Annotated in this window: 101 protein-coding genes, 1 tRNA gene and 9 pseudogenes (2 of these 111 only partly in view); 49 read left to right on the forward strand and 62 right to left on the reverse strand. The window is 69.9% G+C overall.

What is annotated here, in order from left to right; genetic code table 11:
* The 3 genes and pseudogenes from AB0H93_RS16740 to AB0H93_RS16750 all read left to right on the forward strand — a co-directional run.
* Positions 1 to 76: pseudogene (locus tag AB0H93_RS16740) on the forward strand (hydroxymethylglutaryl-CoA lyase); its annotated part reaches 321 nt to the left of the window's first position; the annotation flags it as partial.
* Positions 77 to 685: 609 nt separating this feature from the next.
* A pseudogene (locus AB0H93_RS16745) lies at positions 686 to 911 on the forward strand (dihydrolipoyl dehydrogenase); the annotation flags it as partial.
* 69 nt (positions 912 to 980) lie between these two features.
* A complete protein-coding gene (locus tag AB0H93_RS16750) occupies positions 981 to 3305 on the forward strand; it encodes a LuxR C-terminal-related transcriptional regulator (protein ID WP_358573149.1) in 2325 nt (774 codons plus the stop codon).
* A 525-nt stretch (positions 3306 to 3830) separates the two neighbouring features.
* On the opposite strand, the gene AB0H93_RS16755 is transcribed toward AB0H93_RS16750, so the two are convergent.
* Positions 3831 to 3989 carry a hypothetical protein gene (locus AB0H93_RS16755; protein WP_358573151.1) on the reverse strand — a complete coding sequence of 53 codons (159 nt, stop codon included), beginning with the start codon at positions 3987 to 3989 and terminating at the stop codon, positions 3831 to 3833.
* Positions 3990 to 4285: 296 nt separating this feature from the next.
* Between AB0H93_RS16755 and AB0H93_RS16760 the strand changes: the two genes are divergently transcribed.
* Complete coding sequence (locus AB0H93_RS16760) at positions 4286 to 4804, forward strand: hypothetical protein (RefSeq protein ID WP_358573153.1); 519 nt, start codon at positions 4286 to 4288, stop codon at positions 4802 to 4804.
* Between the two features lie 47 nt (positions 4805 to 4851).
* Positions 4852 to 5844: pseudogene (locus AB0H93_RS16765) on the forward strand (tyrosine-type recombinase/integrase); the annotation flags it as partial.
* Here AB0H93_RS16765 and AB0H93_RS16770 read toward each other — a convergent pair.
* Positions 5816 to 6208, reverse strand: a complete 393-nt coding sequence (locus AB0H93_RS16770) for a hypothetical protein (protein ID WP_358573155.1) — start codon at positions 6206 to 6208, stop codon at positions 5816 to 5818. The pseudogene AB0H93_RS16765 and the gene AB0H93_RS16770 sit on opposite strands and share 29 nt — an antisense overlap.
* A 472-nt stretch (positions 6209 to 6680) precedes the next feature.
* Here AB0H93_RS16770 and AB0H93_RS16775 point away from each other — a divergent pair, with 472 nt between their 5' ends.
* Positions 6681 to 7046 (forward strand): VOC family protein, encoded by a 366-nt coding sequence (locus AB0H93_RS16775; protein WP_358573157.1) that lies wholly within the window; start codon positions 6681 to 6683, stop codon positions 7044 to 7046.
* 52 nt (positions 7047 to 7098) lie between these two features.
* Here AB0H93_RS16775 and AB0H93_RS16780 read toward each other — a convergent pair whose 3' ends face one another.
* The 6 genes from AB0H93_RS16780 to AB0H93_RS16805 form a co-directional block, all read right to left on the reverse strand.
* Entirely contained in the window at positions 7099 to 8061 is a 963-nt protein-coding gene (locus tag AB0H93_RS16780) for a LysR family transcriptional regulator (protein ID WP_358573159.1), read from the reverse strand.
* Between the two features lie 98 nt (positions 8062 to 8159).
* Positions 8160 to 9947: an AMP-binding protein gene (locus AB0H93_RS16785; RefSeq protein WP_358573161.1), complete on the reverse strand. Its 1788-nt coding sequence runs from the start codon at positions 9945 to 9947 to the stop codon at positions 8160 to 8162.
* A gap of 88 nt (positions 9948 to 10035) precedes the next feature.
* A complete protein-coding gene (locus AB0H93_RS16790) occupies positions 10036 to 10536 on the reverse strand; it encodes a flavin reductase family protein (protein ID WP_358573163.1) in 501 nt (166 codons plus the stop codon).
* Positions 10529 to 11245: an enoyl-CoA hydratase/isomerase family protein gene (locus AB0H93_RS16795; protein ID WP_358573165.1), complete on the reverse strand. Its 717-nt coding sequence runs from the start codon at positions 11243 to 11245 to the stop codon at positions 10529 to 10531. The genes AB0H93_RS16790 and AB0H93_RS16795 overlap by 8 nt, the downstream gene beginning before the upstream one ends.
* Positions 11246 to 11321: 76 nt before the next feature.
* A complete protein-coding gene (locus AB0H93_RS16800) occupies positions 11322 to 12140 on the reverse strand; it encodes an enoyl-CoA hydratase/isomerase family protein (RefSeq protein WP_358573167.1) in 819 nt (272 codons plus the stop codon).
* Positions 12137 to 13318: an LLM class flavin-dependent oxidoreductase gene (locus tag AB0H93_RS16805; protein WP_358389199.1), complete on the reverse strand. Its 1182-nt coding sequence runs from the start codon at positions 13316 to 13318 to the stop codon at positions 12137 to 12139. Before AB0H93_RS16805 ends, AB0H93_RS16800 begins: the two co-directional genes overlap by 4 nt.
* A gap of 141 nt (positions 13319 to 13459) precedes the next feature.
* Between AB0H93_RS16805 and AB0H93_RS16810 the strand changes: the two genes are divergently transcribed.
* The 3 genes from AB0H93_RS16810 (at position 13460) to AB0H93_RS16820 (ending at position 16589) form a co-directional block, all read left to right on the forward strand.
* A complete protein-coding gene (locus tag AB0H93_RS16810) occupies positions 13460 to 14227 on the forward strand; it encodes a creatininase family protein (RefSeq protein WP_358573169.1) in 768 nt (255 codons plus the stop codon).
* Positions 14228 to 14236: 9 nt separating this feature from the next.
* Positions 14237 to 14839, forward strand: a complete 603-nt coding sequence (locus tag AB0H93_RS16815) for a TetR/AcrR family transcriptional regulator (RefSeq protein WP_207954850.1) — start codon at positions 14237 to 14239, stop codon at positions 14837 to 14839.
* Between the two features lie 451 nt (positions 14840 to 15290).
* The gene (locus tag AB0H93_RS16820; RefSeq protein ID WP_358573171.1) at positions 15291 to 16589 is read left to right on the forward strand and encodes an MFS transporter; all 1299 of its coding nucleotides are present in this window, start codon (positions 15291 to 15293) and stop codon (positions 16587 to 16589) included.
* On the opposite strand, the gene AB0H93_RS16825 is transcribed toward AB0H93_RS16820, so the two are convergent.
* Entirely contained in the window at positions 16578 to 17876 is a 1299-nt protein-coding gene (locus AB0H93_RS16825; protein WP_358573173.1) for a bifunctional 3,4-dihydroxy-2-butanone-4-phosphate synthase/GTP cyclohydrolase II, read from the reverse strand. The genes AB0H93_RS16820 and AB0H93_RS16825 overlap by 12 nt on opposite strands.
* Before the next feature lie 181 nt (positions 17877 to 18057).
* On the opposite strand from AB0H93_RS16825, the gene AB0H93_RS16830 reads away from it, so the two are divergent.
* Positions 18058 to 19623 (forward strand): acyl--CoA ligase family protein, encoded by a 1566-nt coding sequence (locus tag AB0H93_RS16830; protein WP_358573175.1) that lies wholly within the window; start codon positions 18058 to 18060, stop codon positions 19621 to 19623.
* A 67-nt stretch (positions 19624 to 19690) separates the two neighbouring features.
* On the opposite strand, the gene AB0H93_RS16835 is transcribed toward AB0H93_RS16830, so the two are convergent.
* The 4 genes and pseudogenes from AB0H93_RS16835 to AB0H93_RS16850 all read right to left on the reverse strand — a co-directional run bounded on the left by AB0H93_RS16835 (position 19691) and on the right by AB0H93_RS16850 (position 23414).
* Positions 19691 to 19939: an IS3 family transposase gene (locus AB0H93_RS16835; protein WP_358573430.1), complete on the reverse strand. Its 249-nt coding sequence runs from the start codon at positions 19937 to 19939 to the stop codon at positions 19691 to 19693.
* 176 nt (positions 19940 to 20115) lie between these two features.
* Positions 20116 to 20398, reverse strand: a pseudogene (locus tag AB0H93_RS16840) (transposase); the annotation flags it as partial.
* A 1134-nt stretch (positions 20399 to 21532) separates the two neighbouring features.
* The gene (locus AB0H93_RS16845; RefSeq protein ID WP_358573177.1) at positions 21533 to 22654 is read right to left on the reverse strand and encodes an enolase C-terminal domain-like protein; all 1122 of its coding nucleotides are present in this window, start codon (positions 22652 to 22654) and stop codon (positions 21533 to 21535) included.
* Between the two features lie 13 nt (positions 22655 to 22667).
* Entirely contained in the window at positions 22668 to 23414 is a 747-nt protein-coding gene (locus AB0H93_RS16850) for a creatininase family protein (protein WP_358573179.1), read from the reverse strand.
* Positions 23415 to 23453: 39 nt separating this feature from the next.
* Here AB0H93_RS16850 and AB0H93_RS16855 point away from each other — a divergent pair, with 39 nt between their 5' ends.
* Positions 23454 to 24401 carry an ROK family protein gene (locus tag AB0H93_RS16855; RefSeq protein WP_358573181.1) on the forward strand — a complete coding sequence of 316 codons (948 nt, stop codon included), beginning with the start codon at positions 23454 to 23456 and terminating at the stop codon, positions 24399 to 24401.
* 128 nt (positions 24402 to 24529) lie between these two features.
* Here the strand turns inward: AB0H93_RS16855 and AB0H93_RS16860 are convergent, their stop codons facing one another.
* From AB0H93_RS16860 to AB0H93_RS16880, 5 genes are read right to left on the reverse strand one after another with little or no spacing between them, the layout of a single operon-like run.
* A complete protein-coding gene (locus AB0H93_RS16860) occupies positions 24530 to 25354 on the reverse strand; it encodes an ATP-binding cassette domain-containing protein (protein WP_358573183.1) in 825 nt (274 codons plus the stop codon).
* Positions 25351 to 26148 carry an ABC transporter ATP-binding protein gene (locus AB0H93_RS16865; RefSeq protein WP_358573185.1) on the reverse strand — a complete coding sequence of 266 codons (798 nt, stop codon included), beginning with the start codon at positions 26146 to 26148 and terminating at the stop codon, positions 25351 to 25353. The genes AB0H93_RS16860 and AB0H93_RS16865 overlap by 4 nt, the downstream gene beginning before the upstream one ends.
* On the reverse strand, positions 26145 to 27035 hold the full coding sequence (locus AB0H93_RS16870; protein WP_358573187.1) for an ABC transporter permease: 891 nt from the start codon (positions 27033 to 27035) through the stop codon (positions 26145 to 26147). The genes AB0H93_RS16865 and AB0H93_RS16870 overlap by 4 nt, the downstream gene beginning before the upstream one ends.
* On the reverse strand, positions 27032 to 27988 hold the full coding sequence (locus AB0H93_RS16875; protein ID WP_358573189.1) for an ABC transporter permease: 957 nt from the start codon (positions 27986 to 27988) through the stop codon (positions 27032 to 27034). Before AB0H93_RS16875 ends, AB0H93_RS16870 begins: the two co-directional genes overlap by 4 nt.
* Positions 27981 to 29525 carry an ABC transporter substrate-binding protein gene (locus tag AB0H93_RS16880; RefSeq protein WP_358573191.1) on the reverse strand — a complete coding sequence of 515 codons (1545 nt, stop codon included), beginning with the start codon at positions 29523 to 29525 and terminating at the stop codon, positions 27981 to 27983. The genes AB0H93_RS16875 and AB0H93_RS16880 overlap by 8 nt, the downstream gene beginning before the upstream one ends.
* Positions 29526 to 29602: 77 nt before the next feature.
* Here AB0H93_RS16880 and AB0H93_RS16885 point away from each other — a divergent pair, with 77 nt between their 5' ends.
* The 9 genes and pseudogenes from AB0H93_RS16885 to AB0H93_RS16925 all read left to right on the forward strand — a co-directional run bounded on the left by AB0H93_RS16885 (position 29603) and on the right by AB0H93_RS16925 (position 34343).
* A complete protein-coding gene (locus AB0H93_RS16885) occupies positions 29603 to 30418 on the forward strand; it encodes an IclR family transcriptional regulator (RefSeq protein WP_358573193.1) in 816 nt (271 codons plus the stop codon).
* Positions 30415 to 31440, forward strand: coding sequence for a serine hydrolase domain-containing protein (locus AB0H93_RS16890; RefSeq protein WP_358573195.1), 1026 nt, complete (start codon positions 30415 to 30417; stop codon positions 31438 to 31440). Before AB0H93_RS16885 ends, AB0H93_RS16890 begins: the two co-directional genes overlap by 4 nt.
* 37 nt (positions 31441 to 31477) lie before the next feature.
* Complete coding sequence (locus AB0H93_RS16895) at positions 31478 to 31858, forward strand: Rid family detoxifying hydrolase (protein WP_358573197.1); 381 nt, start codon at positions 31478 to 31480, stop codon at positions 31856 to 31858.
* A 58-nt stretch (positions 31859 to 31916) separates the two neighbouring features.
* Positions 31917 to 32111 (forward strand): hypothetical protein, encoded by a 195-nt coding sequence (locus tag AB0H93_RS16900; protein ID WP_358573444.1) that lies wholly within the window; start codon positions 31917 to 31919, stop codon positions 32109 to 32111.
* Positions 32108 to 32248, forward strand: coding sequence for a hypothetical protein (locus tag AB0H93_RS16905; protein WP_358573446.1), 141 nt, complete (start codon positions 32108 to 32110; stop codon positions 32246 to 32248). The genes AB0H93_RS16900 and AB0H93_RS16905 overlap by 4 nt, the downstream gene beginning before the upstream one ends.
* A 31-nt stretch (positions 32249 to 32279) precedes the next feature.
* A pseudogene (locus AB0H93_RS16910) lies at positions 32280 to 32565 on the forward strand (transposase); the annotation flags it as partial.
* Positions 32539 to 32898: pseudogene (locus tag AB0H93_RS16915) on the forward strand (ATP-binding cassette domain-containing protein); the annotation flags it as partial. The pseudogenes AB0H93_RS16910 and AB0H93_RS16915, both read left to right, overlap by 27 nt.
* Positions 32899 to 32919: 21 nt before the next feature.
* Positions 32920 to 33195 (forward strand): annotated as a pseudogene (locus AB0H93_RS16920) (hypothetical protein); the annotation flags it as partial.
* 80 nt (positions 33196 to 33275) lie between these two features.
* Positions 33276 to 34343: an integrase core domain-containing protein gene (locus AB0H93_RS16925; protein WP_358573201.1), complete on the forward strand. Its 1068-nt coding sequence runs from the start codon at positions 33276 to 33278 to the stop codon at positions 34341 to 34343.
* A gap of 486 nt (positions 34344 to 34829) precedes the next feature.
* Here AB0H93_RS16925 and AB0H93_RS16930 read toward each other — a convergent pair.
* From AB0H93_RS16930 to mftA, 14 genes are all read right to left on the reverse strand, one after another.
* Positions 34830 to 34903 (reverse strand) — tRNA-Pro (locus AB0H93_RS16930).
* Between the two features lie 34 nt (positions 34904 to 34937).
* Positions 34938 to 35675 carry a mycofactocin biosynthesis peptidyl-dipeptidase MftE gene (gene mftE / locus AB0H93_RS16935; RefSeq protein WP_358573203.1) on the reverse strand — a complete coding sequence of 246 codons (738 nt, stop codon included), beginning with the start codon at positions 35673 to 35675 and terminating at the stop codon, positions 34938 to 34940.
* Entirely contained in the window at positions 35672 to 37024 is a 1353-nt protein-coding gene (mftF, locus tag AB0H93_RS16940) for a mycofactocin biosynthesis glycosyltransferase MftF (protein ID WP_358573205.1), read from the reverse strand. The genes mftE and mftF overlap by 4 nt, the downstream gene beginning before the upstream one ends.
* Positions 37021 to 37803 (reverse strand): mycofactocin-coupled SDR family oxidoreductase, encoded by a 783-nt coding sequence (locus AB0H93_RS16945; RefSeq protein ID WP_358573207.1) that lies wholly within the window; start codon positions 37801 to 37803, stop codon positions 37021 to 37023. Before AB0H93_RS16945 ends, mftF begins: the two co-directional genes overlap by 4 nt.
* Entirely contained in the window at positions 37800 to 38648 is an 849-nt protein-coding gene (locus AB0H93_RS16950) for a mycofactocin-associated electron transfer flavoprotein beta subunit (protein WP_358573209.1), read from the reverse strand. The genes AB0H93_RS16945 and AB0H93_RS16950 overlap by 4 nt, the downstream gene beginning before the upstream one ends.
* Position 38649: 1 nt before the next feature.
* Entirely contained in the window at positions 38650 to 38943 is a 294-nt protein-coding gene (locus tag AB0H93_RS16955; protein WP_207954835.1) for a 4Fe-4S dicluster domain-containing protein, read from the reverse strand.
* 16 nt (positions 38944 to 38959) lie between these two features.
* Positions 38960 to 40366 carry a transposase gene (locus AB0H93_RS16960; protein WP_358573212.1) on the reverse strand — a complete coding sequence of 469 codons (1407 nt, stop codon included), beginning with the start codon at positions 40364 to 40366 and terminating at the stop codon, positions 38960 to 38962.
* Between the two features lie 263 nt (positions 40367 to 40629).
* Positions 40630 to 41934, reverse strand: coding sequence for an FAD-dependent oxidoreductase (locus tag AB0H93_RS16965; protein ID WP_358573214.1), 1305 nt, complete (start codon positions 41932 to 41934; stop codon positions 40630 to 40632).
* Positions 41927 to 42862 (reverse strand): mycofactocin-associated electron transfer flavoprotein alpha subunit, encoded by a 936-nt coding sequence (locus tag AB0H93_RS16970; RefSeq protein ID WP_358573216.1) that lies wholly within the window; start codon positions 42860 to 42862, stop codon positions 41927 to 41929. Before AB0H93_RS16970 ends, AB0H93_RS16965 begins: the two co-directional genes overlap by 8 nt.
* Entirely contained in the window at positions 42859 to 44802 is a 1944-nt protein-coding gene (locus tag AB0H93_RS16975) for a mycofactocin system FadH/OYE family oxidoreductase 2 (RefSeq protein ID WP_358573218.1), read from the reverse strand. The genes AB0H93_RS16970 and AB0H93_RS16975 overlap by 4 nt, the downstream gene beginning before the upstream one ends.
* Positions 44799 to 46727 carry a mycofactocin system FadH/OYE family oxidoreductase 1 gene (locus AB0H93_RS16980; RefSeq protein ID WP_358573220.1) on the reverse strand — a complete coding sequence of 643 codons (1929 nt, stop codon included), beginning with the start codon at positions 46725 to 46727 and terminating at the stop codon, positions 44799 to 44801. Before AB0H93_RS16980 ends, AB0H93_RS16975 begins: the two co-directional genes overlap by 4 nt.
* Complete coding sequence (gene mftC / locus AB0H93_RS16985; protein ID WP_358573222.1) at positions 46724 to 47914, reverse strand: mycofactocin radical SAM maturase; 1191 nt, start codon at positions 47912 to 47914, stop codon at positions 46724 to 46726. Before mftC ends, AB0H93_RS16980 begins: the two co-directional genes overlap by 4 nt.
* Before the next feature lie 324 nt (positions 47915 to 48238).
* Positions 48239 to 48511, reverse strand: a complete 273-nt coding sequence (gene mftB, locus AB0H93_RS16990) for a mycofactocin biosynthesis chaperone MftB (RefSeq protein WP_093275776.1) — start codon at positions 48509 to 48511, stop codon at positions 48239 to 48241.
* A complete protein-coding gene (gene mftA, locus AB0H93_RS16995; RefSeq protein WP_358304006.1) occupies positions 48511 to 48618 on the reverse strand; it encodes a mycofactocin precursor MftA in 108 nt (35 codons plus the stop codon). Before mftA ends, mftB begins: the two co-directional genes overlap by 1 nt.
* A gap of 154 nt (positions 48619 to 48772) precedes the next feature.
* On the opposite strand from mftA, the gene mftR reads away from it, so the two are divergent.
* Entirely contained in the window at positions 48773 to 49351 is a 579-nt protein-coding gene (gene mftR, locus AB0H93_RS17000; RefSeq protein ID WP_358573224.1) for a mycofactocin system transcriptional regulator, read from the forward strand.
* Between the two features lie 18 nt (positions 49352 to 49369).
* Here the strand turns inward: mftR and AB0H93_RS17005 are convergent, their stop codons facing one another.
* From AB0H93_RS17005 to AB0H93_RS17020, 4 genes are all read right to left on the reverse strand, one after another.
* A complete protein-coding gene (locus tag AB0H93_RS17005) occupies positions 49370 to 50497 on the reverse strand; it encodes an NDMA-dependent alcohol dehydrogenase (RefSeq protein WP_358573226.1) in 1128 nt (375 codons plus the stop codon).
* A gap of 349 nt (positions 50498 to 50846) precedes the next feature.
* Complete coding sequence (locus tag AB0H93_RS17010; protein WP_358573228.1) at positions 50847 to 51722, reverse strand: universal stress protein; 876 nt, start codon at positions 51720 to 51722, stop codon at positions 50847 to 50849.
* A 65-nt stretch (positions 51723 to 51787) separates the two neighbouring features.
* Entirely contained in the window at positions 51788 to 53497 is a 1710-nt protein-coding gene (locus AB0H93_RS17015; protein ID WP_358573230.1) for a TIGR03767 family metallophosphoesterase, read from the reverse strand.
* A 102-nt stretch (positions 53498 to 53599) separates the two neighbouring features.
* Positions 53600 to 54148: a hypothetical protein gene (locus tag AB0H93_RS17020; protein ID WP_358573232.1), complete on the reverse strand. Its 549-nt coding sequence runs from the start codon at positions 54146 to 54148 to the stop codon at positions 53600 to 53602.
* A 19-nt stretch (positions 54149 to 54167) separates the two neighbouring features.
* Between AB0H93_RS17020 and AB0H93_RS17025 the strand changes: the two genes are divergently transcribed.
* On the forward strand, positions 54168 to 54416 hold the full coding sequence (locus tag AB0H93_RS17025; protein ID WP_358573234.1) for a hypothetical protein: 249 nt from the start codon (positions 54168 to 54170) through the stop codon (positions 54414 to 54416).
* A gap of 3 nt (positions 54417 to 54419) precedes the next feature.
* On the opposite strand, the gene AB0H93_RS17030 is transcribed toward AB0H93_RS17025, so the two are convergent.
* Positions 54420 to 55262 carry an oxygenase MpaB family protein gene (locus tag AB0H93_RS17030; protein ID WP_358573236.1) on the reverse strand — a complete coding sequence of 281 codons (843 nt, stop codon included), beginning with the start codon at positions 55260 to 55262 and terminating at the stop codon, positions 54420 to 54422.
* A 71-nt stretch (positions 55263 to 55333) separates the two neighbouring features.
* Between AB0H93_RS17030 and AB0H93_RS17035 the strand changes: the two genes are divergently transcribed.
* A complete protein-coding gene (locus AB0H93_RS17035) occupies positions 55334 to 55960 on the forward strand; it encodes a TetR/AcrR family transcriptional regulator (RefSeq protein ID WP_358573238.1) in 627 nt (208 codons plus the stop codon).
* 120 nt (positions 55961 to 56080) lie between these two features.
* Here the strand turns inward: AB0H93_RS17035 and AB0H93_RS17040 are convergent, their stop codons facing one another.
* The gene (locus AB0H93_RS17040; RefSeq protein WP_358573240.1) at positions 56081 to 58393 is read right to left on the reverse strand and encodes a pyruvate dehydrogenase; all 2313 of its coding nucleotides are present in this window, start codon (positions 58391 to 58393) and stop codon (positions 56081 to 56083) included.
* 133 nt (positions 58394 to 58526) lie between these two features.
* Here AB0H93_RS17040 and AB0H93_RS17045 point away from each other — a divergent pair, with 133 nt between their 5' ends.
* Positions 58527 to 59009: an Lrp/AsnC family transcriptional regulator gene (locus tag AB0H93_RS17045; protein WP_358573242.1), complete on the forward strand. Its 483-nt coding sequence runs from the start codon at positions 58527 to 58529 to the stop codon at positions 59007 to 59009.
* A gap of 123 nt (positions 59010 to 59132) precedes the next feature.
* Here the strand turns inward: AB0H93_RS17045 and AB0H93_RS17050 are convergent, their stop codons facing one another.
* On the reverse strand, positions 59133 to 60164 hold the full coding sequence (locus AB0H93_RS17050) for a DNA polymerase IV (RefSeq protein ID WP_358573244.1): 1032 nt from the start codon (positions 60162 to 60164) through the stop codon (positions 59133 to 59135).
* A gap of 240 nt (positions 60165 to 60404) precedes the next feature.
* On the opposite strand from AB0H93_RS17050, the gene AB0H93_RS17055 reads away from it, so the two are divergent.
* Positions 60405 to 60887, forward strand: a complete 483-nt coding sequence (locus tag AB0H93_RS17055) for an NUDIX domain-containing protein (RefSeq protein WP_358573246.1) — start codon at positions 60405 to 60407, stop codon at positions 60885 to 60887.
* A 157-nt stretch (positions 60888 to 61044) separates the two neighbouring features.
* Positions 61045 to 61854: an MOSC N-terminal beta barrel domain-containing protein gene (locus tag AB0H93_RS17060; protein WP_358573432.1), complete on the forward strand. Its 810-nt coding sequence runs from the start codon at positions 61045 to 61047 to the stop codon at positions 61852 to 61854.
* Here the strand turns inward: AB0H93_RS17060 and AB0H93_RS17065 are convergent.
* The gene (locus AB0H93_RS17065; protein WP_358573248.1) at positions 61851 to 62873 is read right to left on the reverse strand and encodes a phosphotransferase; all 1023 of its coding nucleotides are present in this window, start codon (positions 62871 to 62873) and stop codon (positions 61851 to 61853) included. The two genes, AB0H93_RS17060 and AB0H93_RS17065, sit on opposite strands and share 4 nt — an antisense overlap.
* Before the next feature lie 82 nt (positions 62874 to 62955).
* Here AB0H93_RS17065 and AB0H93_RS17070 point away from each other — a divergent pair, with 82 nt between their 5' ends.
* On the forward strand, positions 62956 to 64107 hold the full coding sequence (locus tag AB0H93_RS17070) for an aminotransferase class I/II-fold pyridoxal phosphate-dependent enzyme (protein WP_358573250.1): 1152 nt from the start codon (positions 62956 to 62958) through the stop codon (positions 64105 to 64107).
* On the opposite strand, the gene AB0H93_RS17075 is transcribed toward AB0H93_RS17070, so the two are convergent.
* Positions 64093 to 65430, reverse strand: coding sequence for an MFS transporter (locus AB0H93_RS17075; protein WP_358573252.1), 1338 nt, complete (start codon positions 65428 to 65430; stop codon positions 64093 to 64095). The genes AB0H93_RS17070 and AB0H93_RS17075 overlap by 15 nt on opposite strands.
* Positions 65431 to 65671: 241 nt before the next feature.
* Here AB0H93_RS17075 and AB0H93_RS17080 point away from each other — a divergent pair, with 241 nt between their 5' ends.
* A complete protein-coding gene (locus AB0H93_RS17080; protein ID WP_358573254.1) occupies positions 65672 to 68659 on the forward strand; it encodes a GH116 family glycosyl hydrolase in 2988 nt (995 codons plus the stop codon).
* Here AB0H93_RS17080 and AB0H93_RS17085 read toward each other — a convergent pair.
* Both AB0H93_RS17085 and AB0H93_RS17090 read right to left on the reverse strand, forming a co-directional pair.
* Positions 68642 to 69769 (reverse strand): hypothetical protein, encoded by a 1128-nt coding sequence (locus AB0H93_RS17085; RefSeq protein ID WP_358573256.1) that lies wholly within the window; start codon positions 69767 to 69769, stop codon positions 68642 to 68644. The genes AB0H93_RS17080 and AB0H93_RS17085 overlap by 18 nt on opposite strands.
* A gap of 148 nt (positions 69770 to 69917) precedes the next feature.
* The gene (locus AB0H93_RS17090; RefSeq protein WP_358573258.1) at positions 69918 to 70736 is read right to left on the reverse strand and encodes an alpha/beta hydrolase; all 819 of its coding nucleotides are present in this window, start codon (positions 70734 to 70736) and stop codon (positions 69918 to 69920) included.
* 78 nt (positions 70737 to 70814) lie between these two features.
* Here AB0H93_RS17090 and AB0H93_RS17095 point away from each other — a divergent pair, with 78 nt between their 5' ends.
* Both AB0H93_RS17095 and AB0H93_RS17100 read left to right on the forward strand, forming a co-directional pair.
* Positions 70815 to 71342, forward strand: coding sequence for a CGNR zinc finger domain-containing protein (locus tag AB0H93_RS17095; RefSeq protein ID WP_358573260.1), 528 nt, complete (start codon positions 70815 to 70817; stop codon positions 71340 to 71342).
* Positions 71343 to 71378: 36 nt separating this feature from the next.
* Positions 71379 to 71855, forward strand: coding sequence for a hypothetical protein (locus AB0H93_RS17100; protein WP_358573262.1), 477 nt, complete (start codon positions 71379 to 71381; stop codon positions 71853 to 71855).
* 104 nt (positions 71856 to 71959) lie between these two features.
* Here AB0H93_RS17100 and AB0H93_RS17105 read toward each other — a convergent pair whose 3' ends face one another.
* On the reverse strand, positions 71960 to 74323 hold the full coding sequence (locus AB0H93_RS17105) for a xanthine dehydrogenase family protein molybdopterin-binding subunit (RefSeq protein WP_358573264.1): 2364 nt from the start codon (positions 74321 to 74323) through the stop codon (positions 71960 to 71962).
* A gap of 284 nt (positions 74324 to 74607) precedes the next feature.
* Between AB0H93_RS17105 and AB0H93_RS17110 the strand changes: the two genes are divergently transcribed.
* From AB0H93_RS17110 to AB0H93_RS17120, 3 genes are all read left to right on the forward strand, one after another.
* Positions 74608 to 75180 carry a GNAT family N-acetyltransferase gene (locus AB0H93_RS17110; RefSeq protein ID WP_358573266.1) on the forward strand — a complete coding sequence of 191 codons (573 nt, stop codon included), beginning with the start codon at positions 74608 to 74610 and terminating at the stop codon, positions 75178 to 75180.
* A 284-nt stretch (positions 75181 to 75464) separates the two neighbouring features.
* On the forward strand, positions 75465 to 75830 hold the full coding sequence (locus AB0H93_RS17115) for an STAS domain-containing protein (protein ID WP_358573268.1): 366 nt from the start codon (positions 75465 to 75467) through the stop codon (positions 75828 to 75830).
* 259 nt (positions 75831 to 76089) lie between these two features.
* Complete coding sequence (locus AB0H93_RS17120; protein ID WP_132493259.1) at positions 76090 to 76308, forward strand: hypothetical protein; 219 nt, start codon at positions 76090 to 76092, stop codon at positions 76306 to 76308.
* An 84-nt stretch (positions 76309 to 76392) separates the two neighbouring features.
* Here AB0H93_RS17120 and AB0H93_RS17125 read toward each other — a convergent pair whose 3' ends face one another.
* Positions 76393 to 76836 carry a DUF4383 domain-containing protein gene (locus AB0H93_RS17125; protein ID WP_358573271.1) on the reverse strand — a complete coding sequence of 148 codons (444 nt, stop codon included), beginning with the start codon at positions 76834 to 76836 and terminating at the stop codon, positions 76393 to 76395.
* A 169-nt stretch (positions 76837 to 77005) separates the two neighbouring features.
* On the opposite strand from AB0H93_RS17125, the gene AB0H93_RS17130 reads away from it, so the two are divergent.
* Complete coding sequence (locus AB0H93_RS17130) at positions 77006 to 78406, forward strand: Nramp family divalent metal transporter (protein ID WP_358573273.1); 1401 nt, start codon at positions 77006 to 77008, stop codon at positions 78404 to 78406.
* A gap of 52 nt (positions 78407 to 78458) precedes the next feature.
* Here AB0H93_RS17130 and AB0H93_RS17135 read toward each other — a convergent pair whose 3' ends face one another.
* Positions 78459 to 79223, reverse strand: a complete 765-nt coding sequence (locus AB0H93_RS17135; protein WP_358573275.1) for an SDR family NAD(P)-dependent oxidoreductase — start codon at positions 79221 to 79223, stop codon at positions 78459 to 78461.
* A gap of 124 nt (positions 79224 to 79347) precedes the next feature.
* Here AB0H93_RS17135 and AB0H93_RS17140 point away from each other — a divergent pair, with 124 nt between their 5' ends.
* Positions 79348 to 79839, forward strand: coding sequence for a GNAT family N-acetyltransferase (locus AB0H93_RS17140; protein ID WP_358573434.1), 492 nt, complete (start codon positions 79348 to 79350; stop codon positions 79837 to 79839).
* A 69-nt stretch (positions 79840 to 79908) separates the two neighbouring features.
* Here the strand turns inward: AB0H93_RS17140 and AB0H93_RS17145 are convergent, their stop codons facing one another.
* Positions 79909 to 81111 (reverse strand): transposase, encoded by a 1203-nt coding sequence (locus AB0H93_RS17145; RefSeq protein ID WP_358573277.1) that lies wholly within the window; start codon positions 81109 to 81111, stop codon positions 79909 to 79911.
* 14 nt (positions 81112 to 81125) lie between these two features.
* Here AB0H93_RS17145 and AB0H93_RS17150 point away from each other — a divergent pair.
* The 4 genes and pseudogenes from AB0H93_RS17150 to AB0H93_RS17165 all read left to right on the forward strand — a co-directional run.
* Positions 81126 to 81215: pseudogene (locus tag AB0H93_RS17150) on the forward strand (transposase); the annotation flags it as partial.
* Between the two features lie 239 nt (positions 81216 to 81454).
* A pseudogene (locus AB0H93_RS17155) lies at positions 81455 to 81921 on the forward strand (GNAT family N-acetyltransferase).
* A complete protein-coding gene (locus AB0H93_RS17160) occupies positions 81918 to 82454 on the forward strand; it encodes a GNAT family N-acetyltransferase (protein WP_358573279.1) in 537 nt (178 codons plus the stop codon). The pseudogene AB0H93_RS17155 and the gene AB0H93_RS17160 overlap by 4 nt, the downstream one beginning before the upstream one ends.
* Before the next feature lie 72 nt (positions 82455 to 82526).
* The gene (locus AB0H93_RS17165; RefSeq protein ID WP_358573281.1) at positions 82527 to 84476 is read left to right on the forward strand and encodes a P-loop NTPase fold protein; all 1950 of its coding nucleotides are present in this window, start codon (positions 82527 to 82529) and stop codon (positions 84474 to 84476) included.
* Here the strand turns inward: AB0H93_RS17165 and AB0H93_RS17170 are convergent.
* Positions 84467 to 86143, reverse strand: a complete 1677-nt coding sequence (locus tag AB0H93_RS17170) for an acyl-CoA dehydrogenase family protein (protein WP_358573283.1) — start codon at positions 86141 to 86143, stop codon at positions 84467 to 84469. The two genes, AB0H93_RS17165 and AB0H93_RS17170, sit on opposite strands and share 10 nt — an antisense overlap.
* A 174-nt stretch (positions 86144 to 86317) precedes the next feature.
* Between AB0H93_RS17170 and AB0H93_RS17175 the strand changes: the two genes are divergently transcribed.
* The gene (locus tag AB0H93_RS17175; RefSeq protein WP_358573285.1) at positions 86318 to 86806 is read left to right on the forward strand and encodes a histidine phosphatase family protein; all 489 of its coding nucleotides are present in this window, start codon (positions 86318 to 86320) and stop codon (positions 86804 to 86806) included.
* Between the two features lie 44 nt (positions 86807 to 86850).
* Here AB0H93_RS17175 and AB0H93_RS17180 read toward each other — a convergent pair whose 3' ends face one another.
* The 6 genes from AB0H93_RS17180 to AB0H93_RS17205 form a co-directional block, all read right to left on the reverse strand.
* Entirely contained in the window at positions 86851 to 88422 is a 1572-nt protein-coding gene (locus AB0H93_RS17180; RefSeq protein ID WP_358573287.1) for an alkaline phosphatase D family protein, read from the reverse strand.
* 140 nt (positions 88423 to 88562) lie between these two features.
* Complete coding sequence (locus AB0H93_RS17185; protein ID WP_358573289.1) at positions 88563 to 91082, reverse strand: M14 family metallopeptidase; 2520 nt, start codon at positions 91080 to 91082, stop codon at positions 88563 to 88565.
* Between the two features lie 126 nt (positions 91083 to 91208).
* Positions 91209 to 93296, reverse strand: a complete 2088-nt coding sequence (locus tag AB0H93_RS17190; RefSeq protein WP_358573291.1) for an acetate--CoA ligase family protein — start codon at positions 93294 to 93296, stop codon at positions 91209 to 91211.
* Positions 93293 to 93730 carry a Zn-ribbon domain-containing OB-fold protein gene (locus AB0H93_RS17195; RefSeq protein ID WP_358573293.1) on the reverse strand — a complete coding sequence of 146 codons (438 nt, stop codon included), beginning with the start codon at positions 93728 to 93730 and terminating at the stop codon, positions 93293 to 93295. Before AB0H93_RS17195 ends, AB0H93_RS17190 begins: the two co-directional genes overlap by 4 nt.
* A gap of 3 nt (positions 93731 to 93733) precedes the next feature.
* Positions 93734 to 94879 (reverse strand): acetyl-CoA acetyltransferase, encoded by a 1146-nt coding sequence (locus AB0H93_RS17200; protein ID WP_358573295.1) that lies wholly within the window; start codon positions 94877 to 94879, stop codon positions 93734 to 93736.
* The gene (locus tag AB0H93_RS17205; protein ID WP_358573297.1) at positions 94876 to 96048 is read right to left on the reverse strand and encodes an acyl-CoA dehydrogenase family protein; all 1173 of its coding nucleotides are present in this window, start codon (positions 96046 to 96048) and stop codon (positions 94876 to 94878) included. The genes AB0H93_RS17200 and AB0H93_RS17205 overlap by 4 nt, the downstream gene beginning before the upstream one ends.
* Before the next feature lie 253 nt (positions 96049 to 96301).
* Between AB0H93_RS17205 and AB0H93_RS17210 the strand changes: the two genes are divergently transcribed.
* From AB0H93_RS17210 to AB0H93_RS17220, 3 genes are all read left to right on the forward strand, one after another.
* The gene (locus AB0H93_RS17210) at positions 96302 to 96928 is read left to right on the forward strand and encodes a TetR/AcrR family transcriptional regulator (RefSeq protein ID WP_358573299.1); all 627 of its coding nucleotides are present in this window, start codon (positions 96302 to 96304) and stop codon (positions 96926 to 96928) included.
* A complete protein-coding gene (locus AB0H93_RS17215; protein WP_358573301.1) occupies positions 96928 to 97737 on the forward strand; it encodes a thioesterase family protein in 810 nt (269 codons plus the stop codon). The genes AB0H93_RS17210 and AB0H93_RS17215 overlap by 1 nt, the downstream gene beginning before the upstream one ends.
* A gap of 228 nt (positions 97738 to 97965) precedes the next feature.
* Positions 97966 to 98553, forward strand: a complete 588-nt coding sequence (locus AB0H93_RS17220) for an Imm1 family immunity protein (protein WP_358573303.1) — start codon at positions 97966 to 97968, stop codon at positions 98551 to 98553.
* 40 nt (positions 98554 to 98593) lie between these two features.
* On the opposite strand, the gene AB0H93_RS17225 is transcribed toward AB0H93_RS17220, so the two are convergent.
* Positions 98594 to 99268, reverse strand: a complete 675-nt coding sequence (locus AB0H93_RS17225) for a PHP-associated domain-containing protein (RefSeq protein WP_358573305.1) — start codon at positions 99266 to 99268, stop codon at positions 98594 to 98596.
* Entirely contained in the window at positions 99265 to 100182 is a 918-nt protein-coding gene (locus tag AB0H93_RS17230) for an SDR family oxidoreductase (protein ID WP_358573307.1), read from the reverse strand. The genes AB0H93_RS17225 and AB0H93_RS17230 overlap by 4 nt, the downstream gene beginning before the upstream one ends.
* Before the next feature lie 157 nt (positions 100183 to 100339).
* Here AB0H93_RS17230 and AB0H93_RS17235 point away from each other — a divergent pair, with 157 nt between their 5' ends.
* From AB0H93_RS17235 to AB0H93_RS17245, 3 genes are all read left to right on the forward strand, one after another.
* A complete protein-coding gene (locus AB0H93_RS17235; RefSeq protein ID WP_358573309.1) occupies positions 100340 to 101821 on the forward strand; it encodes an MFS transporter in 1482 nt (493 codons plus the stop codon).
* Positions 101822 to 101891: 70 nt separating this feature from the next.
* A complete protein-coding gene (locus tag AB0H93_RS17240; protein ID WP_358573311.1) occupies positions 101892 to 102476 on the forward strand; it encodes an isochorismatase family protein in 585 nt (194 codons plus the stop codon).
* Between the two features lie 198 nt (positions 102477 to 102674).
* Entirely contained in the window at positions 102675 to 103580 is a 906-nt protein-coding gene (locus tag AB0H93_RS17245; protein WP_358573313.1) for a DJ-1/PfpI family protein, read from the forward strand.
* Between the two features lie 27 nt (positions 103581 to 103607).
* Here AB0H93_RS17245 and AB0H93_RS17250 read toward each other — a convergent pair whose 3' ends face one another.
* The 4 genes from AB0H93_RS17250 to AB0H93_RS17265 all read right to left on the reverse strand — a co-directional run bounded on the left by AB0H93_RS17250 (position 103608) and on the right by AB0H93_RS17265 (position 107407).
* The gene (locus AB0H93_RS17250; protein WP_358573315.1) at positions 103608 to 104048 is read right to left on the reverse strand and encodes a hypothetical protein; all 441 of its coding nucleotides are present in this window, start codon (positions 104046 to 104048) and stop codon (positions 103608 to 103610) included.
* A gap of 2 nt (positions 104049 to 104050) precedes the next feature.
* Complete coding sequence (locus tag AB0H93_RS17255; protein ID WP_358573317.1) at positions 104051 to 105004, reverse strand: ribonucleotide reductase; 954 nt, start codon at positions 105002 to 105004, stop codon at positions 104051 to 104053.
* Between the two features lie 4 nt (positions 105005 to 105008).
* Positions 105009 to 106274, reverse strand: a complete 1266-nt coding sequence (locus AB0H93_RS17260) for an MFS transporter (RefSeq protein WP_358573319.1) — start codon at positions 106272 to 106274, stop codon at positions 105009 to 105011.
* 242 nt (positions 106275 to 106516) lie between these two features.
* Positions 106517 to 107407: a LysR family transcriptional regulator gene (locus AB0H93_RS17265; RefSeq protein WP_358573321.1), complete on the reverse strand. Its 891-nt coding sequence runs from the start codon at positions 107405 to 107407 to the stop codon at positions 106517 to 106519.
* A 147-nt stretch (positions 107408 to 107554) separates the two neighbouring features.
* Between AB0H93_RS17265 and AB0H93_RS17270 the strand changes: the two genes are divergently transcribed.
* A complete protein-coding gene (locus AB0H93_RS17270) occupies positions 107555 to 109276 on the forward strand; it encodes an AMP-binding protein (protein WP_358573323.1) in 1722 nt (573 codons plus the stop codon).
* Positions 109277 to 109279: 3 nt separating this feature from the next.
* Here AB0H93_RS17270 and AB0H93_RS17275 read toward each other — a convergent pair whose 3' ends face one another.
* Positions 109280 to 110425, reverse strand: coding sequence for an FAD-dependent monooxygenase (locus AB0H93_RS17275; RefSeq protein ID WP_358573325.1), 1146 nt, complete (start codon positions 110423 to 110425; stop codon positions 109280 to 109282).
* Positions 110426 to 110596: 171 nt separating this feature from the next.
* On the opposite strand from AB0H93_RS17275, the gene AB0H93_RS17280 reads away from it, so the two are divergent.
* On the forward strand, positions 110597 to 111970 hold the full coding sequence (locus tag AB0H93_RS17280; RefSeq protein WP_358573327.1) for a M20 family metallopeptidase: 1374 nt from the start codon (positions 110597 to 110599) through the stop codon (positions 111968 to 111970).
* Positions 111971 to 112077: 107 nt separating this feature from the next.
* A complete protein-coding gene (locus tag AB0H93_RS17285; RefSeq protein WP_358573329.1) occupies positions 112078 to 113352 on the forward strand; it encodes an MFS transporter in 1275 nt (424 codons plus the stop codon).
* Between the two features lie 50 nt (positions 113353 to 113402).
* Here the strand turns inward: AB0H93_RS17285 and AB0H93_RS17290 are convergent, their stop codons facing one another.
* Positions 113403 to 113952, reverse strand: partial view of a hypothetical protein gene (locus AB0H93_RS17290; RefSeq protein ID WP_358573331.1) — the 3' portion only. It continues 485 nt past the right edge of the window; 550 of the gene's 1035 nt are visible here — the last part of the coding sequence; its start codon lies off the right edge, out of view; its stop codon occupies positions 113403 to 113405.

Here is a 113952-nt window from a genome sequence, read left to right on the forward strand (position 1 = left end):
CGTGTTCGCCTCGGCCACAGAAAGCTTCGCCAAGACCAACCTCAACCGCACGGTCGCCGAGTCGCTCGCGATGTTCACCGTCGCGAACACGTATCGGGACTGGCCACGGTGGCGGAGTTGGTGCCAGCAGACCGAACACCGGATGAACCTGACGCCGAGCTCGCCGGGGCCGGCCGCAATGCCACCAGCCGAGCCAGGATCGACCGCGCCCAGCGGGCAGGGCACCACGTGACCGGCCGATACGAGCTGCGGCACTTGGTGCACTCCCCTGCCGCGCATGCCCGCACCGAGCTGGAGTTTGTCGAGCAGCTGCACGCCCGCCGCGTGCGCTTCCGCCCACGCACCGGCCGTGCAGGCCGCCTGACCGGCTACATCGTCACTCTCACCGACGATCACGGGCGTCCGCAGTTGTGGCTGGCCGGTTCCAGTCTCCGCCGGGACCTGTCTCTGCCCCGGTTACAGGCCCGCTGGCGGAATCACCCGCAGTCGGCACAACCTGGTGCGACTGCCGCCCAGCAGCTTCGCCTTCACCTGGACGCCGTCCCGACGAGCTATGGCGCTACCTCCAGCGCAGCGGCCACACCGTCGAGCACTCGCACGTCGCCGCGCAGCACGTGGCGGACCTGACCGTCGTCGCCGCGCGATGGAACCCCTGCTGTGGCGGGTAGCCGACCACCTGGCGATGCAGATCCTCAAGACCGCCGGTGCGGTAAAGCTCGTGCGCACCGCCGACGGCCCGGTCCTCGGACTGCACCTGGTCGGCGACCGCATCGACGAACTCATCGACGAAGCCCAGCTAATCTACAACCCGACGACGTCGCCCCCCTCGTACACACCCACCCCACCCAGACCGAAGCCCTCGGCAAGGCCACCTCGCCCTGGCCGGCAAACCGCTGCACGTGCACGGCTGACCAGCCCGCAGACCACCTGCGTGCTTGCGGCCGGTTTCTCACGGGCCGCCGAGCTAGCCTGGAACTGCTATGACCGACGTGTCTGCGCAGCGCTTGCAGGGAAAATGGCCGACCGAGGTCACCAGCTTCGTCGGCCGGCGCAAAGAGCTGAGCCAGGTCAGGCAGGCGCTGTCCTCCTCCCGGCTGGTCAGCCTGACCGGCGTGGGCGGCGTGGGCAAGACCAGGCTGGCCTCGCACGCCGCCTGGAACATGCGGCGAGCCTTCCCGGACGGTGTCTGGCTGGTCGAACTCGCGGGCTTGGAAGACGAAGGGCTCGTTCCACAAGCGATCGTGTCCGCACTGGGCATCCACGATCAGTCCACACGCTGGACCGCCGAGACAGTAGCCGAGCGTGTCGCGGACCGGCGTCTGCTGCTGGTGCTCGATAACTGCGAACATGTGCTTCACACCTGCGCGCTCACCGTGGCGGCCCTGCTCAAACGGTGTCCTGAACTGCGGATCCTGGTCACCAGCCGCCAGGCGCTCGGCATCGCCGGCGAGTCCATCCTGCCGGTCTCCGCCCTGGAATGCCCGGATCCCGACAGCGGTGTTACGCCCAGTGCGTTGGCCGGTTACGACGCTATCGCGCTGTTTTCGGACCGTGCGAAAGCGGTCCTGCCGGACTTCGTCCTCGATGACCACAACGGACATATCGCCTCCGGTATCTGCCGGCGACTGGACGGCATTCCCCTGGCAATCGAACTGGCGGCGGTGAGTCTGAAAGTTCTGTCCCCCGAGCAAGTCCTGCGACGGCTGGACGACCGGTTCAGCCTGCTCACTACCGGCAACAAGGCCGCGCTGCCGCGACATCAGACGCTGCGTGCCCTGATCGAATGGAGTTGCGATCTGTGCTCCAGCAAGGAGAAGGAGCTGTGGGCACGTACCTCTGTATTCGCCGACAGCTTCGATCTCGACGGTGCTGAGGGGGTCTGCGCGGACGAAAACCTGACCCAAGCCAACGTTCTAGGCACGCTGGCAGGATTGGTGGACAAGTCGATCCTCATCCGCGATGACCGTGACGGCAAGGCCCGGTACCGGCTGCTGGAGACCGTTCGGCAGTACGGCCGCGACATGCTGCGACATTCCGGCCAGGAGACGCAGGTCCGCCAACGGCACCGGGACTGGTGCCTGAACCTGGCCGAGCAGATGCAGCAGCACTGGTTCGGCCCCGATCAAGCCCGTTGGTTTGCACGCCTGCGAACCGAACACGCCAACATTCGCACCGCACTCGAATTCTGCCTGAACGAGCCGACAGGTACCGTCGCCGGAACGCGCATCGCCGACGCCCTCCACGACTACTGGCGCGTCAGCGGACTCACCAGTGAAGGTCGCCGCTGGTGCGACCGAATTCTTCAGCAAGGCACCGAGAACGACGGCGACCGGCTACGTTTGCTCATTAGTGCCAGCTACCTCGCCCTTCTGCAAAGCGATGTTCCCGCAGCATCCACTCTCATCAGCGAGGCCCGCACGCTCACTGCCGACCACGACGGGGACACGGCCGCACTGCTCCGGGTTGCCGAAGCCCTCACTGCGGCACTGCAACGCGACTTCTCAAATGGGATTGAGCTCTGCGAAGAAGTGATTCCCCGGCTGCGGTTTTCCCGGGACCTGCCCTGGTTTTCCACCGCCCTAGTCGTCCTCGGCGTCAGCGCCTCACTGCACGGCGACTCAGAACGCGCCACCGCCGCATACGAGGAACTTCTCGCGCTCGCACGTGAATACGGCGAGAGCTGGCGCTGCTCCTACGCCCTCTGGGGCCTCGGCGTCGAGGCCTGGCGGCAAGGCCAGCAGCAACGAGCCGCTGCACTCGCCCGCGAAAGCCTCGACCTCCAGCAGGAATTCAACGACCACCACTGCACCGGACTGTGCGCCGAAACGCTCGCATGGGTCGCCACAAGCGAAAACCGCCAAGACGACGCCGCCCAGCTATTCGGCACCGCCGAGACCATCCGCCGCGAAGCCGGCGCACCACTGCTGACCTTCTTCCGCCACTACCACGACGAATGCGAAAAACGGACCCGCCACGCTCTCGGCGACGACCAGTACCGCCGCCGCTACGCCCAAGGCGCGGACGTCAGCCTCGAACAAGCCATCGCCTACGCCCGCGGCAAACCACCACGCACCGAGCCCGCTCCCCGGCAAGAGCCGCGTGCACGCCTTAGCCGACGCGAGCGGGAAATCGCCGAACTCGTGCGCCAAGGCATGAGCAACAAGCAAATCGCCAGCAACCTGGTCATCTCCCAGCGCACCGCCGAAGCCCACGTCGCGAACATCCTCGTCAAACTCGGCTTCACCTCACGCTCCCAAATCGCAGCCTGGGCCACCGAGCACGACAACACCCCGCACGCCAGCTAGAAACGAACGCTCAGGTTGCTGCACGTGTAGAACTCATGCTGAGGAGATTCTCTTGTGGACGGTTCATGCAGCCGATGCGGTTCAGCTTATAGTTCTCTCAATCCCACGTGCCGACACGCTCGGGCACCGATGAGCGCCAACCACGACGAGTCACCACTGCAGGCGCCGGGACGGACCCACAAGGCGCGATGGACCATGCACGCGCAGTGGAACGGAGCTTCCACAACGGATCCATCCAGGCAACGGGAGAACATCATGACCATCGCAACAATGTCCCGCTGGAAGACGCCTATCTTTATGCACACCACCGCCCCAATCGCCAACGCCACCACCCGAGGCCAGCACCGGCCCCAAGTACCATGCACGACAACGCTACAGCGAAGCCGCAGCGCACCTGCACGCACCAAGACACCGCCTGCACTGCAGACCCCGCCCACACGACCCAACCGACAACAATTCCGCGGTCAAAGACCGCTTCCTCGCGGCGTCGCCCACGGTCACGCCGCGAACCCCACCGGATGCCGATCACTCTCGCACTAACGCGAAATAGGCGGCTGCCTTGCGCAAGATCTCTTTCTCGGTCTCCAACTCCGCGACCCGCTTACGCAACCGGGCCAGCTCGGCATCTTTGTCCTCGACCTCCGCCGAGCCGCACCAAGTCACCCCATTGCCAACCTCAGCCATGAGCGGATCAAGACGCGACCTGTGCTGGGTAACTTGATCAACGAGTACGAACGCGTCGCGTAAATCTGCTGATCAACCTTGATGACCGACTTCTGGAACGCCACACGGCGGACTGCACGTCGAAAGTCCGCATCGTGCGCCAGTACGCCTGAGAGTTACGACTGTTGGCAATCCACAAACGGGTTAGGCCCAACTCGACCTACGGAGGCTTGAACGTCTGGGCAGTCCCCTCCACGAGTACCGACATACCGCATGACCCGGGCGGACGAGGTTTTCGGCGAGGGCAACGTGGGGTCATGGCTTACATCGAAAAGCAAGGGAAGCGCTGGCGAGTCCGGTACTCAAGACCGGACCGATCCCTCGGGTCTGTGTCCGGATTCCGCACCAAGACGGAAGCCTTGCACTACGCCCAAGACCTGGATACCGACCGACACCGCGGGCTGTGGCTGGATCCCCAGGCCGGCAGGATCCCGCTCTTCCAGTGGGCGAGTACATGGTTCGAGGCTCTCGATGTCGCACCGGCCACCGAAGCCCAGTACCGCAGCCTCACCCGCAACCACATCCTTCCCCGGTGGGGCACCACCCCACTCGCCGACATCTCCGCGATATCCGCCCGGGTCTGGACCAAACAACTCCGCCATAGCGGCTACGCATCCACCACCGTGAGCGCCATCCTCAAGATCATGTCGATGATGCTCGACGACGCCACCGACGACCGCCTCATCCCGCCAACCCCCTCCAGTACCGGTGGCGTCGCGGACGCCGAAGCCACCAGCCCCGTACCGAACCGGTCTGGGCCACACCCGACCAAGTAAACGCCGTCGCAGCGCACGCCCGCCTCCTCGGCGGCGACACCGCCGCCACCCTGATCATCACCGCCGCCTACACCGGCGCCCGCTGGGGCGAACTCACCGGACTACAACGCACCAACACCCACCTCGACGACGGCACGATCGTCATCGACCCCGGCACCGGGGCACTCCACGAAATCAACGGCATACTCCACTTAGGACCACTCAAGACCGACGAATCCGCGCGGACGATCACCCTGCCCGACTTCCTCGCCGAACTCCTGGCCCAGCACCTCGCTACCCACGACCACGCCTTCGTCTTCACCACAACCCGCGGCCACCTGCTCCGGCGCAGCAACTTCGACCGACGCGTCATGCGACCCGCCTGCGACGGCACGACCGAACCTGGTACCGACATCCGACTGGAACCGGCCGCACCACACCTGACCTTCCAAGGACTACGCCACAGCCACAAGACCTGGCTCATCACCGACGGGATACCCGAAGTCGCACAAGCACGGCGCCTGGGCCACCGCCTCGCCGACAAGATCAGAGACGTCTACACGCCCGAAATCGAACAACAACTCCTCGACAGCCTCCAACACCGCTGGGAGACCTCAGCAACACCACCGAACGCATCCGCCCCGCTGACCCCAAACACGGCTGAAGACACCGCGCGTCCAGCCATCAGCACGCCCCACCGCGACCCCTTGACCAGCGGTAAAAACCCACCACCACCAGCGCCGACAACGCCGCCGCACAACCCCGCCTCCAACCGAGCGCAACCAACCCAGCCGCAACCAGCGACACCCAATCTGACCTGCTATAACAGCAAACTCATGATCCACAAACCCCAGAAAACGGATCTCGCACCCGATCAACTTGAGCCCGCCGGGACGCGACCCCCTCCCACCCCGCACAACATCACGACTCCCAAAATCCTCCCAAAAACCAGTTCACCAGGCACAATGGACGATCAACAAAAGATCCACACCGCAATGCAAAAAGACCCGCTGACCTGCGCTTATGTACAGGTCAGCGGGCTCTCTTCACGGTCGGGCTGACAGGATTTGAACCTGCGACCCCTTGACCCCCAGACATGTCCACAAGAGACACCGGCCAGCGAAAATCCGGAAATTGCAGCACAAATCGCTGCAGATCGCTGACGTTGAGCGCAGTACAGCACAGTCCGGGACAGCACAAATCCTCCCACTTTCCTCCCATCGCCAGCGTCAAAATCCGTTCAACCAGGCCCTGATCGGCGATCTCGCGCAACACACGGCTCATCATCCCGTTGGCATCCGGCAGGTTTGGCTTCCGAATCGCCGGAACAACCTTGGCGAACGCGCTACGCGCCTGCTCACGACACCAACCCTCACTTTTGAGTTCCAGGCTGTCCGCACCACTCGCAACGCTCGACTGGAACACTGCAGGGTGTCGGCTTCCGGGGCGTCGACGCCAAGCAGGCGGACGCGGCGGCTGCCGGCTAGTTCGAGGGTGTCGCCGTCGATCACCCGGGTCACAGTGACCAGTTCGCCGCCTGGATGGCAGGTACGTTGGCCGTCGTAGACGGTGTCGCTACTGTGGCACTTAAACGTCACCGACGGTGCAGCGGCTTTTGTGGTCGCGGGACTGGTGGCTGATGCGGAGGGCACCGTTGCGCCGATGCTCGACGCGCTGGGCGTGTTCCCGGGCGTTGTGGTGTCATTCCCGGTCACTTGATTGCATGCTCCGACGACCACGAGGAATCCGAGCACGCCGGCCCACACCTTGGCTCTCGACAGGAACTTCCACATCGTTGCCCGTTTCCATTCCGTCGCGCAACGCTCCGACTGCCCAGGATTGTTGCCGATGTCGCAAGAATCCCGGATCCGGAAAACCAATCGACTACGTTGACCGTATGAACGACACCACGAAAATCGAGCCGGTAAAATTGGGAAATGTGCTGCACCCGGTGGCGGATGTGGACGCGGCCGTGCAATTTTACGCCGCAACTTTCGGCCTGGCAACGAAATTCGTCGACGGCGACCGCTACGCCGCCCTCGACGCGGGCGGCACCACGCTCGCCCTCGCCGGCCCTTCGGAAGACATCACCGGTGGCGCGCCCGCGGCGTCGTTCAAGGTGTCCGACGTCGCCGCAGCACTGGCCACACTGGTGGAAAGCGGCGGATCCGTTGTCCGGCAACCGGAGCGGGGCCCGCACGAGGTGCGAGCCGTCGCGCGCGACCCCTGGGGAAACACCTTCGTCGTGTACGGACCGCAGTAGCGGGCCACTCACTCAAGGCGCCCTCCAACACGAAACCGTCCCTTTCAGACAGTCACATCGGGTGCGCGGCCGGCCACGTCGGCCGCTTCGCCGAGAACGCGAGACACCCTCGCGGGGGATCGATCTCAGCCGCACGCACGAAGTCCAGAAATCCAGCCGCGGCCGGCGAGAGGTCTTGACCGCAGCGGTACACCACACCGGTGACTCTCGTCGCATTCGGCGATTTCACGGGTACCACCACGAGATCTTCCAGGCCGAAGCCCTGCAACTCCAACGCGGGCAACGCCGCCACACCCACGCCCGCCCGCAGGAGCCCGCCGATCGCCGCCACGCTCGGCGCGTTGAAATGCCGGCTCACCGGGATCGAGTGCTCGCCGAACACTGCGTCGGTCATCGCTCGGATACTGGTCCCAGGCGGCGTCGCGACCACCGTCTCGCCTCCGAAGTCCGACCACGAGAGGGAACCCTGCATCGACCAACGATGGCTGTGGTGCGCGACGCCGTAGAACTGTTCCCGCAGCAACGGTATGAAGCAAAAATCGTGCGGCAGGTCCCCGTTGGCGCTCAAGCCGAGTTCGGCAGTTCCCGCTCCGAGGTTCCCGAGCACCTCGGCGGCGTCCCCGTCCCTGATCTCAAACGTCACCTCGGGGTGGTCCGGCATGAAACCACGGATCATGTCCGGCAGCACCACAGCGGCCAGCGACGGAAGTGCCGCCAGGGCAACGGTTCCGGACTGGGCCGCCACGTAGGACATGAAACGTTGCAACTGCGTGTCGAGGTCGTCCAGGACCGTGCCCGTCATGAGCAGAAAGGCTTGGCCCGCTGCGGTGGTGTCGAGCTGCCGAGTGGTGCGATCGAACAACCGCACCCGCAGGAGACGCTCGACCTCCTTGATCCTCCGGCTGAGAACCGACTGGGAGATGTGTTCGACCGCGGCCGCTTTGGTGAAGCTTCCGGATGCGGCGACGGCCTGCACCGCTCGAAGCTGCTGCAGTGTCAAGTCAGGAATCGGCATGGCTCCACCTCCTGTCGCGCACGCTCGGATGGACGTGGCGGTGACGGGTCCGACCGCGGCCCGGAGGGGGCACCGCCGCGGCCGGCCCGGCCCTTCCCCTAGTTCGGCTTCGAACGCACGTGGTCCGCGATCGCAGCGTCATCGTTCACGCCGTACATGTCGTCGATCAGCGCCGCGAACGAGCTCACGACGGCCGTGCGTTTGATCTTGCCGTTCGCGGTCCGCTCGCCGCGCTCGACCTCCAGGGACCGCGGCAGCACACGAAAGTCCTTCAACTGCTCCACACGCGCAAGGTCCGCGTTGACCCTGGCGACCTCTGCTCGCAGGCTTTCGGCCAGGGCCTCAGCAGACGGGGCGTCCGCGCTCGCGCTCGGCTCGAGCAGGACGGTGAGGTACTTGCGCGCATCGCCGACCACGATCGCCTCGTCGATCAGCAAGCTCTCCTTCAACCGGGTTTCGATGGGCTGAGGATTGATCGTCTTGCCGCCGCGGGTGATGATCACGTCCTTCTTCCGGCCGATGAGCCGGATGTCGCCGCGGGGTGCCCGCTCCATCAGGTCACCGGTGCGGAACCAGCCGTCCTGCAGAACAGCCTCGGTTTCCGCCGGGTTGCCCCAGTATCCGGTGAACAGCAAGGGCGCGCTGATCAGCATTTCGCCGTCGTCCGCGACTTTCACCTGGAAACGCGGGTCCGGGAACTCCCTGCCGATGAAGCCCGGACGAGGGAACGGCTGGTCGAAGTGCGCGATGGGACATCCCCCGGTCTCGGTGAGACCGTAGTTCTCGCGAAGATCGAGGCCCCAGATCTGCCAGATCGCGAGGACGCTCTCGGGCATCGCGGCGGATGCGGTGTAGGCGACGCGCATGCGATCCATACCGACGGTCGCCCGCAATGGCAGGAAGACCCCGCGGAGTGCCGCGGCGTAGGCGATCCGCAGCAGCGCCGACGGCCGGCGGTGGGACCAGCGGTTCTCGGCCACCCTGCGGCCGACCCACATGGCGGCGTCGTAGGCGCGGCGCCGGAACCAGGGCCAGGACTTGGTTCGTGCGATCAGTTCACCGGCGATCTTCTCGTAGAACCGTGGCGGCCAGAGCACTGACGTCGGCCGCACGGAGCGCAAAACCTCTTCGTAGATGTCCATGCGGCAGTAGGTGACCATCAGCTTGGTGAGCAGCGGGGCGAAGACCACCACCAGCGCCGGCGCCACGTGCGCCAACGGCAGGAAGCCCACCACGTCGTATCGGCGGCGGGTGATGTCCGGGTACAACCCGGAGAAGGTCTGGACCGAATGTTGAAGGGTCCGGTGCGAGTGCGTGACGCCCTTCGGAGCTCCCGTGGACCCCGACGTGTAAAAGAGCACGGCGGCGTCGTCGAGGGATCCGGCGGCGACCAACTCGGACAGTCGATCCGGTTTGTCGCCGGCGTGCCACGCTCCTTCGTCGCGCAGCGCGTCCCACGTCATTCCTGTGACCGGATCGGGCAGCGCCGGCGGAGCGTCGTCGATGCCGAGCACGAGTCGCAGAGACGGGGTGCGTGCGGCGACGTTCGCGACCTTGGTGAGCTCCGTCGCCGTCTCGCCGATGAACGCGACCGCCTCGCTGTGCGCGAGTAGTTGCTCGATCTCGGCGACCGAGTTGGTCGGGTACACGCCGATCACGACGCCGCCCACGCTCTGCACGGCCAGCGCGGCGAACACCCACTCCGGGCGAGCGCTGCACATCACCGCGACACGGTCACCGTGCTTGACCCCGTGCGCGACGAGCCCGAGCGCGAGATCACGGACATGGTCCGCATAGGACCGCCAGGTGATCTCCTGCACGACCCCGTCACGCCAGTGACGCATCGCGACGGCGTCCGGTTCTCTGCGCGCGCGATCGAGCAGCACCCCCGGAAAGGTCCGGGTCGGTTCGAAATTGGTCAGGTCCATGACACGGCCTCTCTTCCGGAGCTGACACGCCCCCGCGCGGTGATGTTCATGCAGCGCTCTCTCCGAGATGAAGGAAGTCACCTCGGTACCACATCACCGGCTCGTCGCTGCCTGCCCGCGCGTCGTGCACCCGGCCGATGAGGATCACGTGATCTCCGCCTGGTACGACCTGCTCGAGTTCGCACCGGATGACCGCCGCCGCGTCGGGCAGGAGCGGATGCCCCTCTTCGTCGAACTCGAAGTTCCCCTCGGCGAACTTGTTCTCCCCCTTCGTCGCGAACCTGATCGCGAGGTCCGCGTGCGCGGGCGTCGCGATGTTCACGACGAACCGCTCAGCCGCCTGGAAGACGGGGAAACAGTTGGCTCGCCGGTCCAGGCACACCAGGATCAGTGGCGGGTCGAGCGACAGCGACGCGAACGAGCTCGCGGTGAACCCGTGCAGCGTGCCGGACTCACTTCGCGTCGTCACGATCGTCACGCCTGAAGGAAAGCGGCCCAGCACGGAACGGAAGGTGGCTGGGTCCAGCTCGTGCATTCGATCAGTCATTCCATGCCTCGCGAGCGGCTCGAGCGGCCGGGTCGGTGAATATCGTGCGCGCGTCAGCGGCCGTGACGCGCAACTGTTCCTCGGCAGGCAATCCGGCGATGTCCGCGCACAACGCCCGTTTGAGCGCCGCGAACACGGCTGGCGGTTTCGCCGCTGCCGTGCGCGCGTACGCCACAGCCGCCGTGAGCAGGTCGCCCTGCTCGTCCACGTGGTCGACGAGACCCATGGTCTGCGCCTCGAACGCGTCGACAGGCTCGCCGCCCAGCAGGAGGCGCCGGGCCGCGCGATCGCCCAGGACGGCGCGCACCCGCGCGATTCCCTTCACCGCGGGCAGCATCCCGTGATTCACCTCGGGGAAGACGAACCGCGCCACGGCCGAGGCGTACACGACATCGGCGAACAGCGCCATTTCGATGCCGCCACCGACGCACCAGCCGTTGACCGCGCACACCAACGGCCGGGGAAAGTCTTCCAGCGCGCGCAGCAGCGCGTGGAACGCCGTCATCCGCTCGACCATCGACTCGGCTTGGTAGCCGTTGGCCTCCTTGAGATCGCCGCCTGCGCAGAAGAAGCGCTCACCGGCTCCCGTGAGGACCACCGCGGGGGCGTCGGGCCGCCCGGCGAGAATTTCCAGTGTGGTCGTCAGCTCGCTGACGAGCGCGTTGCTCAGCGCGTTGGCCGGCGGGTGGTTCAGCGTCAGGACGATCACGCCATCCACCTCGGCCGACATGTGCACGGCGCCGAGCGCTGTGTGGTGTGAGGCTGCGGTCATGCTCGTCCCCCGGTCAGTTCGCCGGGGCGCCGACGGTGCGGGCGGAGGGGAAGTCGACAGCGCGCTTCTCGCGGAAGGCCTGGCGTGCTTCAGCGTAGTCGGCGCCGGCGAAGTCGAGGATCTCCAGCGCAGCGGACAGCTCGTGCTGGGGCACCGCGTTGGTGAGCCAGGCGTTGAGCGCGCGTTTGGTGAACCGGATCGCCTGCTGGGAACCGCGTGCCAGCTGGGACGCGACCTCCAGGGCGCGCGGCAATACCTGCTCGCGCGGGACGGACAGGCTCACGAGCCCGATCCGCTCGGCCTCGGTACCGGTCAGCTTCTCCGAAGTGAGCACGTAGTACTTGGTCTTGGCCATACCCACCAGCAGCGGCCAGATCAGCGCCGCGTGGTCCCCGGCGGTCACCCCGACCCGGGTGTGGCCCTCGATCAGCACCGCGTCGTCCGCTGCGATGCTGATGTCGGCCAGCAGCGCGGTCGAGAGTCCGTAGCCCACCGCGGGGCCGTTGATCGCCGAGATGATCGGTTTCTCGATCCGCAGGACCGTCGAGACCCGCTGGCGTTCCGACTCCAGCATCGCCAGCGCCTGCTCGGGCGTGGGGTCGGGCTGGGCGACGTCCATGCCCGTGCAGAAAGCCTTGCCGGCTCCGGTGATGACGACGACCTTGGTCTGTTCGTCGCGCTCGACGTCGGCCCAGATCCGGTTCATCTCCTCGAACATCGGCAGGGTGAGCGAGTTGTACCGGTCGGGCCGGTTGAACGTGATCAGCAGAACGCCGCCGTCGCGGCGCTCGATGAGGACATCGCCGGTACCGTGGTTGTAGAGGTCGCTCATCGCACGGACTCCTTCTCGCTCAATAGGTTCTGCTCGGTCTGGAACTTGCGCAGCGCCTGTTCGTGCGCGGGGCGCGCAGCCCGTATGTCGGCGAGCACGTCGTCGGCTGGGCGCACCACGTTGCGCGGATGTTTGAAGCGCGGGATCACGTATTTGCCGAACAGTTCGATCGAGCGCAGGAGCTGGTCGTGGGGCAGGCTGTCGACGCGCAGCACGAGCGCGTCGACACCCATGTCCACGTACCGCTGCACGTGCTCGATGCAGTGGTCCGGGTCGCCGACGAGGAAGCCTTGCGAGCGCTCGAACATGTACTCCTCATCGTCGAAGTCGACGTCCTTGACCGCGCCCATGTACGCGTAGTCCTTCGACAGGGTGGAGAGCCGCTCGTAAGCACCGGTTGAGAGCTTGGCCATGTCGAACAAGGGCTTCGCCTGCTCACGCGCCAGCGCCGTGGTCTCCGCACAGTGCATGCCACCGCTGATCGTGACCATCTTGCGCGGCGTGATCGGGTACGGGTGGCTGGTGGCGGCCAGGGTCTCGTCGTAGAGCTTCAGCAGGTTCTCCACGAGGTCGAACCCGAGGTAGAACCCGCCCATGATGGCTCCGATGCCCAACTCGGCGGCGGTCTCGACCGAGCTCGGGCTGCCGGTTGCGGCGGAGATCGGTGGATAGGGCCACTGCAGGGGCTTGGGCACCAGGCTGCGCGGCGGGATCTTGTAGTGCTCGCCCACGAACGAGAACGGGTCCTCGAGGAACGCGCGGCGGATCAGGTCGATGCCTTCGCGCCACTGCGCCTTGTTCTCGGTCGGGTCGACCTCGAACGCGCGCAACGCGAGCGTTGTGTTGCCACGTCCGGTACCCAGCTCGACTCGGCCGTGGGACAGGATGTCCTCGGTCGCGATGCGCTCCGCGACGCGCAGCGCGTGGTTCATCCGCGTCGGCAGCAGCGTCACCAGGTGGATGAAGCGGATCCGGTTCGTCAGAGCCATCAGGTACGGGTAGAGCACCTCCGGAGCGGACACCGTCGCGGTGCCGATCGCGACGTGCTGCTCGGAGCTGCCGAAGGCGTCGAAACCGACTCGCTCGGCGAGTAGCACCTCGTCGACCAGCTCCCGGTAGCGGTGCTCGTGCGTGAGCCCGACCGGGGTGTCCCCCTCGGTCATGAGGATGAAGTCCATGCCAGCCCTTCCATCAAATGTTACTGGCGACTAACGTAGAGCGTGGCTCGAAGCTGGTCAAGCGTCGATTGAGAGGCGCCAAGTGTTATCAGCGAGTAATTTTATCGGTCAGCGAGGACGCAAGGTGGAACGAGGCCGCCCATGAGCGAACTGAGGATCGAGTACCTGACCTCGCCCGAGATCGCGGACGCCATCGCGAGCGGCATGCGCACCGCTGTCCTGCCGTTGGGCGCCACGGAACAACACGGCGCGCACCTCCCGCTGTCGGTCGACAGCGAGCACGCCGATCGCCTAGGCGTCCTCGTCGCCGAGCGGCTCGGCGACGCGCTCGTGCTTCCGACGGTGCGGATCGGCTGCTCGGCGCACCACCTCGGTTTCGCCGGGACACTCTCCGTGCAGGCCGAGACCCTCGAAGCGATCTGCTTCGACTGCTGCGCGAGCCTCGCCGCGCACGGCTTCCAGCGTGTGCTGATCTTCTCCGCCCACATCGGCAACTACCCGTTGCTCGGCGAGATCGAGCCGAAGCTCGCGGCGCGGCTCCCCGACGGTCCCGACGTCATCGCCTTCGCGGACTCGGCCGCGATCCTCGACGCCTGGCGAGACGCGGCCGACCACGTCGCCGCCCTCGCCGAACAGGTCGGAGGTCACGCCGACGTCGCCGAAAGTTCGATCATGCTGGCAGTGCGGCCGGACCTCGTCCGCAGCGACCGCGCCGACGCGGGTTTCACCGGGACGATGGACGAGAACATGCTGGCCCAGGTGTTGACCGGCGGCGTCAAGGCCGTCGCCCCCAACGGCGTTCTCGGTGACCCCCGGGGCATGTCGTCGAAGCTGGGGTTCGCCTGTCTCAACGCCGTGGCGGACCTGCTCTCGGGGTACGCGCAATCACGTTATCGGCCCGTCACTTAAGCTGGACCTGTGTCGAGCTCATCCTCTCCTCGTACCGCTTCGCCGCGCGGCACCCGCCGGCAGGAGCTGATCAGGGTCGCTGGCGAACTGTTCCACGAACGCGCCTTCGATGCGGTCACCAACGAGATGATCGGTGCGCGAGCCGGGGTGTCCGGTCCCGCGCTCTACCGGCACTTTCCGAGCAAGCAGGCATTGCTCGTCGCCGTGCTCGAGGACCCGCTGAACGACCTGCTCGCCCACGCGCGCGAGATCGCGGCCAAGGTGACAGACCCGCGCAAGGCTCTCGAAGAGATGATCGACTACCACGTCACACGCAGTCTGCAGAACGTGCCGTCCACGCTCGTCTTCCTGAAGAACGAGCACAACGTCCCCGAGGACGAACGCCATCGCATGCGGCGGTTGATGCGCCTCTACGCCGAGGAGTGGAGCGGCCTGGTCGAGCGGCTGCGGCCCGATCTGTCGGACGCGCAGACCCGCATCCTCACCCACGCCGTCTTCTCGATGATCAACTCGGTTCCGCAGTTCAACAGCGGACTGGATCCCGAGAGTGTCGGGAAGACCATCCAGACCGCGGCGATCAACGCGCTGCTCGTCCCGCCGGACGCGGTCTGACGCGACGCACTCATCGCCGTTTTCCCTGTCCGCCAGAGAAATCGGCGAGCACGCACCCGCGACTCGTCGACCGATCGACAGCGACAGGGCGCGTTCCCGTTCCGCAGATTGTCCACAATAGATACATTGTGTCGCAGGAAATGCCGCTTCCGCATCCATCCGTGCGGAATTCGCAATAGTCCTTGCACGTCAACGCATTGCGCGTCCGCACGCGACGAGTCAGTGTCGATAAGTGCGAAGCGCGGCGAATGTTCGCGCACGCAGCTCGTGCCAATCCACGCGGTGTAGCACGCGATCGACGGCGCTGTACCGGTACGCCCCGACACCTGACGGAAATCCCCGCTGCCGACCACCGACCTGACAAGGGTGCCTCGGAAACCGCCCCGGTGGAAGCGTCCAGTGATGGGAACCACCCGCCTGTCGCGCTGCTCGGGCATGACAAGGAGAGTCAATGACGACCGCACAGCATTCCGAGAAGGTGATCAGCTCGAGATCCGCCCGGCGCGCCTCGCTCGCGGGTGGTGTCGGGACGCTGATCGAGTACTACGATTTCAGCGTCTACGGACTCCTGACGCTGACCATCGGGCCGTTGTTCTTCCCCAGCCACAATCCGACGGTCTCGACGCTGTCCACGCTCGCGGTGTTCGCGTCGTCCTACCTCATCCGCCCGCTGGGCGGCTGGTTCTTCAGCCGCCTCGGTGATCGGCGGGGCCGACGGACCGCTCTCGTCGCGACGATCGTGTTGATGGGCGTCGCGTCCGGCGTGATCGGCCTGCTGCCCACCTACGGGCAGGTCGGAGTCACCGCGACGATCGCCATCATCCTCGCGCGACTCGCCCAGGGACTCGCGGCCGGCGGTGAGATCGGCGGCGCGGCGACCTACATCGCCGAGCTGGCTCCGCCGGGCAAGCGGGGCTACTACGGGTCGACGATCTCCATCGGGTCCACGCTCGGGTTCGCGGTGGCCGCGGCCGTGGTCGGGGTGGTCCAGTTGCTGGTCCCGGCCGACCAGATGCCGGTGTGGGGCTGGCGGCTCCCGTTCCTGCTCTCGCTGCTGCTCACCGTGGTGTGCCTGTGGGCTCGCCTGCGAGTCGAGGAGTCGCCCCAGTTCCAGGAGCTCAAGGAGAAGGCCGCGATCGTGCGCGGCCCGATGCTGGCCGCGCTGCGGAGCCACCCGCTGTCAGTGGCCCGCGTCGCGGGCCTGGCCATCGCCTTCAACGGCACGGGCTACTTCGGCGTCGCCTACTTCGCGATCTTCCTGCAGCAGGAAGGGTTTTCCGCGACCGGCGTCGCCTGGACGTCGGCGCTGTCCATCGCACTGGCCACCATGACCTATCCCTGGGCAGGCAGGTTGACGGATCGCTTCGACCGCAAGCCGATCCTGCTCGCGTCCTACCTTGCCTACGCCGTCATCGCCTGGCCGGTCTTCGCGCTGCTCATCGCCACGACCAGCCTCTGGGTAGTCGGGGTCGTCTACCTGGTCTGCCTGTTCTTCAGCGGGTGGGCGCAGGTTCCGGCGTGGCCGCTGGCCACCGAATTGTTCCCGGCGAACGTGCGCTACTCGGGCATCGCGCTCGGGTACAACATCGGTGCGATCATCGGCGGCATCACGCCGCTGGTCGCCGCGGCCCTCGTGGCCGGCACCGGAAGCAGGACCAGCCCCGTCTACTGGATCGTCGCAGTGGCGCTGGTCGGCGTGATCACCGTGGTGCGGCTGCCGAAGACCGCATCGAAGCCGCTACCCAGCTGACCGCTCGGCCGGGCCGGTCTCCGGCCCGGCCGTCGTGGCCGGCGACGCGAACGCATGGCCCATGCGGTCTCGTTTGGTGCGCAGGTACCGCAGGTTCTGCGGGGTCTCGACGGCCGGCAGCGCGACCCGTTCCACGATCTCGAGCGCGTCCCCATCCAGATCGTCGTACTTCGCGGGGTTGTTGGTGATCAGGCGCAGTCTGCGGACTCCCAGGTGAGCGAGGATCTGGGCCCCGGCACCATAACTGCGGGAATCGACGGGAAGCCCCTGCGCGGTGTTCGCGTCGACGGTGTCCAGACCGAGCTCCTGCAAAGCGTAGGCGCGGATCTTGTGAGCCAGTCCGATGCCGCGCCCTTCGTGCCCTCGCAGGTAGACGATGACACCACAGCCCTCCTCAGCCACGGCACGCATCGCTTGCTCGAGCTGCGTTCCGCAGTCACAGCGCAACGAGCCGAGGATGTCGCCCGTGAGGCACTCGCTGTGCACGCGGGCCAGGACGCCCCGCTCAGAGCGCGTGGCCGCTGCGATGTCGCCCATGACGAGAGCCAGGTGCTCGGCACCGTCCACATGCCACCGGTACGCGATCGCCTCGAAGTCGCCGAAGACGGTCGGCATCGTCGAGTTCGCCACGGGTTCGACGAGCTCTTCCGTGGCGCGCCGGTAGCGGATCAGGTCGGCGATCGCGAGCACCGGCAGGTCGTGGTCCTGCGCGAACGCGGTCAGCGCCGCACCACGCAGCATCTCGCCGTCGTCACCGATCAGCTCACTGATGATGCCGACCGGCCGGCGACCGGCAAACCGCAGCAGATCGACAGTGGCCTCGGTGTGCCCGGCACGGACCAGGACGCCGCCCTCGCGCGCCCTCAACGGGAAGATGTGGCCCGGGCGGCGGAGCACATCAAGCGTTGTGGCCGGGTCCGCCAGTGCACGGCAGGTCTGCGCCCGCGCGGTCGCCGAGACACCGGTACCGGCGTCCACGTGGTCCACGGTCACGGTGAACGCCGTGCCGTGCGCGTCCTGGTTGCCGGCCACCATCGGCGGAAGCCCGAGCACGTCGGCCCGCTCGGAGGTCATCGGCGTGCAGACGATGCCGGTCGTGTGCGCGACGAGGAAGGCCATCTGCTCAGGCGTCACGCTCTCGGCGGCCAGAATCAGGTCGCCCTCGTTCTCGCGGTCGTGGTCGTCCACGACCACGACCATGCGCCCCGCGGCCAGCGCGTCCACTGCGGCCCGCACGCTCTCCGCCGAGGTCGCCGCACGGTTCCTCAGTCTTCTCGCGGTGGTCATGCCGAATCTCCCTGTTCCCGAATCACCCAGCGATGCTACTTACCAATAACATTTTCAGGGCTCACGCGAAGCCTTGACGTCATATTTGCCACGGCTTACGTTACTCGTCAATAACATTCAAGGGAAGGGTGGACATGGACTTCTTCCTCACGACCGGCAACCCGTCCCGTGGAGGCGTGCGATGACTCCCGACGTGGACTCCTTGTCCTTCGAGCCGCTGACCCCGACGTCGTACCTGGACCGAGCCGCAGCGGCGCACGGAGACCGGGTCGCGGTGGTGGACGGGGCGTCCCAGTGGACCTACGCGGAGCTGCACGACCGGTGCCAGCGGCTCGCGGGCGGACTCGCGCCGCTGGCCGGAGGTCGTCCAGTGGCGGTGCTGGCACCGAACACCCACGTGGCGCTGGAGGCGCACTACGGGGTGCCGTGGACAGGAGTGCCACTGGTCGCGGTGAACACCCGGCTGGCCGCGGACGAGGTCGCCTACATCCTGGCGCACTCCCGCGCCGCCGTGCTGATCCACGACCCGTCGTTCGACGCGCTGGCGGATGAGGTGCTCGCCCGGATGGACGCCCCGCCACGCCGGATCCGATCGGGACAGGAGTACGAGGACCTGCTGGCCGCGGCGCAGCCGCTGCACCGGACCCCGGCCGACGAGCGGTCGCTGCTGTCGATCAACTACACGTCGGGGACCACTGGCCGCCCGAAGGGTGTGATGTACCACCACCGGGGCGCGTTCCTGCAGGCCTTGGCGATGGTGGGGCATACCGGGTTGACGCCGTCGAGTGTGCACCTGTGGACGCTGCCGATGTTCCACTGCAACGGATGGACGTTCCCGTGGGCGGTGACCGCAGCGGCCGCTACGCACATCTGTCTCTCCAAAGTAGACCCTACGGAGATCTGGCGGCTGCTGCGGGAGGAGGGCGTCACGCACCTCAACGGGGCACCGACCGTGCTGTCGATGATCGCGTACGCCCGCGAGGCCGAGCCGCTTGAGCACACGGTGCGGATCGCCACCGGTGGTGCGCCGCCGTCGCCGTCGATTCTGCGGCGAACGACGGAGCTGGGATTCGATGTCACGCACCTGTACGGACTGACCGAGACCTACGGACCCGCCATGCTGTGCGACTGGCGCCCGGAATGGAACGACCGTGACGCCGAAGCGCGGGCGCGGCTCAAGGCGCGCCAGGGCGTCGGGAACATGATCGCCTGCGTCCCGCGGGTCATCGCGGAGGACGGTACGGACGTCCCGGCGGACGGGATCACCACAGGGCAGATCGCGTTGCGCGGCAACAACCTCATGCTCGGCTACCTCGACGACCCGGAGGCCACCCTGGCGGCGGTGCCGGACGGCTGGTTCCGGACCGGGGACATCGGCGTCGTGCACCCCGACGGGTACGTGGAGCTGCGCGACCGCTCGAAGGACGTGATCATCTCCGGTGGAGAGAACATCGCGTCGGTCGAGGTGGAGCAGGCGATCATGGACCATCCGGCGGTGCTGGAGGTCGCGGTGATCGCGGTGCCGGACGAGCGTTGGGGCGAGGTCCCCGCCGCCTACGTGACGCTGCACGACGGGGCCACCGCTACTGAGGCGGAGCTCATCGAGCACGTGAAGGGCAGGCTGGCCCGGTTCAAGGCGCCGAAAACGGTCGTGTTCGCCGAGCTGCCGAAGACCTCCACCGGGAAGATCCAGAAGTTCGTGTTGCGGGACAAGGCCTGGACCGGGAGCGAAAAACGCATCAGGTGAACGAGGAAACGCGGGGGCGGCAAGATCGTGAACTGGTCCCCGTGAGTTGGACCGGTTAAGTAAGATTTTAGGCCGCGAGGGCTTGGGTCCGGTATTGCACCGGGCTCAGGCCCTCGCAGTGTGTGTGGCTTCGTGTGGTGTTGAACCAGACGATGTAGTTATCCCAGGGCGGTGGTGACGCTTCGACGCTGAGGTAGCGGGTGTGGTGGAAGAGTTCTTCTTTGAGGTGCCCGAAGAAGCTCTCGATGACGGCGTTGTCATGGCATTCGTCGGCTACCGGTGTCTCGGCGAATTCGTGATATAGAGCAGCCAGCAGTCTCGAATCCCATCAAGGAGATCTTCCGCCGGGCTTGCGCGGTCCAGGGGGCACCCTCCCCGGTCGTTTCTTGCGCATGCGGAACGTGGTAACCCCGTCGAGGTCCATGCACCGAAGCCGTGCGTGGTAGGCCGATCGCGAGAAGAGCTGAATTCCTCGGCGGGATCGGGATTGATCCGGCCCACGTGGACAACACAGGTCTGCACGACGGTATCGGGAAAAACGGCGCGGATCGCATCCGGCAGTCCGGTGAGGCCATCACAGCAGGCGATCAGGATGTCCCGCAGCCCGCGATTCCGCAGATCGGTGAGGACTTTGTGCCAGAACTTGGCCGCTTCGACGTCCTGGATCCGCCCGTCCCAGGGCGTGCTTGCGGCCGTCGACATCAACCCCCAGGGCCAGGTAGGCGGTCTTGGTGGTGACCACGCCCTTGTCCTTGACTTTGATGCGGATCGCGTCGCTCGTGCGCAGCACGACCTCCTCGGCGCCCCTGAGCACCGCGGCAGCCGACGGCGGCCGACCGAAGGGGTAGTAGATCAGCCTTCGTTGGAACACCCTGTACCGTGCCATAACCTATTTGCGGGCCGCGACCAGGGGTTTCGTTGCCCCCAGCGATCAGGCCATGATCGCGGATCATGGTGTTTCGACTGATGTACCTGGCGTCGGCAACGGTGTTCGCATGGCTGAGACTGGCCGCCCGGCGTACCGCGGCCAAGGACGTCGAGATCCTGGTTTTGCGACATGAAGTGGCAGTGTTACGCCGCCAACTGGGGCGCCGACCTCGTTTGTCATGGCCGGATCGAGCAACTCTGTCCGCGCTGACTCTCTTACTTCCCCGCGCCCTGCGACGGGCCCGGATCGTCACACCCAACACTCTCCTGGCTTGGCACCGGCGTCTGATCGCCAAGAAGTGGACCTATCCCTCACGGCCTGGTCGGCCACCGATCACCACCGAACTCCGCGACCTGATCGTCCGCTTGGCCCGAGAAAATCTCAGGTGGGGGACATCGGCGCATTCAAGGCGAACTGGCTGGCCTCGGGCATCACGTGGGTGCGGGCACCATCCGTCGCATTCTCCGGAACTCCCGCCTCGACCCCGCTCCACGCGAAGCCGACACCTCATGGCGCAGCTTCCTCCGCGCTCAGGCATCCGGCCTGCTCGCCGTCGACTTCTTCCACATCGACACCATCAGCCTTCGCCGGCTGTACGTCCTATTCGTGATGGAGGTTCGCACCCGCACCGTGCACATCCTCGGGGCCACCGCCCACCCGACCGGTGCCTGGACCGCCCAGGTAGCCCGCAATCAACCCCGTGATCCGGATTTTGGCACGGTACAGGGACGCTGGGATGTTTCATCCGTCCTGATCTGCGGAGATTTCCGTGGGTGGGACGCGGAGATTCCCAGGGTGGGACGAACTGCCCAGGGTCGGCTGCGATGGGGAGGTCCGGTGCGGTCAGGTGCTTCACCACCCTGCCGTCGATCATCGCCGAGTCGTCGCCGAACAGCCTCTGCACCGGTCCCGGGCGTTCGTGGTGTCCGGCTTTTCGCCTGCCGATTCCGCTGATGAATCAGCGGGGCGTCGCGCCGCAGGTCAGCCCGTCAGGTCTCCGTCCCTCTCGTTGACCGCCGCGTAGTGGCTGAGCTTGTCCATGTCCACAGTGACACCGAGGCCCGGGCCCTCCGGGAGACGGAGGCGCCCTTCGGTCAGGTTGAGGGGCTGGACGATGTCGTCGGCGTGCAGGTAGTACATGCTGTCGATCGCTCGGGACAGGACCGGCGTGCTGGCCACCACGGCGAGGTGCGCCGCCGTGGCGATGCCGAGTTCACCGCCGGAGTGCAGGTTCATGCCGAGGCCGAACGTTTCGCAGTGCGCGGCGAGCGCCTTGGTCGCCGAGATGCCGCCCCACTTGTAGACGTCGCCGTGGATGACGTCCACCGCGTTCAGCCGCACGGCGGGGGCGAATTCCTCGAACCGGACGACGCACATGTTGGTGCACAACGGGATTCGCACCTTCGCGCGCACCTGGCTCATGCCCTCGATGCCCGTGCAGGGGTCTTCGAGGTATTCCAGGTCGAGCTCTTCGAGTGCGATCCCGGCGCGGATCGAGTCCGGCACGGACCAGGCCGCGTTCGGGTCCACCCGCAGGTTCACCCCCGGCAGGGCCGCGCGCAGGGCGCGCATGATCGCCACGTCGCCCTCTACATCGGTGGTGCCCTTGAGCTTGACGGCGCTGAAACCGCCCTCGGCCACGATCTTCGCCGCGTGCTCCGCGAGCGCGCGCGGGAGGTCCTGCGCCCCACCGGCATCGGCCCGGGTGATCAGCGCCGTGATGGGGACCTCCTCGCGCACCGAGCCACCGAGCAGGTCGGTGACCGCTTGGCCGGTGGCCTTGCCCATCGCGTCCCAGCAGGCGACGTCGATCGCGGCGATCGCCGCGTACCCCAGGTAGCCGTGGAAGAACGGCACCATGTGCTGCTTGCGGTGGAAGGCCTCCAGCGCGAACGGGCTGGTGCCGATGAGCCCGTCGGCCATCGTCGCGATGATCGCCGCGACCGGGCGGCCCCACATGGTCTCGCCCCAGCCTTCGATCCCGGAGTCGGTGCGGATGCGCACCACCGTGCGGGTCTCGCCCGTCTTGGTCTCGAAGGAACTGGTGAACGGGCTGGTCAACGGGAGGTTCACGACCCACACGTCGACATCGGTGATCTTCAAGGTGCTGCCTCGCTCAGCTCGTCGCCGCGTCGAACGCGCGGATCGCCTCGGCCAGTCCCCTGGCCCGGTTGGTCATCAGCTGCCGGCCGCGGTCGGCGTCGGCCCCAGATGCGTCGTCGGTGGATCCGCCGACCCTGGCCCACTCCCCGTGCCGCTCGACGGTCAGGCCCGGGTGCGGCGGCCGGTGGAACAGCGGCGGCGGATCGACCGGTTCCCGCGCCGGGATCGGGGTGCGGACCAGCTCCGGCCGGGCCGCCAGCATCAGGGAGGTCTCGAACCAGCCCGCGTGGCCGGGCGACGCCTCAGGTCCGTCGTCGTCGCCGGGGGTCACGGACCAGTAGGAGCAGGCGGCCAGCGACACGTCGGCCCGCAGCGAGAACTGCTTGACCGCGAGCCGCATCACCTCCTCGTTGCCGCCGTGCCCGTTGACGATCACGATCCGGCGGAATCCGCTGGTGACCAACGAATCCAGCACGTCGGCGAGCACCGCGCCGAGGGTTTGCGCGGACAGCGAGACGGCGGCGGCGAAGAGGTGGTGCGGGCTGTGCCCGAACGGCAGGTGCGGCAGTCGCACCACCGTCGGCCCGTCGTCGCCGAGCAGCTCAGCCGCGCCGTCGATCGCTGCGTTGACGAGCATCGTGTCTGTGCCCATTGGCAGGTGTTCGGCATGCTGCTCTTGCGAGCCGATGGGCAGCAGGGCGATCCCCGTCGCGCCCGCTTCGCGCACCTCGCGCCAGGTCAACTCCGTCAGTTCCAACACTGCTATCCCTCCGGATCAATGCCGTGGCAGAGTCTGGTCATGGAAAACGCCCGTCCCGCATTGCGGCTGGTGACCGAACCGTCGGCGGCATCGGCACCCCGGACGCTGGGCGCCGTGGAGCTCGTGCCCGGCCGGGTGCGCGCGGCGCTGCTGGACGTCTCCGGCACCGTGCTTCAGCGCGCGGAAGCGCCGTACTCCCCGACGGCCGACAGGGGCGAGATCGACGCCGCGCTCGGAAGCGCCGTCGAGGCCTGCTTCCGCGGCACCCGGCCGCTGGGCGTGGGCGTGGCCGCGGCCGGGCTCGTCGACCCGGACCGTGGAACGATCATCGAGGTCAACGACGTGCCCGCGCTCCACGGCTATCCGGTCACCGATGTCGTGGGCGGCCTCGTCGGTGTTCCCGTGCACGTCGAGCACCGCGCCCGCCTGCAGGTGCTCGGTGACCGGTGGTTCGGCCCGGGCCGGGGCAGGAAGGCGTTCGCGTCGGTGTCGACCGGGGACGTGCTCGGCGTCGGATTGTTGTACGACGGCCAGGTGGTCGCCCCGTCCGGTGGTCGCAGCGGGGCCCACATGACGGTCGCCGCGAGCGGCGAGCAGTGCACCTGCGGCGCGCACGGCTGCTGGAAGACCGTGGCCACCACGCGGTGGCTGCGCGCCCGAGCGGCTTCCGCCGGGCTCGGGGACGCAGTGACGCTGCATTCGTTGGCACAGAGCGCGGATCCGACGGCCATCGCTCTGATCGACGAGTACGCGGCGAACCTCGCGCTCGGGTTGGTCAACATCCAGCAGCTGTTCGCCCCGGGCCTGTTCGTCCTGCACGGCGAAGCGCGGCAGGGCGGCGAGCGGTTCCGGAAGCGGATCGAGCAGCGGCTGAGGGTTGACTCGACGTGGACGACCGGGGAACGCCCGCAGGTCCTCGTGAGCGAGACCTCCGACGACGAGGTCGCCCTGCTCGGCGGCGCGGGCCTGGTGCTGTCGCACGGCTAGCGCCGCACCGCGAGTCGCGGACTGGTTTTCTCGCGGTTTCGCGCGAAATCGCCGCTCGGCACGCGTGGAGAACGGCGGTTTCGCCCGAAACCGCCCACCTCCCGGAGATTCGGTATCGCGGTCGAGGTTCAAGCGCTGGTCTCCTCCGCTCGGCGCGTCGCACGCCTGCGCCGGGCCAGCCGCGGATCCGGATGCGGCACGGCGTCGAGCAGTTCGCGGGTGTAGGAGTGCTGCGGCGACCGGAACAGCGACTCCGCCTCGCCCACCTCGACGATCCGGCCGTAGCGCATCACCGCCACCCGGTCGGCGACCTGGCGGACCACGGCGAGGTTGTGCGACACGAACACGTAGGTCAGGTGCAGCCGATCCTGCAGGTCCGCGAGCAGGTCGAGGACCTGGGCCTGCACCGACACGTCGAGCGCGCTCGTCGGTTCGTCGAGCACCACCACGCGCGGCTCCAACGCGAGAGCGCGGGCAATGGAGATCCGTTGCCGCTGGCCGCCGGAGAACTCGTGCGGGTACCGGTCCTGGACGTCCCGGGCCAGGCCGACCGCTTCGAGCAGGTCGCCGACGCGTTCCCGCCGCCGCGCCCACCCCTTCCGCCCGCGGGCCTCGGGATCGTGGGTGACCAGCGGCTCGGCCACGATCTCGGTCACCCGCATGCGCGGGTTCATGCTCGAGTACGGGTCCTGCAGGACCACCTGCATCTGCCGTCGGACGTCGCGCAGTCGCGCGGGGGTCAGCTCGGCGAGGTCCTGCCCGTCGAAGTGCACGCTGCCCGCGGTCGGTTCGGCCAGGCGCAGCAGCAGGCGGATGAGCGTGGTCTTGCCCGACCCGGATTCGCCGACCAGCGCGAAGGTTTCGCCTTCGGCCACCGACAGCGAGACGCCGTCGACGGCGACGACGCCACCGGCGAACTCCTTGCGGATCCCCTCCAATTCCAGCAATGTCATGCCAGCTCCAATCGCGGGGTGGCCCGCAGCAGCTGCCGCGTGTAATCCTCCGCCGGGTTGTCGAAGACGTCCTCCACGTCCCCGGTCTCCACCACGGCGCCGCGGTTCATCACCACGACGCGGTCGGCGACCTCGGCGACCACCCCGAGGTCGTGGGTGATCATCAGGACGGCCATGCCGTGGCGCTCCTGCAGGTCGAGCAGGAGGTCGAGGATCTGACGCTGCACGGTGACGTCCAGCGCCGTCGTCGGCTCGTCGGCGATGAGCAGCCGCGGACGGCCCACCAGCGCCATCGCGATCACCACGCGCTGCCGGAGGCCGCCGGAGAGCTCGTGCGGGTACTGCCGCGCACGGCGTTCCGGGTCCGGGATGCCGACCTCTTCCAGTCCGCGGATGGCCGCCCGCCGGGACTCGCCGCGCGCGGTGCTCTGGTGCCGCCGGAGGACTTCGGCGACCTGCTCGCCGACCCGCTTGAGCGGGTTGAGGCTGGTCATCGGGTCCTGGAACACCATGGCGACGTCGTTGCCCCGGATGCGCCGCATGTCGCGTTCGGGCAGCGCGAGCACGTCGCGGCCGTCGAGCAGGACCTCGCCGCCGGTGTAGACGCACGGCGGAACCGGGTTGAGGCGCAGCACCGACGAGGCGGTCACGCTCTTGCCGCTGCCGGATTCCCCGACCATGGCGAGGGTTTCGCCCGCGTCCAGCCGCAGGCTCACGTCGCGGACGGCGGCGACCGTCTCGGTCGCCAGCGCGAAGTCGACGCAGAGGTTGTTGATCTCCAGGAGAGCGTTCATCGGCGGTACGCCTTCGGATCCGCGACGTCGCGCAGGGCGTCGCCGGTGACGTTGATGGACAGGGAGGTGAGCATCAGGGCGAGCCCGGGGAAAACCGCGACCCACCAGGACGTGCCCAGGTACAGCTGACCGTCGGAGAGCATCGCGCCCCAGGTGACGATCTCCTTCGGCACGCCGAGCCCGAGGTAGCTCAGCGACGACTCGGCGACCACCGCTGCGGCGACGTGCAAGGTGCCGATCGTGGCCAGCGGCGCCATCACGTTGGGCAGCAAGTGCCTTCGCATGATCGTGAGATCGCGGACGCCGATGGCGCGCGCCTCTGTGATGAATTCGCGCGTCCGCAGCGAAAGCACCTCCGACCGGACGACGCGGGCGTAGGCGACCCAGCCGGTGAAGCCGAGAACGAGGATCACGTACCACAGCCCGGAACCGAGGAACCCGACGATGGCCAGCGCCAGCAGGATCGACGGGAACGCCAACTGGACGTCGGCCACCCGCATCAGTACCCGGTCCAGCCACCCGCCACGGAAGCCGGCGACGAGCCCGGCCGCCGCCCCGATTACCCCAGCCAGCAGTGCGGCGCTCGCGCCGACCAGCAGCGAGACGCGCGAGCCGTAGATCACCCGCGACAGCACGTCGCGGCCGAGCTGATCGGTGCCGAGCAGGTGCGCGGCGTCTCCCCCGGCCAGCCACGCCGGTGGCCGGAGACGGACCAGCAGGTCCTGCGCGTTGGGGTCGTGCGGGGCGATCAGCGGCGCCAGCAGCGCGGCGGCGACGATGAGCGCCAGCACGCCGAGCGCGACGACGGCGAGCTGGTTGCGCAGCAAGGACCGCGCCATCACGAATCCCGTGGCGCGCTTGGACGTTTGCACGGTGGTAGCTGTCATCGGCTTGTCCGCACTCTCGGGTCCAGCAGGCTGTAGGAGAGGTCGACCAAGAGGTTGACCAGCACGAAGGTGGCGGCGAAGAACAGCACGGTGGCCTGCACCAGCGGGAAGTCCCGGTTGGCGATGGCCTCGACCGTGAGCCGCCCGATTCCGGGCCAGGAGAACACCTGCTCGGTCAGGATCGCGCCGCCCAGCAGGCTGCCCACTTCCAGGCCGATCACCGTCACGACCGGCAGGGACGCGTTGCGCAGCCCGTGGGAGAACACCACACCCACCGGCCCGAGCCCCTTGGCCCGCGCGGTCCGGATGAAATCGGAGCCGAGCACCTCGATCAGCGAGGAGCGCAGCAGCCGGGCGACGACCGCCACCGAGTAGACGGCGAGCGTGATCGCGGGCAGCACCAGGTGGGCGAACGAGCCGTACCCCGACGCCGGCAGCACCTGCAGCTGGACGGCGAAGACCAGGACCAGCAGGATGCCCACCCAGAACGGCGGCGTCGACTGTCCGATCAGGACACTCGCCATGACGCCCGTGTCGCTCGCCTTGCCGCGCCGCAGCGCGGCGATGATCCCGGCCGGAATGGCCAGTAGTAGTGTCACCGCGAGCGCTCCGGCGGCGAGTTCCAGCGTCGCGGGCAGCCGCTCGAAGAGCACCTCGCGGACCGGCTGGTCGTAGAACAGCGACGTGCCGAAGTCCAACCGCGGCAGCCCCCACAGGAAGTCGAGGTACTGCGTCAGCAGCGGCCGGTCCAGGCCGAGACTGGTGCGCAGCGTGGCCTCCTGCTCGGCGGTGGCGTCCGGCGGCAGCAGTGTCTTGACCGGGTCGCCGGAGAGCCGGACTAGGAAGAACGACACGGTCGCGGCGCCCCACAGCACCCCCAAAGCGGTGCCGAGGCGGGCCGCCGCCGCCCGCAGCGGACTTCTGTGGCGACGCCTGATGGCGAGCTCAGACATCGGTGACCTCCGCGCTATCCATGCGCAGCGAGCCGACCGTACCCGGTGTCCATCGTGGACGCTTGTTGCGCGCGTAGATGTTGTCCAGCTGGTAGAGGGGCACGAACGGCGCTTCGCGCTTGATCAGCCGTTGCAGCTCGCTGAAGGCGCGCTGGCGATCGGCGGGATCCACGGACAATTCCTCGGCGTCGATCAGCCGGTCGGCCTCGGCCGAGGTCCACCTGCTCTGCCGGCGGTCGCTGCGCACGATCGACTGGAGCATGCTGGAGCCGTCCATCGTCCAGACCGTGCTCGCCGACAGGTACATCGGGCCGAGGGCGCGCCGGTTCTGCGAGGTCCGCAGGGCGGTGTAGGTGCCGGGGTCGTGCAGCTGCACCCGGGCCCGGATGCCCGCTCGGGCCAGCAGCCCGGATATCGCCTCGGCGATGTTGGCGTCGGCGTTGGACGCGGCGAGCGTCGTGTCGATGCCATCGGGGTGCCCGGCATCGGCGAGCAGGCGGCGGGCCAGGCCGACGTCGCGTGCGAAGGGCTCGACGGTCGCATCGAACCCGAAGGCTCCATCGGGGACCATGGCCGGGACCGCGCGGCCTTTGCCGTCCAGGACGGCTTCGATCAGCTGCGGCACGTCGATGGCGTGGTTGAGCGCCTGCCGGACCCTGCGGTCCCGCAACTGCGCGTCTTCGGTGTCGAGCGACAGGTACGACGTGCGGATCCCGGGATTGCTGTCGATCACCACCCCGGGGTAGCCGGCCAACTGCTGCGCGGCGTCCGGGGTGAGCCCGGCGACCAGGTCCACCTCGTTGCTCTGCAGCGCGGCCAACGACGAGGCCGGGTTGGGGACGGGCCGGAAGACCAGCTCCGCCAGGCTTGGTGGACCATTCCAGTGGCTCGGGTTGGCGCGCATGCGCAGCTCGTGGTCCCGCCGCCAGGTGGCGAAGCGGAAGGGGCCGGTGCCGATGGGCGCTCGGGCGAACTCCTCGGCCCCGAACTGGTTCAGGTAGGCGGGCGGGACGACGACGCCGCCGAACAGCGAGAGCTTCGCGGGCAGGATCGGATCATGCTGGGTGGTGTGGAGGTCGACGGTCAGCGGGTCGACGACCGAAGCCCCTTCCACGTAGCGCAATTCGACGATCGGCGAGCGCGTCCCCGGGTCGAGCACCCGCTCGATGCTGTACTTCACGGCGGCGGCGTCGCACGGCTCGCCGTTCTGGAAGGTCACGCCGGGGCGCAGGTGGAACCGCCACGTCAAGTGGTCCGTCGCCGCCCACGACAGCGCGAGGCCGGGTGCGAGCCGGTTGTCCGCCCCGCGGGCCGTGAGGGTGTCGAACATGTTGATCAGGATGTTCATGGACACCATGTCGCCCTGCTTGTGCGGGTCCAGCGTCGTGGTGTCCTCCGCTTGCGCCACGCGCAGGACGTTGCCGACCCCGCCCGTGGCGGTTGCGCACCCCGCGAGCAGCGCCGGGACGGCCAGGGCCGACGCGGCCCGGCCGCCGAGGCGCAACGCGTCGCGGCGCGACAGAGGCCGTCCGGGCACGGGCCACCCCGAAAGGAATCGTTCCATTGAATCGAACCTTCGTTCCGTCAGATGGAATGCGTGTTAAGCTAAGCGACATGGTGAAGGCGGTCAACCCTCAGTCGAGCGGCCCCGAACGCGCCAAGGGCCCCGTGGACAAGGCGCTGGACCTGCTCGGTGCGCTCGTCCGACCAGGCGGCCCGCACCGGCTCGCCGACATCGCGCGGCAGACGGGCCTGACCAAGCCGACGGTGCACCGCCTGCTTCAGACGATGGCCGAAACTGGCTTCGCGGCAGCAGAAGGCGGCGCCTACCGGGTCGGCCCCCGGCTGCTCGCCATGGCCGCGGCGGCGCTCGCCGACAGCGAGGAGATCCAGTGCGTCCGGCCGGTCCTGGCCGATTTGCAGAGCCGGACGGGCCAGACAGTGCTTTTCGCGGTCCGCCAAGGCGCGGAGGCCCTGTACGTCGAGAAGGTCGAGCCCGCGCACGGCTACCGGATGACCTCACGGGTCGGCGGCGAGGTGCCGCTGTACTGCACGGCGGTCGGACGCGCCATCCTGTCCGCGCTGCCGGACGACGACGTCGCGGAGATCCTCGGCGGCGAACCTCTTCCTGCTCGCACTCCCCGGACCCTGACCGATCCGGCGGCCATCCGCGAAGCATCGGCGAGCGCGAGCGGCTACTTTGTCGAGGACGAGGAGTACGAGCTCGACGTGCGCAGCATCGCCGCGCCCGTGCTGGACCGCGATGGCCAGGTGTTCGGCGCGATCGGCCTGTCGGGCCTGACGTTCACGCTCGACGACGCCAGCATCGAGGTGTTCGGCCCGATCGTGCGCGCCACCACGGGCCGGGTTTCCGCTGCTCTCGCGGAAAATTCGCCTGGCCTCGGAGTGATCAAGGGCGGGCGGGATTGAGCGAGCTGGCACGGATCCTGGCGGAAGCCCGCGACCGGCGGGTGTTCTCCGGGGCGGCGTGGTCGGTCGGCAGCCCGGACGGTGTGGTGGACTCGGGGTGGATCGGGTCCCGCTGGTGGGGCGGTCCGGGACTGAACGGCGAGGACCTGTGGGACCTGGCCTCGGTGACGAAGCCCGTTGTCGGCCTCGCGGTCATGGCGCTCGCCGAGCGCGGCGCGCTCGGGATCGAGGAGACGATCGCGGACCACCTCCCCGAATACCGCGGCGGCGACAAGGCGACCGTGACGATCGGCCAGCTGCTCGCCCACACTTCCGGGCTGCCCGGAAAAGTGCCGCTGTACCGGGACAACCCCACCCGCGAGGCGCTGCTGCGCGCCGTGCGGAACCTGCCGCTGCGCGCTGCGCCGGGCGAGCGCGTGGAGTACTCGTCGCAGGGTTTCATCATCCTCGGCCTGATCGCCGAAGCGGCGGCGGGCAAACCGCTCGACGCACTGGTGGACGAGCTCGTGTGCACCCCGATCGGCATGACCCGAACCGGGTTCAATCCTCCTGCCGCGCAACGGAAAACAGCCGTCGCGACCGAGAAGTGCCCGTGGCGAGGCCGGGTCGTCAGGGGCGAGGTGCACGACGAGAATGCCGTCGTCCTCGGCGGAATCGGGGGCCACGCCGGTCTTTTCGCTCCGCTGTCGGATCTGGAACGCCTGGGCCGAGCGCTCGCCGACCACGGGACGGGCCTGCTGTCGCCGGACACCTTCGCCCGCATGACCGCTTGCCACACCGACGGGCTGGCGCTTCGACGCGGCCTGGCCTGGCAAGGGCTCGACCCGTCGGTATCACCCGTCGGTCAAGCGCCAGGGCCAGATTCCTTCGGGCACACCGGATTCACCGGCACGAGCATCTGGGTGGACCCGGCGACGCGGCGCTACTTCGTGCTGCTGACCAACCGAGTGCACCCCTCGCGCGAGAACGCGGCGATCGAGCCGGTGCGCCGCCGGTTCCACGACGCCGCAGTCGCCTTCTAGAATTCGCTCCAGACCATCGGTAGAAAAGGAACGCTGCATGACCAAGCAGGAGATCCGCACCGACGCCGCGCCGCGACCGGCAGGTGCGTACAGCCAGGGCATCGTGGCCGGCGGCTTCCTCCACACCGCCGGATTCGGCCCGAAGAACCCGAAGACGGGCGAGGTGGCCGAGACGGTCGGCGAGCAGACCGCCCAGGTCCTGCGCAACGTCCAGGCCGTGCTCGCCGAACAGGGCCTCACCCTGGACGACGTGGTGAAGTCGACGGTGCACCTGCAGAACCTCAAGGCGGACTTCGCCGAGTTCAACGCGGCCTACGAGTCGTTCTTCACCGCCCCGTACCCGGTGCGCACAACGGTCGGCTCAGACCTGATGAACATCCTGGTCGAAATCGACGTAGTCGCAAAACTCCGCGACTGAGCACGACCTTCCCAAGAAAGTCCGCGACACTGGCTACGCGGAGGCCACCGTCCGCACCATGACCAAAGTGTTGTCGATGATGCTCATCGATGCCGCGGAAGCAAAACTCATCACCACAACCCCGTTCGCACCCGCCGACGCGGCAAACGCCCACGCACGAAACGACAAGAACGCCTCTGGGCCACCCCCACCCAAGTCGTTCAGATCGCCGACCAAGCCGCCGCACTCGTCGGCCCCTGGGCCGCTGCATTGATCGTCACCGCCGCCTGGACCGGCGCCCGCTGGGGCGAACTCGCCGGACTCCAACGCCACAACACCCACCTCGACGACGGCCACATCGTCATAGACCCCGACATCGGCGCACTCCACGAAATCAACGGGGGACTGTAAGTTCTGCGTGGTGGACAGGCAGGTGGTGGCCGAGCTGGTCAAGCGTGCCCAGGCCGATGGGGTGGCCATCGGTGGCGAGGGTGGGCTGATGCAGCAGCTGACCAAGATCGTGCTGGAGTCGTCGCTGGAGGGCGAGATGGACGCCCATCTGGGTTACGGCAAGCATGACCCGGCCGGTCGTAACGGGGAACTCGCGGAACGGGACGCGGTCGAAGACGGTGCTGACCGAGGCCGGTCCGGTCGAGATCACCGTGCCTAGGGACCGGGATGCCTCGTTCGAGCCGAAGATCGTGCGTAAGCGGCAACGCAGGCTCTCGCGACCACGAGCCCACCGGGCGGGTCATCGAGTACCTCCAGTCCCAACCGGTGCTGCGAGCCGGCGGCCGGAGCACCACGACCTGGAGTTCGGGTCCGTCTCCTTCCGGCACGGCACCCGCACCGTGATCGACGACCTGTCGTTGTCGGTACCTGCGGGGCAGCGGCTAGCCGTGGTCGGGCCGTGGGGTGCGGATAAGAGCACATTGCTGCAGCTGCTCGCGCGGTTCGACGACGTCGACGCGGGCGTGGTGCGCGTGGGCGGTGTCGATGTGCGCGCGACCGACACCGAGGTGTTGATCGCGCAGATCGCCATCGTCTTCCGGGACGTCTACCTCTTCGACGGCACCATCGAGGAGTCGCTGTCGGCGTACGCGCGCCAGTTCCTGGGCCAGATGGACAAGCCGGACGTGGAAGTCATCGAGGGCCTCTCGCCTGCGGTGTCGATCGATCAGAAAGCCACCAGCCACAACCCGCGGTCGACGGTGGGCACGGTCACCGAGGTCTACGACTACCTGCGGCTGCTGTACGCCCGCGTGGGCGAGCCGCACTGCCCGGTCTGCGGGGAGCGGATCAGCAGGCAGACCCCGCAGCAGATCGTCGACCAGGTGCTGGCCCTGCCCGAACGCACCCTGTGGGGTTCCAGAAGTTGGCCCGCGTGTCCGACCTGCGGCTATCGCTGCGCTCGCCGGGCAGGGCATGATCGCGAACCGTGTCCCTGCGTCTGGTTTATCTGATCTTCATACGGCTTGTGGGCTGGCTGGTGTTGCTCGGCCGCTCGTCGGTGTCGAAGGACGTCGAACTGCTGGTGCTGCGTCACGAGGTGGCCGTGCTGCGCAGAACCAACCCGAAACCCCGGATGGACTGGGCCGACCGGGCGGTCTTCGCCGCGCTAATCCGGTTGTTACCGAAGGTGCTGCGCGCGAACCGGTTGGTCACGCCAGGCACGGTGCTGCGCTGGCATCGTCGTCTGCTTGCCAGGAAGTGGACATATCCACACCGCATCGGCCGCCCGCCCGTCGATGACGATGTCGCCGATTTGATCGAGCGCATGGCCAAGGAGAATCACACCTGGGGATACCAGAGGATCCAGGGTGAGCTACTCAAGCTCGGCTATCGAGTGGGCGCCTCGACGATCCGCCGCGTTCTCAAGCGATTGCGCATCCCTCCAGCACCGACCCGGTGCACCGACACGACCTGGCGACAGTTCCTGCGCGTGCAGGCCTCGACCATGCTGGCGTGCGACTTCTTTCACGTGGACTGCGCGGTCACCCTCAAACGGGTCTACGTGTTCTTCGTGATGGAGGTCGGCAGCCGGTGTGTGCACCTGCTGGGCGCGACCACGAACCCAGACGGGGCGTGGACCGCTCAGCAGGTCCGCAACCTGCTGATGGACCTCGGCGATGGCGTCACCGAATTCCGGTTCCTCGTCCGGGATCGGGCCGGTCAGTTCACCACGTCGTTCGATGCGGTCCTTGCTGATGTAGGTATCCGCGTCGTCAAGACTCCCCCACGCTGCCCGCGGGCGAACTGTTTTGCTGAACGGTTCGTGCGCACTGTCCGAGCCGAACTCACTGACCGCCTGTTGATCTTTGGTGAACGGCACCTGCGTGCGGTGCTTATGGAGTACATCCGACACTACAACGGGCGCCGGCCGCACCGTGCCCGCGAGCTTCGGCCACCACGGCCGAGTTACCCAGTTGCAGACCTCGACAGTGAGCGGATCAAACATCGACCGGTGCTTGGCGGCTTGATCAACGAGTACGAGCGCATAGCTTGACGTCGCAGGTCAGGCATAGGGAGCCGATTTCTGGAACCCCACAGGCCCCATTTTGCTAAGTTCTGGCAACACGAGGCGGGTTGATAGTGTGCAAGTCCGTCCTCGGACACAGTCGGTCACTCGCCTATAACCATGGAGCTTGTCCAAGGCCAGCGTTCACCACACCCGATGGGCAGGCGTACAGATGGCCAACAACCTGATGATCCAGCTCGCCCGGATGATGGCCATCGAGGACCAGACCCACATCTCCGCGTGATCAGTGCCAAGCGTCCAGCGCACACCGAAACCACCCACGCGGGTGAACAGCTACGCCTCCCACAACGCGACCCCATTTCGCACCCGCGAAACCGATCCTCCCAAAATCCTCCCAAAAATGCCGAAAAATCGAGACGGCACCCGTCGGGACGATTACACAAGATCCACAAGCAGGCATGAAAAAGCCCGCTGACCTGCACTTATGTGCCATGTCAGCGGGCTTTCCCGCGGTCGGGCTGACAGGATTTGAACCTGCGACCCCTTGACCCCCAGTCAAGTGCGCTACCAAGCTGCGCTACAGCCCGTTCTTTTGTTTTTTGCCCCTCTCGGGGCGTGTCGTTAGCTTACCGCACCTCCGGATGGGCGATCATCGGGGCCCTCCGGTTGACGTTTTTGCTGGTCAGAGCTTTGCCAGGTCGTCACCGCCGCCGCGAGCGACGTCGTCCAGGCCGCCAGGATCCGGGCTCCCTCCTCCCCCGTCGCCCCTGCCGGGTCGCCCAGGACGCCGTTGGTCGTGGCCGCCCGGAGCCCTCCGGCACGGAGCGTGTCGATCAGGTTCGGTAGTGGCGTCGTGTTGCCCCGCTCCGCTCTGGCCAGGTGCACCGCTTGCGGGCGCAGCGCCAGCATCACCGAGGTCTCTGTTCGGCCCGCGTGGGTGTCGTCCGGCCTTCCCGTCGGCGCCCAGGCGAGCACTCGGCGGCCTTCCGCTCGTAGCTTCCCCACCGCTCTGCGGACCGGTTCGGCATTGCCGCCGTGGGCCGACACCAGCACCACCCCCGCGAACGCGTCCGCCGAGCGGACCAGTTCCACTAGCAGGTGTTCGACCGCTTCCTGACCGATCGACAGCGTGCCCGGGAAGCCCGCGTGCTCGCCGCTGGAGCCGTAGGTCACCGCCGGTGCCACCACGACCTGGTGCTGCTCCGCCAGCCGGGCGCAGAGCGCCTCCGCGATCTCGGTGTCGACGGTGAACGGCAGGTGCGGGCCGTGTTGTTCCGTCGCGCCGACCGGGACCGCGAGGATGCTCCGAGCGGCGATCGAGGCGACCTCCGGCCAGGTCAGGTCCGTCAGGGCCGTCATCGCGACACCTGGACGCTGCTGCGGCCGCCGCGATCCGTCAGGAATGGCAGCAGCGACGCGGGGCTGCGGGAGCGCAGGGCGCCGCGCGCGACACCGCAGCCGTACGCCAGGTCGTCCGCCGTGCGCGCCAGGCACCAGCGGATCGGGTCGAGCGGGGGCCTCTTGCGCGCCCAGTCCAGCAGGTTCCTGAGCAGCACCAGCGCCAGCACCGCTCGGCCGCGACGGCTGAGCAGCAGCACCGGGACCGCCACCGGTGCCCAGGCTCGTCCGATCGCGTCGGCGAAGACCCGGCCGGCGCCGAGATTTCCTTGTGCTGCCAGGCGAATCGCTTCGTGGGCCGGGATGCCCAGCTTGCCGAGCTTGCGGGTCAGCAGGGCCGCCGCTGCGCTTATCACGGCCAGCCCTGCTCCCGATCTGCCCGCGAGGATCAACGCCCAGGCCACCGCGCTCCACAGCGATGCCCGCACCGGGGCGACCGCGTCGCCGTGCCGCTGCGCCAGGGGGCCTGCCGAGGTTCCGTAGTCGAATCGCTGGCGCAAAAGGGCCGTCCACCGCGGGCGCGGCGCGTGGTCGACGACGGCTGCCGGTTCGTAGCGGACCAGGTGTTCCCCGGCGATCAGGCGCCAGATCAGGTCGACGTCCTCGCCGAAGCGCATCTCCTCGTCGAAGCCGTCGAGCTCGCGCAGCGCCGACGTGCGGACCACCAGGGCCGCCGTGGGGACGTAGCTGATCCTGCTGCCTGGTCGTACCAGGCCCGGTTGGTCGCCGAGGTCGAGCGGCGACTGGGTGCTCTCGTAGCGGGCCAGCGCCGTTTTTCCGGGCGTGCTGCGGATTCTCGGTGCCACGGCCGCGACCGCCGGGTCTTCGAAGTGGCGGAGCAGCGGTTCGAGCCAACCCGGTTCGGGGACCGTGTCGGCGTCCAGGAACGCCACGAGCGGCGTTCGGGCCAGCCGCCACCCGGCGTTGCGGGCCGCCGCCGGGCCCCGGGCGGCTTCGTGGCGGATCGCGGCTCCCGGGATCGGCTGCCGGGAGCCGTCGTCGACGACGATGGCGGGCGCGTCGAGCGCCGCGAGCAGCCCGGACACGTCGCCGTCGCGCACCGGGATCACGACGGTCACATCGCTCGGCCCGTGCTGGGCCTGGTCGTAGCTCGGGTGCAGCATTCCCGCCCGGACGAGCCGCTGCGCCAGGGCCGCTCCGGCGGTCACCGGCTCGCCCGCGATCCAGCCGTCGACCATGGCCGCGCCGGCGGCGGTCAGCCGCAGCACCCGGAACGGCGATCCGCCGGCGAGCGTTCGCCCGCCGTCCCAGCGGCGCAGACCGGGGTCGGGCGCGAGCCTCGGCGTCATGCTGTGAATCCTCCGTCGGCGTGCACGACGGTTCCCGTGACGGCCGAGGCTCCTTCGCCGCACAGCCAGCACACCGCCGCCGCCACCTCGTCCGGCTCCAGCAGGCGCTCGACCAGCTGGTGCCGGCTGAACTCCTCGACGTCCGGCAGGTCGTAGTAGGCCGCGGTGGCGGTGAGCATGTCCGTGCGGGTCGATCCCGGCGAGACCGCCGTCGCCGTGATCCCGGTGCCGCGGAGGTCGGTGGCGAGGCCGCGGATCAGGCCGACCACCGCATGCTTGGCCGCGTTGTAGCCGGCGAGGTGGTAGAGACCGCGGTGCGCCGCCGAGGAGGCCAGGGCGACGAACCGGCAGGATCGGGGTTCGGGTCGTTGCAGCAGCAGCGGGACCGCGGCGCGGGCCAGGTTCGCCACGCCGCGGACGCCGACGTCGAACAGGGCGTCCCACTCGTCGTTCGAGGTCTCCCACAGCGGCCGCCCGCCCGCCATGACGGCGGCCGCCGCCACCGCCGCGTCCAGGCCGCCGAACTCGGCTTCCGCCACCGCGACGGCTCGCCGCACCGCGGCCTCGTCGCGGACGTCGGCCACGACGTCCCGCACGGACTCCGGCCACTCCTCCGCCAGCGCCCGGAGCTGCTCCCGGGTTCCCAGCGGGTATCCGGTGCCGGGGATGTCCGCGCAGATGTCGACGGCGACCACGCGCCAGCCGTCCGCGGCGAGCCGTCGCACGACCGCCGCACCGATGCCGCGTGCCGCGCCCGTGACCACCGCGACCCTGCTCATGGCGTCTCTCCCGTGATGTATCCGTGGCGCTTCAGGTAGCCCAGCAGTTCGTCGGCCGCTTCGGCGGCCGGCAGCGGGCCGATGACGGTCGGTGGCGTGCGGTCCTGCAGCGCGCCGGTCAGTTCGAGCATCCGGTCGTGCGCCGTCGCTCCCGCCGGGGCGGTCAATTCTCGCGCTCGTGGGCGGAGTGGGCTGGCCGAGACCACGCGTCGTGGCCGCTGCGGCTCTGCCGCGATCGTGCGGATCGTCGCCTTCTGGGCCGCCAGCACGGCAGGCAGGCTCGCTCGGCGGAGGCGCACTCCGGCGGCTTCGACCGAGACGACCGCTGGCGTGGGCAGCCGCAGGACCTCCCGGCTGCCGCCGTCGAGCCTGCGGTGCGCCAGCAGCGATTCGCCGTCGGTTTCGAGTTTGACGACGCCGAGCGCCTGCGCGGCACCGCGCCGGGCGGCGAGGAACGCGGGCGTCGTTCCGGTTCCGCCGTCGTCCGATCTGTCGCCGCAGAGCACGAGATCCGGTTCCGCGACCGCCGTTGCGATCGCCTTGGCCGTGTCCGCTCCATTGTGGACGAGGTAGCCGGGCTCCAGCTGGTCGTCCCGCGCCACGCGGATCGCCTCGTGCGCGCCCGCCGCCAGCGCTGCGCGCAGGCCCTCCTCCGCCGCTGCGGGCCCGACGGTCACCGCCACGACCCGGCCGTCGAGTTCTTCGGCGAGCCGGAGGCCGTGCTCCAGCGCCGCGTGTTCGGCGGCGTTGCCGCCCCGGTCTCCGGCGTCGAGCGCCCCGGTGAGCGGATCCACCCGGACCCGCCGCCAGGACCAGCTCAGCGCCACGACGATCTGCGGTCCCATGTCAGCCCTTCCGGAAGACCACGCCGTGCCCGCCGTCCGGGTAGGTCCAGGTGATGGCGCCGGCGGAGTTGCAGATCTGGTAGCAGGTGCCGCATTCGAAGCACTGCTCGTAGTTGAACAGGATGCCGCCGTCGCCGGTGGGCACGAACAGCTTCGCCGGGCAGGCGTGCACGCACGCCTTGGTGGTGCACGACCGGCAGATCTCGGTGTCCACGGTGATGTGCGGGCGCTCGCCGACCTGGAAGTCGACGGTGCCCATCCGGTCCTCGAAGGACACTTCCGGGTACTGGTGCATTCTCGCTGCTTCCTACTTATTGATCAAACTTGATCGTCAGTTGGATGCTTCGCTCTCCGCTGGCTGGCTGGAGTCCGGGATCGGCAGTCTGATCCGGTCGGCGATCGGCCCGTTCCTGCACGATGCTTTTCACCCGTTGGTAACGGGTGTGCGGGGTGATGTCGGGGTCACCCACTCGATGCAGGACGTTGATCGCTGCCGCGTGGTCTGCCTGCCACACCACCCCGCACCGTGTGCAGTGAAGCCGATCCCCGCTACGACACCCGAAGACACCGCAGCAGGGGGCGACTTGTGAGGTGTAGGCCGCGTTGACCAGCGTGAGCACAGAACCTCTGCGCTCCGACACGCTCGCGAGCGCCTCGGCGGTGACCCCCTTGGTCCACGCCGCCAAGCGCCGGTTGACATTCCGGCCACGCCGAGTGTGGCCGGTAAAAATCTTGGTGAGGTCTTCCGCCGCGATCAACGCGGCCTTGTCAACAACAGCATGCACCGCACAAAACGTGGCGGTGCGCACTGTCTGCTGCCAGCGGGACGAACGCCGCTCCCACTTGCCGGTCCCGAGGTTGTTGCTGACGATCCGGTCGGCTTTGGCGTGATCACCTGCTTCGCGGGCTTTCTCCGCAACCGATCGGATCTTCGCCCGCCTCGCGTTCTTCGTCTTCCGGAAGTCCGATTCGGAAGTCAGCTGTACACCGAGTTCGGTGCCGTGGTGCTGCCCATCGGAGTCGGTGAGGACTTCGGTGTAGCCCTTGTCCACACCGATCTCACGATCGCCAGCAGGACGCGCCGAGGACTTCATCACGGCGGTGTCGATCTGGTAGTGCACCTCGACCCGGCCGCTGCGCAGGATCAGCCGCAGCGTCCCCGACGGGGCTACCGTCGTGTTCAGCGGAATCCGCACCAGCTGGCGCCGCTGCAACCCAGGCACGGCAAGCCAGACGTCACCGTCTTCGGTCAGGGTGAATGTGCGGTACTGATCCGATCGAACCACGATCTGGTCGTGGGTACGGTTCCGGCCACGCTTCCACTGCTTGCGCATCTGCCGCGACAGGAACGGATCCTCAGCCCATGCATCGCGTTTGAGTGCGGTGTACATCCGCTTCTGCTCTGCCTGATCCGAGGTGCGCCGGGGGATTGCTTTGCGTACGGCTGCTTTCGCAGCCGCCCGGTTGGCGGTGATGTCCGCGACCGCGTCCCGAACCGTTTCCTTCCACGCATTCGCCAACACACCGAACAACTCGGCCGTACCATCGGCCATCCACTGGTCACGGATCTTGCGATCGGACAGTCCGGCACTGCTGACCGAGCCGTAGCGCTGCCACACCTCGCTGCGAACACGCCCCAACCGACCGGCCTGCTCCGAAAGCTGCGCGCACTTGCCAGCGTTCAGATTCTGCGAGTACGCGATCCTGGTGACCTTCACCAGACCATCCGGTACCAACCGACGGTCTTGCGTCCCGTTTCGTCGAAGTTCGACTGCAGAACCTTCCACACGTCGGCACCGGTGAAGTACCAACGTCCGGCAGGGCCAGATCGAACGGTGACGCGTCCTTTTTGCTCCTGCCGGTGCGCAGGGCCGACCGAGCGACCTACCGTCCGCGCGAATTTGCCTGTGGGGCACGTCCCGTCCATCATTTCCAACAATAATCAACAGCGAACGAGAAACACGCACCAGGTCGCCTCTCCTCAGCCGAAGACTCGGAGGCCGGCCCAGGCGTCTGCGGCGAGTTGCCGCAGCCGGACGCCGTGCTTGGCGGCCGTGCGCCGGAACAGCTTGCCGAGGCCGGGTTTCGGTTCCGGGTTGCGGACGGTGAAGACCTCCTGCGCGAAGTCGCAGAGCAGCCGCGGGTACTGGCGCTGGACCCGGTCGGAGAGGACCAGGTGCGGGGCGCCCTGCAGGTTCTTGTGGTCGGTCAGCACGAAGTTGCCCTCCAGCCGCTTGCGGTAACCCGCGAGCCGGGTGGGATCGCCCGCGGCGATGGCTTCGGCGGCGGTGCGGCCCGCGGCCAGGCCGGAGCCGATGGCGAAGTTGACTCCTTCCAGCCAGATCCCGGCCGCCAGGCACATCGCGGCCGCGTCGCCGGCGACCAGCAGACCGTCGGCCTGCAGCGGCGGCATGCTTCGGTAGCCGCCTTCCGGGATCAGGTGCGCGGAGTACTCCTTCAGCTCCGCGCCCCGCAGGTAGGGTGCGATCGCCGGGTGCGCTTTGAGGTCCGCGAGGACCTCCTCGGGGCGCCGCCCGGAAGCAGCCAGGCCGGTCAGCGACAGCACCACGCCGATGCTGACCGTGTCGCGGTTGGTGTAGAGGAAGCCGCCGCCGGGGATGTCGCCAGTGCAGCCGACGATCTCGAAGTCCGCGCCTTCGTCGCCGCTGAGCCCGAAGCGCTCCTCGATCGCCCTGCGCGGCAGTGAAAGGGTTTCCTTCACGCCGAGGGTCTGGTGCTCGGGGTCCGTCTGGAGCAGCAGGCCCGCCTGCTTCGCGAGGAACGAGTTGACGCCGTCGCAGGCGATCACGAGCTGCGCCCGGATGTCGCCGTCGGGCCGGTCCGTGCGGACGCCGATCACGCGCCCGGCGGCGTCGCGCAGCAGCTCGGTCGCGACCGTGGAGGTCACCAGCTGCGCACCGGCCGCCACCGCCTTGCCCGCGAGCCACGCGTCGAAGTCCGCGCGGTAGGTGGTCATGCCGTTGTACGGCGCGCTCCCCCAGTCCTCGGTGCGGAAGTCGACGGTGAGGGCCTGGGTCGGGGTCATCATCATGGTGCTGCGGCGGGTGACCCAGCGCTGCACCGGGGCCTCTTCCCACCAGCGGGGCAGGACTTCGTCGAGCACCCGGCCGTAGACGACGCCGCCGTAGACGTTCTTCGCGCCGGGGAACGGCCCCCGCTCCAGCAGGATCACGCTGCGCCCGGCCCGCGCCAGCTCCAGCGCCGCGGACGCGCCGGCCGGGCCCGCCCCCACCACCACGGCGTCCACTTCGGAGTGTTCAGGCATCGGCGGCTCCGTTCAGTCGGCGCGCCAGTTCGCGCAGGACCTCGGGCGCGTCGGCGACGATGCCCAGGTCGGCCAGCGCGGTCATCGGGCAGGACGGGTCGGTGTTCACGCTGATCACGTGCGCCGGGCGGCCCAGGCCGCCGACGTGCTGCGTCGCGCCGGAGACGCCGAAGGCGACGTAGAGGTCGGGGTCGACGACGACGCCCGTGGTGCCGATCTGGCGGTCGTGCCCCGCCCAGCCGGCGTCGGTGATCACCCGGGTGGCGCCGGCGGAGGCACCCAGGGCGGCGGCCACGCCGGTCAGGGTCCGCATCACCGCCGAGCCGTCCTCGCCTGGGCGCACGAGCCCGGCCCCGCCGCCGAGGATCCGCTTGGCTTCGGCGAGTTCGACCGTTTCGGGTTCCGGTTCCAGGACCTCGACGACCTCGGCGTCGAGCACCGCGGGCAGGATGACGGTCAGCTCGACCGGTTCCGGTGCGGGCACCGGCTGCGGCGTGCCGCGCACGCCCGGGATCAGGGTGACCACGGCCGGTTCGTCGAGTGCGACCCGGACCTCCAGCGAATCGTCCAACCTGGACAGATCGGCGTGCTCCGGGGTGCACCGGGTGGCGCCGGCGAACAGGGGCCGTTCGCTCTGGAAGGCCAGCCGGGCGGCGATGTCGCGCCCGTCCGGCGAGGCCGGTAGCACCACGACGGGGACCTCGGCGATCAGCGGCGCAAGCACCGCGGCCAGCGCGCCGGGCGCGATCACCGGGACTTCCGCCGCCCAGATGCGCCGGGCCGCGGTGAATGTGCGAGCCGCTTCCCTGGTGCCGGTGCCCACGACGAGGACCGCGCCGCCGCATTCGGCCGCGGCCTCCTCGGCGCCGCCGGGCAGCGCGCCGCCGCGGACGATGACGACCGCGAGCATCTCCGGACGTCCGTTCACAGGCCCACCGCCACTCGATGTCCTTCGACGACCGCGGCGTGCGCCCGGCGCGGCGCGATGCAGTCGCCCACCCGGTGCACCGCGAACGGGGATTCCCTGAGCTCGTGCCACAACGCGTCTTCCGGGGCCTGGTGCGTCGCGCACACGACCCAGTCGAAGCGGGCTTCGGCCATTTCCCCGGTGGTGTGCTTGAGGATCTGCAGCACGACGCCGTCCGGTCCGGCCGCTGCCGACATCACGACCTCGTCGGTGGCCTGCTCGATGCCCTTCGCGTGCGCCCGGACGTTGAAGGTCTCCATGTCCAGCGTCACGCCGAGGTCCTGGCAGACCACCATGCCCGGCGTGGAGATCCGCACCCGGCAGCCCCGGTCGGCCAGCAGTTCGGCGATCGAGGACGCCTGGTGGAAGCCGAGCTCGTCGACGACCAGCACGTCGCCTTCCGGTGCCGCGCGGCCCTCCAGCACGTCGCGGACGTCGACGACCCGGTCGAGGCCGCCGGCCCAGTGCACCGGCTGCGGCCGGGCTCCGGTCGCGAGCACGACCACGTCCGGGTGCTCGTCGCGCAGCATCTCGGCGGTCGCCGCGACGCCGGTCTTGACGTCGACGCCGTGGCGTTCGCATTCGGCGCGCAGATTCCGCACCACGTCGAGGAATTCCGCTCGGCTGGGCACCGAGGCGGCGACCGCGACCTGCCCGCCGGTCGCCTGCTCCCGCTCGAACAGGGTCACGTGGTGGCCGCGTTCCGCCGCGGTCGACGCCGCTTGCAGGCCCGCCGGGCCGCCGCCGACGACCAGCACCCGCTTGCGGGCCCGGGGCATCGGCAGCGCCACCGCCTCGCGGCCGGTCCGCGGGTTCTCGATGCAGCCCAGCCAGCGGTTCAGGCCCATCCGGCCGACGCATTCCTGGTTGCAGGACAGGCAGGTCCGGATGTCGCCGCCGTGCCCGGAGCGGGCCTTGGCCGCGAAGTCCGGGTCGGCGATCTGGCCGCGCACGACGCCGACGAGGTCGCAGTGGCCCTCCTCCAGCGCCCGTTCGGCCTGCAGCGGGTCCTTGATCCGCCCGACGCCGACCACCGGCAGGCGCACGGCCCGGCGGATCGCGTTGGAGATGAACAGCGCGTAGCCCGGCGGGATCGCCATCGACGCCTCGATCATGTAGAGCGTCGAGGTCGCCACGCCGATGGAGGTGTTGATGTAGTCGACCTTGCCGGTGGCCTCCACCATCCGCGCGACCTCGACCGCCTCGTCGATGGTGGTGCCACCCTCGATCAGCTCGTCCCCGCACAGCCGCACGCCCAGCGCCCGCTCGGGTCCGAGCGCCTCGCGCACCGCGTCGATGATCTCCAGCAGGATGCGGGCCCGCCCGGCCAGCGATCCGCCGTAGGAGTCGGTGCGCTTGTTCGTGGCGGGGGAAAGGAAACCGCGCACGATGGACGAGTGCGAGCACTGCAGCTCGACGCCGTCGAACCCGCCTTCGGCGCAGTGCCCGGCGACGGTGCCGTAGCCGGCCACGACCTCGGCGATCTCGCGGGTGTCGATCGCCTTGGGCACCTCCCGGAACATCGGGTCCGGCACCGCGGACGGCGCCCACACCGGCAGGCGGGAGTACATCGACGACGCCTGCCCGCCGTTGTGGTTGAGCTGGGCGAAGATCGGCACTCCGTGGGCGTGGACCGCCTCGGTGATCCGCCGGTACCCGGGCACGACCGACCGGTGGAAGCCGTGGATCAGCTTCTCGTACGGCCAGTCCGTCGGGTGCGTCGAATGTTCTTCGGTGATCACCAGGCCCGCGCCGCCGGCGGCCCGGGCGGCGTAGTAGGCGGCGTGCTGCTCGCTGGGCAGGCCGTCCTCGGCGTAGTTCGTCAGGTGCGCGGAGAACACGATGCGGTTGCGCACGGTCACCGGGCCGATCCGCAGCGGGGAGAACAGGTAGCGGGTCATCGCACGCCTCCCCCGACCAGCGCGGTGATCTCGTGGGCCGCGCGGCGGCCTTCGAGGATCGCTTCGTGGATCGTCCTGGGCGCCACGCAGTCGCCCGCCCGCGGCCACCCGGCCAGGTCGGGATTGGGCAGCCTATGTCCACAGTGGATGACCGAGGCGCAGGGCAGGGTTCGGCGCTGGGCGGTGAAGATGTCCTCCAGGACCACGTGGTCGGGGTGCACTTCCCGCAGCAGCGAACGCTTCTCCAGTCGCACCCCGGCGCGCTGCAGCCGGCCATTGGCGTCCGCCAGGTCGCCGGTGAGGGCCAGCTGCGTGCCCACGACCTGGTCCTGCGTGACGATCACCGCGTCCCGCCCCTGTCCGGCCAGCAGCTCGGCGACCCCGACGCCGACGGCGTCCCCGACCGGGTCGTACACCACCACCGGCCCGTCCGGCACGGCGTGGTGTTCGAGCAGGTCGACGACGTCGATGACCAGGCCGCCGCGGTTCTCGTACGCGCGCGGCCCCGGGACCGAGCCGATCGCCACCAGCACGTCCCGCCTGGTGCCGACCAGGTCCGCCTCGGTGACCTCGGTGCCGAGCGTGACTCGCACGCCGAGCCGCCGCACCTCGGCTTCCAGCCAGTCGACGATCCGGCGCAGCCGACCGCGCCCGCCGACCTCGGCGGCCCACAGCGCGGCACCGCCGAGCCGATCGTCCTTCTCCACGATCTCGACCTCGTGCCCGCCCTCGGCCAGCACCCGCGCGGCTTCCAGCCCGGCCGGGCCGCCGCCGACGACCAGCGCCTCGCGCCGTGCTGCGGGCGCGGGCTCGGGGGCGCTGCTCTCGTGCCCGCTGAACGGCTCGCCGATGCACGAGACGATCGGGTTCCGGTTGTCCCGGACGCGGCACTTCTGGTTGCACAGCACGCACGGCCGGATCCGCTCCGGATGACCGGCCCGGACCAGCTCGACCAGCCGCGGCTCGGCGATCTGGGCGCGCGTCATCTCGACGAGGTCCGCGACGCCGTCGTCCAGCGCCTGCTGCGCCTGCTCCGGCTCGACGACGCTGCCCTGCAGCGCCACCAGTGGTCGTGAGCGCTCGTTCCGGTCCTTACCGGAGACTTCGCGGATCTGCCTGCAGAGGTCGGTGTTGAAGCCGGGCTCGGTGTGCAGGTCTGGCCGCGTCGCCGAGGTCCCCATCGCGGAGCCGCGCACCACCACGAGGTAGTCGATCCGGTCCGCCACGGCTTCGACGATCCCGGCGGCCTGCTCCGGGGTGATCCCCGCCCAGGGAGCGAGCTCATCGCAGGACAGCCGCAGCCCCACCACGCGATCGCCGACCGCGCGACGCACTGCATCCAGAACATCGCGCAGCAGCAGCGTTTTGTCCTCGCCGTAGGCGTCCGCGCGCTGGTTCGTGAGCCCCGACAGGAACTGGCGGAGCAGCGAGTACTGACCGGCTTCGATCTCGACGCCGTGCATCCCGGCCCGCACGGCCGATTCCGCCGCATCGGCGAAACCTGTTACCAGCTCGTCGATTTCGCCCCGCTCCAGCTCCATCGGCAGCTCGCGGCTGGCGACGTCCGGCACCCAGGACGGCGCCCACAGCGCGTTCTGCGAGAACGCCGAAGATCCCTGCGAGCCGGCGTGCCCGAGACCCGCGAGCACCACCGCGCCGTGCGGCCGGCAGGCATCTGCGACGGCCCTCCAGCCCGCGCCGCACTCCGCGGCGAGCGGAGCGCGCTCGTAAGGCCAGTCGGAGGCGTGCACGCTCGCCGTCTCGGTGACGATCACGCCCGCGCCTCCGGCCGCCCGCGCCGCGTAGTAGGCCACGTGGCGGTCGGAGATGCCGCGGCCACGGCCCAGATTCGTCTCGTGCGGCCCGAACAGGACCCGCGACGGCGCGGTCACCGCGCCCAGCCGGACGCCGTCGGTCAGCTTCACAACTGGCTCGCCAAGGGGCTGGAGTCGCACGGTTTGGCGGGCATCGAAGGCATGCCCAGCCGGACCTTCCGCGAGGACCGCGAGTGGTCCTGCGACGCCTTCGGCAGACCCGAACGGTCCACAACGGACAGTGCCGTCCGCCCGTGGCCCTTCACGCACTCCGGGTCGGGACCGTCCAGCGGCAGGCCGGTGAAGAACTTCGCCGCCATGCAGCCGCCCTGGCAGGCATCGAACGCCGAGCACGACCGGCACGCGCCGCCGGACTGCGGCTGCCGCAGCTCGGTGAACAGCTCCGATTCCCGCCACACCCGGTCGAATCCGCCGGTCTCGCGGACGTTGCCCGCCTTGAACGCGTCGTGGATCGCGAACGGGCACGCGTAGACGTCGCCCACCGGGTCGATCAGGCACACGACGCGGCCCGCGCCGCACAGGTTCAGCCCGGGCAGGGGCGTGGAGCCCAGCGCGTTCAGGTGGAAGAAGGAGTCGCCGGTGAGCACCTGCTCGCCGTGCTCGACCAGCCACGAGTAGATCTCGTGCTGCTGCGCGTCGGTCGGGTGCAGCTCGTCCCACACGTCCGCCCCGCGCCCCGACGGGCGCAGCCGCGTGATCCGCAACTGGGCGCCGAACCGGTCCGCGATCGCCCTGAAGTCGTCCAGCTGCGACACGTTCTGCCTGGTCATCACCACCGAGATCTTGAAGTCCTTCATCCCGGCGGCGGACAGGTTCTCCAGCGCGCGCATCGCCATGTCGAACGAGCCCGGGCCGCGCACGGCGTCGTTCACCTCGCGCGTCGCGCCGTCCAGGGAGATCTGCACGTCCACGTAGTCGGTGGCCGCCAGCTGCTCGGCGCGCTTGCGGTCGATGCGCAGGCCGTTGGTGGAGAACTTGACGCCCACCTGGTGCTCGATGGCGTAGTCCAGCAGCTCCCAGAAGTCCGGGCGCACCGTCGGCTCGCCGCCGCCGACGTTGACGTAGAACACCTGCATCCGCTGCAGCTCGTCGATCACGGCCTTCATCTCGGCCGTGCTCAGCTCGCGCGGATCGCGCCGCCCGGACGACGAAAGGCAGTGCTCGCAGGCCAGGTTGCAGGCGTAGGTCCACTCCCAGGTCAGGCAGATCGGGGCGGCCAGCCCGCCCTTGAACTGCTCCACCAGCGAGGGGACGGGCGCCGGTTCGACAGCAGTCACCTTCGACTCCACTCGTTCGGGCAGCACCGGCGCTTTCGCGCGAAACCGGCGCCTTCGGTGCGGGACCGCGGCGTTTTCGCGCGAAAACGCCGCCTTGGGTCTGTTTTTAAGCGGCGGCAGCCGCTTGCGGTGAGGAACTCGGCTTGCACCGCCGCGGGTTCTCAGACTGTGCCCGCCCACTGGGGCTCTCGGCGAGGACAGCCCCAGCGTGGTGTATTGGACATACATGAGTCGGGGATCCCACAGCGAGGCGGCGACGACAACTCCCGCAGGGGGGCCGCTACCCGCACCGCTAAGCAAACCACTTTCGAAGCACTCCTCAGCTCAGCGGGGGCGGATCATGTCGGTGGCCGCCAGCGAGGCCAGCGCCCGCCGGAACGACGCGCGGCGCGCCTCCGGGACGGCCAGCAGCGCGTCCTCGACGGTGGCGTGGTCGCCGAGGCCCCGCACGAGGTCCACCAGCTCGGGAACTTTCAGGAACGACAGCTTGCGGTTGCCGAAGTGGTACGCGAGCGCCCCGAACGGCTCGGGGCGCAACGCGACCTGCGGATTCAACCGGTAGCCCTGGCTCGTGTCGAACTCCGCCGCGGTGGTCATCAGTAGACCCCGCACATCCCGTCGATCGAGACCTCTTCGACCAGCAGTTCCTCTTCGACCGCCGGTTCGGCGGCGGCAGTGCCCAAATCGTGCTGTTCGTCAGCCATGCGATGCTCCTCGTCGAGCGGGCCGACCGAGGTCGGCCACCGGCCACTTGTCGGCCACCGTATTTGCACCGAGTGCATTTTGGAAGACCTGGAGACGCATCCGTTGGGGCAGAACACGATCGGCTCAATTCCGCGACCCGGCGGTCGACGGCGGGTGACCACCGCCGCCGAGCTGGAGCAGGTCGCGTTCGAGCTCTTCGACGAGCAGGGTTTCGAGCAGACCACCATCACCGACATCGCGCGCGCGGCCGGCATCGCGCGCCGGACGTTCTTCCACTACTTCCCGTCGAAGAACGACATCCCGTGGGGCGACTTCGACGGCGAGCTCGACCGGATGCGCGCGGATCTCCGCGCCGCGCCGCCGGAAAGCCCGCTGATGGACGCGATCCGGCACTGCCTCGTCGAGTTCAACCGGGTCGCCCCGGAGCAGGTTCCGGCGCACCGCCGCCGGATGCGGCTCATCCTCGGGGTGCCCGCGCTGCAGGCTCACTCGACGCTGCGGTTCCGGGCCTGGCGGCAGGTGGTGGCGGAGTTCGTCGGCGACCGCCTGGGCGAACCCGCGGACGGCCTCGCGCCGCAGGCCATCGCCCACGCGACGCTCGGCGTCGCCGTCGCGGCCTACGAACAATGGCTGGACAGCGAGGATTCCGACCTCAGCGAGCTGCTCGACACCGCGATGCGGGAGCTGGCGGCCGGATTCGGTGCGGCAGGTCGGCCGGACGCCACGCGGTGACGCCCGGCCGACCGTTGATCAGTAGTCGGCGTCGCCGTAGATGACCATGCCGCGCAGGTTCTTGCCGTCGCGCATGTCCTGGTAGGCGGCGTTGATGTCCTCCAACCGGTAGGTGCTGGTGATCAGCTCGTCGAGCTTCAACGTGCCGTGCCGGTAGAGCTCCAGCAGCCGCGGGATCTGGGTGCGCGGGCTGACGCCGCCGAAGATGGCGCCCTGCACGCGCTTCTGCAGCAGGGTCAGCTCGAACAGGTTCACCGAGGCGTCGATCTGCTGGTAGTGGCCCATGCCGACGACCACGACCTGGCCGCCCTTGGCCGTCATGCTCAGCGCCGGCTGCAGGTCCTCGCCCTTGACCTCGCCCTTGGTCAGGATGACGGTGTTGGCGTTCTGCCCCCAGGTCAGCTCGCCGACCGGGCCCGCCGCGTCGGCCATCGACTCGAAGGCGTGCGTGGCGCCGAGTTCCAGCGCCTTCTCCCGCTTGAACGCCACCGGGTCGACCGCGATCACGTAGCGCGCCCCGGCGGCCGCCGCGCCCTGCACCGAGTTGATACCGACGCCGCCGACGCCCACGACCACCACGGTGTCGCCGGCGCGGGTGTTGCCGACCTCGGTCGCCGAGCCCCAGCCGGTGGACACGCCGCAGCCCAGCAGCGCGGCCTTGTCCAGCGGGACGTCGTCCTCGATCTTGATCACCGACGCCTGGTTGACGGTCACGTACGGGGCGAAGGTCCCGAGCAGGCACATCGGCACCATCGGCTTGCCGCGCAACGACAACCGGTGCGTGCCATCGGAAATCGCCTTGCCGGTCATCAGGCTCCCGCCCGCGTCGCAGAGGTTCTGCATCCCGCGCGCGCACGCCCGGCACGACCCGCAGCCGGGGATGAACGCCAGCACGACGTGGTCGCCCTCTTCGATGCCGGTGACGTCGGGCCCGACCTTCGTGACCACCCCGGCGCCCTCGTGCCCGCCCACCGCCGGGTAGAGCGCGACCGGGCTCGCGCCGGTGCGCAGGTGCTCGTCGGAATGGCACAACCCCGAGGCCGCCAGCCGCACCTGCACCTCGCCGGCCACCGGGTCACCCAGGTCGATCTCCTCGATTTCCCAGTCCTCGCCGGGACCGTGCAGCACTGCAGCCTTGGTCTTCATGTCCCACTCCTCGTCGAATGGCGTTCAAGGTCACATATGGCCACCCGAGCATGGAAAATCCGGGGAACGCCGTCAAGGGGTGATCACCAGTGGGCTGCCGGAGCAGAACTCGCTTGCGTCGAAAGGGGATTCCTAAGAGGCTGTTTCGGAATGCGGCGTCAGCCGCATGCGGTGAGGGACTCAGCTCGCACCGCCGCGGGTTCTCAGGCTGTGCCCGCCCTTCTGGGCTACTCAGCGCCGTGTATTGGTCATGCACGAGTCGGGGATCCCGGAGTCCAGACGGCGGCCGTAACTCCCGCAGGGGGGCCGCTACCCGCACCGCCACGCAAACCACATTCTGAAACCATTCCTAACTCGGGTTGTCGCGGACGACGAGCACCGGGCACGGCGAGTGGTGGATCAGCTTGTGGCTCGTCGAGCCCAGGTGAGCTCCCGCGACGCCGCCCCGGCCGTGCGCGCCCACCACGACGAGCTGGGCCTCCGCGGCGCGGGCGAGCAGTTCCCCGGTGGGCGATCCGCGACCGACGAACCGCCGCACCTCGACGTCGGGGAACCGCTCGGGCCAGCCCGCCAGGGCCTCGGCGACGAACCGCTGCTCGTTCTCGCTGACCTCCTCCTCGGGCAGCCGCGCCCGCAGCCACCTGAGGTCGATCCCGACCACCTCCCAGGCGTGCACGACGTGCACCGGCACCGCCCGGGACGCCGCCACCGCGAAGGCGTGCGCCAGCACCTGCTCGGAGGACTCGGCATCGTCCACCCCGGCCACCACCGGGCCGGTCACCGGGAAGGTCAGCGGCTCACCGGTGTCCGGCACGACGGCCACCGAGCAGCGCGCGTGCGCGGCGGCCTTCACCGCGACCGCCCCGGCCAGCAGGCCGGTGAACCCGCCGAACCCGCGGTCCCCGACCACCAGGAGCCCGGCCTGCTCGGACTCCGCGATGAGCACCTTCTCCGCCGTGCCCCGCACGGCCGCGGCGTCGATGGGCACCCCGGGTTCCTGCTCCCGCGCGGCGTCCGTGCTCGTCGCGAGCCAGCGGGCGACCTCGTCGCGGAGGTGGTGCTCCTTCGCCCGGTGCGAATCCGCCGGCACCGGCTGCGCGGCCGCGTCCGCGTAGACGATCCGCAGGCCGACCCGCCGTCGCACCGCCTCGCGCGCCGCCCAGCGCGCGGCGTTGCGCGCGACCGCCGAGCCGTCCACGCCCACGACCACAGGTCCGCCGTCCATCTCAGCCTCCCGGTGCCTGTCGCGTCACGACACCAGGGTGGTCCAGGAGTCCTCGGCTCGCGCGCTCAGCGGGTCGGCATGCGCCCGGCGACGAACAGCTCGGTGTTGCGGTCGCCTGGCTCGCCGAGCTGCGCGAGGTCGGTGTGCGGGTCGTTGAACGACAGTTCCCGGTACAGCGAGGCGAGGCCCGCCGGCGAGCGGTCGTCGTAGTCGGCCTGGTACGGGCTGTCGGCCTCGATCAGCGTGGTGAACAGCGACAGCGTGCCGTCGCCGTTGTCGACCAGCTCGATGACGCGCGCGAGCTGCGGGAAGTCCACATGGGACGCCGTGTTGATCTCCCAGAAGCCGCACGCCGGATCGTCGGCGTGGTGCGGCGTGATCGCGTTGCGGTGGGTGTGCCCGTTGACCCAGGCCAGCACGTTGGGGAAGCGCTTGAGCAGCCGCACGACCGCGTTGCCGCTCTTGCGGATCTCGCCGGGCCTGCGGAAGTCCGGCAGCAGCGCCGTCATCGACGCGCTGGTGTGGTGGCTGAACAGCACGAAGAGCTCGTCGGACGCGGACTGCCGCTGCTTGCGCCCGAAGGCGTCGTAGTACTCCGAGCTGCCGCGCGTGAGCACCTCCTCCAGCCATTGGTACTGCGCGAGCCCGAGGGAGCCTTCGGCGAAGCCGGCGGTGTTCGTGCTGTCCAGGCTGATGCCGGTGACGCCGGGCGCGATCGGGAAGGTGTAGTACGGCTCGGTGTGGTCGGCGTCGAAGCCGTGGCCGACCGGCCCCGGCCCGGTGTTGGCCGGGTCCAGGTGGGCCTGGATGAACTCCTCGGTCTTGAACGGCCGGCGGCGCTCGTCCGGCGTGACGGTGCGGATGATGCCGCTGCGGGTTTCCACCGCCAGCGCCGACCGCTGCCGGTCGCCGCGCAGGAGGGCGGCGACCTCGCGGGTCTCGCGCTCGTCCCGGCCGATGATCTTGCGCGAGCCGGTGTACCAGTTGTGCAGGCCCGGGATCAGCTCGTCCGGCACCGTGCCGACGACGGCGTTGTCGTGGTTGCCGAAGACCGCGTACCACGGGATGCGCAGCCCGGGGCTGTCGAACGGCCGGAGCGCGTCCGCGAAGAACCCGTCCAGCACCGGGAAACCGAGCTCGCGGAAGCGGTCCGCGACACCGCCTTCGGGATGCCAGTACAGCGGGTCGCCGGAGTTCTGCACGCCCTCGTAGTTGCCGGGGTCGCCGGTGTTCTGCGCCAGCCGCCCGCCGTTGAGCACCGCGAAGTACCAGTCGAGCTCGGCCTGCTCGTGGTTGTCGGTGCTGTCGCCGGTGGTGATCATGAAGTCCAGCGGCCGGCCGGTGACCGGCCCGCCCGGCAGGGCGTTGACCCGCTGCACCAGGTGCGCCGCGGCCAGCGCGCCGAGCGTCTCCTGCGGGCGCCACGCCCCGCCCGTCAGCGGGTGCACGTACTCGAACCGCGCCGGGCTCTGCGCGTCCACCAGGTGCAGGTCGGTGAACTGGACGAAGGAGGCGATCGGCACCCGGCGGTCGTCCCGGCCCGCGCGGCCCTCGACCAGGTCGGTGCGCACCACCTGCGACCAGCCCGGGCCGGCCACCAAGCGCCGGTAGCCGCTGCCCGGCGCGGCGACGGCCGTGCGCTGCAGGGTCGTCCCGGCGGCGTTGACCACCCTCGGGTCGGCACCCCTGGCGAGCGCCGGGCCGGCGCCGAGCAAGCCGCTGCCGAGGACGGTTCCGGTGATGCCCGCGGCCCGGAGGAAACCGCGCCTGCTCATCGCTGCCATGTTTAGTTCCCAGTCCTCGCGTCCCTGATCAACCAACTGATCAGAAAATCTTTCATGTTTACCGGGCGCAGCACACCCCCGAGCAGGTGACGATCAGGAGAACGAGACCCGACGAATCGACCACCGGGCCGCTCGGTCCACATCGGCCGGTCCCGGTCGTGAGCGCGAGGACCGGCTCTCGCGCTCCTGCCCCCGGCCCGGCCCGCCGAGCAGCGGGAACCGGGCGAGCGCGGGTCGCGTCCCAACCGACGCGCGGTCGACGAGAACGAACGGCGGCGCCGAACATCCGCCCCGGAGGAACGCCGCTCCATGATGATCTTCGCCGCGCTCACCCTGCTCGCCGCCTTCGGGGTGGCGGCGCTCGGCTTCCGCGATCAACGCGCGCTGTGGTGGCGCTTCCAGGCCAGGTGGTACCGGAATCCGGAGGCCGGCGAGCCCTCGGATGCGGCGTTCGTGGGGCATCGCGTGGTGTGGTTCCTGCTCGCCGGATGCCTGGCGTACTTCGCCTTCCAGCTGTACCGCACCACCGACGACCTCTCGTGGAGCGGCGGCGAGGTCAGGGCGGCCGCCGAGGACGCTGCCGCGCAGCTGACCCCAGGACGACGACGGCACGCTGCGCGATCCGCTCGACAACAGCTTCACCTGGCACATCGAGGACGCGTTGCGGAACTCGGACGTGGACGAGATCGGGCTGCTCAAGGTGACGCGGATCGGCGAACCTCCGGCGGAAGGCGCCGTGGAGCAGGAGTGCCAGGTGACCGTGGAGCGGTACACCATCAGCGCCGACGACGTCGCGGTGTGCATGACGGTCGCCGCCACCACCGTCGGCGAAGCGGGCTCTTCGTCGCCGTACCTGCCGCCGACCTATTCGTACGCGCTCTCGGCCACCGTCGCCGACGGATCCTGCTGAGCTTCAGACCAGCGGGCGGCCCGTCCTGATCCGGCGCCGCAGGTCCCAGAGGATGAGGTTGAACGGGAACCGGCGCACCACCGGCGGCACCCGCCGCACGATCGCCGCCAGCGCCGACATCAGCGCGTCGAACCGGCGCTGGTCCCGGCCGTTCCACGGCAGCCGCATCTCCGCGCGGAACCGCTCCGGCAGGAACCCGGTCGTCACGAACCTGTTGAAGCGGCCGAAGAGCAGCGCCGCCGGGCGCGGCAGCCAGGCCAGCATCGTCACGTCGTAGAGGTAGGCGCGCACGGTGTCGTCGATCGAGATGCGCTCCAGCGACTCGGCCCAGTACTCCTCGAAGGCGGCCCGGTCCGGCGGCCACGCCTCCGCAGGCACCTGCAGGGTCGTGCCCAGCACCGCGCCCTCCCGGTAGAAGGCGTCCGCCGTGGCGGCGTCGGGCTCGCCGAAGAAGATCCGGTGGTTGTCCTCGAAGCCCTTGTACAGGCAGGCCGCGACCCACAGCTGCAGGTCCGGGTCGAAGGCGTTGTAGGCGACCGGGCTTGAATCCGTCGAGCGCACCTGCGCGTGCGCCCGGTTCACCCCGCGCCGGAACAGCTCCCTCTCCCGGTCGGTGCCCATCGCCGCGACCACCAGGTAGGCCAGGGTCGTGCGGGTCCGCTTCACCGGGTGCCGGAACAGCTGGCCGGATTCGACCCTGCTCTCCACCACGCCGTACCCCACCCCGGGGCGGGCCAGCTGCATGATCACGTTCGCGTTGCCGGCCAGCAGGCCGACACCGAGCACCGCGTCCTCGATCCGCCTTGCCTTCGTCGCCGAAACCGTCACCGCCGCCACCCTCCGCACCGAGGCTCATTCTGCACACGGCCGTTCCCAGATAGGGAACAGCGGTCCCGGCGATCTGTCAAGATGAGCGGATGAGCACGTCTCCACTGCGGGTCTACGGCGGAGTGCAGGGCGATGACCGCCAGGCCGAGCGCCGGGCGCAGTTCATCGAGGCCGGACTGGACCTGCTCGGGGCGCCGGGCGACAGCCCGACCCTGACGGTGCGCGGGGCGTGCCAGCGGGCGGGCCTGGCGACGCGCTACTTCTACGAGAGCTTCGCCGACCGCGACGCGCTGGCGGCGGCGGTGTACGACCACGTCGTCGACGACCTCGCGACGACGACGCTCGACGCGGTCACGTCGGCGGCGCCGGGCGAACGGGCCAAGGTCCGGGCGGGACTGGAGAACATCGTCCGCACGATCGCCCACGACCCGAGGCGCGGCCGGCTGCTGTTCTCGATCTCGCTCTCCAGTCCCCTGCTGGCGCAGCGCCGCCTGGACTCCTCAAGGCTGTTCGCCGCACTGCTGGGCGGTCAGGCGAAGGACTTCTACGGCATCACCGGAACCCCGCACCTCGAACTCACGACGCACTTCATCGTGGGCGGCCTGGCCCAGACCCTGACGGCCTGGCTGGACGGCACCCTGGACGTCGACGAACCCCGCCTCATCGACCACTGCACCGAGATCTTCCTGGCCATAGCAGCAGGATTCACCACCTGACCGACCAAATCCCGCGCCCCGGGGCGCCCGGCTCCCCAAGGTCGTGCCGCAATTTCCATTGAAATCGAACCTTCGATTTCAATGGAAATTGCGGACCCACCGGGACGCGAGGACCTGTGGTCAGGCGTGGTCGGTGATGTCGAGGGCCGTGCGGACGATCGTGTCCGCGTCCAGGCCGTGGTAGCGGTAGACGTCTTCCAGGGAGCCCGACTGGCCGAAGTTCGTGACGCCGAGGTGGGCCGCCCGGACCCGGTTGATCCCCGCCAGGAACGCCAGCGTGTGCGGGTGTCCATCTAGGACGGTCACCAGCGGGTTCGCCCGGTGCGCCGGGAAGACCTGGTCCAGGATGCCCGCAGAGCCACCGGCTCCCTGGCGCGCCCGCAACGCCTCGAACAGCAGGCCCGGGCTGGTCACGCACACCACGTCCGCGCCGACGCCCTGCGCTTCGAGCCGGTCGGCGGCCGCCAGCGCTTCGGGCACCAGCGCGCCCATCGCCGCCAACGTCACCTCCGGCGCCTCGTGGCGGCGCAGCGGGTACGCGCCGCCGATCGCCAGGCGGCGGCGGCGTTCGCGGGCGGCCGGGTCGGCGGGCACCGCCGCGAGCGTCTGGTCGACCGGCCGGGTCGACAGGCGCAGGTAGGCGGAGCCGCCGTCGGGCCTGCCGAGGCGGGCCAGCGAGGCCAGCAGGCACCACTCGGTGTCGATGGCGAACGCCGGCTCGTAGCTGGTCAGGCCCGGCTGTTCCAAGCCGATCGACGGCGTGATCACGGACTGGTGCGCGCCGCCCTCCGGCGCGAGGCTGACGCCCGAGGGCGTGCCCACCAGGATCGACTGGCCGCCCGCGTACATCCCGAACGACCACGGTTCCAGCGCGCGCCCGACGAAGCAGTCGTAGACCACGCCGATCGGCAGCAGCGGCTGGCCCCAGCGGCTCCAGGTGGCGCCGAGCTCGCCGAGCAGCCCGACCAGGTTCGTCTCGGCGATGCCGAGTTCGATGTGCTGACCGGCCGGGCGTTCCCGCCAGTGCAGGATGGTCTCGGCGTCGTCGGCGAACCAGTCCACCCGCTCCGTAGGCGACCACACGCCGACCTTGTTCAGCCAGCCGCCCAGGTTCGTCGACGAGCTGACGTCCGGTGCCAGCGTCACGATCCGCGCCGCGGCGTCCGGCGCGCCGCGCGTCAGGTCCAGCAGCGCGCGGCCGAGCGCGGCCTGCGTGGTCGTGGTGCCGGTCGGCGTCCGCCCGATGTCCGCCGGCAGCTCCGGCGGCGACACCTGCGGGCGCTCGCGGCGGCGCAGACGCGCGGCGGCGTCGGAGCACCACTGCCCCGCCGGGCTGCCGGCCTCGAAGCGGTGCCACGGGTCGTTCAGATCGGCGCCGACGTTCTCGGCGAGCTGCTGCATCTGCTCCGCGCTCAGCAGCGAGCCGTGGTTCTGCGGGTGGCCCTCGCTGGCCAGGCCGTATCCCTTGACGGTGTAAGCGAAGATGACGGTCGGCCGGGTGTCGTCGATGGCCCGGAACGCGCCGTCCAGCGCCGCCAGGTCGTGCCCGCCGAGGTTGCGGATCGCCGCAACCAGCGCCTCGTCGTCCACATCGGACAGCAGCCGCGCGATCTCGCCGCCGTCGGCACCGGGCAGCCGCTCGCGCAGCTGTTCCGGCGTGCAGCGCAGCAACCGCTGGTACTCCGGGTTGCTCATGCCGTCGATGCGCGCCCGCAGCGCCTCGCCGCCCGGCCGGGCGAACAGCTCTTCCAGCAGCCGCCCGTACTTCAGCGTGAGCACCTGCCAGCCGGCGGCGGCGAACATGCCTTGCAAGCGGTTGGCCGCGATGTTCGGCACGACCCGGTCCAGGGACTGGCGGTTGAGGTCGACGATCCAGACGACCTCGCCGAGGTCGGCGACGGTCGGGTCCATGATCGCTTCCCAGCAGGCGCCCTCGTCCAGCTCCGCGTCGCCCAGCAGCGAGTACTGCCGCCCGGTGCCCGCGCCGCCGACGTGGCTGTCGACGTAGCGGCGGGCCACCGCGCCCCAGATCGGGGCGGTGGCGCCGAGTCCGACCGAGCCCGTGGAGTAGTCCGCGGGGTCGGGGTCCTTGGTGCGGCTCGGGTAGCTCTGCAGGCCGCCGAACTCGCGCAGCGTGGTCAGGTGCGACTCGTCGAGCTCGCCGAGCAGGTAGTTGATCGCGTGCAGCACCGGCGACGCGTGCGGCTTCACCGAGACCCGGTCCGCCGCGGTCAGGTGCTCGAAGTACAGCGACGTCATGATCGACACCATCGAGGCGCAGGACGCCTGGTGCCCGCCGACCTTGAGCCCCGAGGCGTTGGGCCGCACCCGGTTGGCGTGGTCGATGATCGCGGCCGACAACCACAGCACCCGCTGCTCGACCTCGCGCAGGGATTCGGCCGTCGCCGCCTGGACCGGTGCCGCGCTGGTCATCGCGCCTCCTCGGGAAAGTTGCCACATTGCTTCGACGAGAACACCAAGAGCACAATCACTGCACAAGTTCTGGACCCTATTTTGCGCATTCTGCACCGGCACGGCTCGGTGCGAGCCGACGGAGGTGAGCATTGTGCCCAGCGCCGACACGCTCGACGAGGTGGACATCCGGCTGCTGCTGGCGTTGCGGGAGGAGCCGCGCGCGACGGTGGTCGCGCTGGCCGAACGCGTCGGGCTGTCCCGCAACACGGTGCAGGCCCGGCTCGCCAAGCTGGAGCCCAGGCTCGGGTCGTTCGAGCGGCGCATCGACCCGGCCTCGCTCGGCCACCCGCTGACCGCGTTCATCACCGTGCAGGTCACCCAGCAGATGCTCGGCGAGCTCGCCGAGTCGATGGCGCAGATCCCGGAGGTCGTCGAGGTCTTCGGCCTCACCGGCGCGACCGACCTGCTGGTGCGGGTGGTCGCGGTCGACGCCGACGACCTGTACCGGATCGCCGGGCAGGTCCTGGCGACGCCGGGAGTGGAGCGCACCAACTTCGCGCTTGCGATGCGCAGCATGGTCGACTTCCGCCTGACCCCGCTGCTGCGCAAGGCCCTCGCCGAACTCGAGCAGTGAGGCGAACGGACCGTTCACTCCACCTACCAAGACGAACGGCCCGTTCGCCTCACTCCACCGAATCGCCGATGTGAAGCGAACGGACCGTTCACTCCGCCTAGCGCGGTGAACAGGCCGTTCGCTTCAGCCTTCGGCTCGGGCGATCTCGGCCCGGACGCCGAGGAGGCGGACCGGGCGGTCCAGCGGGAACCGGCCGAGGGCCGTCTGGGCCGCGCCGTCGATCGCTTCGGCGTCGCGGGTCGGGGCCGGCAGGGACACGCCGTGGGTGTGGGTGGCGAAGCGGGAATCCCGCACCTTCACGACGACGCGGCGGGCCAGGGCGTCCTCGGCTGCGAGGTCGTCCGCGACGACGTGCGAGAGGCGGGTGATCTCCGAGCGCATCTCGGCCTCGTCGCGCAGGTCCTGCTGGAAGGTGACCTCCCGGCCGTGCGAGCGGGCCTGGTAGGGCTCGTCGGTGACCGGGGTCGAGTCGTAGCCGTGCGCGAGCGCGACGAGCCACGGCCCGATGTTGGGGCCGAATTCGCCCGCGAGGTCCGCCATCGCCGTCCGCGCCAGGTCGCCGACCGTGGCGATGCCGCGCGCGGCGAGCTTCTTCGCCGTCTTCGCGCCGACGCCCCACAGCGCTTCCGGCGGCCGGTGCGCCATCACCTCGACCCAGTTGGACATGTCCAGCCGGAACACCCCGGCCGGCTTGGCCAGCCCGGAAGCCAGCTTCGCGCGGAGCTTGTTGTCGCCGATGCCCACCGAGCACGCCAGCGCCGTGCGTTCCCGCACGTGCTGCTGCACCGATCGGGCGGTCAGCTCGGCGTCCTCGGTGTCGACCAGCATGAACGCCTCGTCCCACCCGGCGACCTCCAGGATGCCGCCGACCTCTCGCAGCGCCGCCATCACATCGGCGGACGCGGCGAGGTAGGTCTCGCGGTCGGCGGGCAGGAACACCGCCTCCGGGCAGCGGGCCGCCGCAGTGCGCAGCGGCGTGCCGGAGCGAACCCCGAACTCGCGGGCCTCGTAGGACGCCCCGGCCACGACGCCGCGCTGCTTCGGGTCGCCGGAACCGCCGACCAGCACCGGCCGCCCGCGCAGCTCGGGATGGCGCAACAGCTCTACGGCGACGATGAATTGATCGAGATCCACGTGCAGCACGACCCGTTCCACGCTGCCAGCATCGACGCGTTCCGGGATTTGCGCCAGAGAGCCTGTTCCAGACTCGTCCTACGTGGCGGTGCAGGTTGCATGCGTGGGCTAAGCGGCTGCGCCGCTTCAAAGACAACAACCGCCCTACCGCACCCCGCACCGGGCACGTCCAAAACAGCCTCTAGAACGGAAACCTCGCGCCATCATCCACATCGGACACCGCCGTCGCGCGCGGCGGGGCGGGTGCGCGACACTGGTGGCGTGAGCAAGCGAAGCGCCGGCATCCTGCTGTTCAAGGTCGAGGACGGATCTCCGCAGGTCCTCGTGGTGCACCCGGGCGGCCCGTTCTGGCGGAAGAAGGACGCCGGTGCCTGGTCGATCCCGAAGGGCGAGTACGAGCCCGACGAGGACGCGCGGTCGGCGGCGGTCCGGGAATTCGCCGAGGAGACCGGCATGCCGCTGACCGACCGCGAGCTGTCGCCGCTGGGCGAGGTGAAGCAGCGCAACGGCAAGCTCGTGACCGCCTGGGCCGTCGAGGGCGACTTCGACCCGACCGCGTTGCGCAGCAACGAGTTCGAGGTGGAGTGGCCGCCGAAGTCGGGCCGCCGCCAGAGCTTCCCGGAGGTCGACCGGGCCCTGTGGTGCGATCCGGGCACCGCCCGCGAGAAGCTCAACGCCGCCCAGGCCGAGTTCGTCGACCGCCTGCTCGACCTGCTGCGCACCACCGGCCGCCTGGCGCGATAATCCGTTGACGACGCGGCCGCGAATCGGCAAGCTTCTCGGCAATGCGGTCGAGAGGCGCTGCGACGGGCTGTGCCCGCCACGCTTGGCCGCCGACGCGAAGGGACACAAGGGCGCCTCCTGACCGAGGAGGTGCGCCACGTTCATCGCGCCAGGCGAGATCGCCGCTCTCATCAGCTATCCGGTGAAGGGATGCGCGGGAATCGCGACGAGCGGTTCCACGCTGACCCCGGCCGGGCTCGAACACGATCGCGCGTTCATGGTCGTCGACCTCGACGGCACCTACCGGACCCAGCGCAGACATCCCCGGCTCGCGGTGGCTCAACCCCGGGTTGACGGGGACCTGATGACCCTCTCGGCGCCGGGAACAGACCCGCTGACCGTCGCCGTGAACAGCACCGGTGCGCGCCGCCCGGTCGACCTGTTCGGCGCGCCGTACCTGGGCATCGACCAGGGCGACGCCGCCGCGGAGTGGTTCTCCGACCTGCTCGGCGCGCCGAGCAGGCTGGTGCGGGTCCCGCCCGAGCACGACCGCGTGACCGACGGCGCGACCCTCGGGACGTCCGGCTACGCCGACAGCTGCCCCGTGCACCTGATCTCCACGGCGTCGCTGGACCTGCTCGACGAGCGGCTGGCGGAGGACGGTTCGGCGCCGCTGCCGATGAACCGGTTCCGGCCCAACATCGTGATCAGCGGCTGGGACGACCCGCACACCGAAGACCTGGCGCGCACGATCTCGATCGGCGAAGCGGCGCTGGGTTACGCCAAGCTCGCGATCCGCTGCGCCGTCACGACCGTCGACCAGGAGACCGGTCGCCGAGCCGGCCCGCAGCCGCTGCGCACCCTCGCCCGGTACCGGCGGGCGGATGCGGGAATCGCCTTCGGCACCAAGTTCGCGGTCCTGCGGCCGGGCAGGTTGTCCGTCGGCGACAAGGTCGTCGTCGAATCCTGGGGTGAAGCCGAGATCTAGCTCGTGGCCGCCGTGGAGCCGTTCCCCGCCGAGGCGAGGGCGAGTCCGGCGAGGCCGGTGGACGACACCACGCCCCGGAAGAGGGCCAGCGCCTCCGCTCGCTCGGCCTCCGGGGCGCGGTTCTCCAGCACCTGCGCGGCCGGGACGGCGAGGTCCTCCAGGGCGCGCACGCACCGGTAGTAGGCCAGGCGGTGCGGGTCGACGTCCACCGGCCCGTACCCGGCGAAGAACCACTGCTGCTCCTGCCGGCCGACCGGCGCGAACGGCAGCAGCACACCGCCGATCACGAACAGGAGATCGCGTTCGCGCGGGGCGAGGACCGCATCGTCCCAGTCGATCAGGGACACGTCCGCACCGCGCAGCAGCAGGTTCCCCAGGTGCGGATCGCCGTGGCAGACGACCTCGGGCGCGTACTGGGCGCGGAGCTTCCGCCCCACGGCATCGGCGTGCGTCAGCAGCGCCGCGATGCGGTCCGCCGCCGAGCGCCACTCCACGGCCAGGGAGCGGACGAGGTGGTCGTCCGGAAGTTCACCGGAAGTGCACTCGCTGTGGAGCACGCGCACCGCGGATGCCCAGCGCTCGTGCGTGTGTGCCTCGCGCGGCAGCGACTCCGGCGCCTCCGCCACCGGCATGGCGTGCACCTGCGCGAGCATTGCTCCATAAGCCTCCCAGTGCTCTGCCGTCATCCCGCCATCCAGCGCGCCCTCGTCGGACGCCCACGGCGCCAGGGACAGCCGGCGCCCCGCGCGCTCGCTCCACAACCCGCCGCTACGCGTCGGCACCGGCCCGGCGACGCCCGGCACGCCGCGCCCGGCGAGCCACGCCGACACCGCCAGCCCCGCCGTCGTGCCGCCGCCGCTCCACTTGACCGCGTACCGCTCCCCCGCCGCGGAAGTGCCGCGCCGGACCTCGGCGGCCACGTCCGCACCGCTGCCTACCGGATCGATCGCCACGAGGTCGATGCCGAAGTCTTCCCGAACCCACGCCCGCAGGCGCTCAGCAGCGGCGATGTCGGACATGACCGCACCTAACCACGCGAACCCGGCGTCGCGCCAACGAATTTCGCCGATCGAGCACCGCCGCCACCGCATAATGACGAGAATGACGGTTGCGGAACTGCACGCCGAATTCGACGCCCTGCGCCCCGACGAGCTGCGACGGCGCAGCTCCCAGAAGTGGGCCCTGGTCGATCCCGACGTCCTGCCCGCCTGGATCGCCGAGATGGACTACCCGCTGTGCCCGGTGGCCCGCGACGTGCTGCTGGAGCTGGTCGAGCGCGCCGACTTCGGCTACCCGGTGATCGACGAGCACCTCGCGGCGTTCGCGGATTGGGTTGCGCGGGAACAGGATTGGCGCGTCGATCCCGCGCTGGTCTCGCCCGTCGCCGACGTGATGGCGGGCTTGGAGGCGGCGGTGCGCCGCCTGACCGCGCCCGGCGACGGCGTCGTGCTGCTGACCCCGGCCTATCCCCCGTTCCTGGCCCTGCTCGACCACCTCGAAAGGCCGGTCCGGGAATGCCCGCTGCTCGACACCGAGGACGGCTGGCGGATCGACTTCGACGCGGTCGCCGGCGCGCTCGCCACCGGCGCGAAGGCGGTGCTGCTGTGCCACCCGCACAACCCGACGGGCCGGATCTGGTCGCGCGAGGAACTGCGGACGATCGCTGGACTCACCGACCGGCACGGGGCTTTCGTGATCAGCGACGAGGTCCACGCGCCGCTGCGCGCGAGCGATCAGGACTTCGTCCCCTTCGCCGCCGTCGGCGACCGGGCCGTGACGGTGACCAGCGCGTCCAAGGGGTGGAACGTCCCGGGGCTCAAGTCCGCGGTGCTGGTGTGCCAGGAGTCGACGAAGCACCTCCTCGACACCATCCCGCCGTACGAGAAGATGCGCGCCTCGACAGCCGGGCTGGCCGTCGCGACCGCCCTGTGGCGGGACGACGGCGGTTGGCTGACGGCGGTGCGCAGCTACCTGGACCGCACGCGCGACCGGTTGCAGGAGTGGGCGGGCGAGCGCTCGCGGGTCCGGGTGCACCGCGGGCAGGCGGGATTCCTCGCCTGGCTGGACGTCCGCGAGCTCGGGCCGGAACCGGCGGAGGTGCTGCTGCGGGACGCCCGGGTCCGGGTCAACTCCGGAACGAACTACGCCCCGCCCGGCTCGACGGCCGGACGGGGCTTCGTCCGCTTCAACCACGCGACCTCGCTGCCGCTGCTGGACGAGCTGCTCGCGCGGTTGGGTTCAGTGCTCGATTGACGTCTCGCGGGTCTCCCTGGAGATGATCAGCGCGATCAGCGTGATAGCGCCCATCGCCGCCAGGTAGACGCCGACCCAGCCCAGCCCGTAGGAGCTGGCCAGCCAGGTCGCGATGTACGGGGCGACCGAGGCGCCCAGCAGGCTGGCCAGGTTGTAGGACACCGACGCGCCGGTGTAGCGCACCGCGGTCGGGAACAGCTCCGGCAGCACCGCGCCCATCGGCCCGAACGTCATGCCCATCAGGCCGAGCCCGACGATCAGGAACGTCACCGTGGCCACGCCGGAGTCCGCGCCGAACCACGGGCCCAGCAGCAGGCCGAACACGATGATCGCGACGGTGGTGATGATCAGCGTGGGCCGCCGCCCGTAGCGGTCGGCCAGCCAGCCGGCCAGCGGGACCGTCAGGCCGAAGAACACCACGCCGACCAGCAGCATGACCAGGAACTGCGAGCGCTCGTAGCCCAGGCCGGTCTTGGCCGTGCCGTAGGACAGCGAGAACACCGTCATCAGGTAGAACAGCACGTAGGTGGCCAGCATGATGAACGTGCCGAGCACCAGCGCCTTGAGGTCGCTGCGGAAGACCTGCGCGAACGGCACCTTCGCGCGCTCGTTGCGCGCCACGACCTTCGCGAACGCCGGGGTTTCGTGCATGCTCAGCCGCACCCACAGGCCGACCACGACCAGCACCGCCGACACCAGGAACGGCACGCGCCATCCCCAGGACAGGAACGTCGCGTCGTCCATGAACTCCGACAGCAGCAGGAACAGGCCGTTGGCGAAGAAGAACCCGATCGGCGCGCCCAGCTGGGGGAAGGTGCCGAAGAAGGCCCGCTTGCCCGCTGGCGCGTTCTCGGTGGCCAGCAGCGCGGCGCCGCCCCACTCGCCGCCGAGGCCCAGGCCCTGGCCGAACCGGCACAGCGCCAGCAGCAGCGGCGCGACGACGCCGATCTGCTCGTAGCCGGGCAGCAGGCCGATCAGCACGGTCGAGATGCCCATCGTCAGCAGCGACGCGACGAGCGTCGACTTCCGGCCGATGCGGTCGCCGAAGTGCCCGAACAGCGCGGAGCCGACCGGGCGGGCGACGAAGGCGATCGCGAACGTCGCCAGCGACTGCAGGGTCGCGGCGGTGGGGTCGCCCGCCGGGAAGAACAGGTGCGGGAAGACCAGCACCGCGGCGGTCGCGTAGACGTAGAAGTCGTAGAACTCGATCGAGGTGCCTACGAGGCTGGCGAGCACGACCTGCCGGGTCGAGTTCCGCGGGGTGGGATCCCCCGATGCTCCGGAACCCCGCACTCCTGGTGCTGGGGCTTGGCCGACCGCCATGGCGCCGAAACCTTCCTCGTAACACGAATGGACGTCAGCACTCTAAACCTCGGCCGACCACTAGCCGAGACACGGCTCCCGCATAGTGGGCATCCTCACGGCCTGTAACGATCTCCGGCCGTTCCTCCGACCGGATGATCAACGTACCGAGTAACCACGCGAACACGCAGCGAATTCCTAGAATCGACTGGTTTCGCACCGAAATCGGCCACCCGCGCGGTAGCGCAGAGGGAGTTGCGTCGTGTCCGCCGAAGCTGAACGCGAGGACCTGCCCGGCCGCGGCACCCCGAGCCGGTTTCGCGGCGAGGAGCTGAAGTTCGTCGGGATGCCGATCGGCGGCATCGGCTGCGGGCAGCTCTACCTGGGCGGCGACGGGCGGCTGTGGCTCTGGGACGTCGACAACCGGACCGCCCCGGCCAACATCAACGACCTGCACTTCACCCGGCCACCGCTGCCGAGCTCGCCGTTCGAGCACGGCTTCGCGGTGCGCGTCACCGACGGAGACGGCGAGCGCGCCCGCTGGCTCGACGCGCGCGGCTTCCCGGAGGTCACCTTCGCCGGGCGGCCACCGGCGGCGGAGATCGACTACGCCGATCCGGGCGAGCCGGTGCGGATCGCGCTGAACGCCTGCTCGCCGTTCGTCCCGACCGAGATCGACGACAGCTCCTACCCCGCCGTGTTCCTCGACTACACCGCGACGAACACCGGGACGACCACGGCGGAGGTCGAGGTCGCCGGGTTCCTGGCGAACCCCGTCTGCCTGACCAGCAGGCACACCCGGCCGCTCCGGCTGCGCTCCCGGGAGTTCGCCCTCGACGGCGCGGCCGGCGTGCAGTTCACCGCCGCCGAGGGAGCGCCGGAGAACCCGGGGCGCGCCGACATCGTGCTGGAGGACTGGGAAAAGCCGGACTACGCGGGCTGGTCGGTGACCGGCGACGCGTTCGGCAGCGGGCCGGCCCGCACCCTCGACCGGCCCGGCTACCAGGGCGAGGCGGGCGCGTTCGGGATGCGGATGGCCGATTCGCACGCGAGCGCCCCCGGCGACGACGCCGGGGCACGGGATCGAGCGACCGGTTCGCTGCGCAGCGAACCGTTCCGGATCGAGCGCAACTACCTGCGGTTCCGCCTCAGCGGCGGCAACTACCCCGGCACGTGCTGCCTCAACGTCGTCGTGGGCGGCGCGGTCGTCGGCACCGCCACCGGCTCGTTCAGCGACCGGCTCGCCGACCGGGTGCTGTACCTGGGGCCGTGGCAGGGCGAGGACGCGGTCATCGAGATCATCGACGCCGAGACCGGGCCGTGGGGCCACGTCGGCGTCGACCAGCTCCGGCTCACCGATCACGCCCCCGCCCAGCCCGCCCTGCCGGAACTGCCGGACCACGGCAGCGTCGCCCTGGCCGTCCTCGGCGCCGACCGGGCACGGGTCTGCCCGGCGACGGAGACCTTCGAATCACCGAGCGACGTCTTCGCGCCAGCACCGGGATCATCCACAGTAGACGGACTGACGCGGCGCGGCGCCGGGGTGGTCGCGGCGGCAGTGACGCTGAAGCCGGGCGAACAGCGGACGATCCGGTTCGCGCTGGCCTGGTACTTCCCGGTGCCGGACCGGGAAGGGCTGGCGTTCCTGGAGCACAGCCGGGAGCTGCTGCGGCACTACGCGAACCCCTTCGGCAGCGCGCAAGACGTCGTCGCGCAGCTGGCTCGCGAACAGGAGCGGCTGCTCGGCGCGACGCGGGCGTGGACTCGCGCCTGGTACGAGGATTCGACGCTGCCGCACTGGTTCCTGGAGCGGGTCGCCGCGAACACCACGATCCTGTCGACGTCGACCTGCTACCGCTTCGCCGACGGCCGTTTCTACGGTTGGGAGGGCGCTTACTGCTGCGCCGGCACCTGCACGCACGTGTGGCACTACGCGCACGCGCTCGCCCGGCTGTTCCCGGCCGTGGAGCGGGACACGCGGGAACGCGTCGACCTGGGCATCGGATTCCACGCCGCGAGCGGGCAGCTGAGCATGCGCGGCGAGGCCGACCGCAGCCCGGCCGTCGACGGGCAGGCCGGGACGGTCCTGCGGATCTACCGCGAGCACCAGATGTCACCGGATTCCGGCTGGCTGCGACATGTCTGGCCGCGAACCCGGCAGGCGGTCGAGTACCTGATCGGCTCCGACGCCGAGCCCGACGGGATCCTCGACGGCGCGCAGCCCAACACCCAGGACGCCACCTGGTTCGGCCGCAACAGCTGGCTCTCCGGGCTGTACGTCGCGGCGCTGCGGGCCGGGGAGGCGATGGCCCGCGAGGTCGGCGACGACGCGTTCGCCCGGCGCTGCGCCGAACTGGCCGCCAGCGGGACCGAGGTGATCGTCCGGGACCTGTTCAACGGCGAGTACTTCGTGCACGAGCTCGACCCGGCGCACCCGGGCTCGGTCAACACCAACCGGGGCTGCTTCGCCGACCAGCTGCTCGGGCAGAGCTGGGCCGTCCAGCTCGGGTTGCCCCGCGTTTTGCCGCCCGAGCCGACCAGGTCGGCGTTGCGCAGCATCTGGCGGCACAACTTCGTGCCCCGGCCGATGGAATACCGGGAGCACAGCCCGATCGACGGCGGGCGGATCTTCTACGACGCCGACGTCCCGGCGCTGGTGATGTGCACCTGGCCGGACGGCGGCGGCGACGAGGCCGGCGACAACTGGTCGACCAGCTACTTCAACGAGGCCTGGCACGGCATCGAGTACCAGGTGGCCGCGCACCTGATCGCCGAAGGAATGGTCGGCGAGGGCCTGGCGATCGCCCGCTCCGTGCACGACCGGTACGGCCCGCTGCGGCGCAACCCGTACAACGAGATCGAGTGCAGCGACCACTACGCGCGCTCGATGGCCAGCTTCGGCACCTACCTGAGCGCGCTCGGCTTCGAGCACCACGGCCCCAACGGGCACCTGGGCTTCGCCCCCAAGATCCGCGCCGAGGAGTTCGCGGCCGCCTTCGCGACGGCCGAGGGCTGGGGCCGCTACCGGCAGACGCGCAGCGAATCCGAACGCACCAGCACGATCGAGCTCCACCACGGCCGCCTGGAGCTGCGGACCCTCCGCCTCGACGCGACCGCCGCCGAGCCGCGAGCCACCCTCGACGGCGCCCCGGTCGACGTGCGAACGAGCGCCGACGAATCGGGCCCGCTGCTCCGCTTCCCCGAGACCTGCACGATCAACGCAGGTCAGCGCCTAGACGTCCACCTCTGACCGCATCGAGCAGAGCGCCCGCAGCGCCTTCGCGTACCGGTCGACCGAGTCGTGCAGCTCCTCGGCCGACCTGCCGAGGATGCCGGGATCGCGATCGTCGGCGGCAGCGCAGAGCTCGTGCAGCGGGGTCACGATCAGCTGGAAGGCGTCCGGGGTGTTGGGCCGGATCTTCGGCACCCAGTCGTCCACGTCCCCCACCAGGTCCTGGTAACCCCAGTGGTTCGGCCCGTTCCGGATCAGCGTCTCGCCGAGGTAGCGAACCGCGCCCACGACGAACGGGTCCCCGGCGGCTTCGCGGACCGCCGACCGGTCGGGGAACCGGTCGAGCACGAGCCGCCCCAGCGCGTCCAGGGAGCTCATGGAGAAGTCGAACGGGAAGTCCTCCGGCAGGAACCCGGAACGCCACCCGTCGAGCGCACCGTCCATATCGGACAGCCACCGGTCGAGGAATTCCTTGGCCGATTCGGTCATGAGCCGACGGTCCTCCTGCAGGTACCACTCGACCGTGCCCGGCTCCGCCGTCGGCGCCGCCCCGCGCCGCGGCCACTCCACGTCCGGCCCGTAGAAACCCAGGCCGAACTCGTCGCGAAGCGCCCTGGCCTGCGCCGGCGACGCCAGGACGTGCACATCGTCCTGGCATGCCTCCACCGTCTCCCGCCGGAGCTGGTAGAACACGCGCGGATCGTCGCCGCCCGGGTTCAGGTCGATGATCTGCGTCGCCACTGCTCCCTGGTCCGCGTAGTCATCGGACTGGTGCTCGACCGACCACCAGACGGACTCGCCGTTGCGCAGGAAGTGCAGGAACTCGTAGTCGTCCTCGTCGCGCACCAGCACGAGATCCGAGACGACCACCGCGCCACCCGTGCACGCGGTCACTTCCCGTTCCAGCAGGTACCGGTAGTAGTCCTCGACGTAGTCGACGTCTTCACCGTGCACCGAGATCGCGATGCCGAATTCCGGGAGCCAACCGAAGATGTCGTGTTCCGCCAGCTCCTCGTCCAGATCGTTCCGCTTGCCGATGCCTGCCAGCACCTCGGCGGACTTCTCCTCCGCCACCATGCCCGAACGAACCAGCAGGCCGGCCAGCGCCCGAACCGTTCTCCTCGCCATGCCGCGAGATTCTGGCACCGACCCCCGACATGACGATCAAGCCAGGCTGCCATCCGCAATCGGTCGAACCCGTCCTACAGGCCGGGAGGGCTGGCTACTCTCCCGATCATGCTCAAGGCTTCGGCGCAAGCCGCGGGGCGCCTGGCGATCACCGGTCGAGGAAGTTGGCGACGAGGGCGGTCACCTTCGCCGGGTTGTCCTCCTGCACCAAGTGGCCGGCCTCGTCGATCCAGGCCAGCTCGGCGTGCGGGATCCGCTTCGCCAGGTCCTTCGCGCGCTCCGGCGGCAGCCACGCGTCCTGGTCGCCCCAGGCGATCAGGACCGGGCAGTCCAGTTCCCCGTAGCGGTCCTCGACCTCGCGGGTGAAGCGTTCGTCGGCCTGGGCGATCTGCCGGTAGAACGCCGGCCGGCCCGCCTCGCCGAGCCAGGGCGCGACCAGCGCGTCGAGCACCTCGTCGCGCAGCTCGCGGTGCGCCGCCGTCGTGATGTAGCGGCGGACCAGCGCCTCGTGCAGGTTCGGCGGCAGCGCCTCGAAGACCTCGTGGTCGTCGTGCACCAGGCGGAAGAACTCCGAACCCCACGGGCGCACGCTCACCGCGTCGATCAGCGCCAGCCGTCCATATTGGACACCGTCCAGCAGCGCCGTCCGCAGCGCCACCGCGCCGCCGAAGTCGTGGGCGATCACCGATGGGGCGCGCAGGCCCCAGTGCCGCAGCAGGCCCGTGAACACCTCCTGCTGGGCGGCCAGGGAGACGTCCTGGCCGTCGCGCTTCTCGGACTGCCCGTAGCCCGGCATGTCCCAGACGAACACCTGGTGCCGGGCGCTGAGCGCCCCGGCGACATCGCGCCAGACGTACGAGGAGAACGGCGTCCCGTGCATCAGCACCACCGGATCGCCCTGCCCCAGGCTCGCCCAGCGCACCGTTCCGTGCGGCGACTCGTGCCGCTCCGGCAGCTCCCAGTTCATCTCGACCTCCTCGTTACTGCCTTAAAGCCTATGCCGGTAACGTTACCATCAGATTCGAGATGCCGGTAATCTGATGTCGTGGCATACGACCGACCGGCCGCACCGGGTGAGCTGGAAGCAGTCGAAGCGTTCGGCAACTCCGCGCGCTTCCTGCACGACGAGGACGCCTTCGCGGACACGGCGGGCGCCCAGGCCTGGCTGCGCGCGCACGACTGGCCCCAGGCGGCCGACGAGCTGGACGAACCCGGGCGCCTGGAACTGGTGCGGGCCCGGGAGGCGATCCGCGATCATCTCGCCGGAACCGGCTCCGCGGAGCTGAACGACTACGCGAGCCGCCTGCTGGAGGCGCCTCAGTGGCAGGACGGCCAGGTGGTGATCCCGACCGCGCACGGGTCCGCCGTCGAGCGGCTCGTCGGCCGGCTCATCGCGACCCTGGTGGTCGACGGGCTGGCCGGAAAGCAGGGCCGGCTCAAGGTCTGCCGGGCCGACGACTGCCGCTGGCTGTACTACGACAGGTCACCGGGCAACAACAGCATCTGGTGCAGCATGGACATCTGCGGAGCGCGCCACAAGATGCGCGCCTACCGAACGCGCCGCAAGGCCTGATCCGACCGGCGTTCACCACGAGGAAGAGGACGTTCGATGCGGGTTGCGATCACCGGGCACAGGGGCTTGCCTGCGGAAACAGCCCGAATGGTGGCCGACGGGCTGCGCGCGGAGATCGGCGGCTACCCGGCCGCCGAACTCATCGGGCTCACCTGCCTCGCCGACGGCGCGGACAGCATCTTCGCGCGGCTCGTGCTCGACCACGGCGGCCGGCTCGCCGTGATCCTCCCGGCCAGCGAATACCGCGACTCGCTGCCCGAATCGCACCTCGCGACCTTCGACGCGCTCCGCGCGGAGGCGTCCGAGACCGTCGAGCTCGACTACGTCGCCGCGGAACCGCAGGCCTACCTGGCGGCCGGCCTGCGCATGCTCGACACGGCGAACCACCTGATCGCGGTCTGGGACGGCCGCCCGCCCGCCGGACCCGGCGGCACCGCCGACATCGTCGCGGCCGCCCGCGACCGCGGGCTCCCGGTCACGGTCGTCTGGCCGCCGGGTGCCCGCCGCGCCTGACCTGAGCGCTCTTACCGGCATAGCCGCTCACGACCCCGGACGACGACGAAGGGCGTCCCCCGCTGCTCGACGGGAGACGCCCTTCGCGTGGGACTCGAACCTGATCAGGCGACGGCCTCGTCGGCGTCGTCCGGGGCGTCGTCCGGACGCAGCGGCAGCGCCTCGAACGCCGCCGGCGGCTCCTGCCAGTGCGTCGCGGACTCGCCTGCCTCGATCGCCCGCCACACCCGCTCCGGGGTGGTCGGCATGTCGATGTGCCGGACCCCGAGGTGCTTGAGCGCGTCCACCACGGCGTTCTGCACCGCCGGGGTCGAGCCGATGGTGGCGGACTCGCCGATTCCCTTGGCACCCAACGGGTTGTGCGGGCTCGGGGTCTCGGTGTTCGACACCTCGAAGGACGGCAGGTCCGCCGCCGACGGGATCGTGTAGTCGGCGAGGGTGCCGGTCTCCGGGTTGCCCTCGGCGTCGAAGGTCACCTGCTCCCACAGCGCCTGCGCGATGCCCTGCGCCGCGCCGCCGTGCTGCTGGCCGCGCACGATCATCGGGTTGAGCACCCGGCCGCAGTCGTCCACCGCGACGTGCCGCAGCGGCCGGACGAACCCGGTCTCGGTGTCCACCTCGACCACCGACACGTGCGCGCCGAACGGGAACGTCGCGCCGCCGGGCGCGAAGTCGACGTTCGCGGCCAGCCGGTCGCCGTCGTCGGTGGCGGCGCGGGCGAGCTCCGCCCACGCGATCGTCGCGCTCGGCACCCCGGCCACGCCGAGCTCGCCGCCGTCGGTCACCTGGATGTCGTCGACGGACGCCTCCAGCCTGGACGCCGCGAGCTCCTTGGCCTTCTGCAGCACCGTGGTGCCGGCCTCCTGCACCGCGCTGCCCGCGATCTGCAGCGACCGGGACCCGCCCGTGCCGCCGCCGCGCGGCACCTGCGCCGTGTCGGACTGCACGAACTCGATCGACTCCATCGGGATGCCCAGCGTGTCGGAGACGATCATGGCGAACGAGGTCGCGTGCCCCTGCCCGTGCGCGGACGTGCCGACCTTGATCCGGGCGCCGCTCTCGTGCACCTCGACCTCGGCGTACTCGCCCGAGCCGCCGCCGGTGATCTCCACGTACGCAGCCACGCCGATGCCCAGCAGCACCTTCTCGCCGGCCGCGATGCGCCGGGCCTGCTCGGCGCGCAGCGCGTCGTAGTCGGCCAGCCGCAGGGCCTCGTCGAAGGGCAGCTCGTAGTCGCCGCTGTCGTAGTTGGCGCCGACCACCGTCTTGTACGGGAACGACTCCGGCACGAGGAAGTTCTTGCGCCGCAACGCAACCGGGTCCACGTCCAGTTCGGCCGCGGCCAGGTCCATCATCCGCTCCAGCATCGCCGCGGCCTCCGGCCGCCCCGCGCCGCGGAACGCGCCGGTCGGCGTGGTGTTGGTCATCGCGGCGACGGCGTCGTAGCTGATCTTCGGGATCTGGTAGACGCCCTGCGCCATCATGCGGGTCGAGCCCATGGCCAGGATGCCGCCCCAGCCCGCGTAGGCACCGGAGTCGCCGATCACGCGGCAGCGCAGCCCGACGATCGTGCCGTCGCGCTTGAGGCCCAGCTCCGCGAACTGCACCTGCGCCCGGCCGTGCGGCATCGCCTGCATGTTCTCCGAGCGCGTCTCGATCCACCGGACCGGCCGACCCAGTCGGTTGGCGACCGCGACCGCCACCGCGTGCTCGGGGATCACCCCGGCCTTGCCGCCGAACCCGCCGCCGACGTGCGGGGAGATCACCCGCACCCGCTCCGGCTCCCAGCCGAACGCCTTGGCCACCCCGTCCCGCAGGCCGTGCGGCATCTGCGTCGAGACGTGCACCGTGGCGTCGTACTCCTCGTCCGGGCCGCCCGGCTGCACCGCGATCGCGTTGCCCTCCAACGGAACCACCGCGACGCGCTGGTTCTCGATGCGGGCCCGGACCACGACGTCCGCCTCGGCCAGCACGTCCGCCCCGACCGCGTCGCGATATCCGGCGGCCACGTTCGAACCCAGCTCCGGGAACTGCTGCTCCGCCTCGGGGTCCAGGGCCTGCTCCGGGTCGGCGACGGCGGGCAGCGGGTCGTAGTCGACGTCGACCAGCTCGATCGCGTCCGCGACCGCCGCGGCGCTCTCGCCGACGACCACGGCGACGGCCTCGCCGACGAAGCGGACCCGGTCGATGGCCAGCGGCGGCCGCGCGCACTGCGCGTTGAGCTCGATGAACGGCGGCGGAATCGGCACGTCCAGGTCGGCCGCCGTGAACGCCGCGACGACGCCCGGCGCGGCGGCGGCCGCGGTGACGTCCACATTGCCCAGCCGCGCGTGCGCGAGCGGCGAGCGGACGAACCCGAGGTGCAGCATGCCCGCCAGTTCGAGGTTGCCGACGTAGGTGCCCCGACCGCGGAGCAGTTCCGGGTCCTCGACCCGTTGGACTTCGGTCCCCAGCAATGAACCCACCATGTTCGAAACCCTATCCGTCCCGTCGCCGACAAGCACCGGAAATCCGGTTGCGGTCGGGGCCCAACGCCGAACGCCCGCCGGAAATTCCCGCTCCGTCCGGAATCGGGCGGCACCGGAACCGGCCGGGCCTGGTGAGCCCTCGTGAGCGGTTTGGTCCGCCATGGCGAACAGCCTCTCGTTTCCCTGCTGCCATCCAGGTTCTGGCGAGCGCCCCAGCTCCGCGCGGACTGGGCGGTGCCCGCGAAGACTGCATTGGCCCTGGAATGGGCGGTTATCCTGGCAGCATGGCTCGGCAGCTGGTCACGGACAGGTTGCTCCTGCGGCCCTGGCGCATAGAGGACGCAGAAGCGGCGCTCGACGTGTACGGCAGCGCCGAGGTGACGCGGTGGCTGAGCCCGATCATGGAGACGGTTCCCGACATCGTGGCCATGCGCCTGTTGTTGCGGCAGTGGATCGCCGAGGACGTCAGAGCCATCTCGCCCGTGGGACGTTGGTGCATCCAGCGACGCGAGGACGACCGTGTGATTGGTGGTGCGTCCCTGCTGCCGCTGCCGCCGGGCAATCAGGACCTCGAAGTGGGATGGCACGTGCATCCGGAACTCTGGGAACAGGGTTACGCCGCTGAGGCGATGTTCGCGCTGGGTCGGTGGGCGTTCGAGCACGAGGTCGATGAGCTCTTCGCGGTGGTCCGGCCGGACAACGTCCAGGCTGCCGAGACGGTGCGCGACAATGGCATGGAATGGGCCGGGAAGACCGACAAGTACTTCGGGCAGACCGTGGAGCTCTACCGGCTTCGGCCGGCGGACCTGGACCGCTTGGCGCCGCGTGCGGACCTGCCGCCTGGCTACGGCGCGTAGTGATGACGGGCCCCGACGGTCGCTTTCTGCTTTTTCGGGTCCCGGAAGCGTAGGGTTGCAGGTAGCTGGCTGAACTGGTTGCTCCTGCAATCGACAGGGCTGCTCCCACCACGTCACCCGTTGACACGAGACTCGTTGACACGAGGCAGGGCCGCTCTCTTCACAGCTCTAGCGAGCCGACCGACCATCCTGTTCGGCTTGGATTGGATCATTCCATGACCATCCGAACGCCCGTGCGTGCCCTGCGACGCCCGGGACCTCTTCTCGCCCCCGCTGAAATGCCCGTGCCAACGTCGCCTGGCCTGCACTTGGAAGCCATCGAGTTCGAATCCACTCTTCGGCTCCGCCTCAGCTATCCCAGCCACGACGTGGTCGTGCTGACCGCGACCGGCGAAATCGATACCGCAACGGCCCCACGAGTGGCCGCCCTGCTGTGGCCTCGGCTGCTGACCAAGCTTTCGACCGTTGTGCTGGACCTCAGTGGCGTGACCTTCCTGGGCGTGGCGGGGTTGGAACTGATCACCGCCGCCCTCTCCTACGCACCCCACCGGGACGTGGAGTTCATCGTGACCGGCGGTTCCACCGCCGTCGAACGAGCGTTGCGCGCAGGCGGGCTGGACAGGTCCAACCCGGTCCCGCTCACGGCCTGAACCATCAGACGTTCTGGACAACGACGAGGCGGCTCGCCAACTCTTCACCGAGTGCTCGACGGACTCACCACCGAACACGTCAACGCGAGAAGCCTTCGGTCGCCGTTCGAGCGCTTTCGCTGCCGCTTTCCCGATCCACGCGACGCCCGATCAACTCGGCGTCCGGCGGGGCCCCACCTCACTGGCCCAAGGTCGTAATCCCCTGTGCTTCCAACCTGCGGCATTCGCATGCTGAGGCGGGAAGGACGAAGGTACCGAAATGGACGGTTTCGTGATCCGGTACGGGCCGCAGGACTTCGAGGCGCGGCTATCGGTCACCCGGACGGTCGGCGGGGCCTGGCGGCTCACTTACAGCCTGCCGGGTCATGCCGACGTGAACGTCGGGTTCGACACCGAGGACGAACTGCGCCACGAGATCAACACCGTGTTGGCAGTGTCGATGGAACCGGCCATCGACCCCTCTGCTGAAAACCTCTGACAGCGGGCCCGCACGCCAGGCGTCCGTCCGAAGCGGCCGGCCGGGGTGCCGGGGCGGTCCCGGATGTGGTCAACGCCTACCGCCTCAATGCCGGGGGACCATGCGGCGCGGCCGGACCGGGCGCGGCGTCGATTCCACGCCGCACAGGATGATGAAGCCGAGCACGGCCAGGCCCGCGTGCAGGAAGTTCTCGGCCGGGTGCAAGAGGAACGGCGTTCTTCCTTCCCCCGCAGTGCTTTCCGCGGTGCCGTAGACGAACAGCATCACGCCGCCGACCATCTGCACCGCCGCGAACAGCGCCACCCCGCGCCGCCACGGCGCGGCGACCAGCGCCAGCGCACCGGCGACCAACAGCAGGACGCTGTGCGCGGTGTTGAGGTGGAAGACCACCAGCACCGTGGCGCCTCCCGCCGGCCGGCCGGCGTTCACCAGTCCCAGCAGGCCGAGCAGGATCAGCAACAGGCCTTCCGCGCCCAGCACCAACTGCCAGCGCGTCAGAGGGCGCTGCCATCGCGAGCGGGAAACCATCGGGCACCTCCGGACGCGCTCGCCTCCCGAATGCCCGTCGCGGGGCGATCGAAAACCTGCGTCGAACCGTGCTTCCCAGTCCGTTGACCGGCCCCGTTCGCGACTGTAGTTTTCACATCCACAAATACAGCTTCACAAATGTGAAATTCCGAGCACAAGGGAGTGCCCGATGGGAACATCGGTCGCGAGCGGCGACGATCCGTACGTTCTCACCGCGGACGGCGTCAAGGAACCCCCCGAGGGCTGGAAGTCCAGCCTCCGCTACCTCGGCCCCGGCCTGATCGTGAGCGCCTCGATCGTCGGTTCCGGCGAGCTCATCGCCACCACCGCGCTCGGCGCGGAAGTCGGTTTCGCCCTGCTGTGGATGGTGATCCTGTCCACCGCCGTCAAGGTGGCGGTGCAGGCCGAGCTCGCCCGCTGGACGATCATCACCGGCAAGCCCGCGCTCACCGGGTTCAACCAGGTGCCGCCGAGGATCGGCCGGGTCGGCTGGATCAACCTGCTGTGGATGCTCATGGCGCTGTCGAAGCTGCTGCAGGTCGGCGGCATCGTCGGCGGCACCGCGGTCGCGATGAGCATGCTGATCCCGGTCGGCGGCGAACCGCTCGGCTCCACCTCGCTCACGGTGTGGACGATCATCATCGTCGCCGGCAGCATCGCGCTGCTGTACTCCAACAACTACAACCTGATCGAACGCGGCGCCTTCGCGCTGGTGGCGGTGTTCTCGGTGGCCACCGTGGTGATCGCGCTCGGCCTGCCGTTCACGCCGTTCGGCTACAGCGGCGGCGACCTGCTCAGCGGCCTCACCTTCACCATTCCCGCCGGGGCGATCGGCGCCGCGGTGGCGATGTTCGGCATCACCGGCGTCGGCGCCGACGAGATCACCTTCTACACCTACTGGTGCGTGGAGAAGGGCTACGCGCGCTGGGTCGGCCCGAACGACGGCAGCGAGGCGTGGCAGAACCGCGCCCAGGGCTGGATCAAGGTGATGTACAAGGACGTCTTCCTGTCCTGGGTGATCTACACCTTCAGCACCCTGGCGTTCTACATCATGGGCGCCTCGGTGCTGAATCCGCAGGGCCTGGTGCTCAAGGGCAACGAGATGATCACCACGCTGTCGCAGATGTACACCGACGTCATCGGCGAGTGGGCGGCCGTGGCGTTCCTCATCGGTGCGATCGCGGTGCTCGGCTCCACCCTGTGGGCCGCGATCCCGAGCTGGTCCCGGATGTACGTCAACGTCCTGGCGGAGCTGGGCGTGATGGACTGGCAGAACGCCCGCTCCCGGCAGAAGTGGATCCGCGGCTTCACGGTGGCGCTGCCGATCCTGTGGGGCGCGGCCTACCTGTTCGTCAACTCGCCGGTGGTGATGGTGCAGATCGGCGGCATCATGACCGGCATCTTCCTGCCGGCGGTGGTGGTCGCGACCTGGTACCTGCGCAACACCCAGGTCGACAAGCGCCTGCACGGCTCGAAGGCCTTCAACGCCCTGCTGGTGATCAGCAGCATCGCGATCAGCCTGCTGGGGGTCTACAGCCTCCTCAGCGTCTTCGGCGTCTCCTTCGACTGACGAATGCTGAAGGGCACCTCCCGGCGGGAGGTGCCCTTCAGCATGTCGCGGATCAGCGGGGGGCCATGCGGATGGCGCCGTCCAGGCGGATCGTCTCGCCGTTGAGGTACGGGTTCTCCACGATGTGGCAGGCCAGCGCGCCGAACTCGGCCGGCTCGCCGAGGCGCTTCGGGTTCGGCACCGAGTCCTCCAGCGACTTGCGCACGTCCTCGCGCAGCCGCCCCAGCAGCGGGGTGTCCATGATGCCCGGCGCGATGGTGCACACCCGGATCGCCTTGCTCGCCAGGTCGCGCGCCGAGCACAGCGTCATGCCGACGATCGCCGCCTTCGACGCGGTGTAGGCGATCTGCCCGATCTGCCCGTCGAACGCCGCCACCGACGCGGTCAGCACGATCGCGCCGCGCTCGTCGTCGACGGCGTCGTGCTTCGCCATCCGCGCCGCGCCGAGCCGCAGCGCGTTGTAGGAGCCGACCAGGTTCAGCTGGATGACGTCCTCGAAGGGCTCCAGCGCGCCGGGCTGGCCGTCCTTCTCCACCAGCCGGATGCGGGCCCCGCGCCCGGCGCAGTGCACCAGCGCGCGCAGCGGCCCGACCTCGTCCGCGACGTCGAGGGCGGCGGCGAACTGCTGCTCGTCGGTGATGTCGGCGGCCGCGAAGCGCGCGGCGTCGCCGAATTCCTTGGCGACCTCCGCGCCCTGCGACGTCGGCAGGTCGATGATGGTGACCTTGGCCCCCGCCTTGACCAGCTTCTGGGTGGTGGCAAGGCCGAGACCGGACGCCCCGCCGGTCACCGCCGCCGAAATACCTTCCAGGCGCATGCGCAGATCCTTTCCACACCGGTGTGCTCGGCCCATTCAAAGCACGCCCCTCGACGCCGGTCAAAGTCCGGTTCGCGAACGGAACCGAAGGCCCGGCCTATATCCGGTGGACAGGCCGGTGAGAATGCATGACGTGAACCAGCACTGGACCGTCGAGCCGGTCGGCGTGGACGAACCCGTGGTCGTCGAGCTGCTGCGCGAGTACATCGACGAGATCGCCAGCCGCTACTACGGGCGCCCCGCCACCGCGGCCGAGGTCGACGAGGCGATCGCGGAAGATCCCAACGACGGCCTGCACCCGCCGGAAGGCGTGTTCCTGGTTGCCCGCGGCGCGGAACCGTTCGGCTGCGTCGGGATCCGCCCGATGGAACCCGGCATCGCGGAGCTCAAGCGGATGTACGTCCGGCCGCAGGCCCGCGGCCTCGGCGTCGGCACCGGGCTGCTGGCCGCCGTCGAACAGCACGCGAAGGAGCTGGGGTTCCGCTCGATCCGCCTGGACACCCGCAACGATCTCGTGGAGGCCCGCAACCTCTACGCCAAGAACGGCTTCCACGAGATCCCGGCGTACAACCAGGGCCCGTACGCCGAGCACTGGTTCGAGAAGAAGCTGTCTTGACTGCTCCCCGCGTGAAGGCTGGGGAGATTCTTCGTCCCTCGTCTTCAGGCACTAGTGGGGATTCCTGGTTCAAGCTGCCTGATCGCCCTTCGGACGGTCAGGTCTTGCGCTCTCAGCACCAGCCGGGTACAGCCCAGCCCGGACCAGCATCACGTGCGCGGAGTTCTTGTCTCTCGGACAGACGTGTCCGCACGCCATGCAGGTGTAGGTACGTTCCGACAGCGGGAGCGCGTGCTTGGTTCTTGCTCCGCACCAACCGCAGTCCATCGTCGTGTGTTTCGGGTCCACGAGCACCACCACGCGGCCGTGCTTGCGCCCCATCATCAGTAGTTCGTTCTTCGTGGCCGCTATCGCGGCATCAGCGGCTTTACGGGCCATCGTGGTCTTGGCCAGGAACTTCGGGCGGAAGTTCTCCACCGCGATGGCATCGTGGTCCTGGACCACGCGTTTGGCCCACTTGCGGGCATCATCCTGGCGTTGCCGGGCGACCTTGGCATGCGCCTTCGCCGCCTGACGCTGAGCCTTCCGGTACCGCTTCGATGCCGACCTGCCCTTCGACGGCCTGCGTCGGGCCATCATCCGCTGATACCGCGCCAGCTTTGCCTGGGCACGCTTGCCGTGCTCGGCGTGCGGCAGGTCGTGAGTGTCGCTGGTAGTGGTGGCGGTTTCCTTGACTCCCCAGTCAATACCGATCACACGGCCGGTTTCCGGCAGCAGCGCAACCTCGGTCTCGACCACGAAGGACACGTACCAGTGGCCCAAGGAGTCCTGATATATCCGTGCTGATGTGGGCTTGGAGGGCAGGTCACGGGACCACACCACGGTCACAGCAACGCCGCCCGCGAGATGCAGTCGACCGTCCTTCAACCGGAAGCCACGCAGCGTGTAATTCAACGATGGCCGCGCCAGGGCCTTCTTTTTGAACCGGGGCATACCCGCACGCTGCTTGACCGGCAAGCATGCCTTGATGTCCTTGAAAGCCTTGGCCCGGGACCTGGCAAAGTCGCGGATGATCTGCTGCTGCGGTACCGACCCACCTTGCCGTAGCCACTCGTGCTCGCCTCGCCAGCAGGTCAGCAACTTGTCCAGGTATCCCGGACCACACTTCTCGCCCGCTTGGTGCGCGCGCCGGGACTCGGCTACGCACTGGTTCCAGACCCACCGACACCGATCCCATTCCGAGACAAGAGCGCGGCGGGCGGCGCGGCGGACACGCACACGATAGGTGTACCGAGCATGCCCGGCGTCTTTCGCCTGCGTGTCCGCCCCCATGAAGATCACTGTAGTTCAACGGCGAAGCCAACCACGTACACCTACTGGTCAACTTCCCACCCAAGATCGCGGTCTCAAGGCTGGTCAACTCCCTCAAAGGCCTGTTCCCCGCCTGCTACGCAAGAGTTCGAAGACCTGCGATTCGCCTGCCGGAACGGCGTACGGCTGTGGTCTAGGTCCTACTTCGCCTGATCAGTCGGTGGAGGAGCCCCAGCGCGGTGCGACAGTACATCGAACGCCAAGCATGACCGGTCATGTAGGCCACCGCTGGGCACGCAAGGCGCGAAATTGATGCGCTTCCTCCCACCCTGAAGGACGGGGCATCCGCGCTACGCTCCTCCGGGTGAGCGGGCAAATCGAGCGCCTGACGGTCGCGGACGCCGGCGAAGTGCTGACGCTGCAACGCGCGGCGTACGTGACCGAGGCGCAGGCCCACGACGACGTCCGGATGCCGCCGCTGATGCAGACCTCGACGACGTGCGCGCCGACCTCGCCCGGCCGTCGTGCCTGGCGTGGGGCTGCCGCGAGGCGGGACGGCTGGTCGCGTCGGTTCGCGTTGAGCTCAACGGGGCGACGGCGGAACTGGGGCGACTGATGGTCGCGCCCGACCGGCAGGGCCACGGCCTCGGCACCGGCATGCTGCTGCACGCCGAGCGGAACCTCCCGGCGCAGGTCGAGGCGATCGAGCTGTTCACCGGCGAGCACAGCACCGCGAACCTGCGGCTCTACCGGCGCATGGGCTACGTGGAGACCCACCGGAGCCCGGCGGGGCACTACGAGCTGATCCACTTCCGCAAGAGCCTGCGATGAGCTCGGCGGGCGGCATCAGGCCGCAGGTGGTCCGGACCGAGCGGCTCGACCTGATGCCGCTGCGCATCGACCACGCCGCGGAGATGTCGAGCGTGCTGGGAGACCCGGAGCTGTACGCCTTCATCGGCGGCGCCCCGCTCACGCCGGAGGAACTGCGGACCCGCTACGAGCGGATGCTCGCCGGCCCGCCGGATCCCGAGGTGTCCTGGTGCAACTGGGTGATCCGGCTGTCCGGCGAGGAGATCCTCGTCGGCACGGTGCAGGCGACGCTGAGCCCGGCCTACCCGGGACCGATCGCCGAGATCGCCTGGATCGTGGGCACGGACTGGCAGCAGCGGGGCATCGCGACGGAAGCGGCGCGAGGCCTGGTGGACTGGCTCCGCCGGAAACCGGTGCGCGCGGTCCTCGCCCACATCCACCCGGACCACCAGGCATCGGCGGCCGTGGCAACGGCGGCGGGCCTGCGACCAACGGACCAGTGGCACGACGGAGAACTCACCTGGCGCCTGACCCTCGACCGGACGACGGGCTGACCGATCTCGATCGTTTTCCCCATCCGCGCGCCGACGAGCTGCGATACTCCTCGACGTCCCGCGGAACCGGAGGTGGCGTTGACCGAGGCGGTGACCACGCGGTTCGTGGTGCTCAACGACCAACCGGTGGAAACCGGCGAGGACGACCTGCTCGACGCCGCGGCCACGGCACGGGCGCTGGTCGACCTCATCTCCGACTCCCACGTCTCCACCCCGTTCACGGTCGCCATCGACGCCGGGTGGGGCATGGGCAAGAGCAGCCTGATGCGGCTGATGCGGGCGCGGTTGGAGGACCGGGGCACCCCGACGGCCTGGTTCAACGCCTGGACCTCCGGCGCCGACGCACTGGAAGTGCTGATCAAGTCGGTGCTGCTGACCTTCGACCGCAACATCGTGCGGCGGGCGTACCACCGGCTGGCGAAGCGGCGCCGGGCCGTGCGGTTCGTCCGGCTGCTGCTCAAGGTCGTGCTCAGGTTCTTCGGGGTGCACCGGCTGGTCGATGAACTGTGGCGGCAGCTGTCGGTCGATGCCAAGTCGCGCAACGAAATCCGCGACGTCGTGCACGACATGGCCAAGGACTGGGCGGACGGCGGAACCTCGGACGGTCGTCAGCTCGTGGTGTTCATCGACGACCTCGACCGCTGCTCCGGCGACGTGGTGCTGGCGGTGTGCGAAGCGATCAAGCTGTACCTGGACGTGCCGGGGCTGGTGTTCGTCATCGGCTGCGACCAGGCGGTCCTGGCCCGCAACATGCAGGAATCCGGTGGCTCGGCCGGGCATGCGCTGGGGCACCTGGAGAAGATCGTGCAGGTCTACTACCGCACGCCCGCACCCGACCAGGAAAGCGTGCGGCGGCTGATCGACGGCTTCGCCGGCCGGTCCGGCACGAAGGAGCTGTTCGGCGACGGCGTGACCGCGCTGATCGCCCAGCGCACCAGGCGGAATCCGCGCCGGATCAAACGGCTGATCAACAGCTTCGTCCTCGAATACCACCTGAACCGGGACTGGCGGCGCTTCGGCGCGTCCGCGCTGGTCCGCGTCATCCTGCTGCAGCACTTCTACCCCGAGTTCTACCGGAGCCTGACCGGCACCGGTGACCGGGACATCGTTTCGGAATTCCTGGCCTACACCTCGGTTCGCGAGCACTGCAAGGCGGGCAACCATCCCGGTGACGACGAGTTCTTCACCAACCACCAGGTGGCGCCGCCGCCCGCCGGCGCGGACCACGACGTGCTCCTGTCCTCATTGGACAGGGTCGAGCAGGAACTGCCCGTCTTCTTCCCCGAACTGGCGGCGAATCCGGACTTCGTGTCGCTGATCGGCGAGCTCGCCCAGGAGGCGGACTTCGACGAACTGCGGAGGTATCTGCAGCAGGGTCGCCGCGGCAGCTTCTCGTTGCCCAGCCTGCTCACCGACGACGAGTTCCCGCAGGCATTCCTGCTGAACCGGTCGACGGAAAGCGTCGATGCCCTCATCTCGCCGGAAGCCTGGGCTTCGCGGCACGACCTGTGGCGCTTGGTGGACGAACTGCGGCACCACCACGACCCGCGAAGCCTGCACGATCTGCTCAGCCAGGACCTCGACCTCGTGCGATCCCCCGCACCGGAGGGGAACGACGCCTCCCCCGGTCTCCGAGTGCTGTGGATCGATGACTCCTTCAAACCCGACCTGCTGGGCGACGCGAAGCTCGACCTGATCGCCGACGCGCACAGCCGAGGCATCCGGGTCCTCCGGACGAACGACCCGGATTCCGCGAAGGACACCTTCCGCCGGTTCGAGCCCGACCTGTTCATCTCGGACATCACCCGCGACGGCGACCCGAACGCGGGACTGGACGACCTCGCCGCGCTGCGATCCGACGGTATCTACGACGGCCCCGTCATCTTCTACACCAGCAGGGTCACCCCGTCCCGCGTCAAGCGCGCCGAGGAGCTCGGAGCGCTGGGCGTCACCGCCGATCCCCGAGAGCTCATGTCCTGGATCGAGCGTTTCGTGGCCGACCGCGACACCGCTCAGGACTGAGCCGCTTCGGCCGGGACGTCGCCTCCGTCGGCGAGTTCCGGGAGCCAGCGGAGGGCTTCCGGCACCGGGTCCGTTCCGCGCACCGCGTGGTGGAGATATGTCTTCGCCACCAACAGCTTCCGGTACCCCCGACCGCTCCTGGCTTCGTGGTCCGCCTGCTCGAACAGCAGGGACGCCATCGTCGTGCACGCCGCCAGGGTCGTGAAGTCGCCGCACATCGCCTGGGCGTACTCGTCGGATTCCGACAGCAGGGACTTGCCCAGGGTTCGCAGGCCCTCCACCTCGGTGAGGAGTTGCTCGGCCGCTGCTCTGACGTCCGCATCCTCGATGCGTTCCAGGCGCTGCTGGGCCGTGTCCGCCAGGAGTTCGTGGGCGTTGTCCTTGCGGATGCAGCGCAGGACGTCCAGCGCGATCACGTTGCTGGAGCCTTCCCAGATCGAGCCCAGGTGCGCGTCCCGCAGCAGGCGCGGGTTGACCCAGTCCTCGATGTAGCCGTTGCCGCCCCGGATCTCCATCGCCTCGCCGGTCACCTCGCGCGCCAGCTTGCACAGGTGGTGCTTGCCCAGCGGCGTCAGCACCCGGATCAGCCGGCTCGCCTCGGCGTCCCCCGCGTCCGCCCGGTCCAGCGTCGCCGCCGCCTCCAGCACGAACCCGAGGCCCGCCTCGGTGTGCAGCATCATCGGCAGCAGCGTTCGCCCCATCAGCGGCTGGTCGAACAGCGGCTTGCCGAACGCCACCCGCTGTCGCGTGTGGACGATCGACTCGTGCAGCGCGCGCCGCATCAGCGCCACCGCGCGCATCGCGTTGGACAGCCGCGACACGTTGACCATCTCCGCCATCTGCACGAAACCGCGCGAGAGGTCGCCGACCGGCAGCGCGTAGCAGTCCTCCAGGGTCACCTCGCCGCTGGCCATCGAGCGGGTGCCGAGCTTGTCCTTGAGCCGGTCGATCCGGTAGGTGTTCCGGCTGCCGTCCGGGCGCAGCCTCGGCACCATGAACAGCCCGAGCCCCTTGGTGCCCGCCGGCCCGCCGGGAACCCGGGCCAGCGTCAGGATCACGTCCGCGTTCACGTTGGAGGCGAACCACTTCTGGCCGCGCAGCGTCCAGTGCGACCCGTTCGGGGTGGCCTCCGTCGCGGTCTGGCCGACGTCGCTGCCGCCCTGCTTCTCGGTCATGAACATCGCGCCGGTCAGCAGCGAGTCGAACCGGGGCGAGCTCAGCCCGTCGATCTCGCGCTCGAAGACCCCCTCGTCGCCGAACCTGCGCAGCACCCGGGCCGCCGAGTCGGTCATCGAAACCGGGCAGAACAGCCCGAACTCGGACTGCACGAACACGTACGACAGGGCGTACTTGACCACGTGCGGGATCTTGGTCGGCCAGCCGTGCACGCCCGGGCGGTGCGACATCGCGGCGAAGCCGAACCGCTCGAACGCCAGCCGCGACATCTCGGCGTAGGCCGGGTGGTAAACGACCTCGTCGACGCGGTCGCCCGCGGCGTCGTACTGGCGCAGCCGCGGCGGGTTGACCTCGGCGACCGCGGCCAGCCGGTCCAGCTCGCCGGCGGCCACCTCGCCGACGTCGCGCAGGAGCGGCTCGACGCGGTCCACCTGGTCGACGTAGCGGGCCAGCAGCGGGCGCAGGGCGGGATCGAGGTCGGCGAAGTTCATGCCCAGCACGTTTCCACCGGGTCGCGGGGCTGTCCAATACGGAATCGGCGCCGCGCTGAGACTCCCGGCGACTCAATGCGTTCCGCGATGCGGAAGCGCGCCGGGTGCGGCAGCGGGTCGGCTCGGCCTCTACCGTGGGAGCAGGAATCCCGGCGAGCAGGTGGGCGGCGCGACATGACCGAGGCGGAACGGAAACTGGTGCTGATCCGGCACGCGAAGTCGGCCTGGCCGGACGACGTCGACGACTTCGACCGGCCGCTGACCGAGCGGGGCCTCCGCGACGCGCCGGCCGTCGGCCGGTGGCTGCGCGGGCACGCCGCGGCGGTCGAGATCGTGCTCTGCTCCCCCGCCGTGCGCGCCCGGCGGACGTGGGACCTGGCGGCCCAGGAGATCCCGGCGGAGCCGGTGCTCAAGCACGACGACCGGATCTACGCGGCCTCGGCCCGCGAACTGCTGGCCGTCATCCGCGAGATCCCGCCCTCGGTCATGACCGCGGTGGTGATCGGCCACAACCCGGGCCTGGAAGACCTGACGGCGCTGCTCACCGGCGAACCGGCGGAGCTCAAGACCGCGGCGATCGCACTGCTGTCCAGCGCCGCGCCGTGGTCGGAGGTCGCGGAGTCCTGGGCGAGCACCGCGACCTACGCCAAGCCCCGCGGCTAGCCGGGCCGGGCACCTCCCCGGCGGGAGATGCCCGGCCGGACCGGTCAGGCGGGCTGGACCCCGGGGCGGGTGTCCTCGACGACGTAGCTGGCCCGGGTCGAGATCGGGGCGTCGGGTCGCGAGATGAACGGGACCACCCGGTAGTCGCTGCGCCAGAGCTCCGGCGTCAGCGTGCAGCGGACGTAGCCGCGCTGGGCGTTGAAGAACTTCATGTGCGGGTTCGCCGCGAGCATCGTGCGGCCCTCGTCGGTGATGTCCGCGCCGTCGCCGCCGCTGCTGATCGAGGTGCCGACGAACTCGCTGGCCACCGTGGGCGAGCCCGGGTCCTCGAAGTCGCGCTTGAGGTCCCAGGCGTAGTTCTGGTGCCGGTCGCCGGTGATCACCACCAGGTTTCGCACACCGCGGTGGGCCGCGCCCGCCAGCACCGCGTTGCGCTCCGCCACGTAGCCGTCCCACGGGTCCATGAACAGCTTCTTCGCCGGTCCGGCGTCGAGGTCGGTCTCGCCCATCGGCGCCTGGTTGCCGAGGATCTGCCACCGCGACCGGTTCCGGGAGAACCCGTCCAGCAGCCATTCCCGCTGCTGCTCCCCGAGGATCGTGCGGCGCGGGTCCAGCCGCTCGGTGCAGTCGTACTTCGAGCCGTCGCCGCAGGGCTGGTCGTCGCGGTACTGGCGGGTGTCGATCATGGTCAGGTCGGCCAGGTCGCCGAACTTCAGCCTGCGGTGCAGGCGCACGTCCGGGCCGCTGGGCATCGCGGTGCGGCGCAGCGGCAGGTTCTCGTACATCGCCTGGAAGGCCGCGGCCCGGCGCTGCAGGAACACCGCGGGATCGTCGTTGTCCTGGGAGATCTCGTCGGCCCAGTTGTTGTCCACCTCGTGGTCGTCCATCGTGACGATCCACGGGAACGCCGCGTGCGCGGCCTGCAGGTGCGGGTCGGACTTGAACAGCGCGTACTGCAGCCGGTAACGCTCCAGCCGCTCGGTCTCCGACTTGAACTCGTCGCCGAGCACGACGCCGCGCTTGTTGGTCGTCTGGTCGTACTCGTAGATGTAGTCGCCGAGGTGCACGACGAAGTCGAGGTCTTCGGCGGCCATGTGCTGGTAGGCGGTGAAGAAGCCCTCCTTCCAGTGCTGGCAGGAGGCGAAGGCGAAGGACAGCGAGGCCAGCGCGGCGCTCTTCGCGGGCGCGGTCCTGGTCCGGCCGACCGGGCTGAGCTCGCCACCGGCGCGGAAGCGGTAGAAGTACTCGCGGCCCGGCTGCAGGCCGGCGACCTCGGCGTGCACCGAGTGGCCGAGCTCCGGTGTCGCGGTGGTCTCGCCGCGCCGCACGACCTCGCGGAAGTGCTCGTCGGTGGCCACCTCGTAGCGCACCTTCACCGGTTTGTCCGGCATGCCGCCGGCGCCGTCGGCGGCCAGCGGCTGCGGCGCCAGCCTCGTCCAGAGCACCACGCCGTCGGGCATCGGATCGCCGGAGGCGACGCCCAGCGAGAACGGGTATCCGCCCCGCAGCCGGGTGTCGGCCGCCGCGCTGCTCCACGCTCCCGTGCCGAGCAGCACCGCGGCCGCGCTCGCACCACCGAGCCCCAACACCGTGCGGCGATTCAACTTTCCTGACATGCGTCGCTCCATCTGTCGCAAACTGGACAACGCAGCGATCTTGCGCAGCGGGAACGTCCGGTAGGCCGCGAGCAGGCGTCGCGGAGGTGAACGCCGGGCGAGCTGCGGCGGATATGACCGCCAGCCCGCCCGGTGTCCCGCTACGGCAGGCTGATCGCCACCACGGAGCGCCCGAGGGCGGCGGCCTCGTCGGCGAGCCGGCGTGCCCACGGGTGCTCGTCCGCGTTCATGCCGCCGAGGTCGACGCGGAAGCGCACGACGTTCGGGCCGTGCACGACATCGGCCGTCCCGCCGCGCTCGGCGATCAGCCGTTGCACCTCGTCCGCCGCGTCCGGGCGCACGCTGATCACCATCCGGTCCGAGGTCGGCGCGGTCGGCACCGCCACCGGCGCGGCGGCAGCCCGCGGGGCGTTCGCCGTCTTCGGCCCGGTGATGGCGTTGAACAGCAGTTTCGCCGTGCCGTTGGTGAACGCCCGGTAGTTCGGGTCGAAGCCGAACAGCACCACGCGCCCGCTGCCGACGTTCTCGTCCACCACGGCGCTCTTGCGGTGCAGCTGCTCGGCGCCCTCGGCGAAACCGGAGACGTACCAGTCCGGATCGCCGGCCGCCGGGAAGCTCGCCGCCGACGACTGCTCCGGCGCCGACCACACCGCGTCGTACTCGTACATCGCCCACGCCGTCGGGCCGACACCGGCCGCGAGCGGACTGGCCGGGTCCAGCTCCATCCGGATCAGCGCGCCGGGGATGTCCGAGGTCGGTTCGGCGAACGTCGCCGAGGTGAGCCCGAGGCGAGCCGCCAGCCGAGAGCTGTCCCGCAGCGTGATCAGCGTGCCGCCACCGCGCACCCACTCGGTGAGCGCCGCCCGCCCCTGCTCGCCCAGCGAATCGGCGGCTTCCGCCTCCGGCCCGTTCGGCACGACCAGCACGTCGTAGTCGGCCAGCGCACCGGAGGCGATCTGCTCGGCGGTCAGGTCGCCGAACCCGAGCCCCTGGTCGCCCAGCCACCAGCGCAGCCAGCCCGACGATTCGACCGCGGCGCTGTTCTCCGACACCTGCCAGACCGCCGTCCGCGGCGCGCCGGCGAACGGCGGCGCGACCGGTTCGGCCTGCTGCGGCAGGGGAATCGCCCGCGGCTTCACGTCGGCGCCCGAACGGCCGCCGCTGACGTTCTCCAGCAGCGGGCCGCTCCAGGCCGTGACGTCGTAGAAGTACGGGAACGGCACGTAGCTGTTCTCGTTGAGCATCGCCTGCACCCAGTGCTTCTGGCCCTGCGCAAGGGGAATCCACAACGTGCCCGCGGGCAGCGTCGTTTGCTGCGGGGCGCGACCGTACTCGGTGTAGTCGGGCACCGCCAGCGGCGTGGCGAGGCGGTACACGTCGACGTCCATCCGCTGCAGCCGGCGCGCGAGGCGCTGCACCTCGGCGGACTTCGCCGGGTCGTCGGTGCGCAGGAAGTAGTGCTTGACCCTGATGTCGGGCACCGGGTTGGAGATCTCGCCGTCGTTCCAGTAGAGCCGGTTCGGTTCCAGCTCACCGGCGGCGCCCTGCCGGTATGCCTCCAGGTGTTCGGCGCGCCACTCGGCGAGCATGCCGTCGTTCCGCGCGCCGGCGGCCATCAGCGTCGCCCAGATCGCCGTGTACTGCTCTCCGACGCGCTCGGGCGTCGGGTCGCCGGAGCTCTTCTCGAACGTCATCCCGGCCGCGTTGAAGCCGGTCAGCGGCACGGTGTCGCCGTAGCCGAGGTACATGAGGTCGTAGGACCGGCCGTTGAAGTAGGGAATGCCGAACCGGCCGAAGGCCTGCTGCATCGCCGGGCCGTAGTCGTTGTAGACCCAGTTCAGCGGCGTCTCGCCGATGTCGTGGTAGACGGGGTCGGCGTTGGGCGGGAAGAAGTAGTCCGCGGTGCCCATCTCGTGCGCGTCGATGTACATCTGCGGTGGCAGTTCGCGCAGCTTCTCCAGCTTGCCCTCGGTCTCGGGCTGGGTGCGGGCGAACCAGTCCCGGTTCATGTCGAAGCCGTTGGCATTGCGGCGGGTGCTCGCTTCGCGGCCGTCCGGGTTCTGCGTCGGCAGGACCACGATGATCGCATCGTCGAGGATCGTCTGCGCGGTGCAGTCGGTGCGGGCGGCCAGTTCGTACAGCACGCGCAGCGCAGCGTCGGTCCCGCTCTTCTCACCGCCGTGGACGTTCCCCGCGACCCACAGGACGGCCGGGGTGTTCCGGATGATCTGCTTCGCCAGCGGTTCCGGCGTGCTCGGGTCGCGGAGCCGGTTCAGCTGCCGGCCGATGTTCTCCAGCGCTCCCGGGCGCACCCACTTCTCCTGTCCGACGACCGCGTAGCGCAGCGGACGGCCCTCGACCGAGGTGGCCAGGACGCCATCCACGACCTTCGGGCTCGCGTCGGAGATCGCGCGCAGGTAGTCGTCGGATTCCGCCGTGCTGACATCGCGCTCGCCCAGGTCGATGCCGAGGACGTCGCGGGCCTTCGGAATGGACCCGTCGACCGCGGGCGCGGTGAACGGGTCGCAGGCCCCCTCCGCCGCAGCGCGCACCGTCGGGACCGCGAGCAGCGGCAAGGTCGTGACCAGCGCCGCCACCCCGGTCAGCCACTTCGATCGGAATCCGCCTCGCTCGGTGAACTTCTCCATGGGACCGCCCATCCGCTGCATGCCGAAGTACCGGGGAGTCGATCAGCGCGTCACCCGGGGAGCAACCGCCGGGCGGGCGCAAACGCCGACGAGCGGGACTTTCCCTCGGTCACCCCGAGGGAAAGTCCCGCTCGGCCATCACCGAGTCCAGGTCACCAACGCGTCCAGGGCTTCGACGCGGTCGCCGTCGACCAGCAGCGGGTTGACCTCCAGGGATTCCAGGCCGTCGCCGAGGGCTTGGGCGAGGCGTCCGATGCGCACCACGACGTCGGCCACCGCGTCCAGGTCGGCCGGAGTCGAGCCGCGGGCGCCCTGGAGCAGCGCGGCGCCGCGCAGTTCGCCGAGGGCCTGCCGGACCTGGGCGTGGTCGACCGGGAGCAGGCGCAGCGCCGAATCGCGCAGCACCTCGACCCACACCCCGCCGAGGCCGATGGCCATCGTCAGCCCCCATGACGGGTCGCGGACGACGCCGACCAGCAGCTCCACGCCGCCGCTGCGCTGCGGCTGCACGAGCGCGCCGATCCCGCTCGCACCGGATTCCCGCAGCGTCGCGCACACTTCCTCGTGCGCGCGGCGCACGTCCTCGGGGCCGGACAGTCCGAGCCGGACGCCGCCGATGTCGCTCTTGTGCCCCAAACCGTCGGCGACCGCCTTGAGCACCACCGGGTAACCGAACCGCTCGGCGGCCGCGACCGCGGCATCCGCATCCGCCGTCAGCTCCGAGGGAACCACCGGGATCCCGTTGGCGGACAACAGGGCCGCCGCCTGGTGCTCGGTCCAGATCCCGGAACCCCGCACGCCCAGCGGCTCCGGATCGTCCACATGGGACACCGCGGCCGCGGACCAGCGCGCCGCGGCGCCCAGCGCGGTCATGCCGTGCTCGATTCCGCCCGCCACGTAGGGGAAGCCCGACTTCTCCTGGATCATCCGGCCGAACTCGCTGACGTCGGCGCACACGTTGCCGATCACCGCCACCGGGCGCGGCGACTCGCGGATCCGGCGCGCGTTCTCCCGGAACGCCGCGATGCTCAGCTCCGGGTTCGGCGGCGGCACCCGCGGCAGGTCGGCGAGCAGCAGGACCGCGTCGATGCCCGGATCCTCGGCCACCACCTCCAGCGCCCGGCCCAGCAGCGTCCGGTCGACCACCACGTACCCGGTCACGTCCAGCGGGTTCTGCACGGTGGCGAACTCCGGCACGATCTCCTTCAGCCGCGCCACGGTCTCCGGAGCGTACTCGGGGAGTTCGAGCCCTTCCTCCGCCGCGCGGTCGGCGATGATCTCCGACGCGCCGCCCGACGGCGTGACCACGCCGATGCGACGCCCCGGCAGCCGCCCGACTTCGGCCAGCAGCCCGGCGGTGATGAGCAGGTCCTCCAGCGAGCGCACGCGGATCACGCCGAGCTGCCGGAACGCCGCGTCCACCACCGCGTCGTCGCCGACCAGCGCGCCGGTGTGCGCCTGCGCGGTGTGCGAGGCGATCTCGCTGGACCCGATCTTCAGCGCCACGATGGGCTTGCCCGCCTGCGCGGCCCGGCGGGCGACCCGAGCGAACTCGGCCGGGTGGCGCACCTGTTCCAGGAACAGCGCGATGACCTTGGTCGCCGGATCGTCGACGAGGTAGTCGATCACGTCGGTCACCGACAGCACCGTCTCGTTGCCCATCGCGGTGAGCAGGCTGATGCCGACGTTGCGGGCCTGCGCGAAGTTCAGCACCGCGCTGGCCAGCGCCCCGCTCTGCAGCACCACCCCGATCGGGCCGCTGACCAGCGGCGCCGGGATCGGCAGGCCGTACGGGGTGATGCCGGCGGCCGCGTTGATGTAGCCGTTCCCGTTGGGCCCCAACAGGATCAGGCCGTGTTCGCGGGCGAATTCGGCCACCTCGCGTTCCAGCCGGCGGCCCTCGGCGCCGGTCTCGCCGAACCCGGCGGTGAGCACCACGTAGCTGCGGATGCCCAGTTCCGCGCCCTCGCGCAGCACGTCCAGCAGCGCGTGCGTCGGAACCATCACGTACGCCAGGTCGACCTTCCCCGGAATCGCCGACAGGTTCGGGTGGGCGCGCTCGCCGTGCACGACCTCGGTGCGCGGGTTGACCAGGTGCACCGGGCCGGGGAAGCCGTTGTTGCGCAGGTTGTCGAAGGTCGCCAGCGACCAGCCGGACTTGTCGGTGGCGCCGACCAGCGCGATGGATCGCGGGTTGAACAGCGCCCGCACCGCTTCCGCGCTCATCGCGCCACCACCCGGAAGCACGGCAGCTCGGGCCCGTCCGCGCCGAGGCTGGTGATCACCAGCTCCACCCGGTCCCCGATGCGCACCCGCCCCTCATCCGCGCCCGGCTCGTGGGCCCGCAGTTTCAATTGAAACTGCGGGCCGACGATCCGGGTGAGCATCCGCGGGCCCTCGTCCAGGTCGACGAGCGCGACGGTGAACGGCGCCTGGTCGGCGAACTCGCCGAACGCCTTGTGCGCGACCGTCCAGGAGTGGACCGTGCCGCGGCCGCTCGCGGTGAACCAGTCGAGCCGGTCGCCGAAGCAGCCCGGGCACACCGAGCGCGGGTAGAAGACGGCGGCTTCGCAGTCCGCGCACCGCTGGATGCGGAGTTCGCCCGCGGCGATGCCGTCCCAGAACGGACGCGTCTCGGCGTCCGGGATGATCTGCACCATCGGTCAGCCCCTTCCCAGCACGATGGTCGACGTCGACGACAGCACCCCGCCGGTGCCGTGGGCCAGCGCCAGCTCGGCGCCGTCCACCTGCCGCGGCGTGCCGGCGAAGTCGTGGCGCAGCTGCCGGGTCGCCTCGATCAGCAGGAAGATCCCGTACATCCCGGGATGCGTGCAGGACAGGCCGCCGCCGTTGGTGTTCATCGGCGCCTCGCCGCCGGGCGCGGTGCGGCCGCCCGCGACGAACGCGCCCGCCTCGCCGGGCTTGCAGAACCCGAGCGATTCCAGCGTCAGCAGCACGGTGATGGTGAACGAGTCGTAGATCTCCAGCACGTCGATGTCGTCGTGCCCGACCCCGGCCATCTCCAGTGCCGCCGGGCCTGATCGGGCGGCGCCGGTGACGGTCAGGTCGGGCATGTTGGCGATGGTGTTGTGCGTGGTCGCCTCGCCGTGCCCGAGCACGATCACCGGCCGCGTGGCCAGGTCCGGCCAGCGGTCCTCGGCGGCGACGACCAGCGCGCCGCCGCCGTCGGTGACCAGGCAGCAGTCCAGCTTGCGCAGCGGCTCGCAGATCATCGGCGACGCCAGCACCTCGTCCACGGTGAGCGGATCCCGGTGGTACGCCTGGGGATTCAGCCGCGCCCACTCCCTCGTGGACACCGCCACCTCGGCGAGCTGCTCGCTGGTCACCCCGTGCTCGTACATGTACCGGTTGGCCGCCAGCGCGTAGGCGCCGACCGGGGTGGGCAGCCCGTACGGCCGCTCGAACTGCTCGGTCAGCGTCGCCGGGCGCGGCTGGTTGCGGGACCGGTCGCTGCGCTGCGTGCTGCCGTAGGCGATCACCGCGACGTCGATGACGCCCGCCTCGATCGCCGCGGTGGCGTGGCCGAGGTGCGCCTCGAACGACGAGCCGCCGATGTTGGTGCCGTCCAGGTACCGCGGGCGCATGCCGAGGTACTCGGCCAAGGCCAGCGCCGGTGCCCAGGACCAGCCGCCGGCGACGAACAGCCCGTCGACGTCGTCGCGCCGCAGGCCCGCCTCGGTCAGCGCGGCCTTCGTCGCCTGCGCCTGCTGGGACAGCACGGTCAGGTGCGGGGTCTTGCCCAACTCGGATTCGGCCACCCCGACGACGGCCGCGCGACGGCGTGTCACTCCGCGATCCCTCCCAGCTTGACGTGGCCCTTGAGCAGGTTGCGGGCGATGGTGCGGCGCTGGATCTCGTCGGTGCCCTCGTAGATCCGCAGCAGCCGCAGCTCCCGGTACCAGCGTTCGATCGGCAGCTCGCGGGTGTAGCCCATGCCGCCGTGGATCTGCAGCACCCGGTCGACGACCTGGTTGGCCATCCCCGCGCCGTGCAGCTTGGCGATCGACGACCAGTGCCGCGCGTCCATGCCCTGCTGCACCCGCCACGCGGCGTGCAGCGTGAGCCACTTGGTGGACTCGATCTCGACCTGGGAGTCCGCGATCTGCCACTGGATCGCCTGGTACTCGGCGATCGGGCGGCCCATCGATTCGCGGATCTTGGCGTGGTCGATGGCCATCTGCAGCATCCGCTCCGCCGCGCCGATCGCCCGCGCCGGGATCATGTAGCGGCCCTGGCCGATCCAGCGCAGCGCCAGCGGGAAGCCCCGGCCGACCTCGCCGAGCACGTTCCCGGCCGGCACCCGCACGTCCTCGAACACCAGCGACGCCGGGCCCCACTGGCCCATGGTCGGGATGGGTTCGGACTTCCAGCCCATGTCCCGGTCGGCCAGGAAGCACGTCACGCCGTTGTCGGCGCTCGCGTCGGGGTCGGTGACGGCGAAGACCATCACGAAGTCGGCCTCGTTGCCGCCGGTGATGAAGGTCTTCTCGCCGTTGATCACCCAGTCGCCGCCGTCGCGGACCGCGCGGGTGCGGATGTTGCGGGCGTCGGAGCCCGCGCCGGGTTCGGTGATGGCGAAGCAGGACTTCCGCTCGCCCTCGATGGTCGGCACGAGGTAGCGCTTGCGCTGCTCGTCGTCGCCGGCGTAGAGGATGTTGTCGGCGCTGCCGCCGAAGGTGAACGGCACGAACGTCCGGCCGGTTTCCATCGCCAGGATCGCGGACATGACCGCGCCGAGGTTCATCCCGCCGTACTCCTCGGGCGTGTTGACGCCCCAGAAACCGGCCTTCTTCGCCTTCTGCTGGAGCTCGCGCAGCACGTCCGGGTCCACCGACGGCTTGCCGGCGCGCTCGTTGCGCAGCACCTCTTCCTCCAGCGGCCGCACTTCCCTGGTGATGAAGCTGCGGACGGTGTCGCGGATCTGCCGTTCCTCTTCGCCGAGTGCGAAGTCGACCATCGCGAAGTCCTTTCGACTCGGGCCCCGTTGCCCGGCGGTGCGAAGACTTTCTAGAACCGCACTCTAAATACTTGGACGGCCCGCGCCTAGCGCCCGTCCGAGGTAGCCACGCCGGCGGCGGACACGTTCTAGAATGTGATCCCACTACTCGAACGCCGGTGGGGCGGACGTTTCCCCAGGCCGGGACCTGCCATAGCGACAGGAAGTACGCACGGCCCCGACCAGGGCCGATCAGCACGACGGGAAGGTGGTCATGGCACGGAAGACGAGCCGCTCCAACGCCTGGCAGTGGAGCCGAACCGCGGAGACCCGCCGCGTCCTGCTGCAGGCCGCGCGCGAGGTGTTCACCGAGAAGGGGTTCGCCGAGGCCAGCGTCGCGGAGGTCGTCGAACGCGCCGGATCCAGCGTCGGCAGCCTCTACCACCACTTCGGCGGCAAGACCGAGCTGTTCCTGGCGCTGTGGGAGGACCACCAGGCCACCCACGAGCAGAACGCGATCAGCGCCGTCGCCAAGGCCCGCGCCGACGGCGAGGAGGACCCGCTGACGCTGTTCAACGTCGGCGCGCGGGCGTTCCTGGAGGGCTCGTGGGCGCGCCGCGACCTGGTGCGGCTGTTCATGGACGGCGACGGGCCGCCCGGGTTCGAGCTGATCCGCCGGACCCGCGGTCGCGAGTGGGTGCGGCAGAACGCGGTGCTGCTCGGCGCCGGCACCGACCCGGTGGACCGGGTGACCGTCGCCGTGCTGACCACGATCATCGGCGAGGCGGGCCGCGAGATCGCGACGTGCTCCAGCAAGCGGGAGGCGAACAAGGTCCTGGAGGCGACGCTGCGGCTGATCCGCCGCCTGGACCCGCTCCGCGACGAAGACGAGGAGGATTGATGGCCGAGACCAACGGCGCGGAACCGTTCTTCACCATCGACGGGGACGGGCTGGTGCCCGGTCCGCACGCGGGCAGCCCGTGGGCGCCGGACATGATGCACGGCCGGCTGTTCGGCGGGCTGCTCGCCCGCGCGCTGGAGCAGGAGCACGCCGAACCGGACTTCCACTTCACCCGGCTGACCGTCGACCTGTTCCGCAACACCAAGCTGGTACCGGTGCGGGTGGAGACCGAGCGGGTCCGCGACGGCCGCCGCATCCGCATCGCGGACGCGACTGTGTACGCCGGGGACACCCCGGTGGCGCGGGCGAGCGCGGTGCTGCTGCGCCGCGGCGAGCAGCCGACCGAGACCGTGGCGCAGACACCGACCTGGGCTGTCCCGAGCCCGGAGGAGATCGGGACGCCGCGCGCCCAGTCGTCGGGGTGGCCGCCGCCGTTCGACATCTGGATGCTCGACGCCGACGGCGAGCCCACCGACTCCTGGAGCGCCGACAGCCGGCGCCGCGCCTGGCTGCGGGACAACAACGAGCTGGTGGCGGGCGAATCCCCGTCGCCGTTCGTGCGGGTCGCGCTGGCGGGCGATTTCGCCAGCCCGCTGGCGAACTTCGGCACCCACGGCAAGCTGGAGTTCATCAACGCGGACTACACGCTGACGCTCAGCCGCCTCCCGCTGAGCGAGGCGATCGGCATCGAGGCCACGGGCCACCTCAGCGAGGACGGCATCGCGGCGGCGAACTGCACGTTCCACGACACCAGCGGCCCGATCGGCTACTGCACGGTGACAGCAGTGGCCAACCCCGCATCGAAGTAACCGACGCGGCCCATCCGCCGGCCGTGAGTCTTCTGGACGGCAACAGCAACCCAAAAGACTCACGGCCCCGCGCTTCCGGCCGGCACGATCGTGGCAAATTAGGCTTCGCAGCAAGAAAAAACTGTCAGACCGCCCCGAAACGATCTCCGCGCGCGGCTGATCCCGCTACGAACTCCAGGCGGGCGAGATCCGCGCAACGGCGCCTGCCCAAAAGGTATCCCCTATGGGGTGATTGAGATCAACAATGCCGTGCGCGAAGAGGAATATGGATGTCGAACAACGGTGCCCACGATACCGCCACGTGGTTCGCGCTGGCAGTTCGGGAACCGGGAGCAGAGCAACCGATCGTTTCAGAGGAGAGGCATGGACATGGCTACGAAGACGCGGACGGTGGTCACTGCGTTGTTCGGGACGGAGCGCCGTTTCGCCTCCGACGTGATCGGCGTCCGTGAATTGATGCGCGACGGTCTGGCGCAGGAACGGGTTCGTGGTGTGTGCTTCTACGTTTGGGATCGCCCGCACGACATGTCCACCGACGGTCGCCCCGGGCACCAACTCCGCGTGAACGTCGACGAATCGGCAACATGGGGCGCGATCAACTTCGTGGCGGAAGGCGACGGAGGCGGGGCTTGGGACACCCACAACCCTGAACCGCCTGCCAATGTGCCAACCGTGTGGTTCGACGCCACGACTCCGACCCCGTTCGAGCGATCCGCAGTCCTGCCGATCGATTCGATCCGCGACGCCGTTGCGGAGTTCTGCCGCACCGGCCGGCGCCCCGCGTGCCTGCAGTGGCAGGGTGCTCGGTGGTTCTGAGGTCGGGAGTGATGATGCCGGTGAGAACCGGATCTTTCACTCACGACCCTCTTCCCGGCTGCCAGCCGACGTGGTCTCGGTACTCGCCCCAGATCCGGGCTTCCGGGAGCTTTTCCAGGAAGTCGGTGGGCCCGTCGAAGTCCGGCATGTGGAGGTAGGCCGCTCCTATTCCCGGCGGGTCGTGGGCATCCGATCCCGCCGCGGCCGGGATTCCACAGCGGGCCGCGAAGTTCGCCGCCGCCGCGTTGTGCTCCGGGTCGCTGATCTTGGCGTTGCAGGCCTCCACCACGTCGAGCGCGCCGTGTTCGTGGAGTTCTCGCAGGCCTTTGGCGCCGAGGCTGGTTCGGGTCGGGTCGAGGGGGTGGGGTGCGTAGATCACGCCCCGCTGGTCGCGGATTCGGCGCACCACCTCGGGCAGCGGCAGGACGTACGGGATTCGCTCCGTCAGGAACAGGCCGATCACCTCGCCCGCGCGGGTGCGGATCTCCTCCCCGACCACGACCCGCGCGCCGATGTCGCGTTCCACGGCTTCCCACGCGCCGTCGAGGCTGTGGTGGTCCGTCACGCACAGCACGTCGATCCGCTCCGCCGCCACCCGCTTCGCGATCTGCTCCACTGTGGACACCGCGTCGCCGGAGTGCACCGTGTGGACGTGGCAGTCGACCCGGACCCAGCCCGGCGGGACGGGCCCGGGGTCGGGCAGCCGCCAGGTCACTCCGCGTCCGGGACCTTGCCGTTGGTCAGCGCGTTCTCCCGCGCCCCGGCCACCAAGCCCGGGATCACGTCGTCGAGTTCCGCCGGGCCCCAGCGCTCGCCCTTGTCGACGCCCGGCCCGGCGATCCAGCCCTCCGCGACGCTGATCGAACCGCCGCGCACGTTGAACACCCGGCCGGTGATGCCCTTGGCCTTCTCGCCCGCCAGCCACACCACCAGCGGCGCGATGTTCTCCGCGTTCGAGACGTCGAACCGGCCTTCCGGCGCCCTGACCTGGCGCCCCAGGCCGTCGGTCATGCGGGTCAGCGCGGCCGGGGCGACGGCGTTGACCGCGATGCCGTAGCGCTCCATCTCGCGGGCCGCGATGACGGTCAGCCCGGCGATGCCCGCCTTCGCCGCGCCGTAGTTGCCCTGGCCCGGGTTGCCGTAGATGCCGGAGGACGAGGTCGTGTTGATCACCCGGGCGTCGACCTCCTCGCCCGCCTTGGCCTTGGCGCGCCAGTACGCCGCGGCGTGCCGCAGCGGGGCGAACGTGCCCTTCAGGTGCACGCGGATCACCGCGTCCCACTCCTGCTCGGTCATGTTGAACAACATCCGGTCGCGGAGGATGCCCGCGTTGTTGACCAGCACGTGCAGGTCGCCGTAGTGCTCGACGGCCGACTCGACGAGCCGCTTGGCGCCCTCGAAGTCGGCGACGTCGTCACCGTTGGCGATGGCCTCGCCACCGGCCGCGCGGATCTCGTCGACGACCTCACCCGCCGGCCCGGTCGAGGAGCCCGTGCCGTCGACCTCCGCGCCGATGTCGTTCACCACGACCTTCGCGCCCTGCCTGGCGAACTCCAGGGCGTGGCCGCGGCCGATGCCGCGCGCCGCGCCGGTCACGATGACGATCCGCCCGTCGACGATGCCGCCCATGCGGTCCTCCCGGAAGCCGGTTTTAGAGCCACCTTCTAGAAACACTGACGAGTGATTCCTGCCACTGTCAATGCCTTTTGCACAGATGGACGCTTCCTCGGCGGACCCGGATGAGAATACCGTTCTAGTATTGTCCGTTCGAGGAGGAGGCCCGGCCGTGGACGATCAGCTGCGCTACGCGTGGCGCGTGTTGTCCGTGGTCAGCATCGCCAGCGTGCTGACCGGCCTGGGCACCAGCTCGCTCAACGTGGCACTGCCCGAGGTTTCCCGGCACTTCCAGGCCAGTTCGACCGCGGCGAGCTGGATGCTGCTGTCGTTCATGCTCGCCACGACCACGCTGATGGTCTTCTTCGGCCGGCTGGCCGACCTGTTCGGGCGCCGCACGATGTACCTGACCGGCCTGGCCGTCTACACCGCCGCGAGCCTCGCGCTGGGCTTCGCGCCGACCGCCTGGACCTTGGTCGGCCTGCGCGTCGTGCAGGCCGCCGGCGGCACGATGCTGCTCGCCAACAGCGCCGCGCTGCTGACCACCGCCTTCCCGCGCCAGCACCTCGGCCGCGGCATGGGCATCTACATCGCCTCGTTCTCCGTGGCGCAGCTGCTCGGCCCGACGCTGGGCGGCTTCCTCAGCCACCGGTTCGGCTGGGAGTGGGTGTTCTGGAGCAACGTCCCGATGGGCCTGGTTTGCCTGCTCTGGGGCGCGGTGGTGCTGCGCCCCGACAAGGGCCGGACCGGCGAACGCGGCGTCGACGTGCCGGGCAACATCCTGATCCTGCTCTGCCTGGGCAGCTTCCTGCTCGGGCTCTCGCAGATCGGCGAGCGCGGCCTCGTCGATCCGCTGGTGCTTGGCTCGTTCGCGCTGTTCGTCGTGCTCGCGCCGGTGTTCCTGGCCGTCGAGCGGCGCCGCCGCAATCCCGCCGTCGACATCGGCCTGTTCCGCGATCCCGGCTATTCGTTCGGGCTCGCCGCGGGCCTGCTCAACACCATCGCGCGGATGTCCGTGCTGCTGCTGATCGCGCTGTTCTACCAGGCGGTGCAGGGCGACGATCCGGTGGCGGCCGGGCTGAAGGTCCTGCTGCTGCCGTTGACCACCATGATCGCCTCGACGGGCTCGGGCCTGTTGCAGGGGCGGATGTCGACGCGCTCGATCGCGATCACCGGCGGCGTGCTGACCGCCGTCGGCCTGGTGGTGCTGGCGGTCTCGGTCTCCCCCACCGTCCCCTATGGACCGATCGCCGTCGGGCTCGTGCTGCTCGGCACCGGGTCGGGGCTGTTCATGCCCGCCAACGCCACCGCGGTGATGAACGGCCTGCCCCGCAATCGGGTCGGCATCGGCAACGCGATGCGGCTGACCGCGCAGAACATCGGGGTGATGGTCAGCACCGCGCTGGCGCTGGCGCTGATCACCGGCCCGCTGCCGGTGGAGCTGCGGGCCGACGTGTTCGCCGGGACGATCTCCGGGGTGTCCGGGCAGGCCGTCGACCAGCTCGTGCTCGGCTACCGGATGGCACTGCTGACCATGACCGCGATCGCGGCGCTCGGAGTCGTCGCGGCGGCGGTCCGCAGCCGTGCCCCCGAGCGGCAGGCGCCGGCTCCGGAACCCGCGCGCACCGACGAGCCTGCACAGCGGTCGCGGTGACCAGATCGTTCCGGCATGCGGCGCGATCGTGCCTCCCGCCCGGGCGCGCGGCCGACCAGACTCCTCAAGCGTGAACAAAGCACTCCTCGTCGTCGACGTCCAAGAGTCCTTCCGCCAGCGCCCGTTGTGGCGGGCCATCTCCAATCCCGGCATCGTCGAGCAGGTCAACCGGCTGGTGGCGCTGGCCCGCGCCGAAGGCGACCTGGTCGTCTGGGTCCTGCACAGCGAACCGGGCACCGGCAACGTGTTCGACCCGGTCAACGGCCACGTCCGGCTGCAGGACGGGCTCGCCCCGGCGGACGGCGAACCGCAGTTGACCAAGACCTCGCACAACGCGTTCACCACCACGAACTTGCACCAGACCCTCACGCAGCGCGGAATCCGGGAACTGTCGGTGTCCGGGATCCGCACGGAGCAGTGCTGCGAGACGACTACGCGGGTCGCCTCGGACCTCGGCTACGACGTCACGTTCGTCACCGACGCGACGGCGACGAACCCGATCGCGCACCGGGACGCCCCGGCGGACCAGACGATCGAGGAGCTCCTGGCGGACCCGCGGACCCTGCACTCCGAGGACATCATCGCCCGCACCGAGTACGCCCTGTCGGGCCGCTTCGCGACCATCCGCACCGTCGCGGAACTGACCGGAAGCTGAGGTGAACGGCCTGTTCGCCACACAAGACGAGACGAACAGGCCGTTCACTCCACCCACCCACGTGCGAGCCCGTGAGGTGAACGGACCGTTCGCCTCGATAGGCGGCGCGAAGAGGCCGTTCGCTCGTCCCTGGGAGCTGGGGAGCTGGGGAGCTGGGGAGCTGGGGAGCTGGGGAGCTGGGCGTAGGATGACCGGATCGTGAGCCAGGTCGTCTTCTTGCTGCTGCCGGGGTTGCACCTGCTGGACCTCGCCGGGCCCGCGCAGGTGTTCTCCACCGCCGCGGGCCTCGGGCACCGCTACCAGCTGTCGTACGTCGCGCAGGGCGACGAGGTGGTGAGCGCGCAGGGCTTGCCGCTGCACGCCGACACCAGCTGGCCCGCGCTGACCGAGGACGACCTCGTCCTCGTCCCCGGTTCGCTCGTGGCCGATCCGCCGCGTTGGCCGAAGCTGCACGCCGCGTCCGCCGAGCGGCTGCGCGCGCACCACGCCGCCGGCGGAACGGTGGCCAGCGTGTGCTCGGGCGCGGACGCCTTGGGGCAGGCCGGGCTGCTGCGGGGGCGTCGCTGCACGACGCACCACGACCTGCAGGACGAGCTCGCCCGCCGGCATCCGGCCGCGAGCGTGGTGCGCGACGTGCTGTTCGTCGAGGACGACCGGATCATCACCTCCGCCGGGATCGCCAGCGGCATCGACCTGGCGCTGCACCTGGTCGCGACCAGGCACGGCCCCGGCGCGGCGGCGCGGGTGGCGCGCGGCATGGTCGTCTACGCCCGCCGCAACGGCGACGACCAGCAGGCCAGCGCGATGCTGCGGCACCGCTCGCACCTCAACGACGCGGTGCACCGCGTCCAGGACCTCATCGACGCCCGCTTCACCGAGCCGCTCCCGCTCGCCGCGCTCGCCGCCGCCGCGGGCTGCAGCGAGCGCACCCTCACCCGCTCCTTCGCGCGCGCAACGGGGCTGACGCCCCTGCGCTACCAGCAGGTGCTCCGCGCGGAGCGCGCCGAGCACCTGCTCAGCCAGGGTGCGACGGTGGAGGCCGCAGCGCACGCGGTCGGCTTCGCCGACGCGCGCATGCTCCGCCGCCTGCGTTCCCGCACCTAGTGTTCAGGAACAGACGGGCCGTTCACCTCACCCGGCGGGCGCCGCCTCGGGCGGCATCGAGGCGGGGATCCGGCCGATCGCCGCGATGGACTCCACCACGAAGTAGATGCCGCGGAAGAACAGCAGCACGTCGCCGTGCACCAGCCGCATCCGGCGGTACATCAGCAGCCGTCCGGCGTCTTCGCCGGTGATGATGTCCCGCCAGGCGGCGGCGTCGGCGGTCAGCACGTAGTCCGCGTCCGGCTCCTCGCGGATCGACGCCTCGACGCAGTCGCCGTCGGCCCACCGCAACCGCAGGTACTGCCCCGTTTCCGCGAGGCCGAGCGCCCAGGACGACGAGTACGACCCGCGCGCCCGGTCGATCCACTCCCAGTAGCTCGCCAGCTTCGTCGCCCGGATCGCCTCGTCCGGCCCGCGATCGACCACCTCGCGCGCCGCCTCCGCCCATTGTGGACTGAACAGCCGCATGCTCATCCTCCCGCCAGTTCGGGCTCGATCCTCTCGATCATCCGCTCGATGTCCGGCGCCAGGCCGATGCCGACGTCGGAGAGCTTCATGTTCAGCTGGCGGATCATCAGCCGCCGCACGTCCTCCGGCGACCAGCCCAGCGACTCCAGCGCCACCCGGCGGCTGGTCGCGCCGTTGATCGCCAGGATGGTGCGCAGCGTTTCGTGGATCTCCAGCAGGAGGCGGGGATCCTCGCGCACCGAGTCGCGCAGGAACCGCATCCCGGCCTGCACGTGGCGGGCCTCGTCGCGGCAGGTGGCGGTGAACCCCGCGTAGTAGCCGGGCAGGAAACCCCTGTTGCGGCAGTAGGTCAGGGTGATCTTCATGACCGACAGCGCCAGCACGCCCTCGATCCACAGGAAGTAGTTGGTGCCGTAGCGCACCCGCAGCGCCGGGTTCTCCGGGTCCGCGCGCAGCTCGTCGGCCTGGTAGGCGAGCAGCCCGAACGGTCCGACGAACGTCTCGGCCACGTGGTGGAAGGACGCGTCCAGCACGTCCTGGATCGACTCGCCGGGCAGCCCGACCACCTCGCGGTAGAAGCGGTCGAAGAACACCGTGTGGCGGGCCTCGTCCTCGATCTGGCTGGACATGTAGATCTTCGATTCCTCGCTGCCGCCCAGCATGAACACCGGCAGCTCCACCTCGACCTGCCGCTCGCCGTGGTGGAATCCCGACGAGATCGCGACGAACGCCTCCCGCTCGACCTCGGTCATCCGCTCGGTCCAGTCCACCGCGTCGCGGGTGAAGTCGAGCTCGTAGACGTCCCAGCGCTGCCGCAGGTAGCGGCGGTAGAGGTCCAGGTAGCCGGGTAGTCGTTTCAGGTCGCGGTGCAGGTAGGCCAGCACGTCGTCGATGTCGACGCGGCCGAGGCCGGCCAGGTCGACCCGGTCCACCGCGTCCTGGGACAGTTCGGTCATCTGCTCACCTCTCGGCTTTCTCGACGCCGGGCGCGACGTCCGCGCGGGCCGGCGAACGCCGCCACGGCCCGCGGAACAGCAGCATCACCGGCAGGAACAGCACCATGCAGACCAGCGCGATCGACAACCACGCCGACCAGCTGGTGGCGGCCACGACGCGCGGCATCAGGAACAGCACCAGCACCGCCATCACCCTGGTCAGGAACGAGAACACGCCCCACGCGCTGCCCTGCAGCCGCGGATCGATGTCCTCGGTGTTCTCCGAGTAGTTCGCCATCCACGGCGCGTACGCGGCGCCCATGCCCGCGCCCAGCAGCGCCCCGGTGATCAGCAGCTGCACGATCGAGATCGTCTCGCCGCCCATCAGCACCACCAGGTAGCCGGTCATCACCACCGCGACGACGGTGCCCGCGGCGGTGATCGGCTTGCGCAGCTGCAGCCGGTCGGAGAGCCGGCCGACGGCGATCAGCGTGCCGAGGTTGAGCACCCAGAACCCGCTCATCACGGCCGATGCCGAGGCCGCGCTGAGCCCGAAGCTCTGCGCCAGCATCGTCTGCCCGAACAGCGACAGCGTCAGGTAGAGCACCAGCCACACCGAGATGCCGACGACGTGCGCCCACATCGTGGTGTGGCCGAACAGGTCCCGCATCCGCACCGGCCGGTCGGTGTCGGCCGCGGCCAGCGCGCGCTTCTCGGTCTGCTGGATCTGCGCCCGCAGCTGCGGCGACAGGTCGGCGATGTTGAACGCGATCACCAGCGAGATGACCAGCGAGATCGCGCCCATGATGACGAACTGCGAGCGCCACGAGTTGTCGAACAGCGGCAGCGTGAAACCGGCGATCACGGCGGCCAGGAAGTTCGCGCCCACCGGCCCCCAGGTCCAGAATCCGAATGCCTGCGCCCGGCCCATCCGCGGCGAGAAGTCCCGCACCAGCGGCGCGGTCGCGGCCATCACCACGCCGTCGAGCATGGACAGGAACGCGCGGGCGACGAGCAGTTCGCCGGGCGTGCTGACGAGCGTCATCGCGAAGCACATCAGCGCGGTCAGCAGCATCAGCGGGACCAGCACCCGCACCCGGCCGAACTGGTCGGTCAGGCGCCCGCCGACCATCGCCGCGATCGCCCCGGCGATCAGCGCCAGGGCCGACACCGAGCCGTAGGTGATCAGGCTCATGTGCAGGTCTTCCAGCAGCAACGGCACCACGGGGGCGATCTGCCCCTCGTAGGAGCCGATGAGGCTGGCCAGCACCGCCATGGACAGGATGCGCATCCGGCGGGATCCGGTCGGATACTCCGAGAGTTCACGAACGTACGAGAGCCCCATTGCTCCGCCCTTCCGCGACCGGCTGTCGGCCTACCCCCACATCCGGCTCGGCCCGAGCCGCAGCCCTAGAATTTCGCTCTAAAATTCGTCGACCGATCAACAGGGTCGGAGCGATCTTCCCCCAGTGTCAAGGGTTTCGGGCACATTCCCCCCGAACGTCGAGGAGGAACGCGGCGAACGACCGCCCGTCAGCCGCCCTCGCGGATGGTGGCGATCAGGTGGTCGACGAAGAGCCGGACCGGGGCCGGGAGGCGGCGCTGGGCCATCGTCTGGATCTGGAGGTTGCGCTCCAGCAGCTCCGGGTTCGTCAGCGGGATCGCCACCAGGCCCTCCGCGTCGAGGCGGCGGCGCACGCTCAGCCGCCCGGTGAGGGTCACGCTGCCGGAGAGCCGCGCGAAGCTGTGCAGGGCGATCGTGTGGTTGCTGACGAAGACCGGATCGAACTCCAGGCCCTCCATGCTGCAGCAGATGTCGAACAGCTGCCGCAGCGTGGTGCCCTCCTCCATCAGCGCCAGCGGGTACGGCAGCAGGTCGGCCAGGGCGGCTTCCGCGCGCTCGGCCAGCGGGTGGTCGGCGCGGACCAGGGCCCGGATGTCGTGGCGCTCGGAGTGCTCGACGCGCACGCCCTTCTCCGGCGCCGTGCTGAAGGTGACCGCGACGTCCGCGGTGCCCTCGCCGACCTCCCGGGTCGCCGCGGCCGGGGTGGTGACGTGCAGCCGGAACCGGACGCCGGGGTGCTCCGCGCGGAAGGAGGCCATCGCCTCCGGCAGGAAGTCCTGGGCGAAGCCCTCCGAGCTGACGACCTTCACCGTACTCCGGTGCGACCGGTGCAGCTCGCGCATCTCGGCGAGGACCTGCTCCTCCTCGCGCATCCGCCGCCGCGCGTAGGCGGCCAGCATCTCGCCGGCCTCGGTCAGCACCATGCCGCGCGGCTGCCGCTCGAACAGCGGCATGCCCGCCTCGTTCTCCAGCTTCGCCACCTGGCGGCTGATCGCCGAGGTCGCCACGTGCAGCCGCTCGGAAGCCTCCCGGATCGATCCGGTCCGAGCCACCTCCAGGAAGTACCGGAGCTGGTTCATCGGACGAAAGCCGGGCGGCCGCAGGACATGGCCGGGACGCTACCGCAGTCCGCCGCGCGGGACTGGGACGCGGCGGGCTGTTGACATGCGGCCGGTTCGGCACGACGCTGAGCACCGTCGACCGACTAGTCGGTATGTTCCGGACGAGTGGCGGGAGCCGAGATGGACGTGGTCAGCTACCTGGCGGATCTCCGCGCTCGACAGCAGCGCAGCTGGCCGCGGGACGTCCCACGCGACGTGACCTACCCGCTCGGCGAGGTGCCGGTGACCGACCACCTGCGGCACTGGGCCCGGCACGAGCCGCAGCGCCCCGCGATCGTCTTCTACGGCCGCGAGATCACCTACGCCGAGCTGGACGAGGCGTCCGACCGGTTCGCGGGCTGGCTGGACGGCGCGGGCGTGCGCGCCGGCGACCGGGTGGGCGTGCTGCTGCCGAACTGCCCGCAGTTCGTGATCGCGATGATGGGCATCCTCAAGCTCGGCGCGGTGCACGTGCCCGTGAACCCGATGTTCCAGCAGCACGAACTCCGCTACGAGCTCACCGACGCCGGCGTCGAGGTGCTCGTCGTGAGCACCGAGCTCGTGCCGCTGGTGGAGCAGGTCCGGGCGGAGACGCCGCTGCGCGAGGTGCTGGCGACCTCGCCCGCCGACCTGCTGCCCGCCGAGCCCGTGCTGCCGCTCCCGGACACGCTGCGCACCGACACGACGGGCAGCCAGTGGTCGCTGGTCGGCGCCAGTCCGCGCGCCGAGCGCCGCGAGGTGGACCTGGACGCGCTGGCCGCGCTGAACTACACCGGCGGCACGACCGGCCTGCCGAAGGGCTGCGAGCACACGCAGCGGCACATGCTCTACACCGCGGTGACCGCCGGCGCCGCGCGCCCGCCGCGACGGAGCACCGAACCCGACGTCTACCTCTGCTACGTGCCGATCTTCTGGATCGCCGGGGAGGACATGGGAATCCTGGTGCCGCTCGTGCACGGCGGCACGGTCGTGCTGCTCGCCCGGTGGGACGCCACCGCCGTGCTCGACGCCGTCGAGCGCTACCGCGTGACCGACATGATCGGCACCGTGGACAACTACGTCGAGCTGATGGAGCACCCCGACTTCGCCACCCACGATCTGTCCAGTTTGGACAACGCGCGGTCGATGTCGTTCGTGCGCAAGCTGACGCCCGACCTGCGGCGGCGCTGGGCGGCGGCGGTCGGCGAGCACAGCGTCCTGCGCGAGGCGTCCTACGGCATGACCGAGACGCACACCGCCGACACCATCACCTACGGCTTCTCCGACGACGACCGGGACCTGCGCTCGGAGCCGGTGTTCTGCGGGCTTCCGGTGCCCGGCACCGAATTCATGGTCGTCGATCCCGAAACCGGCGAGCCGGTGCCGATCGGCGAGCGCGGCGCGATCGCGATCCGGACGCCCTCCCTGCTCACCGGCTACTGGAACCGCCCGGAGGCCAGCGCCGAGGCGCTGCGCGACGGCTGGCTGCGCACCGGCGACGTCGGGATGGTGGACGAGGACGGCTGCCTGCACTTCCTCGGCCGCAACAAGGAGATGATCAAGGTCAGCGGCATGAGCGTCTTCCCGTCGGAGGTCGAGGCGCTGCTGGCCCGCCACCCCGAGGTGCTGGGCGTGGCGGTGGTGCCGATGCCGCACCGCGCCAAGGGCCAGCTGCCGCTGGCCTACGTGCAACCGGCCCCGGGAGCCGCGCTGACCGCGGAGGCGCTGACCGGGTGGGCGCGGGAGAACATGGCCTCGTACAAGGTGCCGCGCTTCGTGCTGGTGCCGGAGCTGCCGATGACCGCGACCGGGAAGATCAAGAAGGGCGACCTGCTGGAGCGGGCGCAGCGCCTCGCGGAGAGCTCCTGACCGTCAGCCCTTCAGCCCCTCGATCTGCGGCGGGGTCCAGCCGCTGACCCGCATGAACGTCTTGATCGCAGCGCTGCTCGGGGCGAGCCGCGCGGCGGTGTCGCGCAGCGCGACCGCGACCGGATTGGCCAGGAACGGGCCGAAACGCCCGGCCCAGTACGAGGCCCGCGCGATCTGCTGGGTGCGGGGGCGGCGCTCGGCGTCGTAGTGCGCCAGGGCCTCGGCCACGTCGTCGAACCGCGCGCAGGCGGCGACCAGCACGACAGCGTCTTCGAGCGCCTGGCAGCCGCCTTGGCCGAGGTGCGGGGTCATGGCGTGCGCGGCGTCGCCGAGCAGCACCACGTTCCCGGTCGCGTACGACTTCAGCCCACCTCCCAGGTGCCGGATGTCGTTGCGCAGCAACGATTCCGCCGGGGTGCCGTCGATCAGCTCCGGGATCGGCGGGTGCCAGGACGCGAACTGCTCCCGGAGGTACGCGCGCTCGTCGGGGTTGCGGGCGCCTTCGGGTGCGGGCATCGCGACGTACCAGTACATCCGGCCGTCCACCAACGGCACGATGCCGAACTCCCGGCCTCTCCCCCAGCTCACGCCGATCTCGGTCAGGTCCCGGCGCTCGCAGATGGCGCGCCACGCGGCGAAGCCGGTGTAGCGGGGGCGCGGCGCGTCCGGCCAGTACCGCGCCCGGACCTGGCTGTTGATGCCGTCGGCGCCGACGACGAGATCGGCGGGCGGCAGGTCCAGTCCCGGCACCGCGCCGTCCCGGCCGACGGCGGTCACGTGGACGCCGGTGTGCAGGCAATCCGCCGGGAGCTCGTCCAGCAGCATCCGGTGCAGCTGGGCCCGGTGCACTCCGAGCATCGGCCTGCCGAGCTCCCGCTCGATCTCCGCGCCGTCCAGCCGGCTGAGCCACCGGCCGTCGCTGGAGCGCATCCCGGCGGACTCCTGCGGCTTCCCCAGCTCCCGGACCCGCTCGCCGAACCCGAGCGCCTCCAACGCGCGCAATGCGTTGGGCCACAGCGTGATCCCCGCACCGATCGCGCCGATCTCGGCGGCCTGCTCGACCACCGCCACCCGCCAGCCGATCCGGTGCAGGCCGACGGCCGCGGCCAGCCCGCCGATCCCCGCACCGATCACAGTCGCGCTTCGCACCACCTCACGCTACGCCACGCACCCGCGCGGCCGTTGCCGATCCGGCAACGCTGCCTTGTCTTTTTGCTGCTGGTCACGCGGCGTTCCGCGTGGTTGAGTTTTGCGAATCCAGGTAGCGCATGCAGTGCGGAAAACCCTTGGTGCGCAAGCGAATTCGGGGAGGACATCGCGGTGAGCCGGGAAGTGGCGGTCGAGCGGGCGACGCAGTACTACGACTCCGGCGCGTTCCGCACGGACCTCGCGCGCCGGGTCGCCTTCCGCACCGAGAGCCAGGACCCGCAGCGCGCCGACGTGCTGCGGCAGTACCTCGCCGACGAGATCACGCCCGCCGTCGAACGGCTCGGCTGCACCGCGCGCATCGTCGACAACCCGGTGCCCGGCGGTGGTCCGTTCCTGATCGCCCACCGGCACGAGGACGACGCCCTGCCCACGCTGCTCACCTACGGTCACGGCGACGTCGTGCTGGGGCACGACGCGCAGTGGCGCGACGGGCTGGACCCGTGGCGGATCACGGTCGAGGGCGACCGCTGGTACGGCCGCGGCACCGCCGACAACAAGGGCCAGCACACCATCAACCTCGCCGCGCTGGAGCAGGTGCTCGAAACCCGCGGCGGCAGGCTCGGCTTCAACCTCAAGATCCTGCTCGACATGGGCGAGGAGACCGGATCGCCGGGCCTGAGCGAGGTCTGCGCGGACCTCGCCGACGATCTCGCCGCCGACCTGCTCATCGCCTCGGACGGCTGCCGGCTCTCGGCGCAGCGGCCGACGCTGTTCCTCGGTTCGCGCGGCGCCGTCAACTTCTCGCTGCGCGTGAACCTGCGCGACAGCGCCTACCACTCCGGCAACTGGGGCGGCCTGCTGAGCAACCCCGCCAGCATCCTGGCCAACGCGCTGGCCAGCATGATCGACCCCCGGGGGGCCGTGCGGGTGGAGGGCCTGCGGCCCGCACCGATCCCGGAATCGGTGCGGGCCGCACTGGCCGACATCATCGTCGACGGCGGCCCGGGCTCCCCCGGGATCGACGCCGACTGGGGCGAGCCGGGGCTGACGCCGAGCGAACGCGTCTTCGGCTGGAACACCCTGGAGGTGCTGGCGTTCACCGCGGGCACCCCGCAGGCGCCGGTCAACGCCATCCCCGGCAGCGCCGAGGCGCACTGCCAGCTCCGGTTCGTCGTCGGCACCGACTGGCAGGACGTCGAGCGGATCGTGCGCGCGCACCTCGACGACCACGGCTTCTCGATGATCGACGTCGAGGTCACCAGCAGCGTCGCCGCCACCCGGCTGGACCCGGCGGACGAATGGGTCCGCTGGGCGCTGGAGTCGCTGCGGCGCACCACCGACGCCAAACCCGCGCTGTTGCCGAACCTGGGCGGCACCCTGCCCAACGACGCCTTCGCCGACGTGCTCGGGCTCCCCACGATCTGGGTCCCGCACTCCTATCCCGCCTGCGCCCAGCACGCCCCGAACGAGCACCTGCTGGGCACCGTCGCACGCGAGGCGCTGGCGGTCATGGCCGGCCTGTTCTGGGACCTCGGCGAGCGCTGACCCTCCCGCGGCGTGCGGCGATTTCGCGCGAAATCGCCCACCGCCCCGCACGGATACCGCCGATTTCGCGCGAAATCGCGCTCCTACTTGAAGACCTGGAGACCGTGATGGCCACTTCCACCGCCTCGGCGAAATCGCACAAACCGTTCCGGGTGATCGCGGCCGCCTCGATCGGCAACGCGCTCGAGTGGTACGACATCGCGGTCTACGCGATCTTCGCGACGGTCCTGTCGAAGGTGTTCTTCCCGGCGCAGGACGAGACGGTGTCGCTGCTGCTGACGCTGGGGACCTTCGGCGTCTCGTTCCTGATCCGGCCGATCGGCGCGGTGGTGCTCGGCGCCTACGCCGACCGCGCCGGGCGCAAGGCGTCGCTGACGCTGTCGATCCGGCTGATGGTGCTGGGCACCGCGATCATCTGCCTGATGCCCTCGTACGAGACGGTCGGCCTGGTCGCGCCGATCGGCATCCTGCTGGCTCGGCTGATCCAGGGCTTCTCGGCGGGCGGCGAGTTCGGCAGCGCCACCGCCTTCATGGTCGAGCACATGCCTGGCCGGCGCGGCTTCGTGGCCAGCTGGCAGTTCGCCAGCCAGGGCCTGAGCACGCTGGTGTCGGCCGGGATGGGCGTGCTGCTGACCGCCACGCTGAGCCCGGAGCAGCTGGAGTCGTGGGGCTGGCGGATCCCGTTCGCGGTCGGCCTGCTGGTCGGCCCGGTGGGCTACTACATCCGGCGGTTCGTCGACGAGGCACCGGAATTCACCGCGACGCAGACCGCCGAACCGCACTCTCCGGTGCGCACCGTGCTGCGCACCCAGAAGGTCCGGATCCTGCTGGTCGTCGGCGCGCTGCTGGTCTCCACGGTGCTCAACTACACGATCACCTACATGCCGACCTACGCGATCAAGCAGCTCGGCCTGCCCGCGTCGACCAGCTTCACGGCCACCCTGGTCACCGGCGTCGTGCTGACCGTGGTGACGCCGCTGGCCGGGCACCTGTCGGACAAGATCGGCCGGGTGAAGCTGATGGGCGTGTTCGCCGCGCTGATCCTGCTGCTGATCTACCCGATCTTCGCGACGCTGGTGGCGTTCCCCGGATTCGGCGTGATGGTCGGCATGATGCTGCTGATCGGGCTGCTGAAGGCCTGCTACTTCGGGGCGCTGCCGGCGCTGATGTCCGAGCTGTTCCCCACCGAGACCCGGGCGACCGGCATGTCGATCGGCTACAACATCGGGGTGAGCGTGTTCGGCGGGTTCACGCCGTTCATCAGCACGTGGCTGATCGGCCTCACCGGCACCAGCCTGGCCCCGAGCTTCTACTTGATGTTCGCGGCGGCAGCGAGCCTCCTCAGCCTGCTGGTGATCCGCCGCCGCCTCGGCCTCCGCTGACCTCGTGAGTGGTTATGGCCGTTCTGGCGACCATAACCACTCACGACTGCTCAGCTGCAGTTTTGGCACCGCTTGCGTCGCGGTTCCCAACCGCTTCGCTGCAGGACCTGCAGTACCTCCGCCGCCACCCCGCACGGGTCGGTGTGCACTTCGTTCCAGCCGTACACGAGGCGGGAGCGACCGGCCAGCTCCGCCGCGTTGTCGCGACGCCGATCCCGGAAGGCGATGCGGCTCGTGGTGTGGAACTGGCGTCCGTCGAGTCGGACCGTCAACCGCGCCCCGACATCGTCGTATGCGACATCTTCCCAGAGAACAACACCATCGACCGAGAACGGGACCTGCCTCGTCCCAGCCGGCAGCCCGTGCTCTTGTTCGACCTTGAGCACGTACTCGGCCTCCAATGCCGAGAGCGCACCGCCACGCAACAGGTCCAACGCCTGCTTCAACACCTTCCGGTACCGGAACGACGGCCGGAGTTCGAGTTGGCTGTGCACGCGCCAGAGCTCGATCCGGGTCGAACCGACGAGCTGGACGAATGTGTTCCGCGCCCGCTCGGCCGATGGTTCAGCCGCCGCGAGATCGATGATGGTGTCTTCCCGG

The organism is Saccharopolyspora sp. NPDC050642 (genome assembly GCF_040654735.1).
Taxonomy (GTDB): domain Bacteria; phylum Actinomycetota; class Actinomycetes; order Mycobacteriales; family Pseudonocardiaceae; genus Saccharopolyspora; species Saccharopolyspora elongata.

Excerpts from the sequence above, each read along its gene's own strand:
- AB0H93_RS16760 (WP_358573153.1), top strand. The coding sequence starts at position 4,286 with ATGGCTTACATCGAAAAGCAAGGGAAGCGCTGGCGAGTCCGGTACTCA.
- AB0H93_RS16885 (WP_358573193.1), top strand. The coding sequence starts at position 29,603 with ATGGTGAAGGCGGTCAACCCTCAGTCGAGCGGCCCCGAACGCGCCAAG.
- AB0H93_RS17040 (WP_358573240.1), bottom strand. The coding sequence starts at position 58,393 with ATGACCAGCGCGGCACCGGTCCAGGCGGCGACGGCCGAATCCCTGCGC.
- AB0H93_RS16950 (WP_358573209.1), bottom strand. The coding sequence starts at position 38,648 with ATGGGACCGCAGATCGTCGTGGCGCTGAGCTGGTCCTGGCGGCGGGTC.
- AB0H93_RS17005 (WP_358573226.1), bottom strand. The coding sequence starts at position 50,497 with ATGAAGACCAAGGCTGCAGTGCTGCACGGTCCCGGCGAGGACTGGGAA.
- mftF (WP_358573205.1), bottom strand. The coding sequence starts at position 37,024 with ATGACGCCGAGGCTCGCGCCCGACCCCGGTCTGCGCCGCTGGGACGGC.
- AB0H93_RS17260 (WP_358573319.1), bottom strand. The coding sequence starts at position 106,274 with ATGCGCATCCTGTCCATGGCGGTGCTGGCCAGCCTCATCGGCTCCTAC.
- AB0H93_RS17015 (WP_358573230.1), bottom strand. The coding sequence starts at position 53,497 with ATGAGCAGGCGCGGTTTCCTCCGGGCCGCGGGCATCACCGGAACCGTC.
- AB0H93_RS17065 (WP_358573248.1), bottom strand. The coding sequence starts at position 62,873 with ATGTCCGACATCGCCGCTGCTGAGCGCCTGCGGGCGTGGGTTCGGGAA.
- AB0H93_RS16865 (WP_358573185.1), bottom strand. The coding sequence starts at position 26,148 with ATGAACGCTCTCCTGGAGATCAACAACCTCTGCGTCGACTTCGCGCTG.
- AB0H93_RS17265 (WP_358573321.1), bottom strand. The coding sequence starts at position 107,407 with ATGAACCAGCTCCGGTACTTCCTGGAGGTGGCTCGGACCGGATCGATC.
- AB0H93_RS16820 (WP_358573171.1), top strand. The coding sequence starts at position 15,291 with ATGACGACCGCACAGCATTCCGAGAAGGTGATCAGCTCGAGATCCGCC.
- AB0H93_RS17125 (WP_358573271.1), bottom strand. The coding sequence starts at position 76,836 with ATGGTTTCCCGCTCGCGATGGCAGCGCCCTCTGACGCGCTGGCAGTTG.
- AB0H93_RS16900 (WP_358573444.1), top strand. The coding sequence starts at position 31,917 with ATGACCAAAGTGTTGTCGATGATGCTCATCGATGCCGCGGAAGCAAAA.
- AB0H93_RS17145 (WP_358573277.1), bottom strand. The coding sequence starts at position 81,111 with ATGGGGGCGGACACGCAGGCGAAAGACGCCGGGCATGCTCGGTACACC.
- AB0H93_RS16750 (WP_358573149.1), top strand. The coding sequence starts at position 981 with ATGACCGACGTGTCTGCGCAGCGCTTGCAGGGAAAATGGCCGACCGAG.
- AB0H93_RS17175 (WP_358573285.1), top strand. The coding sequence starts at position 86,318 with ATGACCGAGGCGGAACGGAAACTGGTGCTGATCCGGCACGCGAAGTCG.
- AB0H93_RS17190 (WP_358573291.1), bottom strand. The coding sequence starts at position 93,296 with ATGAGCGCGGAAGCGGTGCGGGCGCTGTTCAACCCGCGATCCATCGCG.
- AB0H93_RS17120 (WP_132493259.1), top strand. The coding sequence starts at position 76,090 with ATGGACGGTTTCGTGATCCGGTACGGGCCGCAGGACTTCGAGGCGCGG.
- AB0H93_RS16810 (WP_358573169.1), top strand. The coding sequence starts at position 13,460 with ATGAGCGAACTGAGGATCGAGTACCTGACCTCGCCCGAGATCGCGGAC.
- AB0H93_RS17070 (WP_358573250.1), top strand. The coding sequence starts at position 62,956 with ATGACGGTTGCGGAACTGCACGCCGAATTCGACGCCCTGCGCCCCGAC.
- AB0H93_RS16805 (WP_358389199.1), bottom strand. The coding sequence starts at position 13,318 with ATGGACTTCATCCTCATGACCGAGGGGGACACCCCGGTCGGGCTCACG.
- AB0H93_RS17285 (WP_358573329.1), top strand. The coding sequence starts at position 112,078 with ATGGCCACTTCCACCGCCTCGGCGAAATCGCACAAACCGTTCCGGGTG.
- AB0H93_RS17180 (WP_358573287.1), bottom strand. The coding sequence starts at position 88,422 with ATGTCAGGAAAGTTGAATCGCCGCACGGTGTTGGGGCTCGGTGGTGCG.
- AB0H93_RS17100 (WP_358573262.1), top strand. The coding sequence starts at position 71,379 with ATGCGGGTTGCGATCACCGGGCACAGGGGCTTGCCTGCGGAAACAGCC.
- AB0H93_RS17110 (WP_358573266.1), top strand. The coding sequence starts at position 74,608 with ATGGCTCGGCAGCTGGTCACGGACAGGTTGCTCCTGCGGCCCTGGCGC.
- AB0H93_RS16790 (WP_358573163.1), bottom strand. The coding sequence starts at position 10,536 with ATGACTGATCGAATGCACGAGCTGGACCCAGCCACCTTCCGTTCCGTG.
- AB0H93_RS17105 (WP_358573264.1), bottom strand. The coding sequence starts at position 74,323 with ATGGTGGGTTCATTGCTGGGGACCGAAGTCCAACGGGTCGAGGACCCG.
- AB0H93_RS17130 (WP_358573273.1), top strand. The coding sequence starts at position 77,006 with ATGGGAACATCGGTCGCGAGCGGCGACGATCCGTACGTTCTCACCGCG.
- AB0H93_RS16775 (WP_358573157.1), top strand. The coding sequence starts at position 6,681 with ATGAACGACACCACGAAAATCGAGCCGGTAAAATTGGGAAATGTGCTG.
- AB0H93_RS16830 (WP_358573175.1), top strand. The coding sequence starts at position 18,058 with ATGACTCCCGACGTGGACTCCTTGTCCTTCGAGCCGCTGACCCCGACG.
- AB0H93_RS17135 (WP_358573275.1), bottom strand. The coding sequence starts at position 79,223 with ATGCGCCTGGAAGGTATTTCGGCGGCGGTGACCGGCGGGGCGTCCGGT.
- mftE (WP_358573203.1), bottom strand. The coding sequence starts at position 35,675 with ATGACGGCCCTGACGGACCTGACCTGGCCGGAGGTCGCCTCGATCGCC.
- AB0H93_RS17085 (WP_358573256.1), bottom strand. The coding sequence starts at position 69,769 with ATGGCGAGGAGAACGGTTCGGGCGCTGGCCGGCCTGCTGGTTCGTTCG.
- AB0H93_RS17170 (WP_358573283.1), bottom strand. The coding sequence starts at position 86,143 with ATGAACTTCGCCGACCTCGATCCCGCCCTGCGCCCGCTGCTGGCCCGC.
- AB0H93_RS16855 (WP_358573181.1), top strand. The coding sequence starts at position 23,454 with ATGGAAAACGCCCGTCCCGCATTGCGGCTGGTGACCGAACCGTCGGCG.
- AB0H93_RS17195 (WP_358573293.1), bottom strand. The coding sequence starts at position 93,730 with ATGGTGCAGATCATCCCGGACGCCGAGACGCGTCCGTTCTGGGACGGC.
- AB0H93_RS16800 (WP_358573167.1), bottom strand. The coding sequence starts at position 12,140 with ATGAGCGACCTCTACAACCACGGTACCGGCGATGTCCTCATCGAGCGC.
- AB0H93_RS16975 (WP_358573218.1), bottom strand. The coding sequence starts at position 44,802 with ATGACCCGCTACCTGTTCTCCCCGCTGCGGATCGGCCCGGTGACCGTG.
- AB0H93_RS16860 (WP_358573183.1), bottom strand. The coding sequence starts at position 25,354 with ATGACATTGCTGGAATTGGAGGGGATCCGCAAGGAGTTCGCCGGTGGC.
- AB0H93_RS16895 (WP_358573197.1), top strand. The coding sequence starts at position 31,478 with ATGACCAAGCAGGAGATCCGCACCGACGCCGCGCCGCGACCGGCAGGT.
- AB0H93_RS16945 (WP_358573207.1), bottom strand. The coding sequence starts at position 37,803 with ATGAGCAGGGTCGCGGTGGTCACGGGCGCGGCACGCGGCATCGGTGCG.
- AB0H93_RS17215 (WP_358573301.1), top strand. The coding sequence starts at position 96,928 with ATGGCCGAGACCAACGGCGCGGAACCGTTCTTCACCATCGACGGGGAC.
- AB0H93_RS17010 (WP_358573228.1), bottom strand. The coding sequence starts at position 51,722 with ATGGACGGCGGACCTGTGGTCGTGGGCGTGGACGGCTCGGCGGTCGCG.
- AB0H93_RS17035 (WP_358573238.1), top strand. The coding sequence starts at position 55,334 with ATGAGCACGTCTCCACTGCGGGTCTACGGCGGAGTGCAGGGCGATGAC.
- AB0H93_RS16965 (WP_358573214.1), bottom strand. The coding sequence starts at position 41,934 with ATGCCTGAACACTCCGAAGTGGACGCCGTGGTGGTGGGGGCGGGCCCG.
- AB0H93_RS17185 (WP_358573289.1), bottom strand. The coding sequence starts at position 91,082 with ATGGGCGGTCCCATGGAGAAGTTCACCGAGCGAGGCGGATTCCGATCG.
- AB0H93_RS17140 (WP_358573434.1), top strand. The coding sequence starts at position 79,348 with ATGCATGACGTGAACCAGCACTGGACCGTCGAGCCGGTCGGCGTGGAC.
- AB0H93_RS17205 (WP_358573297.1), bottom strand. The coding sequence starts at position 96,048 with ATGGTCGACTTCGCACTCGGCGAAGAGGAACGGCAGATCCGCGACACC.
- AB0H93_RS17210 (WP_358573299.1), top strand. The coding sequence starts at position 96,302 with ATGGCACGGAAGACGAGCCGCTCCAACGCCTGGCAGTGGAGCCGAACC.
- AB0H93_RS16755 (WP_358573151.1), bottom strand. The coding sequence starts at position 3,989 with ATGGCTGAGGTTGGCAATGGGGTGACTTGGTGCGGCTCGGCGGAGGTC.
- AB0H93_RS16780 (WP_358573159.1), bottom strand. The coding sequence starts at position 8,061 with ATGCCGATTCCTGACTTGACACTGCAGCAGCTTCGAGCGGTGCAGGCC.
- AB0H93_RS16825 (WP_358573173.1), bottom strand. The coding sequence starts at position 17,876 with ATGACCACCGCGAGAAGACTGAGGAACCGTGCGGCGACCTCGGCGGAG.
- AB0H93_RS17090 (WP_358573258.1), bottom strand. The coding sequence starts at position 70,736 with ATGAACTGGGAGCTGCCGGAGCGGCACGAGTCGCCGCACGGAACGGTG.
- AB0H93_RS17075 (WP_358573252.1), bottom strand. The coding sequence starts at position 65,430 with ATGGCGGTCGGCCAAGCCCCAGCACCAGGAGTGCGGGGTTCCGGAGCA.
- AB0H93_RS16875 (WP_358573189.1), bottom strand. The coding sequence starts at position 27,988 with ATGTCTGAGCTCGCCATCAGGCGTCGCCACAGAAGTCCGCTGCGGGCG.
- AB0H93_RS16870 (WP_358573187.1), bottom strand. The coding sequence starts at position 27,035 with ATGACAGCTACCACCGTGCAAACGTCCAAGCGCGCCACGGGATTCGTG.
- AB0H93_RS17160 (WP_358573279.1), top strand. The coding sequence starts at position 81,918 with ATGAGCTCGGCGGGCGGCATCAGGCCGCAGGTGGTCCGGACCGAGCGG.
- AB0H93_RS16955 (WP_207954835.1), bottom strand. The coding sequence starts at position 38,943 with ATGCACCAGTACCCGGAAGTGTCCTTCGAGGACCGGATGGGCACCGTC.
- mftB (WP_093275776.1), bottom strand. The coding sequence starts at position 48,511 with ATGACCACCGCGGCGGAGTTCGACACGAGCCAGGGCTACCGGTTGAAT.
- AB0H93_RS17255 (WP_358573317.1), bottom strand. The coding sequence starts at position 105,004 with ATGACCGAACTGTCCCAGGACGCGGTGGACCGGGTCGACCTGGCCGGC.
- AB0H93_RS17250 (WP_358573315.1), bottom strand. The coding sequence starts at position 104,048 with ATGCGGCTGTTCAGTCCACAATGGGCGGAGGCGGCGCGCGAGGTGGTC.
- AB0H93_RS17230 (WP_358573307.1), bottom strand. The coding sequence starts at position 100,182 with ATGGGCGGCATCGTCGACGGGCGGATCGTCATCGTGACCGGCGCGGCG.
- mftA (WP_358304006.1), bottom strand. The coding sequence starts at position 48,618 with ATGGCTGACGAACAGCACGATTTGGGCACTGCCGCCGCCGAACCGGCG.